This is a genomic window from Amycolatopsis sp. NPDC054798, assembly GCF_053611505.1.
In genome coordinates this window covers 1-114498 of sequence record NZ_JBSHAM010000003.1, presented here as the reverse complement: position 1 = coordinate 114498, position 114498 = coordinate 1, and the positions used below count along the sequence as shown (strand labels likewise).

The following is a 114498-nucleotide window of genomic DNA, read 5'->3' as shown; positions in this document are numbered from 1 at the left end:
GCGGCGTGAAGCGGACCCCCTTCGCCTGCGCTCGGCCGACCAGGGCGATCGCGAGCAGGCTGTCCCCGCCGAGCGCGAAGAAGCTGTCGTCGACTCCGACCGTGTCGAGCCCGAGCACTTCGGCGAACACCTGGCAGAGCAGCTGCTCGGCCGGGGTCGTCGCGCGCGTGGTGGGCGTCGCCGACCGGGCTGGGGCCGGTAACGCTGCGAGGTCGGTTTTGCCGTTGCGGGTGGCCGGGATCTCGTCCAGGACAACGAGGTCAGCCGGGACGAACGCACCGGGCAGCGTCGCCGCGAGCCTGGCCAGCACGGCCTCGACGTCCACAGTGGACGCGGGCACGACGTAGCCGACGAGTCGCCGCCTGCCGGGCTCGTCCTCCCGCACGGTCACCACCGCGCGCGCGATAGCCGGATCGGCGCGCAGCGCCGCCTCGACCTCGGCGGGCTCGATCCGCACCCCGTGGATCTTGACCTGCTCGTCGGCGCGCCCGCAGAAGTGCAGAATGCCGTCGTCGTCCTCGCGGACCAGGTCCCCGGTCCGGTACATCCGCCCGCCGGTCGGGCAGGCCACGAACCGCTCCGCCGACAACCCCGGACGGCCGAGGTAACCCCGCGCGAGCCCCGGCCCGGTCAGGTACAGCTCGCCGGGCTCGCCCGGCTCCACCGGACGCAATCGCGCGTCGAGCACGTGCGCGGCGAACCCCGGCAGGGGACGGCCGATCGGAGCCGTCGGCGTCGTCGCCCGGCCGGGCCGATGCCGCCACAGCGTCGCGACCACCGTGGTTTCCGTCGGTCCGTAGGTATTCCAGATCTCGCGGTCCGGTCCGGCCAGGCGGTCGAGCAGCTCCGCCGGGCACGACTCGCCGCCCAAGATCAGCAACCGCACGGACTCCAGATCTTGGGCCGTCCAAGCCGCGGCGAGCGCGGGCACGGTCGAAACCACGCTGATCCGGTGCTCGCGCAGCCACGGCCCCTCGACCGCCTCCCGGGCCGCCGGGACCAGGCAGGCGCCGCTGCGCCAGGCCAGCCAGATCTCCTCGCAGGACCCGTCGAAGGCGACCGACAGCCCGGCGAGCACCCGGTCGCCCGGCCCGAGCGGCTGACCAGCGCAGAACAACCGCGCCTCGCTGTCTGCAAAGGACACCGCAGCGGAGTGCGGAACGGCGACGCCCTTCGGCCGTCCGGTCGAACCCGACGTGAAAATCACCCACGCCTCGCCGTCCGCCCGGCCCCCGGCCGCGGTGCGCGGCTCGACCCGGCCGCCCTGCCGCACCACCGCTTTGACCGCGGCCTCGGCGAAGACCTGTTCGACCCGGTCGTCCGGATCGTCGGCGTCCACCGGGACGTAGGCCGCTCCGGCGGTGAGCACGCCGAGGATCGCCACGTACAGCTCAGCCGTGCCGGACGGAAGCCGTAAGCCGACCCGGTCTCCCGCACCGACTCCGTGCCCGCGCAGACGTTCGGCCAGCGTCGCAGCCTGCTCGGCCAGCGCGGCGTAGGTCAGCACCGTGGTTCCGTCGTCGAGCGCCGCGGCCTCCGGATGCCGCCGGGCGGTTTCGGCGAACACGTCGGCCAGCGTCCGTTCCTCCGGCCGGGAACTGGTGCGGGACGGTCCTTCGTGCGGTTTCTCGGACATCGCGGCGGCGATCCGGGCCGGGGTCCGCCGCCGGAACACGTCCCGCGGCGTGAACGCCAGTCCCGCTTTCCGGGCGCGGTTCACCAGCCGGATCGAGGACATGCTGTCCCCGCCCAGCGCGAAAAAGCTGTCCTCCGGCCCGGCCCCGGCCACCCCGAGCACCTCGGCGAACAACCGGCAGATCACCCCGGCCGTGCCGGACACCGCACCTGTACGAGATGCAGTGGTAGGGACGGGCGCGGGCAACGCGTCCCGGTCGAGTTTTCCGTTGCGCGTGAACGGAATCGACTCCACCACGACCAGCGCTCCCGGCACCAGGGCACTGGGCAGGCGGCGCGCGAGGTCCGCGAGCGCCGCATCAGTGTCCACAATGGATCCAGTCACGTAGCCTACGAGGCGTCCCTCGCGGAGCACGACCGCCGCGTGGTCGACGTCCGCCCGCGCTGTCAGCGCGGCCTCGATCTCGCCGGGCTCGACCCGGATCCCGTTCACCTTGACCTGGTCGTCGGCGCGGCCCCGGAATTCCAGCAGCCCGTCGCGGCCCCACCGCGCGAGGTCGCCGCTGCGGTACATCCGCGCGCCCGGCGGCCCGAACGGACTGGCCACGAACCGCTCCGCCGACAACCCCGGGCGTCCCAGATACCCCCGGGCGACGCCGGATCCCGCGAGGTACAGCTCCCCGGTCACGCCCGGAGGCACCGGTTTCAACGCCGCGTCCAGCACATACGCCTGGGCACCCCGGTGCGGGCGGCCGATCGGTGCGGACGGTGTCTCGGCACCGGGCTCGAAGTCCCAGAGCGTCGCGCTGACTGTCGCCTCGGTCGGCCCGTAGGCATTGACCACCCGGCGTCCGTCCGTGTGCCACCGCCCCGCCAGGTCGGTCGGGCACGCCTCGCTGCCGACGAAGACCGTCCGGACCCTGCGCAGCGATCCTTCCGGGAGACTGCCGAGGACCGTCGGAGTGAGCAGAAGCTCGGTGACCGCTCGCTCGTCGAGCCAGCGCGCCAGGTCCTCACCGGCTGTCGGCACCTCGGGGATCACCAGCGTCGCACCGGCGAACACCGCGGCGCCGATCTCGGCCACGGAAGCGTCGAAGGCCGCCGAGGCGAGTTGCGCGACCCGCGATTCGCCGGTCAGCCCCAGCCGCTCGGCCCAGGTGGCCGCCAGCCGCGCCCACGACCCGCGCGCGACCACCACGCCCTTCGGCTCGCCGGTCGACCCCGAGGTGTGCAGCAGGTAGGCGGCGTTGCCTGGAGACACGGGGCAGTCCACGGCCGCGGTCGGCAGATCGTCCAACGCGTCCAGCACGACGGGAGCACTGCCCGGCGGCAGCAAGTCCACTGTGGACGAAATGGCCAAGGTCGCCGTGGCGTCGGCCAGCAGCGTCGCGATCCGCGCGGGCGGCGTGGCGGCGTCGATCGGGGCGAACGCCGCTCCGGCCCGGAGCACCGCCAGCACGGCGGTCAGATAGGCGGCCGAGCGCGGCGCGACGATCCCGACGACCTGCTCCGGGCCGCTCCCGCGCGCGGCCAGCACCCCGGCCAGGTGCTCGACCCGTTCGTGCAGTTCGGCGTAGGTCAACGTGGCGTCCGCTGCCTCCACCGCCGTGCGGTGCGGTGCGTTCCCGGCGTGGCGGGCGAGCAGATCGGACAGCGACTCCGGCGCGGTCGCCGCCTCGCCCGTGCTCCAGGCCAGCACCTCCGCCAGTTCCCCGCCGGTGTGCAGCGGAAGGTCGCGCAGCCGGGTGCCCGGCGCGTCCAGCGCGGCGGCGAGCAAGCCGAGATACCGCCGGGGCAGCGCCTCGGCGCTGCTCCGCCGGAACAGATCCGTCCGGTACAGCAGCCATCCGTCCACAGTGGACAGCTCAAGAGCGAGATCGGCGCGGGCCCACCCGTTGTGGATCGACTCGTGCCCGGACGACGGCACGAAGTTGAACGCGATCCGCGACAGCCGGCCGAACCGGTCGGCCCCGTCCGCGCTGAACTCCTCGGCGATCTCCTGGAACGAGATTCCCTTGTGCCGCAACCCGTCGAACAGCGCGTCCCGCACTCGCGCGACCGCCTCGGCGAAGGTCAATTCGGTGGGAAGCGAGACTCGCACGATGACCGTGTCGATGAACATCCCGATCACCGGCTGCGTCTGCCGGTCACGGCTCGAAGTCGGCACGGCGACGGCCACGTCCGCCGTGCCGGACATCCGCGCCAGCAGGACGTGATGCGCGGCGAGCAGCACCATGAACGCCGTCGCGCGCAGTTCGCGGCCGACCGCCGTCACGCGGTCGAGGAACCCGTCCGGCAGGCGGAACGGCACCGCCGCGGCCTCGTGCCCGGGCACCGCGGGCCGGGGCAGATCCGCGGGCAGATTCTCGGCCGGCAGCTCGGCGAGCTGTTCGCGCCAGTAGGCCAGCCGACGCTCCCGGTCGCCGCCAGCGGAACGCTGCCGCGCCGAGTAATCGGCGTACTGCGCGGCCAGTTCGGGCAGCTCCGCCGGTCGCCCGGCCGCCGACGCCGCGCACAGTTCGTCCAATTCGGACTGCAACAGCACACTCGACGTCGCGTCGAACACTGCGTGGTGCACCACGAACAACAGCCAGTAGTTCTCGTCGGTCAGCCGCGCGCAAACCGCGCGCCACAGCGGCGCACGATCCAAGGGGAGCGGTCGCAAGCTCAACTCGTGCAGCAGGTCGCGAGCCTCGGCCTCGGCCTCGTCGTGCCCGCGCAGATCGACGTGCTCGACGTCGAGCACGACCTTGTCGTGGACCGTCTGGTGCAGCACCCCGTGCTCGTCGGCGGACAGCGAGGTGCGCAAGGCTTCGTGCCGGGCAGCGACGGCCGCGAGCAGTTCCTCGATTTTTTCCGGCGGCAAGGCGACCGGCGGCAACGGCATTGCCGCGGAGATGTGATAGGCCGGGGAATTTGGCTCGAATTGGCTGGCGAACCAGATCCGTTCCTGTTCGTGCGAGGCGGGACAGATCCGTTCGGCCATGAGCAACTCCCGAAGCCAGCGAGCCCGAGCGGGGCCGAGATGTGCCCGCATTCTTTCGGCCGCGACCTGGCCCGGTCAAGTTCCGGCCAGCTTCTTCGCCGCCCGCGCGGTTCGCTTCGGCCCTGTCCGAAACGCTGGCCGGGACGTCGCGAAGTGTGCTGCACTGCGCAGGTCGGGAGCGGAAACGGTGAGGGGTGGAGATGGAGCCGATCGCCGTAGTGGGAATGGCGGTCCGGTTTCCGGGGGCGAATGACCTCAGCGAATTCTGGCGGAATCTTCTCGACGGCCGGGATTGCATTACCGAGCTTTCCGACGACCAAATCCTCCGCGCCGGAGAAGACCCGAAGCGCCTGGCGATGCCCGGCTACGTGCGGAGGCGTCCCCGCATCGACGCACCCTACGACTTCGACGCCGCGTTCTTCGGCCTCACCCCGAGGGAAGCCGAGATCCGCGACCCGCAGTTCCGGGTGTTCCTCGAGGTCACCCACGCCGCGCTGGAGCACGCCGGGCAAGTGCCCGCCGAGTTCCCTGGCCGGATCGGCGTTTTCGCCGGAGCGGGCAGCAACCGGTACGCGAGCGAGCACGTCGAACCCGACGCCCGCCTGCTGCGCTCGGTCGGCCGGCTCGCCGTGGGGTTCAACAACGACCCCGACTACTTCGCGGCCAGCGTCGCGCAGCGCCTCGGGCTGACCGGGCCGAGCCTGACCGTGCGCACCGCCTGCTCCACCTCGTTGGTCGCCCTGCACCTCGCCCGCCAAGCACTGCTCGCGGGCGACTGCGAACTCGCGCTGGCCGGCGGTTCGATGATCGACCCGCAGAGCGAACGCGGCTTCCTGCACATCCCCGGAGGGGTCAACTCGGCGGACGGCTCGTGCCGCCCCTTCTCCAGCACGGCCACCGGCACGAACTTCGGCGACGGCGTCGGCGCGATCGTCCTCAAACGACTCTCGGACGCCCTGTACGACGGCGACACCATCCACGCCGTGGTACGCGGTTCGATGGTCAACAACGACGGCGGACGCGGCACCGGCTTCACCGCGCCCAGCGCCGACGGTCAGGCCGACTGCATCACCGGCGCGTTCACCGCGGCGGACCTCGACCCGCGCACGATCTCCTACTTCGAAGCACACGGCACCGGAACAGCCATCGGCGACCGCACCGAGGTCGCCGCGATGACCCAGGCGTTCCGCGCGCTCGCCGGGGAACCCCTGCCGCCGGGCTCCTGCCTGCTCGGCTCGGTGAAGTCCAACGTCGGCCACCTCGGTGCCGCCGCTGGGGTGGCGGGCGTGATCAAAACGGTCCTCGCGCTGCACCACGAGCGGCTGCCCGCGAGCATCAACGTGGACGCGGTGAACCCCGAACTCGGCCTCGCCGGCTCGCCCTTCGAAGTGCTGACCGAGCCACGGCCGTGGCCCCGGCAGCCGGGTTCAGCCCGGCGCGCGTGCGTGAACTCCTTCGGCATCGGCGGCACCAACGCCCACGTCATCCTGGAAGAGGCCCCGCCAGCCGAGCCAAGTCCGCCGGAGCACAGGGAACAGATCGTCATCTGGTCCGCCGACGACCGCACCGCCGAGACCCAGCTCCGCGACCGTCTCCGCGGCTACTTCGCCGACCTCGACCCGGCCCTGTTCACCGCCGCGGCCCACACGCTCCAGGTCGGCCGGACCGCGCGGCCGGTGCGCTCGGCGGTCGTGGCGCGCGACGGCGACGATCTCCTCGACCAGCTGGCGTCCGGCGTGCTCTGCTCGGACGAACGCCCCCGCAGCGTCGGCCTGCACTTTCCGGACGAGTCGGTGTGGCAACCCGGCCTGGCCACCGAGCTTTACACTGCCGAGCCCGCCTTCCGCGAGGCCTGCGACGCCTCTTTCGCCACGCTCGAACCCCTCGCCGGACAGCTGCGTGCCCGGTGGCTCGCCGGGGAGGACGTCGCGCCCGACCACGCCCGCTCAATCGTGTTCGTCCTCCAGCACGCGATGGCCACCTGCCTGACTCGCTGGGGAGTCAGGCCGAAGCGCGTGTCCGGAGACGGCGTCGGAACCCTGGCAGCGCAAGCCTTCACCGAGGGCGAGATCTCGAGACCCCTCGCCGAACGAGTGCTGACCGGCGCCGCGGTGAGTCCACAAAGGACCGAAACGCCAGACCTGACAGTGCTGATCGGCCCCGGCGCCACGTCCGCCAGCGTCCTGCCCGTGCTTTCCGGCCACGGTCTCAACCACGCCCTGGCCACGCTGTGGGTCCACGGCCAGAACCTCGACTGGCGCGCCCGCACCCCGCGCTCCACCCGCCGGATCCCCGTCCCGGGCTATCCCTACCAGCGGCGGCGGCACTGGGTCGGCTACCACGGTCCAGCCGCCTCGGCGGACCAGGCGAAACCGGCCGGATGGACATTGCTGCACGAGCGCTGGCAGCCCGGAGGCGCGGCCCCGGCGACCACCGTGCGAGGCGCGCGAGCACTGGTCCTCCGGCCCGGAAACGCCCAATGGGTAACGGATTCCGCAGCCGCCGCCGGATACCACGCCACCGACCTGCCCGCCGTCGACGCACTGCGCGAGACCGCCGTACCCGATCTGATCGTCCACGCCCTCGGGGTCGAGGACACCGCCGAGCCAGACCTGGAAACCGGCCTCTACAGCGTGCTCGCCTGCGTCCAGACCCTGGCGAAGCACCTCCGCGACCGACCTGTTCCGGCCACCCTTGCCATCCTGCACCGGAACTCGGTCGACCTGACCGGAGCCGAACCGCTCAACCCGGCCCGCGCGATGCTGCCCGCCTTCGCCCGCACCGCCGAACGGGAGATCCCCGGCCTCCGCTGCGTGCTGATCGACGTCGGTCCCGCCGCCGTGCCGTCGGTGCTGGCCGCCGAACTCGCGACCCTGACCGCACCGCACGTCGCCCTGCGCGGCCGGACCCGCTGGCTGCCCAGCATCGTCCCGGTCGAAGACGTCGCGACCGAGCCACGTCCGTTGCGGGAAAACGGGATCTACCTGATCACCGGCGGTCTCGGGGGAGTAGGCCTGGTCATCGCGCAAGCACTGGCCGACACCGGGCTCCGCCCCCGGCTCGCCCTGATTGGCCGCTCCGCCACCCGCACCGCGGAGGTCGCGCGGCTCGAAGCGGCAGGCGCCACCGTCGCGGTGCTCAAAGCCGACGTAACCGACTCCCTGCGCGGTGCGCTAGCCGAAGTCGAGCGTACGTTCGGCCGCGGCCCGCACGGAGTCGTCCACGCGGCCGGAATCCCGGGCGGCGGCCTGATCGAACGCCGCTCCCGGTCCGAAGTGGACAGAGTGCTGCGACCGAAGGTCCACGGCACCCTCGCCCTCGAAGACGCCTTGGCCGACGCTGACCTCGACTTCCTGGTCTACTTCTCCAGCCACGCCGGGGTGTCCGGCCTGCGCGGCAGCGCCGACTACGCCGCCGCCAACGCCTTCCTCAACGCCCACGCCGCCCGCCACCGGCTCTGCCACCCCCGGACCCTGTCGATCGCCTGGCCCGCCTGGGAACGCACCGGCATGACCGACGCCCCAGGCCACCGCGTGGTCATCGCGCCGGGACAGACCTGGCAGCTCGACGAGCACCGGTTCGGCGGCGTCCCGGTGCTGCCCGCCACGGCGATGCTGGAATTCGCCGTCACCGCCGCGCGCGAACTCGCCCTCCTGCCGGAGACGTCGCCGGTCGGCCTGCGCGACACGCTGATCCTGCGGTCCCTGCCCGCCGCCGAACCCCGCTTCGTGGAGGTCGCCGTCTCCGCCGCCCCCGGCGGTCATCGCTTCCGCTTGCGGTCGAAACCCGTGCAGCAGCAAGGGGAGTGGACCGAGCACGCCGAGGGCCTGATCGAAGTCCCCGACCTCGAACCCCGGCTCGCCGACCAGTCGCGGCCCAGCGCGGTCCCGCGCGAGCCCACGACGGCGGCCGGACCCGGCTTCGGTTTCGGCCCACGCTGGGCAAACGAAGTCCGCAGCTGGCGCGACGCACACTCGGCGGTCGCGGAACTGGAGCTGCCCGAAAAGTTCCACTCGGACCTCCGCGAGCACGTCCTGCACCCGGCTCTGCTCGACGTCGCGGCCGCCACGCTGATCGACACCACCGCCGAAGCCGTCTTCGTGCCGTTCCGCTACCGCACGGTGGCCGTCTTCGACCGGCTCACCGCTCGCGTCACGGCCCGATCCCAGCTGCGCGAACAGACCAGCACCACCTGCGTGGTCGACGTGGACCTGCACGACACCGAGACCGGCAAACATCTCGTCGCGATCCGGTCGCTGACCTTCCGGGCCGTGCCCCGCACCGACTTCACCCGCCCCGCCGCCCCCTCCGCGCCAGCGCAGAGCGACCCGCAGCTGGACCCAGCGGAAGGCGCGCGAATCTTCCTCGACGCCCTCAGCCGGGATCTGCCCCCGACGGTGATCGTCGACCACCTAGGCGGCCCGCCCGCACCGGAACCCGCCGAACCCGCCCCGCCCCCGGCCGGGCAGCCGGTCGTCGAGGTCGTCCGGCAGCTGTGGACGGACCTGCTCGGCAATCCCGACATCGGCCTCGACGACGATTTCTTCGACGTGGGCGGCAGTTCGCTCGCCGCCGTGCACATCGTGGACCAGATCGAACAGCGCTACGGCATCGCGCTGAGCTCCGGCGCGTTGTTCGAATCCGCGACCGTGCGCACCATCTCGGCCACCCTGACCGACCGGGGAGCACGATGAGCGACCAGATCGCGATCGTCGGCCTGGCCTGCCGGTTTCCCGGCGCGGACGGGCCGGCCCAGTTCTGGGAGAACCTCCGCGGCGGCGTCACGTCGATCGCGCTCCGCACCGAAGAGGAACTCCGCGCGGCCGGAGTCCCGCCGGCCCGGATCGCCGACCCCGGCTACGTCCGGGCCGCCGCGCTCGTCGACGACCTGGCCGGGTTCGACGCCGACCTGTTCGGCTACCGGCCGGAACTGGCCCGGGCCACCGACCCGCAGCACCGGCTGTTCCTCGAATGCGCGCACGCCGCGCTCCAGAACGCGGGTTACGACACCGGCCGCGTCCCCGGACGGGCCGGAGTGTTCGGCTCCGCCGCCCCGAACCTCTACGGTGCCCTGCACGTCAGCCGCGACCCAGCCGCGCGCGCCGCGCTCGCGTCCCTGGAGTGGAGTGTAGGCAACGAAAACGACTATCTGGCCACGAACGTCTCGCACCGCCTGGGTCTCGACGGCCCGAGCCTGGCGGTCTCGACCGCGTGCTCGTCGGCCCTCGTCGCGGTGCACTTGGCCGCGCAATCCCTGCGGCAAGGCGACTGCGACCTCGCACTCGCCGGAGCCGCGGACGTCCAGCTGCCGTACGGCCACGGCTACCTCTGGCACGAGGGCGCCATCGTGTCCCGCACCGGCCGCTGCCGCCCGTTCGACGCCGCCGCGGACGGAACCGTCTTCGGCTCCGGCGCAGGGGTCGTCGCGCTGAAACGCCTCGCCGACGCCGTCGCCGACCGCGACCACATCTACGCGGTGATCGGAGGATCCGCGGTCAACAACGACGGATCCCGCCGGTTCACCTTCACCTCGCCCGGCATCGCCGGCCAGGTCGAACTCGTCCGGACCGCGCTCGCCCGCGCCGGGCTCTCCGCCGCCGATCTCGGCTACGTCGAATGCCACGGCACCGGCACCCCGGTCGGCGACCCGATCGAGGTCGAGGCGCTGACCACCGTGCTGTCCGGCGGCGGGCGCGTCCCGATCGGCTCGGTCAAGGGCAACATCGGCCACCTCGGCTCCGCGGCCGGGATCGCCGGCCTGATCAAGACCGCGCTGGCGGTCCACTATGGACAAATCCCGGCAAGCGCCGGTTTCGCCGAACCGAACCCGGCCGTCGGTTTCGAGTCGAGTCCCTGTTTCGTCAACGCCGTACTCCGCGATTGGACGCAGACTCCCCGGGTGGCGGGCGTCAGCTCCTTCGGCATCGGCGGCACCAACGCCCACATCGTCCTCACCGAAGCCCCGGCTGTCCCCGCCGAAGCCAGCGCGCGGTCCCGGCAGCTGATCACCGTCTCCGGCCGGACCGAAGCCGCCGCCAACGCCGCCGTCCGCGCACTCGCCGACACCGTGCGCGCGCACCCGGACACCGACCTCGCCGACCTGGCCCATACCCTCCACCGCGGCCGAGCCGCCCACGCTCACCGCCGCACCCTGGCAGCCGCGTCCGGCGAGAATCTGGCTCAACGACTGGAAGAACTCGCCGCCGACGGCCGTCCGCCAGCTCCGCGCCGCCCGCCCGCGCTCACCTTCCTGTTCCCCGGCCAAGGCGAGCAGTACGCGGGAATGGGCCGCGAACTCTACGAACACGAACCGGTGTTCCGCCGCGAACTCGACCGCTGCACCGACCTTCTCGGCATCGACCTGCAGCAGGACGCCATGCGCGGCACCGCCCTCGCTCAACCCGCGTTGTTCGCCGTGGAGTACGCCCTCGCCCAGCTCTGGATCGCCTGGGGCGTGCGGCCCCGAGCACTCGCCGGGCACAGCGTCGGCGAGTACGCCGCAGCCTGCATCGCGGGATGTTTCAGCCTCGAAGACGCCGCGAAGCTGGTCAGCCTGCGCGGCGAACTCATGGCGAGCACCGCGCCAGGTGCGATGCTCGCCGTCCCGCTCTCCGAGGACGAACTTCGCGCCGAACTCCCGGAGGGCTTGTCGATCGCCGCGGTCAACAGCGCCCGCAACACCGTCGCCTCCGGGCCGGTGCCGCTCGTGGACCAGCTCCGGAACCAGTTGACCGACAAGGGAATCCGCTGCGTCCCGCTCCCGGTCGACCACGCCTTCCATTCCGCGCTGATGGACCCGGTCCTCCCGAAATTCCGCGACGCGCTCGCGGACGTCGACCTCAACGCGCCGGAAATCCCGGTCGTTTCGAGCGTCACCGGTGATTGGCTGACCGCCGACCAGGCCCGCGACCCGGAGTACTGGGTCCGGCAACTGCGCCAGCCGGTGCGGTTCGCCGACGCCCTGAACACCTTGTGGGACAACAAAGAACACGCCCTGCTCGAAGTCGGCCCCGGCGGCGCGCTGTCCACCGTCGCGCGCCTGCACTGGCGGGAAACCCGCACCGGCACCGCACCGGCGATCGTCTCCTCCATGCGGCACCGAGCCGACAAACGCACCGACACCGACCTGCTGCTGCGCGCGCTCGGCACCCTCTGGTCCGCCGGAGCCGAACCGGACTGGGACGCGTTCTGGGCGGGGGAGAAGCGCCGCCGCCTGCCGCTGCCCGGCTACCCCTACCAACGCGTCCACGCCTGGGTCGACCCGGACCCCGGACGTCCGCCGCTGGCCGGGATGTACGGCGTCCCGCTGACCACCGCCGGACCACCGGCCGAAACCACTCCGCTCGAACTGCCGACCTGGGCCGAACACCCCCTCGACCAGACCAGCGCCGGCATCATCCCCGGCGAATCCTGGCTGGTCTTCACCGCAGGCGCACCGGTCGTCGACCTCGTCCTGGACGACCTGCGCCGCGCCGGAGCCTCGGTAGTCCGCGCCGAACCCGGCACGGAATTCGCCCGCCGTGCCCCAGGCCGGTACACGCTGCGCCCCTCCGACCCCGCCGACTACGACGCCCTGCTGACCGACCTCGCCGCCACCGGACTCGCACCCCGCCGCATCGTGCACGCCTGGCTGCTGGACGAGGACAGCCTCGAACACGGCCTGTACAGCCTGCTCGCACTCGGCCGGACCTTGGCCCGGCGGCAGATCTCAGTCCCGATCACGCTGACCACCCTCACCACGGGCCTGCACGAGGTCACCGGCACCGACCCGGTCACCCCGGCGAAAGCGACCGTCCTCGGCCCGCACCACATGTTCGGCAAGGAGATCCCGAACCTCTCCAGCCGCGTCGTCGACCTCGCGCCGTCCGCGGACGCCCGGCAGCTGCTCGCCGAACTGGCCGCCACCGACGACCAGGTCGCCCTGCGCGGACGCCGCCGCTGGGTCCGCGACATCCGCCCCTTGCCGAGCACCCCGCCGCATTCCCTGCCCGCGTTGCTGCGCGAACGCGGCACCTACCTGATCACCGGCGGGCTCGGCGGCATCGGCCTGGCCCTCGCCGAGGATCTCGCCCGCCTGGTCCGCGCCCGGCTCGTCCTGGTCGGCCGCTCCAGCTTCCCGGACCGGCCCGACTGGGACACCTACCTCGCCGAAGGCCCGTGCCCGATCCGCAAGCAAACCATCCGGCGCTTCAAGGAGATCGAGGCCCTGGGCGGCTCCGTTCTCGTCCAGGTCGCCGACGTGGCCGACGAAGCCGCCATGCGCCAGATCCGCGACACCTGCGGCCGCATCGACGGCATCTTCCACGCCGCGGGCAGCCCAGGCGGCGGCATGATGGCGGTCCGCCGCCGCGAGGACGTCGAAGCCGTGCTCGCCCCGAAGATCACCGGCACCCAGATCCTGGACCGCGTCTTCGGCCAGGACCCGGACTTCCTCGTGCTGTTCTCGTCGGTCACCGCCCTCGTCCCCACCTACTACGGCCAGGCCGACTACCTCGCCGCCAACGCCTATCTCGACGCCTTCGCCCACGCCAGCCCGCCCGGCCCGCGGCACACCGTGTCGGTCAACTGGGACGCCTGGAGCGAGACCGGCATGCTCGCGTCCGGCGATCCGCACAGCAAGTACCTCCGCACCAGCGAAGGGCTGGACCTGCTCTGGCAGGTCCTCGCCGCCCGCCTCGGCCCGCAGGTGATCGCCGCCCCGCGCGGCCTCGCCGAAGTCGGCCGCGAAGCCGCCCAGCGGATGGAAACCCCTCCCGCCCCGGCCCCCGCCCAGCACCTCGCGCCCGTGGTCCGAGAGGACCTGGCCGACGCGACCGATCTGCAGCGAACCCTGCTGCAACTGTGGGAAGAAACCCTCGGCGTCCCCGGCCTGGAACTCGACAGCGACTTCTTCGAACTCGGCGGCAACTCCCTCCAAGCCACCCAGCTGCTCACCCGGCTCCGCGAACACCTGGACGTCGACCTGCCCGCCGCCACGTTGTTCGACCACTCCACCATCCGGGCCCTCGCCGACGAACTCGCCGCGCTGCGATGAACCTGGCCGACCCCCGCACCTTCGAGTCCGACCTCACCGAGTTCTGGCGCACCACCCGCGAACACCGCCCCGTCTACCGCCACGAACCGCACGGCTTCTGGGTAGTGTCGCGCCACACGGACGTCCTCGCCGTCTACCGCGACGCCGCCCGCTACACGTCCGAACGCGGCAACGTCCTGGTCACCCTGCTGGCCGGGGGAGACTCGGCGGCTGGCCGCATGCTCGCCGTCACCGACGGCCCGCGCCACCGGGAACTGCGCCAAATCCTGCAACGCGCCTTCACCCCTTCGGCACTCGACCGTCTTGCTCGCCAAGTCCGCCGCAACACCCGAACCCTGGTCACCGACGCCGTCACCCGCGGCGACTGCGATTTCGCCGCCGACGTAGCGAGCCGGATCCCGATCGCGACGGTCGGATACCTCCTGGGCGTCCCCGAAACAGACCACGATTTCCTGCTGACCCACACGAAACGCGCCCTCAGCTCCGACGACCAAGACCTAGACGAGCTGGAATCTTCGTTGTCCCGCAACGAAATCCTGGCCTACTTCACCGATCTGCTGGCCAACCGGCGCGCCACCCCCGCCGACGACGTCCTCACCGCTCTCGCCGCCACTGACCTGTCGGCCGAAGAGATCGTCTTCAACTGCTACAGCCTGCTCATCGGCGGCGACGAAACCAGCCGCCTGTCCATGATCGAGGCCGTCCGCGCCCTCGCCGGGCACCCGGCGCAATGGCATCTGCTGCGCACCGACGAAGCCATCCTGCCCACCGCGACCGACGAGATCGTGCGCTGGTCCACCCCCGCGATGCACTTCGGCCGCACCGCGGTGACCGACACCGAAATCGCCGGCCACCCCATCGCCGCCGGGGACATCGTCACCCTGTGGCACAGCTCCGCGAACCGAGACGAGACGATCTTCCCTGACCCAGACCGCTTCGACCTCCGCCGAACCCCGAACAAACACCTGGCCTTCGGCTACGGCCCGCACTACTGCGTCGGCGCCCAGCTGGCGCGAATCGAGATCGCTGAGCTGCTGTCGGCGCTTCGCACGTACACGACCGGATTCGAGGTCGTCGGCGAACCGAAGCGCATCCACTCCAACTTCCTGACCGGCTACAGCACCCTGCCGGTCCGGTTCGTTCCCGACACCGCCGAGCTTTACTGAAGCCGGGAAGCTGCTCATCGCGACGGTCACCGACTGCAGTCCTCCGCGGTGCTGAACCGACGGCCCGCGCGATGGGCGGCCAACGCGGCCACGATCGAAGCGGCTTCGACCGCGGCGGGATCGAAGTGCTCGCGCAGCGCCATGTGCCCGTCTCGGATCTCGATGATCCGGCGGTGGAGAGCCAAGTGCACGCCGCCGCCGGTGTTCAGGACGATGCCCGCCCGGAGGACTGCAGGCTCCGCCCGCCCGCGGCGATGCCGAGACGATGCTAATCACCGCGCCGCTGCGCGATCCGGCGCGCGGCGGCGTCCAGATCGATGACGTTGTCCACGGCACGAGTCTGACGGCAGGCACGAGCGGAACGCACCCGATTGCCCGGGATCGTCCGCCGATCGCGGAGCTCACGCCTGGTGCGCAGCGCCGGCCACAGCGAACGGCGGCTCCGTCCTAACGCTCGGAAACCTTGCCCCCGTCCACTTCCAGCCGCCGGGTCACCGAAACCGCGTCCAGCATCCGGCGGTCGTGCGTCACCAGCAGCAGCGTGCCGGGGTAACCGTCCAAAGCGGACTCGAGCTGTTCGATCGCGGGCAGGTCCAGATGGTTGGTCGGCTCGTCCAGCACCAGCAGGTTCACCCCGCGCGCCTGCAGCAGCGCCAGCGCCGCGCGGGTGCGTTCGCCGGGCGAAAGCGTCGCCGCCGGGCGCAGCACGTGCGCGGCCTTGAGACCGAATTTCGCCAGCAGGGTCCGAACTTCCGCGTCGGCGAGCGACGGGACCTCGTGCGCGAACGCGTCCGCCAGCGGAAGGTCGCCGAGGAACAGCCGGCGGGCCTGGTCGACCTCGCCGACCACCACGCCCGGCCCGAGCGCGGCGCTGCCCTCGTCCAGCGTCAGCCTGCCGAGCAACGCCGCCAGCAACGTGGATTTGCCCGCGCCGTTCGCGCCGGTGATGGCGACCTTGTCCGCCCAGTCGATCTGGAGATCCACGGGCCCGAGCGTGAATTCGCCGCGCCGCACGACCGCGCCCCGCAGCGTCGCGACCACCGCGCCCGCGCGCGGGGCGGCCGCGATCTCCATCCGCAGCTCCCACTCCTTGCGCGGCTCCTCAACGACCTCGAGGCGCTCGATCATCCGGTCCGTCTGGCGCGCTTTCGAAGCCTGCTTCTCGGTGGCCTCGCTGCGGAATTTGCGGCCGACCTTGTCGTTGTCGGTCGCCTTGCGGCGGGCGTTCTTGACGCCCTTCTCCATCCACGCGCGCTGCATGCCCGCCCGCGCCTCCAGCGCCGAACGGGTATTGGCATATTCCTCATAGTCCTCGCGCGCGTGCCGCCGGGCGACCTCCCGTTCCTCCAAATAGGACTCGTACCCGCCGCCGTACGTCTTCACCTGCTGCTGCGCGAGGTCCAGTTCCACGACGCGGTCGACCGTGCGGGCCAGGAACTCGCGGTCGTGGCTGACCAGCACGGTGCCTGCGCGCAGCCCGGCGACGAACCGTTCCAGCCGGGCGAGCCCGTCGAGGTCGAGGTCGTTCGTGGGCTCGTCGAGCAGGAAGATGTCGTAGCGGCTGAGCAGCAGCGACGCCAGCCCGGCGCGCGCGGCCTGCCCGCCGGAGAGCGAAACCATCGGCTGGTCGAGGTCGACGGCCAGCCCGAGATCCGCCGCGACCTCGCCCGCCCGGTCGTCGAGGTCCGCTCCGCCGAGCGCGAGCCAGCGGTCCAGCGCGGTGCCGTATGCGTCGTCGGCTCCGTCCTCGCCCGCGGTAAGCGCGTCGGTCGCCGCGTCGAGTGCGGTTTGCGCGGCCGCGACCCCGGTGCGCCGGGCGAGGAAGCCGCGCACCGACTCGCCCTCGCGCCGCTCGGGTTCCTGGGGGAGGTGCCCGACGGTCGCGGTCGGCGGGTTCAGCCGGACCTCGCCGGATTCCGGGCGGGACAGCCCGGCCAGCGTGCGCAGCAAGGTGGACTTCCCGGCGCCGTTGACGCCGACCAGCCCGATCACCTCGCCCGGGGCGACGACGAGATCAAGACCGGAGAAGAGAACGCGGTCACCGTGGCCGGCGGCCAGGTCCTTCGCGACGAGTGTGGCGCTCATATCGGAACAGAGTTTACGGGCGCCCCTCGCGCCGCGTGCCGCGTGTCGGCTCCGTCACTCCGAGTGGGTACTCTGGGCGGGTTGCCGGGTCCAACAAGAGCAGTGAGGTCGGTGAAAGGCGATGGCGGAACCCGCCCCGGTCCCGTTCGGCCGGGGGAAACAGCGGGCTCCCCGGCCGACCGTCAGCAGGCGGCGCGAGGTGAGCCACGCCAGCGCGCGGTCGCTGCTGATGACCGTGCTGGGCGAGTACGTGCTGCCGCGCGATCGTCCGGTGTGGACGTCGATGCTGGTCGACTCCCTCGGCATGCTCGACATCGAGGAGAAGTCCGCGCGGCAGGCGCTGGCGCGGTCCGCGGCGGAGGGCTGGCTGGTGTCCGAACGCGTCGGCCGCCGGGTCCGCTGGTCGCTGACCCCGCCCGGGCGGCGGCTGCTCACCGAGGGCGCCGAGCGCATATACGCCTTCGGCCGCGACGCGCACGCCTGGAAGAACCGCTGGCTGATGCTGATCGTCTCGGTGCCGGAGGCGAAACGGGACCTGCGGCACCGGCTGCGCACGCGGCTCACCTGGGCCGGATTCGGTTCGCCGGTGGCGGGCGTCTGGGTGAGCCCCGACCCGAGCCGCGAGCCCGAGGCGCAGAAGATCGTCGCGGAACTCGGGCTCGAAGCGCAGGCCATGTCGTTCACCGCGGAGTACGGCGCGATCGGCGACCAGGAGAGCATGGTCGAGCGGTCGTGGGACCTGTCCGAGCTGACCGACCGGTACGAGGACTTCATCGACCGGTTCACCGGCGTGTCGCCCTCCGGCGAGCAGGCGGTGCTGCGCGCGCAGACGGAACTGGTGCACGAATGGCGCCGGTTCCCGTTCCTCGACCCGCAACTGCCCGCCGAGCTGCTGCCCGCGGGCTGGAGCGGAGCCAAGGCGGCCGAGCTGTTCCACCGCAAGCACGTGGAATGGCGGCCGGCCGCGCAGGCGTACTGGGACCAACTCACCGCGAACGAGGAGCAAGCATGACGAGGCTGGAACGCGACGGCGGGCTGGCGGTGCTGACCATCGACGAGCCGCCGCTCAACCTCTACACCAAGCCGCTGCAGGACGCGCTCCTGGACGCGATCGGCTCGCTGGAGGAAACCCCCGCCCGGGCCCTGCTGATCCGCGCCGAGGGCAAGATCGTGAGCGGCGGCGTCGATGTCGCGCTGTTCGACGCGCAGTCTTCCGCCGCCGAAGCCAAGGTGCTCTTCGACGAGCTGCTCACCGTCCCGGACCGCCTGGCCGCCCTCCCGTTCCCGACGGTTTTCGCCGCGCACGGCCTCTGCTTGACGTGGGCGTTCGAGGTCGCCATGGCCTGCGATCTGCTGCTGGCCGCTTCGCGCGCGAAGTTCGGTCTGGTGGAGAAGGTCGTCGGCCTCACTCCCACGATGGGCGGCACCCAGCGTTTGGCGGCGCGGGCGGGTGTGGCGCGCGCGAAGGAGTTCGTTTTCACCGGAGAGCCGTTCGACGCGGCGACGCTGGAGCGGTGGAACGTGGTCAACCGGGTCCTGCCGGACGAAGGGTTCGACGCCGCTGCCCGGGAGTTCACCCGTCGGCTGGCGGAGGGCCCGACGCGGGCGCATGCCGCGACGAAGCGGATCCTGGCCCATTTCGAGCACGGCGGGGTGCCGGAGGCGAACGAACATGTCACGGGGATTGCTGCGGAGCTGTACGACACCGAGGACCTGCGGGGCGCGGTGAAGTCGTTCCTGGCTGAGGGGCCGGGGAAGGCCCGGTTCTCCGGGTGCTGACTGGGGATTGCTGCCCAGCCCTGGTCCGGTGCGGGACCAGGGCTGGTTTCGTTGTGCCCTGCTGTGTTGGCTGAGACGGGCGCTCTGGTTCGGTTGATCATGGCGGTGGTGTCTCGCCTCTTCGCCGCGGGGATGCCGGGGTTGTTGTTTTGGTGGGTTTTCGCAGGTCAGGGAGTAATGGAGACCTCGTTGCGGGGGCGTTTGGGGGACCCGCTAGAGTAGTCGCATCGCACTCCACGAGGGGTTCCTCGGGGAGTGAGGAGTCCGGGCTGTGGCGCAGTTTGGTAGCGCACTTGACTGGGGGTCAAGGGGTCGCAGGTTCAAATCCTGTCAGCCCGACCGGACGAACAAGCCGCTTGGCTTGGGTGAAAGCCCAGGTCGGGCGGCTTTTTTGCTTTGGAGATGTGATCTTGAGGCAGAGCGCGGGTGAGAGGCTTGGGGACCATTTGGGGACCACACCCGCCATTCAGCTCGCTCAGACCGCATGTAGCCGGGCCGGTCGCGGCGATCGCAGATGCTTCGTCAGCAGCTCGCCCGCGTCCGTCACCGACTGGCGATCCGGATGCAAGTACCGCTGTGTCGTCGTGAGTGAGCCGTGGCCTGCGATCTTCCTGAGGTGATGCACCGGAACACCGGCGTCCGCCATCCACGTCAGTCCCGTATGCCGCAAGTCGTGGCGGCGAAGGTGGTCATACCCCAGCTTCGACACCACCTCATCCCACGAGGTCGCGTCGCGGAGCACGGCCGTTGTAATGCGGCCACCGCGCTGCCCCTGGAACAGCCGGGCATCCGGGTCTCGATCGGCCAAAGCCATCCGCCGCTCGACCAACATCGCGGATGTCCTCGATTGGCGTCCCGAGCCCGCTTGCCCTTAGTTCCCTTGTCCACCAACCCGCCAGGTGACGGAGTGGTCTGCCGACGCACCTCGCGCTATGGCCAAGGCGAGTCGTTCGCACGCCTTGACAGTCCGTGGATCGCCTCCGTCCGGGCGTCGATCGAGCAGGAACGGTACGCCGCCGAACTCGCCCGGTTTGTCCACAGATCGGCCGGCGGTCGTGGCGGACCGCGACCTGCTCGACCAGGATGAGGTGCACGGCACCGACTCTTCGCTTGCGGCTGCCGCGTCCGCGGGTTTGTCCGCCGCGACGTCGACAGGGAAGCCATGCGGGACGACCTGGCGCGCGCGGAGTACGCCGCAGCGGAAACAACCCGTTGACGTTCAACACCTTCAACACCTGCTCCGCGCTTCCTTGAACGCACAGACTGCCCGGATGCCTACGCTGGCGTTGTGATGGAGTTTGCGGGGACGCGACTGACCGCGGGTTCGAGGTCCTCGGATGGTCCCGATCCCGGCGACGACCCTTTTGCGCAACACGGTGGCGAGGCACGGGCCAGGGCGCTCGTCCTTGCTCTCGGGCAACGAGCTGTGCAGAAGCCAGTGTTGCAGGTCCAGCGCGGTCCAGTGCGGTTGGGCTGCCCCGAACGGCAAAGCGCCGCAGTCTTGCGGGCACGGGAAGGACACCGGTAATGGGTGGTGCGCTCCTGCAGGGAAAGACGGCATTGATCACTGGGGCTGCTTCAGGAATCGGCGCTGCCGCGGCCACGGTGTTTGCCGCGCATGGCGCGGGAGTGGTGTTGGCCGACATCGATGTCGCCGGTGGCGCCGAGGTTGCCGCGGACGTGGTCAAGCGAGGGGGGCGCGCTGTGTTTCTGCGGACCGATGTGCGATCTGACGCCGACGTTGCCGCGACGATTCAGACTGCGCTCGAGCACTTCGGGCGGCTGGATTGCGCCTTCAACAACGCGGGGATCGATGGGCCGGCAACCCCGCTGCACGAGTCCGCGGAACACGCCTGGGACGAAGTGCTTGGCGTAAACCTTACCGGTGTCTGGCGGTGCTTGAAGGCTGAGATCCGGCAGATGCTCACCCAAGGATCGGGAGCGATCGTCAACACCGCCTCCGTTGCCGGTGTGGTCGGACTATCCTTGAGGATGTCGGCCTATGTCGCGGCCAAGCACGGTGTGGTCGGTCTGACCAAAGAGGCCGCCTTGGAGTACGCCACCGAGAACATCAGGATCAATGCCCTGTGCCCGGGAGCGGTCCGCACCGCGATGCTCGACGAAGCAATCCGGGAGGGGCTGGTTCCGGAACAGGACCTGCTCTCGAGGCAACCGGTGGCCCGGTTCGCCGCTCCCGAAGAGATTGCCGAGGCCGCGGCCTGGCTGTGCTCGGACGCCTCGTCGTTCATCACCGGTCATGCCCTGACCGCGGACGGCGGCTGGACCGCGCAATAGCCTCCCTCTGTATCACAGCAGAGTCCTGTCGCCGCACGGAATGCCCGTCGTTGGCTGGCTTGCACACTGCCGTGATCAACAGTTATCGGCAGTCCGGAGCCGCAGTTCCTCGAGGCGACGCGGCCGGTGACCGATTGGAGAACTCCGATCATGAACACTCCGGCTCAGCCGTTCGATTTCCCAGATGTCTACATGCCGTATCCCGTGCGGGCAAATCCGCATCTGGCAGACCTGCGCCGAATCTCGGAAGACTGGGCTCGGCGCATGGGAATGCTCGCGGGAGGCGATCAAAGCCCAGCATGGGTGATCTGGGCCGACGTGGAGAGATTTCGGGCAATAGCACTTCCGGAACTGGCGTCCTTCGCCTTTCCTGATGCCTCGGCGTCGAATCTTGCTCTGATTCACGAGATACTCGTGTGGATCCTGGCCTATGACGACGGATTCACGCAAAAATTCAAGCTGACCGGCGATGTTTCTGGTGCCCGCGCCTACGCTGGCCATCTGTCCTCTCTCTTGTGGACGCCGCCAGGAGAGCAGGCGCGTACATTAGACGCGATCGATACAGGGTTGGTCGAAATTCGGGCAAAAATGGCGGACTCCGCCTCGGCGCGATGCCTCCGAACATGGCTCAGCGGTATCGCTCTCTTCATCAACGGTGCGGTGTGGGAGATAGAGAACATCCAGTCGGCCAGGGTGCCTGACCTGGTCGAGTTCGTTCAGATGCGGCGATGGACGTTCGCGGCCCACTCGGCTGCGTCCTATGTCGATCTGTCCGTAGGGGCCGAGCTGCCCGAGAGGATCATGGGTGACCGTTCGATCTCCGCGTTCCTGGATGCATTCATGGACTGGATGGGATTGTCCAACGATATCTTTTCCTACCAGCGAGAGATGCAGAGCGAGGGCGAGCTCAACAATCTCGTCCTCGTGCTGGGGCGCCTCCTGTGCGCGTCGCCGCAACAAGCGGTAATCGTCGCTAACGACCTGATCACCGCGCGGCTGCACCATCTGGATCATCTTGTCGAGAACGAAATTCCGCGAGTGATGGACAAGTATTGTCTGAGCACCGACGAGCGCATAGCAATGTCAGCCTGGATTCACGCCGCCCGTAGCTACCTGGCCGGCCTGGTCGCCTGGACAGAATGCGCGGCGCGATACGCACCCGGTGCCGTCTGATGTGCAGCCCCCAACCTCCTCGGGGACGCCACCACGAAGCGGTCCGACCCCTGCACTGCGTGAGGGCCTGACGGAGCCAGGCCTTGTTGTTCTTGACGTCGGCCCACGCCCTCGTCCGCCAGGGACCGACCACAGTTCGCCGATCACGAAGGGACGGCTCATGGCCCCCGCCACCGGTTCATCCGGCCCTCTGCCTGTCGCGCCATGGCGTCTGCCAGGGCTCGGTCACGTCGTGTACCTGTTGCGCGATCCCGTCGCCGCGTTCCAGGCGCTGCGTCGCCAGGGCGATGTCGTGGTGTGCTATATCGGCCGGGAACCGGTTTATCTGATCAACTCGCCCGCGCTTCTGCACGACATGTTCGTCACCCAAGCGGATTCCTTCAGCAAGGGCCGCATGTACGAGGAACTCCGATCGGCCATGGGCGACGGTCTGGGTACCACCCACGGCCCTGTGCACCTGTACCAGCGCAGAGTCGTCGCCCCCGCCGCACGCCAGGACAGCCTCGCGTCCTATGTCAAGGTCATTCTGCCCGAAGCCCAGGCTATGACAGCGTCCTGGCGTGACGGGCAGCGCGTGGCCATGGACCGGGAGTTGCGCGACACCGGCTCCGCTATGGGATACCGAGCCCTGTTCGGCGCGGACGTGGACAATCGCCTGGTGGGAGAAATCACCACCTGCATCGTGGCGATTCAGAGGGCCGTCGTTCCCCGGATACTGACTCCGCCCGCGGCGAAAAGGCTGCCGCTTCCCTGGAACCGACGCTGGGACGAACACTGCGCCCGTCTCGACCACCTGGCTGGTCAGTTGATCGATGCCCACGAGACCGGCGCATCGGGGACTAGCGTGGTCCTCTCGCTGCTCGCGGCGACGACCAGCTTCAGAACCGGAGAACCCCTCACCCGGCGAGAAATGCGGGACGAGGTGAAGTCCCTGCTGATGGGAATCCCCAACGGAACCGGAGCCTCCTTGGCGTGGATCTTCTACGAACTCGCCCGAGCCCCGCATATCCAAGAGCGCCTGTACGGCGAACTCGTCACCATAGTGGGAGATCGCCCGCAGACCTTCGCGGACTTCGCCAGCCTTCACTATCTGCGGAAGGTGATCGACGAAGGATTACGCCTGCACAGCGTGTCGTGGATACAGACACGGCGTACCCTGCGTCCCGTGCAGGTGGGACCTGTCCGCTTGCCTGCTCACGCGACAGTCCTCTTCAGCGCGCTGGCCGTTCACCGCGATCCGGCCCTCTATCCCGACCCCATGACCTACGACCCGGACCGGTGGGAATCACCGCCGGACAAGAACGCTTTCCTTCCGTTCAGCATCGGCCACCACCGATGCGTCGGGGAACACCTCGGACGCCTCGTGATGGGCGCCGTCATCGGCACCACCATCCGGAACTGGCGGTTCACACTCGCACCCAAGACAACGGTTCACGCAGTCCCCGCGGCCGCGCTCCGCCCGAACCACCTTCCGATGATCGTCCACGCGCGGTAGGAAGCGTCACCACCACCTTCACCGACCATCGTGCATCTCCCGAACGCGGACCGCGGCCCTGCACGCTGTCGGCCAAGCCGAGATCGGCCGTCGGCGGCGACGAAGTGCGCTCAGCCTCCACACGGCGTCGGGCCGAGTGTTTCGGCGGAGGGTTCCGTGTTGTGCCGGACAGTGCTCAGTGTCCAGTCGTGTCAGGCGCGAACGGCGCGGCCGAGGCCCTCGAGGTATCGCGTGATCGTGTCGTCGAGTCGGAGGTGGAGTTCTCGGACGGCGTCGGTGAAGCCACGCATGGCGCTGTCGTGAAGGTTGGCGACGCTGTCGACGGCCTGTTGGAGCGAACAGCCGTCGTGGTGGGCAAGAACGAGTGGGAGGTTCAGCGAAAGTGCTCCCTCGTCAGTTCCGCTCGTCAGGTGAGCAGGTCGTTGGTGGTAGCGATACTCAGTATCGCGGCGGTGTCGAGCGTGGCCAGTGCGCCGTGGTTGAGGATCTTCGGTGGGATCTCTGCGTTGCTGGCGAGCTGGGCGAGGGGAACAGAGGGTTGCCGAGTGTCGCACGCGGCACTGCCCAGCCACGTGAGCAGGCCGAATCGGAGTAAGCCGAAGACCGACGGCGACCTCACCTGTTCGAGCCTCGGGCACACGTAGCGGGGGAGAGACGCAGGAGGTCCGAGCCGAGCCCCCCCGCTCCAGGGAGTCCTCGGCTTCGAGCCGAGGCCCAGGAAGTAGCCGATAGCGCGAATGACGCTTTCCGGCGCGTGAGGGTCGGCCTTGGCGATGAGCTGACCATGGCGGCGGGGTACGACGGTGTCGCGCGTCTTCGCGAGCCGATCCGGGTCCGGAAGGTGCCGCCCGGCCGGTAGCCGCGGCGGGCCAGGTCCGAGAGGACTGATCCGGCCGTTTCCAGGTTCCGTCCCCGTTGAACACATCCCCAGGACCAGTGGTGAGGCTCGCCGGGCAGCCGCGGAACGCGGCCTGGAGTTTCGCTTCACGGAAGCGGAGGACGGCATCCTGGACTACGTCGGGTATGTCCTGTTGAGCGCGCGGATGGCGGCCCGCCCCTATCTCCCGTACGTGAAGAACCCCCATAATTTCAGGCGACGTGTCTAGTCGCCTTCCGCACAGGAAATGCGATCGGCTCGCGGTGGCGGTCTTGAGGTTCGGGCTGAAATGCGTGCCGCGAAAAACGGTGGCTAAATTCAGGCTTTCGATACGGTGCCGCCCGCCCGCTGTTGTGAATCTCTCGGAGAACACCCGCCGAACCACCCCGACCGTCCCGCCGCGGGATTCGATGTGCCTCGGCTGGCGTCCGCGTTGGGCATGTCCGCAGCGAGCAGGCTCATCTGCGGTCGCTGACGTCGTACCAGGACCTGAGGGCACGGGCTCGTTTCCAGCTGCGGGCAGGTGACCGAGCCGGGCTGCTGGGGAGAGCGACGCCGAACGACGGATGTTCCCAACTCCGGTCATCGCGGGGTCACGGGAAGCGGCTTGTTGCTCGGGGGAGTGACGCACGGCTCCTGCCTTCTGCGACGTGCGGGTGACTGCAGTACACCTTCGGCTGTTGTGGCGTACCGGTGGAATGCTCATGCTGAATGTTGAACGCGTTGAACGTTCAGGTGTCTGCTCGGAGTCGGGAGGACTATGGCGCGGCGTCCGCATAATGAGGAGCTCCGAGCGTTGATGAGTGCCGCGGCGTGGACCTTCGGGGACTTGGCGCGCGCGGTGAACGCGGCCGGGGCGGAAGCCGGTCAGCACCTTCGTTACGACCGGACATCGGTCGCCCACTGGGTTTCCGGTACCCAGCCACGAGGTCAGGTCCCCGCCTTGATCGCCGAAGCGTTGGCGCGAAGACTCGGCCGGCCGGTCACCCTGTCCGAGATCGGCCTGAACGGGACAAGCGATTCGCGTGAGCCACGCTATACCGAAGCGGCACAGGGGATTCCGGCTCTCATCAGCCTGACCCGTGCTCACTTGGATCCGGTCCGCCGGGACGTACTCGTCCACTCGATCTACCGGATCGAAGACCTCGCTGTACCTTCCGCGCCCGATGTGTGCCAAATAGCCCAGCAAGCCGGCGGTTTTAACCAGGCGGGGCCGGACATCCCGCAGCACCAAGCGAACCTCGCCTGTCATGCCGCTGTCGTCTTCGCCGCCGCCAACCACCAGTTCGGCAGCGGACATATCCGCGCCGCGCTGACCGCGTATCTCGCCAACGACATCCTGCCGAGTCTGGCGATCTGCGAGACCGATGCCGCTCACCGGAAACTGCTGGCGGCCGCGACCGATCTGGCGCTATTGGCCGGGTTTATCTGTTTCGACAGCAACGAGCACGGCCTGGCACAGCGGTATTATCGCGCGACGCTCGACCTCGCGTGCCTTGCCCGCGACTCCGTCCGCTACGCCATCGTGCTGCGCGCCATCAGCCAGCAGGCCTGTCATCTCCGGCACGCGGCGCTGGCACTCGATCTCGCCTTGTCCGCACTCGCAGCGGGCGGCAACCTCACCGGCTCCCACACCAGCGCGTTCCTGCACGCCCAAGTATCGCTGTGTTACTCCGCCGTCGGCGACCCGGCGGCCGCTCTCGCTCACCACCAGCAAGCGCACGACCGCCTCAGTAACGCCACCGGCGCCCCGCCTCCGTTCGGCTCCTACCATCGGGGTGAACTGGGCTATCACGCCGCGTCTATCCGCACCGTTGACGGCGACATCCCCGGCGCGATCACCGCACTGAACTCCGCGCTACGCCACTACCCGAGACTCGAACGCCGTTCACGGGCCCTCACGCTGGCCGCGCTCGCCGAGCGACAGCTCGACATCGGCCTGCTCGCCCGTGCGTCCGCCACCACCCGCCGCTTCCTCGACATCTACCCGAACTTGTGCTCCGGTCGTGTCACGACGGCCATGAAGGCCCTGGGCGAGCGCTTGCAGCAGTTCCGCGGACACCCCCTCACCCGGGGCCTGTGGACCGACGGGTCGCCCTTCCGGCAGGCCGGCGCTTGATGTTCAACACGTTCAACACATGTCCCCACGGTTCTGTCAGTTTCCGGTCTTCGTGGCTGCCTAGGCTGAGGAAGTGCTGGACTATCAGGATTACCGTGCCGACTTCCCGGCGTTCACCGAGCCGTCTTCGCCGGGCGTTGCGCGGATCTACCTCGACAACGCGGCCACGTCGCAGAAGCCCGCCGCCGTCCTCACCGCGATGAGTCGCTATTTCGTTTCCCAATGCGCCAACGTGCACCGCGGCTCCTGCTGGATGGCGCAGGAGTCCACCGCGAGCTACGAGTCGGCCCGCACCAAGGTGGCACAGTTCGTTCACGCCTCGTCCGCCTCCGAAGTCGTGTTCACCCGCAACGCCACCGAAGCGCTCAACCTGATCGCCAACACACTCGCCTGGGCCGAGCCCCCGCTTCGTGTCGGCGCGGGCGACGAGATCGTGACCACCCGGATGGAGCACCACTCCAACCTGCTGCCCTGGTACCTGCTCGCCCAGCGAGTCCACGCACGGCTGCGCTACCTCGGCATCACCGGCAACGGCCATCTCGACCTCACGGACCTGCCCGAGGTCATCACCGACAAGACCAAGGTCGTCGCGGTGGTCCACGCCTCGAACATTCTCGGCACGGTCAACGACCTCGCGCCGATCGTGCGCCGTGCCCGGCAGGTCGGGGCACTCGTGGTCGTGGATGCCTCCCAGACGGCACCTCACCTGCCGCTCGACGTCCAGGCCCTCGGCGCCGACGTGGTCGCCTTCACCGGCCACAAAATGTTCGGACCGACCGGGGTCGGCGTGCTCTGGGGCCGCCAGAGCCTCCTCGAGGCGCTTCCGCCGTTCCTCGGCGGCGGCAACATGATCGACACCGTCGCCGCCGAACACATCACCTACGCGCCGCCACCGTATAAATTCGAGGCCGGCACACCCCCGATCGCCGAAGTCATCGGGCTCGGCGCCGCCGTCGACTACCTGAGCGCCATCGGCATGCCCGCCGTCGCCGGTCACGAGGCACGGCTCGTCACGCATGCTCTTGCCGAACTCGGCGACATCCCCGGGCTGCGGGTCATCGGACCGCCCACGGGCGCCGGACGCGGCAGCGTCATCTCCTTCGTCCTCGACGGGATCGACGCCGAACACGCCGGCCGCGCCCTGGACAACTCGGGGATCGCGGTACGAACGGGACAACACTGCGCGGCGCTGGTCTGCGACCATTTCGGCGTCCCGGCCACCATCCGCGCCAGCTTCGCCCTCTACAACACGCACGCCGACGTGGACGCCCTCGTGACCGCATTGCGGAAGCTCTGCACTCGCCGGTCGCGCCGAGCTGCCCGCCCGGCTCATAGCGAACCGAGGACCGGACCGCCAGGTTCGGCACTCGGGCTGGAGGCAAGGTGGCTGCCGGGCAATGAAGGCCCGGTCAGCGCGTACTGAGTATCAGCAGGGCTTGCGAGCACTCGCTGTCGTCAAGGTCGCACATTCCTAGCGGAGTCCCGGGAGGACGGCGGAGAGAGGGCAGCGGGATTCGGCGAGTCCATTGCGGCGCAAGGTGCCGGAGCGTAGAAGGGGCGGGTGGCGTAACGATACGCTCGGGTGAACGTCAGACCGCGCGGCTGACTTCCTGGGCAGGAGCTGAAGGCTCTGATGACTAGTCGGGGTATTGCAGTGCAGACGCTCGTGCTCGCGGAAATGGGCGCTCGACTTGGTGGCACGTTCGTGCGGCCGGTTGACGCGCAGGCGGTAGTGCGCCGGGCGCAATGCAGAGCAGCCAGGTTCGCCCGTCAAGTCCCGCTGCGGGGCGGCAGGGCAGGCGGCGGGTCGGTCCGCGGTCGTCCTGGCCACGGACCAGCCCGCCGGGTGGTCGTCGACTCGCGAGGACACAATGCCGTCGCTTGGACAACCGATCGAACAGTTGCCCAAGCTCGATCCCTGTGTGATCGCGTGTCCGGCCGAAGCGCCCGCCGGAACCGCTGGCCACGGGTGCGAGCCGAACACGTTCGAGGCCGCTGTGCGCACTCATCGGGCTCGCATTCCGGATTTGCGAGAATCGGCGACGGGGAAACACGACGCTGGCACCCGCAGCCGATGCCGACGTCGTCTTCTTGCCGGGGTCAACAGTCAGTCGACGATGGAATGCCGGACGGTGCCGTTTTTGAGTACGGGCAGTCATCTCGCTGTCTGTCGAACTACCGCGCCACGAAGCCGGACGTAAACTCGGCGCATCCCATGTACGCTCCCTCGCCGCCCAAAAAGGCGAGCCTCACGGAGAGGACGACCGGGACATCGCGGGGAGCGGAAGGCTTAGGTGTGAACGGGATGGTGAACGTGTGTTTGTCGCCCTCCGATACGGTCTGTTCTTCCAGCTTCATAGCCTCGGTGTAGACGATCCGGCCGAGGTATCTTCCTACGATGGTTGCTAGGGGGTCCTCGTTGCCGTTTGCGGAGGGAACGAGATCGATCTCAACGGTGTTGACCTGGCCGATGGTGAAGGTCGCACGCCCGTCGTCGACGACGGGCACCCTGACTTCCGTGACAGTCGCGGACTCGTCCTCCCTGCACGGCCGGTAGGGAACGACAGAGGCGGTGGCGGCAGGCGCTGCCGCCACCGTGAGAATCGCCGCGATAGCAACTGACAGAACTGGTCGAGCGGCCCGACGTGGTTCCATTGATGGCACCTTCCCTGGTTGCGCGATCGCGATTGCCGCGAAGACTGGCCCGAAGGCCTGTGGCCGATTAGCGCCGTTGTGGCCGTTTGTTTGCCGAAGGTCGGACAGCTATCGATGAGTCATCGAGCTTCGCACGATACGCTAGTGCGTCGTCGCTGCCAGTCGTAGACGAAGACGCGTGCGAATCGGCACGACAGGCGGGCACTCTTCCGGGTCAATCGGAGGATAGACGGTGTGCCTTCGGGTCACTGCCGTGACTTTCTGGCTTCAGAATCGGACTCTAGGACGGTGCCGAAGCGGGCTCCGAGAATACGAGCAGCGCTCGTCTGAAGACGAGGCAGGAGGTCATGAGCGACCGTGTGAGCAGTCACCGGGCTCGCGTTCCGCAGTCGGCCGACGCGGCTGCCGGCTTGCCCGATCAGGCGGTTCGTTCTCCGACGGTCAGTCCAGCCGTGGCCGGACCGGCCGGGCGTTCGTTGGCCGTGAGGGTCGACGCGCTCGGACATCGAGCCCATCCGACACGCCTCGGCGGGTGCGACACGAAAGAGTCAGCGAAATCCAGGCCGCAACCACTAGCGGTGGCCTCTGTTTGATCGATTCCTCCTGTCTCTCGAGCGAGGAGGCCGTTCGGGCGTGTGTATTTAACGGAACGCGGTCAAGTTCCTCGGCAAATTTTCTTGCGTCGAACGGGCGCTCGCGGGTTGGCGGAGGTTTCGACCCCATGGAGGCGGGTAGCTTCCTTAGGTCCGCAGACCTTTTGCTGGCGGGAACAGCGAGGAAATTCGTTTCCGGCCACGAGTGAAAGGTAAAACGGCATGAACGATGTTACTGAGAAGTACGAAGCGGATCGAGATATCGCCGAAAGCGCTGCCGAACACAACAAGATGGGCTACGCGCAGGTGTACGCGCAACTCAGTAACGCCGCAGCGATCGAGCACGTCGCCGAGGTGCTCGAAGACGAAGACGACGAATCAAATGCGAAAGACCGCCCCGATCATCCGAAGCCTCGTGCCGCCGGCTGAAACTGGCCGACGGGCCGGACCCCCGGAGCGCAGTGACTTGACAGAACCGTCACGACTGGTTGACGCCAATACCCGGTCGCCGTCGAACGCCTCCGTTCATCGGCCGTGATCGCGGGATCTCGCCGACAGAGGCCCGGACTGTCGCTGCGATTCTTTCCGTGTGCTGCGGGCAGTACGCGCGTCCGCGTCGAGAGCGCCTGACGCGCTCGCAGTCGGTCTCGCCGTCGACGCCACCGGCCGACGTTCCCGTGTGCCGGTCTGGCTGCGCGCACTCGGCCGTGCCTCTGTGTCCTAAACTGCGGCCTCGGCCGTCATCCGCACTCCCGGGGTCGAACCGCTTGCCGGGCCGGGACCGGTTGCCGGCAACCGGTGCACCGCCGTTTGACGCGCGGAGCATCAGGTGTCGTAGCGGGCGGTGCTGAGGGTCCAGTCGTGCCAGCCGCGGACGGCGGCGCACAGGCCGTCGAGGTATCTCGCGATCGTGTCGTCGCGGTGGAGGCGGAGCTGTCGGGCGGCGTCGGCGAAGTCGCCGACGGCGGCGTCGTGGAGCTCTGCGACGCGGTCGACGGCCTGCTGGAGTGAACAGCCGTGGTGGCGGGCGAGAACGAGCGGGAGGTTCAGCGCGAATTGTTCCCGGCTGAGTTCTGCTCGGCAGGTGAGCAGGTCGTTGGCCGTCGCGATGCTCGTCAGCGCCGCGGCGTTGAGGTTGGCCAAAGTGCCGTGGTTGAGGACCCGCGGGGGAAGGTCGAAGCCGTGTGCGAGCTGAACCAGGGGCATCAGGTGGTTGCCGAGCGTGGCGAGGCGGATTCGCTGGTAGTCGGCCGGAGACGGGATTGCTCCGGCGGAGAGGAAGCTGTTCTCGCAGGCGACCCCGCTCAGCCACGTGAGCAGACCTGACTGGAGCGAGCCGAAGACCGACGGGGACGCCACCTGCTCGAGTCTCAGGCACACATCGCGGACGGCGTGTGCCGCGGCCGTGATGCCGGCCGAGGGTTCGGCGTAGCGCACCACCGAGTCCTGAAGTTCGAGCAGCTGGCGGTGCAGCTGCAGAAGGTCTGAGCCGGTGCGCGGCTCCAGGGAGTCGTCGACTTCGAAGCCGAGGGCAAGGAAGCGCGCTATGGCGCGAGCGACACTGTCCGGTGCCTGAGGGTAGGACATGGTGGCGAGCTGGCCGTAGCGGCGGCGCAAGACAGTGTCGCCCGCCCGGGCGTCGGCGGCCAGCCCGTGGTTCCGCGCCCATTCAGCGACGTCGACGTCAAGCCGGGACGCCTGGTCCTGCCGGGCGGCGTACTGGTCGGATCGCGGCGGGGGCGGCCGGCGCAGTGTCGGGATGCGCAGCGACGCTGCTTGCTCTGCCCAGTTCTCCTTGTGCGCCAACGCGTGGGTGGACACGACGGATCTCCTGTCCGTGGGTCGCGGCGTGTGGTGTGGCCAGGAAGATTCGAAACCGAGTTCAGCAGTTCGCATTCTCGTTCCCTCGCCTCCCGAAGGTCAACGCGAGCGCCGAGCGGGCACGGCCTTGCTGGCCGCGGTCGTTGCTGTTGTCCGGCCCGGACGCCGGGGCCGGGCCAGCGATTTCGGAACGTTCCCCGCATCGAGCGACTGCTGGCCGTCACCCTGCGAGTATTCGCTTGCACGATCCGTATTCTTCGCAGAGCGGCCGCACCCGCGCCGGGCCGGCCACGAAGGGGTCGGCCGATGTCCGGATTCCGGAGGAGAAGCGCTGCTGCGCTGATGGCCACGGTGGCGATCGCGATCCCGTTGCTGGGTGCGGGGTCCGGGCCGGCGGCCTTCGCGGCGTCGGCACCCAGTCCGGGCACCGCGGCGAGCGCGGCAACTGGCCGAGCGTCCGAGCCGTTGCCTCCGGTCGAGCACGTGATTCCCGGGTTGCTGCACGCCACCGCCAAGGAAATCAACACTGCCGAGGAGATCGGCTGCGAGGAAGGCAGGCTGGACAACCGGCTGTGCTCCCTCCAGGCCGACGACCTGGCCCGCATGCCCGCGGACGAAAAGAAATCGTCGACGAGTTCGAGACGCTCTTCAGGCAATACGAGAAGCAGAACGCGTCCGCTGCGGAAGCCCGCCAGGCGCGAACAATTCCCGGGATCGCCAAGGCCTTGAAGTGGGTGTCCGGTTACAGCTCGTACGCGGCGGCACGGAAGCTGCAGGACAACGCGAGCGCGTTCGCCGACTGGGCGAGCCGCGCCGCCACGGTCGGGAGCACTCCGCCGCTCGCCGCGGAGACCGTCGGGACCTGGGTGAAGACCATCGCCTACCTGGCCGCGACGTTCGCCCCGCCGCTGGGCGACCTGTTCTCGCTCGCGGACGCGGACGCGGCCGCGGGCAGGAAGCTGGAACAAGGGATCGTGGCCGTTGCGGGGCTGGCCGGGTTCGCGATCGGGCTCACGTTCCCCCCGGTCGGCGTGGCCGTGGCGGTCGGGGTCGCGGTCTACTCGGCCGTCACGACGATCATCGGCTTCTTTCGCACCAGAAGCCGGGACTGGGTCGAGGAACCGCCGGGAACGCTCAAAGAACTCACCGGAAAAGGCGCCGACATCCGGTGGGATTCCCGCAGCCTCAACGGCAAACGGACAGACCTGGTGTTCTCCAACGCCAAGCCCGTCGCCGCCCAGAAACTGCTCCTCAACTCGAAGTGGGCCAAACGAGAAACTGGCAAAACGCCCATCTCTTACACGTTATCCGAAAACCCGTCGTATTCTTCCTTCATTCTATTCCCGGGGATTCCGCGGTTCTGTCGCGCCTTGCCGATCGCGGGTTTTTCGATGACAGTATGGCAGGACGGAAAAGCGGTTATTCCGGACGAATGCACAACCAGGTACGCGCCTCCCGGAACGCCGGGCAGCTTCGAAGCTGAGCAATTTTTGGAATGCGAGGGGTTGAGCAGGCGGGTGACGGTGTCGAGCGGAAAGCCTGCAGTGCTGGAAGTCAGATATGTCCTGGGCAGCTACGACGGCATCCGGAAAATATGCCCGGCACCTCCGTGCGCGCTCGACAAGATAGATGGCCACAGCGAGATTCATGCAAACGCCGACAAAAAATACGTGCTCAACCTGCCGTTCACGGTCGGGATCGCATAAGGGGAATCCGGGCGCTGGCCCTCGCGTGGGACTGCTCGCCACGGCTTCTCGCTCGTCGTCGGTACTGCTCGCGGTCCTCGGCGGCAAGAAGTCGTCCGGGGGTAGGGACGGCGACGGCGGCGCACGCCGTCTCGTCGAAATTCAGGATCGTGGTCGAGGTCGAGCGAGCGTTGTCGCACTGACCGGAGGAAGGACTGCCGGACGCTGTGCGGGCGAGGGGGTGCGATCGCGCGCGGATCAGGCGGCGGATTGTTGAGGCGTGGCAGCGGAGATGTGCCTGGGCGGCGGCTGCGCCCTCCTGACCTGAGAGTGCCGTTCCGCGCGCCTGCTCCGGAGGGCGGATGCGAAGCGGATCGGGATGGTGCGGTACCGGGTGGCCAGCCGCACCAGCTCCCTGGTTCCGCCGACGGTGACCGGTGCGAGCTGTTGGCACGGGTGCGACCGCATAGGGCCGCCGATCTGGCTTCCGTACGCCGCCGTCGTGCCGAAGGCAGCGCTCGTCAGCCGAGCCGGTGCCTCGAAGAGAAAGGCTTGAAACTCGAGTCCTTGCAGGAAATTGCCCGGTGCCGCTGACGTGCTCGCCTGCTTGCTCCCACGCGCCCGACAGCAGGCTCCAGCCGACCCCGGCGAGCGTTGGACGCCGCAGGCTGCAGCCACCGGCGAACGTTCCTGCATCGGTCACCGGCCGCGACAGACGCTGTGATCGGCGATCGCCCTTCCGAATCGCGTTGCCGTTCAACACGTTCAACGTCCAGCATGCGCACAGCGGCTGGCGCCCCACAACAGCCGAAGGTGTACTGACAGGCGTCCCCGAGCCGCTGGAGGTGCCGGCATGCGCGATCTTTCCGAGCGTCAGGCTGAAATCGCGGATCTGGTCGATTCGCGGTGGGGATCGCTGCTCGACGAGATCGGCGCCACCGTGGCGGAGCGCGACGAGGCGCGGCTGCCGCCTCCGCCCGCGCTGGTGGAGGCGCTCGCGGCGGCCGGGCTGCACGGGCTTTCCCTGGACCCGGAGATCGGCGGCGCCGGCGTCGACGTGCTGACCTGGGGCATGGTGCTCGAACAGATCGGCTACCGGTGCCTGGACTCGGCGCTTCCGATGATCGTCAACCACACCATCGACATCGCGCGGTTCGTGCACGAGTCCGGCCGCTCGGACCTGATCGAACGGTACGCGACCCCCATCTGCAAGGGCACCCTCGGCGCGGGCATCGCCTACACGGAGGACGCGGACGCGTGGTCTTTCAAGACCTTGCTGCGCCGCAAGGGCGAGGACTTCGTGCTGACGGGGTACAAGTCCTACGTGACGGCCGGAACGATGAGCGACGTCTTCCTGACCTATCCGCTGGACGAGGCGGGGGACATGGTGGCGTGCCTGGTCGAGCGGAACGATCCCGGCGTGACGGTGACCCCGGCGGAACCGATCGGGATGCGCACGGCCGGAGCGGCGGCCCTCGTGTTCGAAGACGTGCTGCTGCCCGCCGACCGGATACTCCAGGCCACCGACGGCCTCACGCACGCGCAGCGGTTCCTGAGCAACCAGCGGCTCTGGATCACCTGCGCGCCGCTCGGCCGCGCGCAGCGGGTCCTCGAGGACTGCGCCGCCCGGCTGTCGGCCAGCATCCGCTACGGAGAACCGGTCTCCGGGCTCAAGAACGTCGAGGCGACGCTGGGCCGCATGTACGTGGCGATCGAAGCGGCCCGGGCGATGCTGTACCACGCGCTCGACCGGGTCGGAGCCGGACGGGCCGAGCCGGTGTTCGACCCGGTCCTGTCCGCGGCCAAGCACTTCGCGGCCGAACAGCTCCGCTTCGTGCTCGAGTCGGCGTTCCGCGTCCTGGGCGGCTACGGCTTCTACGGGACGCCGCACCTGGGCCGGTTCATGCGCGATTTCAGCGGACTGACCCTCGTCGCGGGCACGAACGACATTCTCGAGACCAATCTCGGCGCGGGCGTGGTGGCACGAGCCGCCAGGAACAACGAGAACGGAGACCGCTCATGAACATCGAGTTCACCGGAATCCTGCTGCGCGCGGCGGGCAACACCCGTTCGGTGACGGTCGAAGCCGCCACCCTGGCCGCCGCGCTCTCCGAACTGACCGACAAGTTCCCGCCGATGCGGCGGGTCCTGCTCGACAACACCGGAAAGCTCCGGCAGGCGCATCGCGTCTTCCTCAACGGCGAACTGATCCCCCGTCCCGACAGCGCCATGCCGCTGCGCGAGGACGACCGGATCCAGTTCTTCACCGCCGTCGCGGGTGGATGAATCCAGGCCGGAGCCGGTGCCGGGCCGCGCGGTGAAGGACCGCTGGAGCGCCAACGCCCGCGACTGGGCCGAGGTCCAGGAGCGGACCATTCTCCCCGCCTGGCGGACCGTCCTGGCCGAGCTCGCGCTCTCGCCGTCGCGGCCGGTGCTGGACCTGGGCTGCGGGGCAGGCGGGTTCGTCCGGCTGGCCGGTAGCCACGGCGTACCGGTCAGCGGACTCGACAGCTCAGCGGCATTGATCGAGATCGCCCGGGACCGACACCCCCTGGGGACTTTCCGGGTGGGGGACATGGAACGGATTCCTTTCCGCCGCGGAGAGTTCGGCGCGGTAACGGCGTTCAACAGCCTGCACTTCGCGCGGAATCCCGCCATAGTCGTCGAGGAGGCGAAACGGGTGACGCGACCGGGAGGGCAGATCGCTGTCACCGCGTGGGGCCCCCTTCTGAGCTGCGATGCGATGGCGTACTTCCTCGATCTCGGAGGGCTGCTGCCGCCGGCGGCGCCCAGAACCGAACCCGTACCGGATCTGACAGAGCCGGCAGCGGTTCGTCAATTGCTGTCGTGCGCGGGTCTGGACGTTCCCCCGGAACGGACGCTGTCGTGTCCCTGGCAGTACCCCGACCTGGAGACCGCTCTCCGCGGCCTGCTCTCGACAGGCCCCGCAGCCGCCGCGATCAGCCACGTCGGCCGGAAGCGAGTCGCGGAAATCGTCACTGGCTCCATTTCGCCGTTTCGGCGCACCGACGGTTCCTATCTTCTGCACAACACCTGTTTCACCGTGACCGCGACGCTCGCATGACTTCGCTGGACCCTGAGTTCGCGGATGCGCTCGTGCGCGCAGGGAACCCGTCCGCACGCTGCCGGGAAACCGGGCGGTGTGCGCGTTGATGCGGCACCGGACAGGCCGGGCGCGGAACGACGGCCGGCAGCGACCGGCTTCCCGGCTGTCTCACAACGAGATCCGGAACAGCCCGTATTCCCGCTCGGCCTCGCGAAACGGGTGCAGGACCTTGCGCGAGTGGTTGCCTTCCCGCATCAATGCCGCGATCGCGCCCTTGGTGTACCGGGCGGAATCCGGCCCGGCCAGTGCCGGGTACGCCATGGCTTGCAGGATGCCGCGTTCGCGGTACCGCGGCGACACGACGGCCGTCTTGATCACCAGCCGCGCTTCGCGCTTCCGGGCGAGGACGGGCATGGCGGCGTCGTAGGTCAGGCTGGAAGCGGCGACGCGCGATTCCCCGGACCCCTGCGTCAGGACCGGGCCGTAATCGGGCATGACGATCAGGTATCCGGCGACGTTTCCGTTCTTGTCGAGGCAGAACGAGCTGGCATGCCGGTCGATGACCGGCAGCTGGTTGTCGATGGACGCTTGAAACGAATCCGTGTCATGGGGCACGAACGCCAGGCTGTCCGAAAACGACTCGTTGACCAAGGTCAAAAGGCCGGGAAGGCGTGTGGCGGAACGATCGCTGGCCATCGATTCGAATCGAAATCCCGAATCGGCCAACCTGGCACGGGCTGCGCCGAGTTTCGAGATAACGTTTCGCAGCGACGCTTTAGTGCAAACGGTCGAAAAATAGGTTTTGGCCAGTGTGAATCCGCATCGCGCCAATCGGCGGGGGTAGTCCGGCGGGTTGTAAGGCTCTCCGAGAAACGGGAGGAACTCGTGCTCGTGGGAGAGCAGGATCCGGTACTGTCCCGCGGTGGTGAAGTTCACCGGCCCCCACAGTTCGACCGCGCCCTGGCTCCGGCACCATTCGGCCGCGTGGGCGAACAGGCGTGCGTCGTCGTCAGGGCACGCCCGGGTCTCCCAATACCCGAAGAAGGCGACCGGGCGTCCGCCGATCCTCATCTCCGGGCTCGCGAAGGCGGCCAGCCTGTTCAATCCCGGTTGGTGGAAGGTGCACGAGCGCCCCTTGCCGAACCACCCGTTCTGGGCGGAGAACGCGCGTTCGACCGGCCGGCGCTCCTCGGGAATCCATCGGTCGTCGCCGCCGTACACGAGAGGGGCGATGTCGAAGAAGCCGTCCGGGACGCCGTCGCAAGCATCCCGCCGGATCACGTCGCGAGACGTTCCGCGCGGTGCACTCATCGCAGATTCTGCTTCCTGTCAGCGCTGGCTCGCGGCCGCGGAGCATGCCGTCCGGGCCGCCGCGGCCTGCGTGCCCGCCGGTTTACCATTGCACGGGAAGGCTCTGCGGACCGCGGATCAGCCTTCCCTTCCTGAACTCCACGTCGCCGGCCAGCCGGAGTCCCGGGAACCGGCCCAGCAGGCTTCCGAGGACGACCTGCAACTCCATTCTGGCCAGTGCCGCGCCGACGCAGTGGTGCGCGCCGTAACCGAACGCCAGGTGCGGGTTGGTCTCGCGGCGGAAGTCCGTCTCGTCCGGCCGGGGGAAGACCTCCGGGTCGCGATTCGCGGCAGGGTTCGCGACGAAAACCGTGTCGCCCGTTGCGATCAGCACGCCACGCAGCTCGACATCCGCCATCGCGACCCGAGGAAACGCGACCTCGGCGCTGGTCGGCGTGGTCCGCAGCAATTCCTCGACTGCGGGCTTGACCAACGACGGTTCGGCGTGCAACTCGGCCAGCCGATCGGGATTTCGCAGCAGGGTCCACACGAAGTTGCCGATGTGGCCGGCAGTCGTCTCGTAGCCGGCGACCAGCAGCGTCACGCCGAAGCTGACCAGCTCTTCCTCGGTGAGCCGGTCCTCCTGGTCGCGAGCTGAGATCAGCTCGGTCAGCAGATCGTCGGCGGGCTCGGCGCGTTTACGCTCGACCAGGCCGGCGATGTAGGTCCGCAACGACAGGTTGGCCGACTGTATTTCCTCGGTCGTACAAGCGCTCAAGGAGAGGATCGCGTCCGACCATTTCCGAAATCGGCCGCGGTCGCCGAACGGCACTCCCAGCAGTTCGCAGATCGTCGCGATCGGCAAGGGCAAGGCGAGCGCCTCGACCAGGTCGACCGGCGGTCCGTGCTCCGCGAGCCGGTCGAGCAGGCCGTCCGCGATCTCCTGCACCCGATCACGTGACAGCTCAGCACGGCGCGCGGTGAACGCGTTGGCCACTAGTCTGCGCAGCCGGGTGTGGGCGGGCGGGTCCATGGTCAGGACGGAGGGCCGCTGCGGGCGGTACGAGATGGTGCGCGGCAGTTCGCGACCGGCGTCCATTGTCGCCGCGCGGCTGAACCGCGGGTCCGCGAGCACGGTCCGGACGTCGTCGTACTTGGTGACCAGCCACGCTTCGCCGCCGTAGGGCAGGACGATCCGGGACACGGGTTCCTCGGCCTGCAGCCGCAGGTAAGCCGGGTGGAGCAGGAGCTGCTCGGCAGGACCGAACGGATAGGGGCGAACCACCATGCGAATACCTCTCGAACGTTCTGAGCAGTGTCACCCGCGCGGCGGGCTCCGCCTTGCTCGCGCGGCCGCCGGGCGGATCCGGCGGAAGACGCCCGGACGGAGGGGCGAAACGGCACCGCCGCTACCGATCCGGCTTGCCCGCCGCATCGGCTTCCAGCCGTTCTTCCAGGCCCAGCAGGGCGAAGAGGGTCGTGCTCGCCCGCTCGAGGAACTCGTAGTGGCGCACGGTGTGCGCGACGAAGTACAGCCCGAATCGATTGATCGCCAGATCCCGCAAAGCCAGTCCGTATCCGCGGCGCCACCGGTCGGCGTCCAGGATCGCTCCGGAGTTCTCTTCAAGGGACACCCGGTGCGCTTCGAGGAGTTCGTGCACGAGAAGCTCGTTCACCCCGTCCGGTGCGAGGCCGAAGCACATCAACTCCGCGAGATCGTGCTGGGGGACGTTCACTGTCGCCAGCTCCCAATCGAACACGCAGAGTGTTCCGCCGGCCCGGCTGCGAACCCCAAGGTTGCGCGGATTGAAATCGTTGTGGATGAGCGTCTGAGGCATGTCCTCGATCTCGGCCCACCATCCCGGCAGGGTGCGGATGTATTCGATGAGCCGGCCGCGGTTGCGCGCCATCGTCGAGTCCGGGAACTCCATGGAGACGTGGTCGACCAGGCCTCGCCACAGGTCGGATGCCTCGGTCATCCTTCGCGCGTTCGGCGGATGCCCGATCCAGGGCTGGCCGAGCAGTTCGCGGCGCTTGCCGAGCCATAGGGAATGGAGCTTTCCGAGGTCGCGCGAAGCGATCATCAGATCGTCGCGTTTCCACGGGCGGATTGTGCCGGAGGTGTCGAGCACCGTCATGTCGTGCAGGTACTCCAGCGCGATCACGTATGCCTCGCGCGTATCGTCGCGATAGGTCAGGAAGACCTCGGGGGCCAACTCCCGGAACCGGCTGTCCGCCTGTTCGTAGATTGCGATCTCGCGCACATCGCAGCCGGTGAAGCCGAGGTGTTCGGCGAAGCGGGTGTAGAGCGAAGCGAGCCGTTCGCCGCAGACCGACGCCAGTGTTCTCATCATCTGCGCGATTTCCTGGTCCTTGGGCTTGATCTTGACAAGGACGTCTGTGCACGAAGAAGCGGATCCGTCGCCGGGTTCGACGGTCAGCCGCAGCGGGTAAAGGCCCACCGTGCGCCGGGCGCCCCGGGCGGTCAGTTCCGAGAGGATGCTTGTCCCCAGGGGAAGTCGCACCGGATCTACGGCGGTCACGGTGATAGAGCCGTCGTTCCGGGCCTTTCGCAGCGCACTGGTGAAACGGCGCGCGTCAAGTTCGTCGAGGCGGAACCAGTCGACCGGCCGGCTCCGCCCGAGCCGTTCATGCGCGCTCGCGAACTGCCCGGCCACCAGCGCCGCCGCCGTGGAGAGGTCAAGCGAGAGAGCGAAGCCGGCCACGATCTCAGCCAGTCGCCTGGCTGCTCCCGCGCCCTGGCAGCCCAGCATGTCCAGCAGCTCCCGCTGGGCTGCGATATGGGTTCCCCCGCCGACGGTGCCGACCACCAGTCCGGCGAGAGTCATGCTCGCGTAGAGACCTTCGCGCCGCACTTCCATGGTCAGGTGGCCTACGCTCGATTCGTGGACGCAGGCGATGTCCTGACCGGTCGCGGTGAAGATCGCCGCGACGACGTTGGCCACGTTGACCGACGAACCGATCATCCCGCTGTGCGATGCGCCGATCGTCGCGTGGTAATAGGTTTCCGTCATCGCTTCAGGCGTGCTCTTGAGAACTTTCTCCACGATCTCCCGGGGGATCACGCAGTCGGCGGTCACCCGCGTTCCCCTGCCCTCGACGGCCGTGCGGAACGCGAGCGATTTGTCGCCGGCGGTGTTTCCTTCGAGACTGAACGACTCGAGTCCCTCCACGGCTTCGGCGCCCGGCTCCTCGAGGAGCCACTTGCACAGGTGCCAGGTGCACGCGGTCGTCATGTTCTGTCCCGCTGCCTCGCCGGTTTCGTACCCGAATTGGGCGTGCACCGCCCTTCCGAGAATCAGGGGCGAGACCGAAACGAGGCGGGCATGGGCGGACACCTGGGACACCAGCCGCGCGAGGTCGTCCCACCGGTTGTCGAGGTGCTCGGCGAAGCGATGCGCGTTCGACACCCGGTCGAAGAGGAACATCGGCGAGCGGATCATCCGCTGGCCGACCACGCGGGTCGTCACTCCGCCGCCAAGACTGACCGCCCGTGCTCCTCGGGACGCGGACGCGACGACAGCGCCCTCGGTCGTGGCCATCGGGGCCAGAACGGGGCCGGTCACGTTCTGACCATGGAAAACGAGGGGACCGGCGATGCCGACGGGGACCTCCACCGCGCCCACCAGATTCTCGATGTTTCCGGTCAGCGCCGACGGGTCCAGCCGAACTTGCTTCAACGAGCCAAGTTCGCGTCCGGTCGACTCGCGCAGCCAGGCCAATCTCTTGATCCTCGCCGCTTCCGAATAGATTCCTCGCTCGGGGACAACGAGGTCGAACGTCGCCGAGCGAGCAGATTTGGCCGCACCATCCATTGTCACTCCCTGTGGAAAAGCATCGGGCGCGCTGATGGCGCTAAAGCAGGCTTGCCGAACAAACGCTAATTCAGCTCGTAGACGTTGAACGAATTATAGAACCATGACCGATCCGGCAGTGCCGGCGAATCCGGAAGATCGTGCCCTATTTTTTGCCGGCAGTGCAGCGACGCGGGCGGAGTCCGGTCCGCAAGCAAGGTCCAGAACGCAAATCGACCCTTTGACGAGAGGTGGCGTGCCACGCTTTCCATCAAGAGTTCCGCATCTTTCTGCGACATGTACTCGAAGATGTCGGAAAGCGCCATTTTCGTGAATTCTTCGGAAGTTGATTCGAAAAATTCCTCGACGGATGAATGTACGATGCGGACCTTTCCGATCAGGCGTCGAAGCCGCTCGAAGTTGGCTGGCCTGAGGTAAGGAGGGCCATGGTCGAGGCTGGCGTATCTGCCCGTCAGCAAAAACTCGAGGTAGAAATTCTCCCGGTTGTCAAGCTTGGTGCAGACCCACCGGAATCTGTCCCAGAAATGTCTGGCGGTGTCCAGAGGCGGAGCGTGCTTGAACTGCTGCGGATCGCGGCCCTCCTCCTGCATGTTCTCCCGGGAGAAGTGCTGTTCGAATAGCTCGCGCGTCTCCGGGGTGCACATCAGCTCGTAGTTCCTGCGCCGGTCCTGCGGGGTCGCGGAGTCGAGTATCCCTTGAGCGGCGACGGGGTCGAGGTGGCGTCTGAACTTCGCGAGATACTGGTCGAGCCTTCCCGCGGTCAGCACCCCCGCTTCAAGATCGCCGAGGTGGGCCTCCCAGTATCGGCGGGAGTTCTCAGGCAGATCGTCGCGGACCCGTTCGTAGAGAGCGAGCCGATCGGTGCACTCCGCCGCGCCGAGCAACTGTGCGAAGTCGGCGTGCCCGGCGAGCTTCCTGATCCCGGCAAGTTTCAGGTTCAGCAAAGCGAGCTGAGCCGAATTGACGTCGATGGCCGTGACGCTGCGGGCGCCCGCGAGCAAGAGCGCCAGCACATTGCATCCCGCACCGCAGATGCTCAACACGTTGTCCTGCGGGGATATTTCAAGTCCCGCCTCCAGGAGCCGGTGGTCCTCCCATACCTGTGAATAGCGCAGTATTCCATGGGGCACCAGTGCTTCAAACTCGCTTTTCATGGAATACCTCAGCTCGGGATGGGACCGGGCGACTGCCGATTCGATCGACCAGGTTGTACTTCGACCTCTCGTGAGAGTTATCCAGGGAATGCCCGGACTGTGCCTGAATGCTCATTCGGCTCAACCTGCGGTCAACGTCGACGGGTAATGTTCTCGTTTCTTCCTCGGTAATGGTGCGGAACCACCGTTGGCTGATTTTCAACTTTAGCGAGCCGGGTTGGAACAGCAAGTGCTTCCGCAGCCGTTCGCCCGAACGGGGTCATGAGCGGCACCGGATTCCTGACACCTTCGGCGACGGCGGCGACCATGTGTTCGGCTGGGGTTCTCGGCCCCGTGCGCGCTGACAGCGGCCGCGGCACCGAATCCCCGCAGGCCGGGCGGGGGAGAGGTGCGGGCCCCGGTCTCTTGCCGTCATGGCGACTGGGGACCAGGCGCCCGCCGCGCGATACGAGGCGTGCTGGGACGCGGCGGGGAGCTGATGCCCATGCTGCGCGATCGCGCTGGTGGTGGTCTCGTTGCCGGCAGACGCAACACCTCTGCTCGGACGGTGCCGAGAATCGCCGCCAGCGAACCCGATTCCCTGCCTGCCCGGATGGCTGGTGTCTGCCTCGCGGGACAGGTCAGCACCACCGGTTGATCCGGGAGGTCTCCCACCCGCGGCGTCCCTGACCAGAACGGAGTGGCATCAACAGGAGTCCTCGGCCGCGCAGCGCCATCTCGCCGTTCGACGCTCCCGTCGTCTCCGGGCAGTTGTCGTGCCAGCGAGAACCTGGAAGCACTGTGCTGAACAGCCTTCCGACGCAGCGGCGGGCCAGGATTCGACTGCGGGCGAGGAGTTCGGAGCGATAGTGCGTCCGGCAGCCCTCCCCGAAGCGGCGAAGCCACGCCGGTACGGCCAGGTCGCGGCCGTACCAGAGCGTCTGCTCCACGCGCCCCTGGCTCAGGCCCACGACGTGGATTCGCCGCCGAAACCCGAGAAGGCGGCCGCGGGGTCTTTCGGGGAGACCACGAGGCCGGGCTGGGCAAGTCCAGGCTGAACTGGGCCGGCATCGTCTTTCCACGGAAACAGTGCTGGAAAGGGCCGCCGCTCCGGATTGCCCGCCTGTGCGCTCGTAAGTCCTTGCCAGGGCTCGACGGCAGGGGTGCGGCGGTGCAGACGGTGCGTTGCGGAGTGAGCGTCACGACCGGGTCGCGGCACCCGTTCCACGCATGCCCGGCACCGTGGTAGCGGGTAGTGATGTACGACCATGCTTTCGCGTACTGTTCGATGTCTGGACGCTTGGCTGCGGGCCCGGCGAGCAGTTGTTCGCGCGCTGCGAGGAACTCGTCTTCGACGCCCTCGCAGTGTCGGCGACGCGGTCGAACGCGGCCTGGAGACCGCCGTCGCAGGAGGCGAGGGCGGTCTCGCTCAATGGTGTCGCCGATATGACACCAATCGCAGTCATGTCTACAGTGGACAAAGCTGGCCCAGGGGTCCGGCCGCGGTCAGCTTCGTTCATCTCTGACGGCGGCGCGGAGAAATCACGTGCGTTGACGTCACGACAGAGGAGTTCGGCATGACTATCGCCCGCCGCGTCACCATGGTCGTTGCACTGCTGTTCACAGTTCTGGCCGCTCCGGCGGCAGGCGTCGTCGGAAGCTCCTCAGCGGCGGAGGTCGACGTCAACGTCCGCGTCGGGGGCAGCCACACCGGCGCTATCGTCGGAGGCGTCATCGGAGCCATCGCCCTCTGACGGACTGCGAGGAACCTCCTGCGGCGTGATCGACTGGGGCCTGATCGAAACTCGTGACCGCGGCCGGATCCGGCAGGACGCCGAAGCCGCCACGGCGCGTCGCGTCGACGAGGACGCGGTGGCGGGGCCGCTGCGCGGCGCAGAACAGTTCCTCGTCCCGTTCTGGCCCGCACCGCCGACCGGATTCCCGCACCGGGAGGTCTATCCCCGGAGGTTGCCGAGATGCGGCAGTTCGAGGACGCTGTCCGGGCCAGGCGGTCGCGGCGTGCGAGCGCTTGTTCCGGGCCGGGCACTGGATGACGGGCTTGAGACGGATGCCGCGCCGATCCGGCTGCTACCGTCATGAGCTGCGCGGTCGGCCGGGAGTTCCGAGGCATCCTGCCGGACCGGGCTTCTCAGCGCCGGGTCCTGCGCAGATCGGCCGGATTGATTGCGGAGGCACGCAATGCCGCAGTTCGGTGATGGCGGTGAGTTGCGCTTGAGTGCGGCGGATTTGTGGTTTCGCGGGGCTGTTCGCATCGGGTCGGGTGTTGCCTTGAGGCGGTACCCGACCCGATGCGGTGTAGTCAGGAGGCGAGGCGGCAGGAGTCGGGGCGGCGGTCATGCCGTAGAGCCCGTACCAGCCGGTGCCGATGAGTTTGCCGTTGGCGCGTCCGGTGTCGGCCCAGCTGCAACGACATCGATCCTGAGGACGACGGCCATCCGCCCCGGCCCGCCGACCCGGTGGCGTCGTTCTTGCACGGCCTGCTCACCTTCGACACCCTCTTCGCGGCGGGCGGCCTGCGAGTGACCGACAGCGCCACGGGCGTAGCGTTCCTGCCGGGCTGCTGCAACGGCCTGGAGGACTGGCGCGACTGGCACCGTGTCCTCGACGGCAGCGGGCAAACCTGGTTCGGGCACGACCCTGATCCGCGCGCCGAACGCCGCGGCGACACCGTCCGCCTGATCGTCGACGCTGAGCAGCACGAGAGTCCGGTGATCGAGTTGCCTGCCGCCGATCTCCGGCTCCTCCTCGCCCGAGCCGAGGAGGACCTCGTCGGCTTCCTCGCGCTGGCAGCCGACTGGGCTGCCCAGAACCTGCCCCGCCACGCCGACCCGGTGATCGCGGCCCTCGCCCGCGTGCTGGACCTTCAGACACCGAGCGGACCATCGGTCAGGAACCCCAAGGGGCACGCTGACGTTCCTTGACCTGGAGCCGGTCCGGATACGCCCCCCGGAGCAGGGGTCGGCCCGGTGTCGACCACCGCTGGCACCAGCCGTCGTCTGTCGAGGTCGGACCGCGCGGATTGTCGGACGTCACCAGCGGAACGACCTCCGTGCGGCAGGCCACGTCGCTGTGCGGCTCCCGGCTGCCGAGCGACAGCGTTCACTCCTCCCGTTGCTTTTGCGGCGCAGGAGGTATTCCAGACGGTGGAATGCAAAAAATATTCTTCGCGTACGCGTCGCGAAGTGTTCCCTCGAATTCAACGGACACCGTGAACTCGGAGAACAGGCAACGTGATCCGTGAGTCAATTCGAAGAGCCGGATCTCGTCGCCGCTCGCGAAAACTCCTCCGGGTGAAAGCTTGCTCAGCGCGTACTCTCTGTTCTGTTCGAGGTCGCAACGTTCTCGCAGGAAGGCCACGGTCTCGTCGTGCGTTCCAGAGAATGTTGAAGAGTCCGCGCAGGCGACGGTGATCCGCACGTTCCGGATGACACCGATGCCGGATCCGGCGTTTCTCGCGGTCACGGCCCATATCGGGCCCTCCGCCTCGGCAAGGTAAACGGTGCCGGAGTTGCTTTTGAGCCATCCGCTGTGATAGCTGATGAAAGGTCGAAGTCCGAGTGCGAATTGATTTCGGACGAGAAGCAAGGTGAGCGCGCCGACCAGAAGGCTGACGCTGGGTCCGACGCCGAGGAGTTCCGGCCGGAGCAACCAGTCCATGCCCGCCGTGCGGCCGAGAGTTGCGTGAAGGATCTCCCGCACCGCGAGCACCGCGGTGACAGCGAGAAGAAGCCAGAACTGCCACACCGCGGCCCACCGCCGCCTGATCTTGTGCCCTCCCGGCTTGCTGGGCCGCGCGGATGCCATCTGGCCCCCAAAGACGAGTCCGGGGCGGTTTCTTCGCTGTCCGCCGCGCGTTCAGTTCGGCGGCGGAGCGTGGCAGCCGCAGTTGATGATCGCCACGCCGGAGCCGGTGTTCACAATGACGTGGCTCGTACGCGCCGGCGTGGTGATCGGGCGTCCGGTCACCAGCTCCTGCCGGCCGCCCGGGTGGCGGATCTCCGCGGAGCCTTCCTCCAGCGTCGACGTGCTCGCGGTCGAATGGTAATGCTCGAACTCCTCGCCCGGATCCAGGTGAATTCTCGCCATCGGCCTCACCTTCCCGCCAGAACGGTAAGCCCTGGCCTGCGTGCGGGGCCACGTTGTCCACCTGGAATGCGTAACGGCGAGCTGCTGGCTTGCGCCCGCCTCACCGGCAGCCCGGACGCTCGCCGCCGCCTGCCCGCGACACCCAGCAGAACCGGTCGGAGGCGTCGGCAGACGGCCCGTTCTCGGCACCCCGGCGTGACTCGGACCAGCCTCGAGAACCCGGCTGCGTCGCCACCGCCGGTCAGCCGAGGCGGTCCGCAGGGCCCGTCTCGCCGAGCGACAACTGCCAGGTGACGACCGTGCCACCATCCGCGCGGGCGGCGATCGCGAAGTCTCCGCCGAACCGCGTGCTGTGACTGGCCGGTGCCGCAGGAGTTCCGTCGTCCTCGACTCGCGCGTAAACGCAGCCAGGCTCCGGTCCGGGCCGCAGCTCGGCGATGACGAGGACGTGCCGGGTGTCTGGACGGCCCGCTGCGGCGGACAACGCGGTGTCCAGCATGTCCAGCAACGCCGCTGCGGCCTGATCGTCGAGTGCGGTATCCAACCGGCTGTCGACCCGCGTCGTGGTGGCGACCCCGAACGTCGCCGCGGCGCTGTCGACGAGATCGTGGATCCGCCGGTGCAGGTGGCGTCGCGGGGCGGGGTCGTCGGGTGCCGCGAAGACGGCGGAGTTCAGTTGCCGGATGACGTGGTCCAGTGCTTCGACCGCGTTGTGCACGCGCTCTGCCGCGGCCGGACGCTGGATGAGCTTCAGCGCGGCGGTCAGTTCCATGCCGATGCCGGAGAGCCCCGCGACCACGGACGTGTTGAGTTCGCGGGCGATCCGTTCCCGGTCGTCGAGCAGCGACAAACGCACCGCGTCCGATCGCCGCTCAGCCAGTTCCAAGGCGATCGCCGCCTGCGCGGCGAACAGTTCCAGCGACCGCACCGCCTGGCCCGCCGCGACGGTGCGTCCGGGTTCGTTGACGACGGCGAGGACGCCGCGCACGGCGCCCGGCGACCCCAGCGGCACCCCGAGCGCCGAGCCCACGGCGACATCCGGGCTCAGCCCGGCAGCACGGCCGGCTTGCGCGGCATCCTCGTTGACCGCCGACGCGCCGGTCCGGTAGACCCGCACGGCCAGCGGTTCCGCGCCGGAGCCTCCGGTCAGCGGCAGCCGCAACGCCCGGTACGCCTGCGACTGCGCGCCGGCCGCGGCCGCGGTGACGAGATGCTCTCCGCCGTCGTCGGGCGCGAGCAGCAGCGTCTGGTCGACTTCGGCGATTTCGCGCGCCCGGGCCGCGATCAGGTCCAAAACGTCGGCCGAAGGGACGTCCGCCAGCAGCGCCGTGGAGATGTCCGCGGCCGCGGCGAGCTGCTGATTGGCCTGGTGCAGTTCCCGGCTGCGCGCGAACACCTCGGCTTGCATCGCCTGCACCTCGCCGGTCTGCGGTTCGGGTCCGGCCGCGCGCAGCTGACGCAGGAAACCCGTCACTTCTTCGACGCGGTGCAGGATGAGCCGCACTGAACCGTCGGGACCGAGGACCGGTGTGTTGACCGGGCTCCAATACCGCTGCTCCACGTCGCCCGGGCGCTCGGCGACCTCGACGTCGTAACGCTGCAGCGGCATCGCGTGCCGTTGCCGGGTGGACCGCACCCGTTCGAGCGATGCGCGCAGCGCCCGGGCGCCGCGCGGGTCCTGCGGATCGTCCGGGAACGCCTCGAACACGTTCCGTCCGACCAGCTCGTTCCGGAGGCGGCCCGAAACCGCCTCGTAGGCGTCATTGACCGCGAGAATGACGAATTCCCGCGACAACACCGCGGTCGGCGACGACGCGGCCAGGAACACCGCTTCGAAATCGACAGAGTCCGACATCGCGCCCCGATCCTCCGCTGCGAGCAACCTCTTGTCGCTGACCCCGGCGGACCAGCCGAACGAACATTAGCGGCCGACCTCCGTTCGGCACCCATGCCAGCCGGGCGACGGGCGCGCGTTTCATCACGATTGCTTCCTCCGGGCGGAGCACGGCCCGCCAGGCGTCGGCTGATCGCGCCGCGACGGTTCTCGTTGACGGCCAAGGCCTTCCGGGCCGATCGCGTGGGTCGGGCGCGTCCGAGGAACAGCGTGCGAACGCGAAGCGGCACCCGCGCGACAGACTCTTGCGGCCGGACGCCGATTGTCGGCCCGAGAATGATTCGAGCGGGTGACTTTGGTCCTCGTTCGCAGGTCGCATGTCTCTGCCGGCGCCGGTGCTCGTCCGGCACGCTCATAGCGATCGGGACGGGGTGTGGGATGAGAAGTGCGACTGCGGTGGCGGGCGGGCAGGACTTGAGCGGTTCGGCCGGCCTTCGCCCGGCCGGTTCAGGTGGTGTCGTAGGCGTCTTGACGCGCGACGAATTCCGGTCCGGCACTGCCCGGCCCGCTGCGGAAGAGGAGGTTCCCCGGTTCGCCGGGCGGCTGGGCGGAGAGGAGCTGGAATCGCTGGTGCGCGCGGCCAGGGACCACGACCGGGCCGCGATCGCCCGGCTGCTGGAGGTCCTTCGTCCGGTGGTCACGCGGTACTGCCGGGCCCGGCTGCACGGGCGCGACGTGCGGTACCTGTCCGCTGACGATGTGGCCCAGGAGGTGTCGGTCGCCGTTCTGCGGGCGCTGCCCGGCTACACGGACCGCGGCGGCTCGTTCCTGAACCTCGTGTTCGCGATCGCGGCGAACAAGGTCGCCGACGCCTACCGGCTCGCGGCACGCGACCGGCTCCAGCCGGTCGCCGAGCTGCCCGAGCTCCCGGAGCCGGGAAACGGGCCCGAAACGCAGGTGCTGCGCCTCGACCTGGGCAGCACCCTGCGGGAGCTGCTCGACCGGCTCGCCCCGCTCCAGAAGGAGATCCTGACACTGCGCGTCGTGGTCGGCTACAGCGCCGAGGAGACCGCGCAGGCACTGGGCATTTCGGCGGTCAACGTCCGCGTCACCCAGCATCGCGCGCTGGCCAAACTGCGCGGGATGCTCAAGGACCAGGACTGGTGATCCGAAAGGCGGGGAACGTGCGTGCGCACCGGGAAATCGCATTCCCTCGATGCTTCTCACCGGAGAGGACTGGGCCCGGCTTCTGGTTGAGACCGGCGCGAGCCGACTAGTGCGCGTGATCCCGATTTTGCCGCGCTTCCCCTAGACCTGAAGAGCATCCGATCGGGGTGTTCTGTGGCGCAACGGCCTTCGCGCACGATGGTCAGTCGAACGGCGCGCTTCGCGCGAGCGCACCGAGCCAATGACTCGTCCGTGTGGTGCGCTGTCGACGTTGGCACACTGACCGCATGACAGATTTGACCGCCGAACTCGTGGTCGACGGTCGCCTCCCGCAGACCCCGGCTCTCGCTCCGAACGGGCGCCTGCTCTGCTATGTTCTCGCCCCCAGCAGCCGAATCGGCGACCACCTCGACACCGCACTCTGGATCGGCGACATCGACGGCGACGGTATGTGGCGTCGGGCGACCGCCGACATCGCGACCGAGTCCCAGCCTCGCTGGTCCGCGGACTCGAGCACGCTGTACTTCCTGTCCGACCGCGCCGAGCGCGGTGCTCCGCAGGTGCACCGGCTCGTTCTCGCCGACGGCACGGCGACCGCAATGACCAGCTGGCGCGGCGGCGTCATCGACCACCTGCCGCTCGCCGACCCGAACCTGGTCGCACTGCTGGCCGAGGACGAGCCCACCGAGCAGGACACGCGCCGTGCCCGGGACCGCGACGACGCCATTGTCGTCGGTGAACGCGAACCACGTGCCCGGTTGCGCCTGCTCGACCTGCGCACCGGCCAGGTCGCCACCCCGAGCGTGTTCGGCGATCGGCACGTGGTGGAACTGCGGCAACGACCGGACGGCGGCCCGCTCGCAGTGCTGACCCACGCCAGCGCCGACCTGGACTACGGCCCCCGCACCGGACGGCTGCACCTGTTCGATCCCGCGACTGGGGCCGCGGAAGAGCTCGGACCGGTGGAAGCCGAAGCATGCTCTCTGGCTTGGTGGCCGGGCGAGGACGGTTGGCACCTCGGTTACGTCGCCCTGACGCCGCCGGTCCTCCACGCTGGCGCCGCCGTGTTCGACTTGGCCTTGGGCAGCCGCGTCCGCAGCAATCGCACCGCCGGCTTTCCTATGTGCCCCACCGAATTGTGCCAGACCGATGCCGCCCCTCTGGTGGTGCTCGCCGACGGACTGAACACGACTCTGGCCCGGCTCGACCCCGGCGGCCTCACGCCCTTGTCGCAGCACCCCGGCCGCCTCGACGCCCTCACCGCCACTCCCGCGGGCGCAGTGATCGCGGCACTGACCGGTACCCGCTATCAACCCGCGAACGTGTACTTCGGACCGCCGACCGGGCCGCTGCGGAAGATCACGGACACCCGCCCTGAACTGGACGGCATCCCCTTCGGCACCCAGCGGCCGCTCGCTTACCGTGCCGCCGACGGCGTCGGTCTGGACGGTCTGCTCGTGCTCCCGGTCGGGAAATCCGCGTCGGACGGCCCGTTTCCGCTCGTCACGATCGTGCACGGAGGCCCCTACGACCGGTACGCCGATCGCCTCCAGCTCTTCTGGTTCCCCAGCGCGCAGTGGCTGGCCACCGCTGGATACGCGGTGTTCCTGCCCAACCCGCGCGGCGGCCAGGGCCACGGTCACGAGTTCGCCGCCAGCGTCGCGGGCAGGGTCGGCAGGGAGGAGTGGACCGACATCCTGACCGGCATCGACCTGCTCGTCGCCGAGGGTGTCGCCGACCCCGATCGGCTGGGCATCGCCGGCGGGAGCCATGGCGGGTTCATGGCCGCCTGGGCGATCGGGCAGACCGACCGGTTTCGCGCCGCGCTGGTCAGCAGCGGCGTCGTCGACTGGGGGATGCTCGCGGCGACTGGGGAGAACGGCCAGTTCGAGGCCGCGCTCGGCGGCAGCACCGGATGGAACGGAATCGGCCCGCACCCGCACGACGCGGTCAGCCCGGTCTCGTTCGCCAGCCGCGTCCGCACCCCGGTGCTCATCCTGCACGGCGCCGAGGACACCAACGTCCCCCTCGGCCAGGCGGTGTACTTCCACCGGGCACTGCGCCACTTCGGCGCCGAGCACGAGTTCGTGATCTACCCCAGAGAAGGGCACTCGATCCGGGAACGCAATCACCAACTCGACGTCCTGCGCCGCACCCGTGCCTGGTTCGACCGCTGGCTCCGGCCTTGACCGGGAGCGCGTGGTGACGGCTGGAGGAAACAAGGGGGGGACTTGAGCGGACGGAGTATCGGGAGCCGGGCTCCGTGGGGCGGGGCGCCCTGTCGTCGCGCTGTGGTCCGGTGGGGAAGGCAAGGGCGTCGGTGAAGTGGCGGTCGGTTTCTTTGGCGGTGCGGTCGCCGGGTGGTCGACCGGTGGTGCTTCCAGCCCAGTAGACGAGAGCGCAGGCACGTCCAAGGACGCCAGGCAGCTCAAATCAGATCGGATTTCGCTGCGCGGGGACAGTGGCGGCGCACCTGGCTCGGCAACAGGTGTATCCGGCGACGGCGAGCAGTGTGTTCCGGCCGTTGTGTCCGCTGCCGGTCGAGAGGGGTGTTGGGCGATGGCCCAGATCTGGGGTCAGCCTCGGAGTGTGTGCAGTCGGCGGGGTGGGTGGTAGGCGTAGCTGTAGTCGAGTTCGCGGAAGCCGAGGCATATCGCGAACGGTCTGTCGCCGAATTCCCGGCGCAGGAGTCGCCAGTTGCGGGCCAGGTATTCGGTGGAGGCCCAGGTGGTGTCGGCTTGGCAGCCGAGGCAGAAGATCACGGTGGTGCCGCGCACCGTGTCGTGCACCTTTTCGACGACGGCGAGTGCCAGCGAGTCCGAGGTGACCTGGTGTCCGAGATCGGGGCCGTTGAGCACTTCGGCGTAACGCGTGCCGGGCTCCGGCTGGTGTGGGTCGGTGTCGGGGTGTTCGGTGGACAGCCGCAGGCTCGCGAGATTCTCGTCGAGGTAGAGCCTGCGGATGCGGTTGCGGGGTGCTGCGCCGGTGACGATGAGGTTGCTGCCGAGTGCGGTGAAGTGCTGGGGGTCGTCGGTGGCCGCGGGGCTCACGGTGGTGTGGAAGTCGTACTTGTGGCTGCCGAGGTAGATCGCGTCGACCAGACCGCGGACCAGGTCCGGAAGGCGGAAGGACGCCGAGCCGAACAGTCGGGTGATCGCTTCGGACGCGCGCAGTTCGTGCAGCGAAACGGAATATCCGCGCGGGCGGGTGCTGGTCGTCGTGGTCCACAGGTTCGACAGGCAGACGATCAGGTGCGGGTGGGCGTGCAGGCCGAAGAACCGGCGGAAGCGGCGTTGGGCGATCCGGACCAGCGCCGCGGAAGCCAGGCCCAGGCCGATCCAGAACACGATGTTCGCGATGACGTTGGTGGCGATGTCCAGCAGCACCGCATCAGCGTGGTCCCTGCGCCTGCCGTGCGCCCGTCCAGTAATCCGATCGTTAGACGGCCGGTGAGTCCTGCAGGCGATGGCGCACAAGGCTGAACGCTCTCAGTCGCGATCAATAATTCCACGGCCTGCGGCGAGGCTTGTCGAGCTCCCTCGCGATCTCTTTGGCCAGTTCGTGCCGCTCCCGTTTCCGGGTCTCGTGCTCCAGCCAGGATTCGAAGAAGTCTTGCTTCCGAGTCTCCCAGTCGGCTTCGAGCTGGTCCAGCCCAGCGAGTTCAGCTGCCCTGGCGGGGTGCTCCCGGGCGCGAATGCCGACGGCGAGCGGCGCTCTGGCGGAAGGCCGGGGGCGCATCGGCTCTCCGGTGCGGCGTCCGGCGCCCCGAAGAGCGGGACGCCGGACGCGACAGGCCGAATATCTCTCGTCGACCGGAATGGCCGAACGTTGCTCCCGGAAAAATCGTGTTTTCGATTAGCGGGATGCGTCCAATTGCAGCAATGCGGTGGCGTCTCCGGGCGGTGAAGTGCCGATTCCTACCTGGGTGTCCGAATTCGGGTTGACGTCGACCGTGGTGTGCGCGCCGGCGTCGGTGGTCAGCTGGGCTTTCAGTTTGTGCCCGGGTGCGGTAGAGGTGCCGTCGCCGCGCACGGCATAGACGTTCGGAATTTTCAGCGACAGGTGCCCGGTGTCGCCGACGACCGCGAAGCAGAGCCGGCCGTTGCCCGCCGAACCGATCCGGTCCGTGCTGCGGACGATGATCAGGCCGGGCGCTTCCGCTGCGGGGCAAGGCTTGTAGAGCAGGTGGCCGTCGCCGCTGATCAGCTGCACGTGGTCGGTTGCCAGCAGCTCCGCGGCGCCCGGGTAGCTGTAGTCCTCGACCAGCGGCGGCGGCTCGTCGGCGGCGGTGGTGCCGCTGGCCGGGACGGCGACGGCGATCGCGGTCGCTGCGGCGGCCGCGACGGTCGCGGCAAGCGCGAACAATGTCTGTTTTGATAGGCGCATAAGATCCCCCTGCTGGGCGCGGAATTCCGGAATGACGCAGCGCGAGATTAAGCAGTCGAGCCGGAAAACTGCAGGGTGATCTCGGTCACCGACAACTGGCGGTTGACCGGCTCCGGGTTTTCCAGTAATTCTCGTCGTGCGCAATTTATGCCGCGGCGAATTCTTCGCGCGGCTGACCGAGGGGGACTCGCATGCGTGTGGCAAGACCGAGGTTTCGTGCTGCGCTGATGACGGCGATGACAGCGGTGCTGGCGCTGGCCGGCGTGCCGGTCCCCGTCGCCTCCGCGTCGGCCGCCCGCCCGGCCGCCGCCCCGTCCGCGTTGTCCGCGTCGTCCGTCACCGGGTCCGACCGGGCCAAGGCGGCGTTGCTGTGGCGGTCCGGCGGACCGGCGACGAAGCGCGACGCCGAGCTGGCGCTGGCCGGCACCGACGCCGACGTGACGCGGTTCCTGACCACGCTGAAGGACCCGGACGCCGCGATCGACCGGACCGTGCAGGTCAGCCGGATGATCTCGGCGGGCGGCTCGGCGACCCGGTCGGCCGGGCAGGCCGCACTGGACGCGGGCACCGACGACGCACTGGCTGCGTTCCTGCAGAGCGGCTGGGACAAGCCGGCCGGGATCGACCTCAGCGTGCGGGTCAGCCAGGTGATGTCGTCCGGCGGCGCGGAGATCAAGAAGGCCGGGCAGCAGGCGCTCGACGCGGGCACCCAGGACGCGTTGCGGACGTTCCTGGATTCCGGGTGGCAGGCCCCGTTCGAGATCGATCAGACGGTGAAGGTCAGCCGCGCGGTCGCGGCGGGCGGCCCCGAGGTGAAGAAGGCGGGACAGCAGGCGCTGGACGCGGGCACCCTCGACGCGCTGAACCGGTTTCTGATCACTGATCTTCCGGTCGCTCAGGCACGGGACGCCGAGACCGAATCCATCGCGCAGCTGGTGTCGACGGCGCAAGCGGCGGCAGACCAAGCAGCGAGCCAGACCCAGCAAGCGAAGGAGGAGTCGGACAAAGCGGTCGCCGCGGCGGCGGCCGCGCAGAAGGCGGCTCAGCAAGCGAAGGATGCCGCCGCGTCCGCGCAGGGCCACGCCAGCGAAGCGACCGATGCCGCCAATCGCGCCGCATACGCCGCTGAACAAGCCTCGGTCACCGCGCGCCAAGCGATCGGCGCGGCTAACGCAGCGACAGCTTCGGCGCACACCGCAGCGGTAGCCGCGTCGCGAGCTGCTAGCGCGGCTTCGCAAGCGGGCCGGGACGCGTCGCACGCGTACGACGCTGCCGCGACTGCGCTTGGCGACAGCAAAAAAGCATCAGATGCCGCCGCAGCAGCCCATACCGCTCGCGCTTCGGCGGAGAGCGCGACAACGGCCGCCAACGCAGCGCGTGCGGCGAAGACGGCTTCACAGCAGGCCATCGGCGCCGGCCAGGCAGCAGTGGACGCGGCGAATCAGTCGCGTACCGCGGCACAAGCGGCGACCGACGCGGCGAACAGTTCGGCGGCTGCTGGTGCGGATGCCCGGCAGGCGCTGGCCGCAGCCGCGCGGGCACGCGCACAGGCGGCGCGCGCGGTTTCCGCCGCCCAGTCGAGCCAGGCATGGGCGAATCAGGCGAGCACCGCGGCCGGGGAGGCCGCCGACGCTGCTGATGCGGCCGCTGCCGACGCCAACCGAGCTGCTGAGGCGGCTGCCGCAGCGGCAGTCTTCAAGGGCACCGCGGACGAAGCCGCCAGGAAGGCGACTGACCATGCGAACGCCGCGACGGCGGCCGCCAACACCGCGGCCAATGCCGCACAGCAGGCGGCGAAGATCGCGAAGGTCGCGCGCAAAGCCGATGATGACCGGATCACGCTGGCCGGGCAGCAGTCCGACGATGCGGCTTTCGCCGCCGCGCAGGCAGCCGCCGCGCAGCCGGTGCCGCCGCGGTGGGATCAGGACCAGGCGACCGTTCGGGACGCGGAGACCAACCGGCTGATCGCGGAAGCGACCGCTGCGGGCACCGCGCGTGCCACGGTCGTCGCCGACGCTCGCCGCGTCGCGCTGAGGCTGTCGGACACCGGTGGCTCATGGACCAAGGCCGCGGCGCTTACCGCAGTCGCCGCGAACGACGACGAAGTGGTCGACTACATCTCCTTCGGCCTGAATGTCGCAGCGGGACAGGACGACCGGGTCGTGCTCGCCGAACTCGCGGAGAAGGGCACGGCCGGGTTCAAGACGGCGGCGGCCTCGGCGCTCGCCGGTTCGGACGGCGATGTGCGGAACTTCCTGCGCGATCGCGACTATCCCGGCCGGCTGACCGACGACACTCTGCAAGTCAGCCAGATCATGTCGGCGGCCAAAGCGGCCGGCCGGACGGTGGTCGTCCAGCAGGCCCAGGCCGCATTGGACGCGGGCACCGGCAAAGCGTTGCGGGACTTCCTCGACACCGGCCAGTACACCGCTCTGAAGTCCGACGACCAGGTGAAGGTCAGCCAGGTGCAGTCCGCTGCCCGGGCCGCCGGATACCGTGAGGTGGTTGCCGGCGCGCAAGCCGCGCTGGACGGTCCGCCGACCTTGCTGCACGAGTTCCTGACCGTGGGCCAGTTCTCCGCGGCGCAGCGCGACCAGAACACCGCCGCGCACAACGCCGCGGTCGACAGCCTTCTGGCACAAGCGACCACCGCGGCGGCGAACGCCGCTCACGACGCCTACGAGGCACAGGCCGCGGCAGCCAGAGCGCGCCAGGCTTCCGAGGACGCCGCGCACTACCTGGACCAGGCCAACGCTGCGGCGGCGGACGCCAATACGGCGGCTGACCAGGCACGTCAGGCGGCTGCCCGTGCGGCTGCCTCCGCGCAGCAGGCGCAAGCCTCCGCGAAATCGGCTGCTGCCGCGGCGGCGACGGCGACTGCCGCAGCCGACCAGGCCGGTCGCTCGGCGGCCTCGGCCGTCCAGTCAGCCGCGGAAGCCGCGGGCTATGCACGCGACGCGGCGAAGTCCGCCCACGACGCGTATCAGTCGGCTGTCAACGCCGGGAAGAGCGCGAGCGACGCGGCGAAGGACGCGCACGACGCGTGGGCGAGCGTTTCCGGCAAGCTCAATACCGAGAAGCAGCAGTTCATCGAGCAGCGCAAGCAGTCCTGCCAGCCGGCGATGCGGACCGGCGCGTCGGTGGACTTCCTGAGCCCGGACGACTGCGTTCTCCTGCTCACCGGCAGCCCGGCGGACAAAGACCGCATCCTGCATCGTCTCCAGGACGCGTGCCGCCAGCTGAATCCGCAGAACAGTCTCAAAACCAACGAGTGCTTGCAGCCGGAAAACCTGTACAGCGCCAATTTCGCGCCCCGCTACCCGGACCCGATCATGACCTCCGGCGGAGATCCGGTCGGCGACCTCTTCCTGTTCGTCGCCATCGGCCTGATCAGCGTGGCCTGCGAGGGGGTCTGCGACCTGCTCGGCGTCCTCGGCGGCGCGGGAGCCGATCTCGGCCTGGCCGACACGATCGCCACGACCGCCGAGCTGGCGGACGCGATGTCCTCGGGCAAGAGCGTCTTCGACGTGCTCGGCACCGAGATCAACGCCGAACTCGGGGCGATGGAACGGCTGTCCCAAGAGGCCACCGCGGACGCGGCGAATCTGGCCAAGGAAGGCTACGACCTCACCAACGTAGTGCCGTGCGGCGCCAACAGTTTCGCCGGCGCGACGCCGGTGCTGATGGCGGACGGAACCGTCAAGCCGATCAAGGACGTCCGGCCCGGCGACCGGGTGTCCAACGCCGAGCCGGGAAGCCGTGCCGTCGAACGACACCTGGTCACCGCGGTCCACGTGACCGACGACGACCGGGACTTCGACGACCTGGCGGTCGCCGGCCCGGGCGGAACCGGGACGGTCACCACCACCGCCCACCATCTGTTCTGGGACAAGACGACCCATCGGTGGACCGCGAGCGAAGCGCTCCGGGCGGGCGAGAAGCTCGACACGCCGGGCGACGGCAGCGCCACGATCTCCGCCAACCGCCGATACAGCGCCGCCTTGCGCACTTACAACCTGACGGTTGAAGGGGTGCACACCTATTACGTGCTGGCGGGCAGCATTCCGCTGCTGGTGCACAACACGTTTGTCTGTCCGCCAGGACTAGACGAGGTATGGCACGAGGGCTCCTTTACGACGCGCGAACAGAGCTTCGAGTACCATTACGACAAGCACTGGCCGGAAAAGGGCGGCCCGGTCACGCCTGAGCAGTACCTCGCGGACGCGAAGGCCTGGGCGGACAGCCTGAAGCAGCCCGGCGGGAAGAAGGGGCTCAACGCCAGCCGGGAGTTCTTCGAAGACGGTCAGATCGGCGTCGAATACCGGACTCCCGGCAGCGGACTGGGCGGGATCATCGGACCGGACGGCCGGATCGTGTCGTTCTGGTACAAGTAGAATCGAAAGAAGAGCGGAATGCTGAGTTTCCAGGACGCGTACACGCTGTGGCGATGGCTTCCTTTCCCTCGCGGCGTGCGACACGACGTCCTGGCTGACACCAAGGCCGACCTGGCAGGTGCTGACGAGTACGTAACCACGGTGATCCGCTTCGTGGAACGAGGCATCTTCATTCCGGCGCCGGTCGACGTCCTGGCGGACCTGGACCGCATCATCGGCCGGATCGAGGCGGTGAATCACGGGCTGACCGAGGAACAGCAGATCAGCGCGGATCAGCAGCATGCTTACGCGGTGCTGTTGAAGATCGTCTATTCGGGATTTCTGAGCCAGGGCCCGGCGGCGTCGTGATCCGGCGTCCGCCGGGCCGTCCTGGAGGTCCGCACCGCTGAGCGAGCGTGCGCTCCGCTGGTGGAAGGAATCTTTGCTTGCGGACGAGCGGGAATTCAGTGCCTTCTTCTTTCTCGCGAACTCGCTGCTTTCCCCGGAGAAAGGGCGACCACGAGAACGGCACCCGCGATGAGCGATCCGTTCGATCAGGAAGACGGCGTGTTCTTGGTGCGGGTCAAGGTCGACGCCCAGCTGGCCGACCCGCGGACGAAGTCCCTCGAGGAGGCGAACCGCTTCAGTTCAGCGGTGAGAAAGCCGTCGGGATGGCGATGCTGGAGGTCGCACGCGCGATGTTCTCCGGACCGTTCTCCGGCGGCCAGATTCCCCGCTCGTAGGATTCTCGGCGGATGGCAAGGCGTCCGTCGAGGCTGGGGAACGGCCAGATGTGCGTGATGCGCGGGATTCCGTCCAGGCCGTACATCGCTGTGGTGAGCGGAAAAAGCTTGGTGCGTTCGGGAAGCGCGGCCTCCCAGCCGGCCATGGTGGGCGCCAGGCCGCCGACTTTGAGGTCGTAGGTGCGGAATTCGTAGACGTCGCCGAAGCGCCCGGTCTGCACGGGCGGGAGGAACGGGAACGGCGCGTAGCTGCTGACGGTGAACGAATCCAGGTGTTCGCCGACCCCGAACGGGTTGGCGCTGGCGAGGATCCGTTGCCGTTCTTCGGCGAGCGCGCCCGCGTCCTCGAATTCCCGGAGCAGCAGCACGCGGCCGACGACCTCTCCGTGTTCGGTCTCCCAGCAGCCGAGCAGCCTGCCGCGCGCCGCCGCGCTCGTGGCGTAATCCTCCAGCGCGGGCAGGGCTTTGGGCGCCGTGTAGAGCTTCAGTGCGAGATGGGTCAGTTCGTAGAGCACCGCGAACCTCCGTAAGCATGCGTATTGAGAGTAAGCATGCTTATACTATCAACCATGGGCCAAGACCTTGTGGGAGAACTGACGGAATTCTGCGTGGGGACGACCACACGCCTGCTGCCTGCGGACGTTCTCGACAAAGCCAAGCTGTGTCTGACGGACTTCCTGTCCGCTGCGCTGGTGTCTTCCGGTGAGAGCCGCATTGCCTTGCAAGCGCTGGGAAATCCCCGCGCTGAGGCCGCGTTCGTCCTTGACATCGCGGCCCCGACGGCGGCGTATCTCAACAGTGTGCCCGCGGCGGCGACCGGGCGGACGGACACGCATGTCGAGAGTTCGTCGCATCCCGGCATGGTGGTGTTCCCCGCGCTGCTGGCCTTGGCCGGGCAGCACGAGGTGTCCGGCGGGCGGTTGCTGTCCGCCGCGGTGGTCGGCTACGAGGTGATGTGCCGCCTCGGCTCGGCGATCATCACGTCTGAAGTGGCCGCGACTTTCCGGCCCACGGGCGTGCTCGGGCCCGTCGCTGCTGCGGCCGCGTGCGCCCGCCTGCTCGCTCTCGACGAGGCTTCGACCCGGGCGGCGCTCGGCATGGCGGCCAACGCGGCGTGCGGCCTCAACCACTGGGCGCGGGCCGCTACGCAGGAGCATGTGCTGCATTCGGCGATGGCTGCGCGGACCGGTGTCGAGTCGGCTTTGCTGGCGGCCGCCGGGCTGACCGCGTCCGGTGGGGCAGTTGACGGCGAGGCGGGATTGCTGGCCGCTTTCGGCGCCCGGGACCGGGCGCACCGGCTCGCCGCGGGGCCGGGCTTCGCGATCCGCGACATCGTGCACAAGCCCGCGCCGGCTTGTATCTACGTGCAGGGGCCTTGCCAGCTCGCCGAGGAGATCGGGCGGCGGCACCGTCCCGATCCGGCCCGCGTCGAATCCGTCCGCATCGGACTCGCGGAGCAGGCGGTCCGGTATCCCGGCTGCGACAACAGCGGCCCGATCGCCGATGTCGTGGCCGCGCAGCTGAGCGTGCAGTTCAGCGTGGCTTCGGTGCTGGCGTCCGGCGGAATTCTCGACCGGAACTGGCGAAACCCGGCCGATCCCGAGGCGAACCGGCTCGCTGGCCGCACCCGGCTGGTCGCGGACCCCGAGCTGACGGCGCGCTTTCCGGCCCGCAACGGTTCCTGGGTGCGTGTCCTGCTCGACGACGGACAGGTGCTCGTCGCCGAACAGGACACCTTCCCTTCGATGACCGCCGCCGAGATCGTCCGGCGGTTTCATGCGGCCGCTGACCAGGTTTACGGCCGGGCTGGCGGCGAGGCGATCCTCGCGTGCGTCGATCGGCTCGAACGGACGCCGTCCGCGTCCGGCCTGCTGCACGCCCTTCAGCCGCGCTGAAGCGCCTCGGTCGCTGCGGTGCGGCCTGCCGAACGGCCGAACACCGCTGCCCGCATCAGCGCGGCGCCGCCGGGATAGTCGCCGTAGAACAGGCCTCCGGTGGCCTCGCCCGCCGCGTACAGCCCGGGCACCGGCGCGCCGTCGGAGGCCAAAGCGCGTCCGTCGGGGTCGATCCGCACGCCGCCGAAGGTGAAGGTCAGCCCGGCCACCGCGTGGTAGGCGACGAACGGCGGCTGGTCCAGCGGGACGGCCCAGTGCGATTTGGCCGGCGCGATACCGTTCGTGCTCCCGTCTTTCCGGCAGGCGCGGTTGAATTCCTCCACCGTGCGGACCAGCGTCTCGGCAGGCACGCCGATGCGCTCAGCGAGCGCGGGCAGAGTCGGCGCGGTGACCGGGACCGCGGCCCCGGCGAACTCGTCCGCCACGCGTGCCGCGGTGTGCTGGTCGAAGATCTCGTACGCTTCGCGGCCGGGCTGGCCCATGATCGCCTTGCCCATCTTCGAATAGTTCTTGACCCACGGGCCGAACCCCTCGTCGACGAACCGCTCGCCGTCCCGGTTGACGAGCACCCCGAGCCAGAACCCGTGCAGCGGGAACGGCGGCGACGCCTCGCTGCGCTCCGGCGCGGGCATGGTCGGGTCCACGGCGGCGGAGTGACAGCTCGACCACACCCCGGCCGGACCGGCCCCGGCCCGCAACGCCGCCGCGATCCCGTCGCCGGTCGCCTGGCGGGTGCCGCGCAGTTTCACGTTCTCCCATTGCGGACCGAGATGCCGGTGCCGCAACGCGCGGCTGGCCTGGAATCCGCCGCTGGCGATCACCACCGCGTCCGCCGGAAGCACGCCGTCGGGGGTCCGTGCGCCGGTGACCCGCTCGCCTTCGCGGACGACGTCGACGAGCGGGGCGGACCAGCGCAGTTCGACGCCGATCTGCTCGGCGTACCGCAGCAGCGGCTTGATCACTTCGAACCCGCGCGACATCCCTTCGCCCGTGCTGGTCAGGATCTGCCCGGGCGGGATGTGCAGCACGCCGTCCCGCACGCGCGCGCCGACTGTCCGGTTGAAGGTGAAACGCACTCCTTTCGCGGACAGCCACCGCACGGTGTCCAGCGAGCGTTCCGCTAGCGCTGCCACCAGTTCCGGGTCGGCCTGGCCGTCGCTCATCGCCGTCAGCTCGGCCGCGTAGGCCTCGCGAGTGTAGGGCGGTGCGACGATTTCCCCGGCGTGCATGCCGGGTTCGAAGTCCTGGGTGATCGAGGTGAGGTCGTCCGGGCCGTCGTAGCAGAACAGGAACAGCCCGCCGGAAAACGCGGCGTTCCCGCCGACGTCGGCACGGCTGCCCTTTTCCAGCAGGACGACGTCCGCTCCGGCTTCGCGGGCGGAGATCGCGGCGGCGAGGCCCGTCAGGCCCGCCCCGGCGACGACAATGTTCGGCACTGGTCCTCCTTGACCGGTTGCGATGAGCGGTTCCGGGAGAAGATCCCGGTTCACCAGCGGAAGGCGAGCGGCTGCCCGGGGCGGTCCGGCACCGGTCCGGTGCGCCGGACGAAACCCTTGCCCGGCACGCCGAGTTCGTCCGCGAGCCAGTTCGCGGCGGCGATCAGGCGCGGCAGGTCGATCCCGGTGTCCACATCGGACAGTTCGAGCAGCTGGACGGCGTCCTCGGTGCAGATCCCGCCGCCTTGGGCGCCGGGCATGGCCGGGTGCCCGCCGCTTCCGGCAAGCGCGGTGTCGATGTTCCGCACGCCGAGGTCGAGCAGGGGCAGCAGGGCGGCCAAGCCCATGCCGCGGGCGTCGTGGATCTGCACGGTGAGGTTTTCCGCCGGTATGTGCGCGAGCGCGGCGGAAACGAGGTCGCGGATCTGCGGCGGGGCCGCGTAACCGGACGAGTCGGCGAGAATCCAGCGGTCTGCGCCGAGGTCGAGGAGCCGGCGGGCCAGCGGTTCCAGTTCGTCGGCGCCGCGGGCGGGACCGGTCGGGCCGCCCCAGGCGAAGATCACGTAGGTGCCGAGCTGGATGCGGTGATCGGCGGCATAAGCGGCCATGCGTTCGAGTTCGGCCAGCGAGTCCATTGTGGAGCGGCCGATGTTGGCGCGGGCGAAATCTTCGTCTGCCGAGAGAAGGAACGACGCGCTGTCCGCGCCCGCGTCGATCGCGCGGGCCAGGCCGCGGACGTTGCCGACACAGCAGCCGAGGTGCAGACCCGGAGTGGGGCGCACAGCCGCGAAAACTTCCTCGGCGTCGGCGAGTCCCTTGATCAGGTCGGGACGCACGAACGACGACAGCTCGAACGCGCGAACGCCGGCGTCGACGAGCCGTTGCACAAGCTCGACCTTGACCTCGGTCGGCACAATGTGGTCCTGGAACGTCAGGCGTGGCGCGATTTCGCGGAGGCGCACCGCCTTCCGCTCAGACATGGCGGGTCGGGGCGAGTCCGGCGGCCTGCGCGTCCCACGCCTCACCCCGGCCTTGGCCGCGCAGGTCGGTCTTGCGGACCTTGCCGGTCGGGGTGACGGGCAGCTGGTCGAGCACGCGGTAGTAGCGGGGGACCATGAAGTGCGGCAGGGTCCGGTCGCAGTGCGCGAACAGCTCCGCGAAGTCCGGCTTCCGGCCGGATTCCAGCTGCAGCACGGCGAGGACCTCGTCCTCGCCCAGCTCCGACGGCGTGGCGACCGCCGCCGCCGCGACCACGCCGGGGTAGGCGAGCAGGACCGATTCGACTTCGTGCGAGGAGATGTTCTCGCCGCGCCGGCGCAGGGCGTCCTTCTTGCGGTCGATGAAGTAGAAGTACCCGTCCTCGTCGGTGTAGCCGAGGTCGCCGGTGTGCCACCAGAGGTCTTTCATGGTCGCGAGGGTGGCCTCGGGTTCGCCGCGGTAGCCGGAGAACATGATGTTCGCCTCGCGCGGCCGGTACACGATCTCCCCGGCTTGCCCGGGTGCCGCGCGGTTCCCGGACTCGTCGTGGACTTCGAGGATCGACGACGCCGTGGGCACGCCGATCGAGCCGATCTTGCGCGCGGCCAACGGGTTGTAGAGGACGTTCTTGATTTCGGTGAGCCCGTAGCCTTCCACGACGTGGATTCCGAACCGTTCCTCGAACGGCTCCAGCACCTGGGGCGGAGCGGGCGCGGCGAACACCCGCTCGACCCGGTGGTCGCGGTCGCGTCCGGACGGAGGCTGGGCCAGCAGCACCGGCAGGATCGAGCCCAGCGCGTTGAACTGGGTGACCCCGCCGGCCCGGATCTCGTCCCAGAACCGGCTCGCGGAGAACCGGCGGCCGAGCACCACGGTGGCGCCGGCGAACAGCCCGTGCAGGGTGATGTTGACCTGGGCCGCGCCGTGGAACAGCGGGAGGCAGGTGTACAGCCGTTCGTCGGCGGTGGTGCCCATCTGCTGCGCGCATTCCTTGGCCGCGACGACCTGCATGCGGTTCGGGTACACGACACCCTTGCTGCGTCCGGTGGTGCCGGAGGTGAGCATGACCGCGACCGGGTCAGCCGGGCCGACCGCAGGAAGGTCGCGGCCGGGGTCGCCGGAGGCGAGCAAGTCAGGCCAGCCCAGCACCCGCACCCCCGGCGGCGTGCGGCCGGGAGATGCGTCGTCGAGCACGACGACGGTGGTCAGCGCCTCCGGCAGTTCCGGGAGGTCGGCGACGAGGCCGAGCAGCGCGGGCTCGGTGACCAGGATCCGGACGCCGGTGCTGCGCAGCGCGTGGTCGAGGAACTGTCCTTTGTAGGCGGTGTTGACCGGGACCTCGACGAGCCCGGCGCGGGCGGCTCCGAACCAGGCGAGCAGGTATTCGGCGCGGTTGGGCAGGAGAATGCCGACCGAGTCGCCCGGCGCGGCGCCGGTGGCGAGCAGACCGCGCGCGACCTCGGACACCGCCAGGTCCAGCTCGCCGTAGGTCAGCTCGGCTCCGTCGACCACGAGCGCGGGTTTGCCCGGGTGCTGCCGGGCCCGCTCGGCGATCAGCCCGCTGACGGTCTCCGCCGCGAGGTCTTCGGTTCGAGGGACCGTTCCCGTCATGCCAGCTCCTTCTTCGCCTGGGCGAGGAATCCCTCCAGGGCCGGGTCCCAGGCCGCTTCGGCGCCGGTGGTCACGAGGAACGCATCGACCCCGAGGTCACGATAGGTGCCCAGCGTCTCCAGGATGCGCTCCTCGGTGCCGACGAGCGCCTGCGAGTTGGCGAAACCGCCCAGCAGCTTGGTCAGCCCGGTCCAGAAGCAGTCGTCATGCAACTCCTCGTCGGTCAGCGCGAGCGCTCGCTGCCTGCCGACCGAGGTGTCGGTGGACGACGAGCGCAGGAACTTCCCGGAGGCTTCGGCTATCTGCCGCTCCGCCGCGCGCGCTTGGGCCCAGGCGTCGTCGTCGGTGTCGCCGACGAACAGCCGCAAGCTCAGAGAGAACCGCATCTTCCGGCCGTACCGTTCGGCGGCGTCGCGGACGCGGTCGATGCGTTCCTTGGTACCCGCGAACGGCTCGCCCCACAGCATGTACAGATCGGCGTGGCGCGCACCGAAGTCGACCGCGTCGTCGCTTTCGCCGCCCATGAAGATCGGCACCTGTCCCTGCACCGGCTTGGTCAGGATCTTCACCGCCTCGGCCGTGTAGTACTCGCCGTGGTGATCGAACTGTTCGGGAGAGGTCCAGGTGCGCCGGACGACGTCGAGGTATTCGACCGCGCGCCGGTAGCGCTCGGCTTTGGGCAGGTCGTCGGATTCGCGGCGCAGGTCCTTGTCGGAACCGCCGACGACCACGTTGATCGCGAGCCTCCCGCGGGCGAGCGCGTCGAGCGTGGCGAAGTAGCGCGCGGCGGCCGCCGGCGGCATGACGCCCGGGCGGTGCGCGACGATCGGCGAGAACTTCTCGGTGAGCGCGAGGGCGAACGGCGCGGTCGCGTGATTGTGCGGCCAGGTCGAGGAATACCCGACCAGAACGCGGTCGATCACCTCGGAACGGTCCAGCTCCCGGACTCGCGCGAGCAGGGCGTCCGGGGTGGTTTCGCCCGCTTCGAGGGGCTGCAGCCCAGTGAAGAATTCGACCATCGGGTCCTCCTTATTCGTGTGCCAGCCAGGCCTGATGCCTGGCGAAGTGATCAGGCCGCCGGGTGCGGAGTTCCGCGCTGGCGGAGGCCAATGCGACGGTGCCGCCGGCGAGGGTCATCCGCGCGGAGACCTCCCAGCGATGGCCCGCGTGGCTGTCGATCCGCGCCGTCACCGTCAGCGGCCGTTCGACCGGTACCGGGCGGTGGTAGGAGATATGGAGCGATTTCGTGACCAGCCGGGCTTCCCGGTGCAGGGCGACCGTCGTCGCGGCTTCGTCTGCGTGTGCGATCTCGACGCCGAGGCGGCACCGGTCGTCCGGGGTGCAGCCGCCGCACAGCAGCTGTCCCGACGGCGACGGGCCGATCCGGAAGTCGTCCGCGCGGTCACTCATGCGCGGCCTTCCGCAGGGCCGCGACCACCGCGTCCGGAACGTCGATCGTGCCGCGCCGCAACGCCTCTTCGCGGCAAGCGGCGGACCGGTCGAACGGCACGCGGACGGCGGGGCCCCCTTCGACGGGCCGGGTCGCCCGGATCGACGCGGCGTACTCGCTGACGCGGCGGCGGTAGTCGTCCGGGTCGGTGAGCGTGGCCGGATCGACCAGCAGCACGAAGAACCCGCAGTCGGAGATGCCCGGCGGGGCCGCGGCCGCGCCGCTCATCATGCCGAGCAGTTGCACCACCATGGCCAGCCCGGAACCCTTGTGCCCGCCCCACACGCCGAACGCGCCGCCTAGGGCCGCTGCCGGGTCGAGGGTGGGCGCCCCGGAAGCGTCGAACGCCTGGCCCTCCTCGAGTTGCTCGCCGAGCCGCGCTTTCAGCACCACGTCGCCGTACATCACCGCGGAGGTGCCGATGTCCCAGATGACCGGCGTCGGCGAAGCGGGGAATCCGAACGCGATCGGGTTGGTGCCGAACCTGCCTTCGGTGCCGCCCTGCGGGGCGACGACAGCGGGCCCGCTGCCCGCGATCATCCCGGCGAGCCCGGCTGCGGCGGCCTTCTCCAGGTAGTAGGAAAACATGCCGGTGTACCAGGTGTTGCGGGCGCCGACGACGGCCATTCCGTGCGCGCGGGCCTTCTCCGCCGCCAGGTCCAGCGCCCGCATGCCGACGAGGTAACCCACCTGGTCGCCGCCGTCGAGGGCGGCCGAAACCGGGGTCTCCGCGAGGACCCGGATCGGCTGCGGAGCCTCAGCCGCGGCGCGGATCCGCTCCACAATGGACAGTGCGCGGGCGAGCCCGCCGAACGTCAGCCCGCGCAGTTCGCAGTCGAGCAGGTGCTCGGCGATGACGGCGGCCTCGTCCGGGGTGTGCCCGGCCTGGGTCATGGCGGCCAGGACGAGGCGGTGGGCGTCGGTCAGGGACAAAGTGGTCATGAGCCGGACTCCGCGGTCAGGGGAAGGGCGGACGGGGAAGCCGCGGGGGTGCGGGCCGCGCGGCGGGTGAGCGCGAACGCGGCGAGTGCGCTGGCGGCGGCTGCGGCCAGCAGCAGGTACGCGGGGGAGCGGCGGTCGCCGGTCAGCTCGACCAGCGCCTGGCAGATGAACACCGCCGAACCGCCGAGGATGCCGACAGTCACGTTGTAGGAGATGCCGACGAGGCTGCCGCGCCGCCGCACGGGAATGAGCTGGACGTAGGTGATCGGAGCGACGCCCGAGTAGAACGCCGGGCCGGCCGACAGCGCCACCGTGCACACGATGATCAGCCACAGGGGAGGGGCGCTGGCCAGCGCGGCGAACAACGGGTAGCTCACCACGAGCACCGTGAGCGAGGACGCCAGCAGCACTTTCGGACGGCCTCGCCAGTCCGCGGCCCGGCCGCCCGCGAGCACGAGGAAGATCCCGACGAGCAGCGCGAACGCGATCACCGCGGTTGCCGCGACGGGGGACAGCCGCAGCTGGATGAGGTAGCTCTGCACGTAGGTGTAGACCATGTAGATGCCGACGATGTGCAGCACTGACACGCCGACGAGCAGGAGCACCGAGGACCATTGCCGGTCCGCCGATCGGTCCGATGCGGACGGCCGGGCGCGGGCGTCGAGGAACTCGGGCGTCTCGCCGAACCGGCTGCGCAGATAGAGGCCGATCCCGCCGATGGGAAAGGCCAGCAGGAACGGCACCCGCCAGCCCCACCCGAGCATTTGCGCCGGAGTCAGCGCGGCGCTCAGCGACAGCACGACGACCGCGCCCAGCAGGAATCCGGCAAGACTGCCGACCTGCACGCGGCTCGACAGCGCACCGCGCCGGTGCGGCGGGGCGAACTCGGCGACATAGATGATCGCCGTGGTGAACTCGCCGCCGCCGGCCAGCCCTTGGGCGAACCGCAACAGCACCAGCAGGATCGGCGCGGCGACGCCGATCGTCCCGGTCGACGGCAGCAGTCCGATCAGCGTGCTGCCGCCGGCCATCAGCAGCAGCGACGCCACGAGCGCGGGACGGCGGCCGTGCCGGTCCGCGATCGGGCCGAACACCAAGGCCCCCGCAGGACGCGCCAGGAATGCCGAGCCGAACACCGCGAACGACGACAGCAGGCCCGCGCCGGTGCTCGCGGCCGGGAAGAACACCTTCGCCAGCACGGCGGAGAGGAAGCCGTAGACGGCGTAGTCGTAGGTCTCCACGGTGTTGCCGATCGAGGCCGCGAGCGTCGTGCGTCTCGCTTCTGCCGGTGTGGTCATGACGTGCCTCTCCGTTGAGGTCGGGCTGACGCGGGCGCGCGGCTCAGGCCGCGAGGTGGTGGTACTGGCTGCGGAAGAACAGCAGCGGCTCCGCCGTGGTGTCGGCGGCCAGGTCGTCGACGCGGCCGAGGACGAGGTGGTGGTCGCCGGCGTCGTGCACGGCCTCGATCGTGCAGGCGATCCAGGCGACGGCCCCGTCGAGCACGGGATCGCCGTGCGGCCCGGGATGCCAGCCGACGCCGGCGAACTTGTCCCCGCCGGAGACCGCGAGCGCACGGCAGACGTCTTCCTGTCCGGCAGCCAGGACGTTGGCGCAGAACGTGCCGCGCCGGGCGAGCACCGGGAACGTCGAGGACGTCTTGCCGGGCAGGAAAGCCACCAGCGGCGGATCGAGCGAGACCGACGTGAACGACGAAACCGCCAGGCCCGCCGGCCGCCCGTCCTCGTCCCGTCCGGTGATCGCCACGACGCCGCTGGGGAAATTCCCCAAGGCGGAGCGGAATCGAGATGATGTAAGCATGCTTAGACCATATAAGCGTGCGGATACGAATGCAAGCATGCTGACGCGCATCCGTGCCCGGCGCTCTACGCTGCGGGGGTGACCGATCCCTTGCCTTACGTAGACCCGTTCGACGACGGCCGCTCGCCCGCGCGCGCGGAGACCGGCATGGACGAGGCGTCGTCCCTGATCGACGCCGTGTTCCGGTTCGAGCGCGCGGTCTCGCGGATCGGCAACGCGCGGCTGCGGCGGTGGAACATGACGCTGTCGAGCTACACCGCGCTGCGAATCCTGGCCAACCGGCCGCATCTGACGCTGGCTCAGTTGTCCCGGCGGTGCTACGCCCGCCCGCAGACGATGACGCGCATCGTGACCCAGATGGAGAAGCGCGGATTCGTCGCCCGCGGCGCGCACCCGGAGAGCGAGCGTGCCCTGTCGCTCGAAGTCACCAAGGCCGGTCTTGCCGCGCTTGAGGAGATGGACGCCGAGGTGCTCCGGATCAGCGACACCCTGGGGTCGGTTCTCGGCCGGGACGAGATCGTCGCCGCCGACCGTCAGCTGCGCCAGGCGGCCCTCGTCGTCGAAGGCGAGCTGCGCGAGATGGAGCGCGGCGATGAGTAAGCATGCTCATTTAACGTAAGCATGCTTATACTGGTGTCATGGACCGAATGACCATGGCGCTGGACGCGCTGCGCGAGGGCAAGCCGGTGCTCGTCACCGACGCCGCCGACCGAGAGAACGAGGGCGACGCGGTGCTGGCCGCGCACACCGCGTCGGCGCACTGGGTCGCGTGGACTGTGCGGCACACCTCCGGACTGCTGTGCGCCCCGATGGCCCCGGACCGCGCGGCGCACCTCCGGCTGCCGCCGATGGTGGAGCACAACGAGGACGCGCGCGGCACCGCCTACACCGTGACCGTGGACGCGAAAACCGGCGTGACCACCGGAATCAGTGCCGCCGATCGTGCCCGCACCCTGCGCCTGCTGGCCGACCCGGCGGCCGCCGCCGCGGATTTCACCCGCCCCGGCCACGTCCTCCCGCTGCGCGCGCGACCCGGCGGCGTCCTGGAGCGACCAGGCCACACCGAAGCGGCGGTCGATCTGTGCCGATTCGCAGGCGTGCCGCCGGTCGCGGCCATCGCGGAACTGGTGGCCGACGACGGATCGATGCTCCGCGGCCCCGGCGTCAAGGAACTCGCGCGCCGGTTCGACCTGCCCGCGCTGAGCATCGAGGACCTCATCTCCTATCGGCTGCGGGATCCGCTCCCGGCCGACGAACAGCCGCGCGTGGCGCGAACCGCCGAAACCGAACTCCCGACCCGGTACGGCCGCTTCCGCGCGATGGGCTATCTGGACCTGCGCACCGGCGCCGACCATGTCGCGCTCATCTGCGGCGAACCGGGCGACGAGGCGACCGTACGCGTGCACTCCGAATGCCTGACCGGTGAATCCCTGGCCTCGACCCGCTGCGACTGCGGCCCGCAACTGGACGCCGCCCTCGCCCGGATCAGCCGTGACGGCGGGGTGCTGGTGTACCTGCGCGGGCACGAAGGCCGGGGTATCGGACTGGCGAAAAAGCTGGCGGCGTACGAGCTTCAGGACCGCGGACTGGACACAGTGGACGCCAACCTCCGCCTGGGCGAACCGGCCGACGCACGAGAATACGGGGCTGCTGCGGCCATTCTGCGGGATCTTGGGGTGGTGCGGACACAGGTCCTGACCAACAATCCCGCGAAGATCCGGGATTTGGAAGCGGGCGGGGTTTCCGTCCTGCGGAGGCTTCCGCTGACGGTGGGTGCTGCGTCGGAGAATCTTCGTTACCTGGCAGCGAAACAGCAACGCATGGGGCATCTCTTCGCCGAACGCGAGAGCTCCCGGCGGTAGTGTGCCAGCGGATTCCGGCGGTTCTCGTTGACAGAACCCTGTGCCCAGTTCGCTTGGCCGGAGCCGGAGCCGGAGCCGGAGCCGGAGCCGGAGCCGGAGCCGGAGCCGGAGCCGGAGCCGGGGACGCCAAGGGCACGCTGGCTGGACGTACTCGCTCAGCACCCGGGCGTCGAGAATGCCGGATCGCCCACGCAAAGCGCCGCCAGCATCCCGCCCGCGACCAGAATCGACCCAAAACCGGCATGCCCCCTGCGGAAAGCCCCGGACCCTACAAGGCGTGCAAGCTGCGAACCTCCGGCGCACTCCCGGAAACCCCCCTGCCGTCCGCCCACACCCGGCAAGCACGGAGCCCCTCCTCGGCCAGGCGTTCGCTCCTGCGGTCACCGTGCTGGCGGCTCACCACCAGGGCCTGCTCGAAGCACCGCTTGGCGCATTCCCTTTCGCCGCTGGCGAGGAGCGCGGCTCCCAGGCCGGTGCCGGAGAATGCCTCGTTCCACCGGTCTCCGGTCTGGCGGCTGAGCGACAGCGCCCTTTCGAAGCAGCGGCGGGCCTGGTCTGCGCGGCCTTCGTCGAGGCGGATGAAGCCCAGTGCCGCACTCGCGAGGGTTTCGCCCCAGCTGTCGTGGCAGTCGGAGCTGATCGACAGTGCTTCCGCGAGCAGCGGCGACGCGGCCGCTCGTTCGCCCAGCTGGCGCATCGAGTCGCCCTGGCCGGCGAGGCTGCGACCGGTTCCGGTCGGGTCGTCCAGCTGCCGGTAGAGCAGCACGGAACGGCTGAACCGTTCCACGGCGCGCTGGTGTTCGCCCATCCGGTTGTGGATGAATCCCAGATGGGACAAGGTTTTCGCTTCGCCGTACGGGTCGTCGAGCGCACGGTCGATCGTCAGCGCCTGTTCCTGTTGCGCGATGGCGGCCTCGGCGTCGCCGCTCAGCCACGTCGCGGCACCGAGGTTCTTCAAGGTTTCTGCCTCGGCCTGGCGGTCGCCAGTGCGGCGCGCGGCCGCGAGCGCGAGCGAGTGGGTGTGCAGCCAGTCCTCGATGTGGCCTCGCAACAGGAAGAAATGCCACAGTGCCCGCGCGAGCTGCCAGCAGTGCCGGTCGAGGCCGGATCGCTGCGCGAGTTCGACCGCGGCTACGAGAGTCGTCCGCTCGAGGTCCAGCCAGTCGAGGGCGTCCTGCCGGTCGCTGAAGGCGGGGGCGTACCTGGGCTCGCGGGCCAGCGCGAGTCTTTCCGGCCGTCTGCTCGGCTCCAGCAGTGTCGCGGCGCGGTCGGCTGCGCGGAGGAGGTGGTCGAGCAGCCTGCGGACGGCGGCCTCCCGCTCCGGCTCGCGGGTCCAGGCCAGGGAACGGGAATGGTCCCGCACGAGATCGTGGTACCGGTAGCGGTCGGCGCCGATCTGGTGCAGCATGTGCGCGTCGACGAGCTTCTCCAGCAGATGCTCCGCCTGCTCCAGCCGCACGTCGGCCAGTTCGGCGGCCCCCGCCGCGTCGATCTCGGCTCCGGGGTGCAGGCCGACCAGCCGGAACATGCGCCGCTGCCGCGGGGTCAGTTTGCCGTACGACAGCGCGAACGCCGCCTGCACGCTGCGCCCTCCCGAACGCAGTTCCGACAGCCGGTGGTGCTCGGTGCGCAGGCCGCGGTTCAGCCGGTCGATGGTCCACGCCGGATGGTGCCGCAGGCGTGCGGCCGCGATCCGGATCGCCAGCGGGAGGCGGCCGCATAGCTGGACGGTTTCCGCCGCCGCGCGGCGGTCGCAGCGGGTCCCGGCCGGGCCGACGACCCGGTCGAACAGGTCCAGGGCGTCGTCGGTCGCCAGCACGTCGAGAGTGAGCGTGCCGACGGCGTCGAGATCGGTCAGCCTGCCGCGGCTCGTGATCAGGGTGAGGCAGCTGCGCTCGCCGGGCAGCAGCGGTGTCACCTGCTCAGTGCTGGCGGCGTTGTCGAGCACGACCAGTGCGCGCCGTCCGGACAGAGCGGACCGCCAGAGCGAAACCCGCTGTTCCACCGGCGAGGGGATCGACTCGTCCGGCACCTCGGCTGCCCGCAGCAGCGCCGCCAACGCGTCCGCGACGCTCATCGGCGCCACGCCGGCCGTATGGCCGCGCAGATCGAGGAACAGCTGGCCGTCCGGATAACGGCTGGCCAGCCGGTGCGCGGCGTGCACGGCGAGCGTGGTCTTGCCCACGCCTGCCATGCCGTCGATCGCCTTCACCTGTGCCGGGCCCTCGGACGCGAGGTCGTCGAGCAGCCAGTGCAGTTCATCCTGCCGGGCAACGAAATCGCTGACGTCGCGCGGAAGGTCGTTGCGCGGTGCGGCGATCGGGACGCGCTCCGAGCTCCTCCCGGCGGCGGCCGGGCCGCACCGGACCGCGTCCGCCAGGCGCCAGGCGCGGACGAGCGTCCGGGACTCGGCCTCGCTCGCGCCGCACACCCGGGCCAGCCGCGTCACGACGCGCGGATCCGGCGGCAGCTTCCGGCCGGTGCAATACCGGTGAATCGTCGACTGGCTGAGGTCGAGGCGGCCCGCCAGCGCGTGGTAGCTGCGCCCCGACCGAACTTTCAACGCTTCGAGCAAGGCGGCGAAATCGCGGCCCGAATCGTTTTCCGGCATTTGTCCCCCCATGGAACTTCGTCCATCCCCACGACCAGAATGCCACGGTCTGCTCCGCGCGGGGCCATTTGCCGAATTCGCCGCCGAAACGGTCCTTCGCCGTCCCACCGGCGTGGGACGGCCGCGTCGATCCGGCCAGGCCAGCGCGTCCCTCCGTCTCCGGCCGTCCCACGCCCATAGCGTCCTCGCCCCGGCTCCCGGCACCGTTGGCAGCCCGAGAACGGCTGACACGGCAGGGAAAGGACTCGGAACGACATGGAAAGTCTCGAACCGCTGCCCGGCGTGGGCGTGCTGGCGGCGCGGATCGCCTTGGCGGCGTTGTTCGCGCTCGGCGGGCTGAGCAAGCTGAGCGGCCCGGACGCGATCGCCACCGCGATGGTCCGCTACCGCCTTTTCCGCAAACCCAACCGGACCTTCGCTTACTTTTTGGGTGTCGCTGAGGCAGGCACCGCGGTTTTCCTGCTGTCCCCGCCGCCCTTTGCTGCGCTGGGATGCATTGCGGCGGGCTTGCTGTCGCTCGGTTTCGTCGCCATTTCCGTGCCGGCCTTGCTGCGCGGTGATCGCTTCGCGTGTGGCTGCTTGTTCGGACAGGCCCGGCTGTCGTGGGTGGTGGTCCCGGTGCGCGGTGCGGCGATGGCGGTCGCGGCTGTCATCGGCGGTGTCGGCCCGCTCGTGGTGTCCGTTCCGGTGCCCGCCGCCGTGCCCGCTGCGGTCGGGCTTGCCGCGATCGCGCTCGGGTTCCCATTGGCCGTGCGCGTCCTCGGGCGCATGTTCGCGGTCGGCAAGAAGGTGAGCCGAGCATGACCACTGTGCTGCTCAGCGCGCTGGCGTTGTGGCTGTTGCTGCTGACCGTGCTGGTGTCGGTGTTGTTCACCGTCGTCAGCGCGCGGGAGGAGCGGGCCGCCGACAGCGAGGGCGAGGAGACACCCCGGCGCTACCTCAACGGCCCGCTGCCGGCGGCGGTCGCGGCCGCGTTCAAGCGGCTCGGGATGGGGACGGAGCTGAGCGCGGCCGCGTTCACCGCCGGGGACGAACCCTCGCTGCACCAAGCGAGGTTGATCAAGCCCGCCGAAATCGCCGTCGACCGGACCGTGTTCCTGGTGACCGGTGGCGACGGCGCCGACCCGGTCGAGCAGGTGCTGGCCGAGACGGGCGTCAAGGTGATCCGGGATCCCGAGGCCGGGGAGATCCTGCGGGCGCTGGACGCCGTCACGCCGCTGGCTATCGAGATCTCCGGCGGACAGGTCGTCGCGCAGCACGACCTCGGCCGGGACGGCACCTTCGGACGGTTCGCCACGCTGGTCCGCGAGCGCCGAGGCCGTGCCCGGATCCGCTGATTCAGCTTGCCCCGCAACGGAATTCGCGGGGAGGACGGGGGCGAGCAACGGAAAGGAGGAAAGCGATGAAGGCATACGAACCGCCGACCATGACGCTGGTCGGCGAATTCCACAGCCTGACCAACGGCGCGCGCGGCTGCCGGTGGGAGTGGATCGGCGACTGCGGCTGGTGCTGACCGGTCGTGACGGCCTGCACCTTGTTCCGGTGAGAGGAGGAGAGCGATGAAGGCGTACGAAAAGCCCACGGTGATGCTGGTCGGCGGATTCCAGACCCTGACCACCAGCACCAGCTGCGGATGCCGCTGGGAGTGGATCGGCTGCGGCTGGGACTGATCCGGCGGCCGGTAATCGAACGGCCGAGGTAATCGCGTGAAGCACGTGGCAGGCGATCGAGGCGAGCCTTTGTCGCCTGCCACGGCTCCCGACTGGAAGGAATTCTCCGTTGTCACCCACGTTGGCCACTTGGTTCGTGGTTCTGCCGGACACCGAAGGCGGCTTGGCGGTCGCCCGCACCCTGCGGGACAAGTTCGGCGGGGCCAGCGAAATCGGCCACCCGTCCGGCCGGCCGTGGCTGGTCGGGAACTGGCCGCCGGGGCAGCTGGCGACCGGCCGGTCCGGGACGACCGCGCTCGCGGTCTGCGGTGAGCACGCGGTCACCGCGACGACCCTGTCCGAACACGCCGCGAAGGTGCGCACGATCGCCGACGTGGACACCGTTCACGCCCGGACCGCCGGGAGCGTGTTCATCTTCGCCTCGGTGGACGGCGCGGTCCGCGTGCAGGGCACGGCATCGGGCATCCGCCGCGTATACCGTGCTGTGGTCGACGGCGTCAGCGTGGCGAGCGACCGCGCGATCGTGCTCGCCGCGCTGACCGGATCCGAATTGGAGCCCGCGCGGATCGCCGCCCGTCTGTTGTTCCCCGCCTTGCCGTGGCCGCTGGGCTGGTCCTCGCCCTGGCGCGAAGTGGCCGCGGTCCGCCCTGGTGACTGCGTCGTGCTGGACCGGCAGGACAGCGCCACCGAACGGCGCTGGTGGCGGCCACCGTCGGCGGACCGCCCGCACGAGGAAAGCGTGGCCGCGTTGCGAACGGCCCTCACCGAAGCGGTCGCGGTGCGCGCACCGGCTGGCAGCCGCGTGGTTTCCCACTTGAGCGGCCTCGATTCGACGTCGCTGTGCGCACTCGCGGTGCGCGGCGGTGCCGACGTGCTGGCGATCACCTCGGCCCAGCCCGATCCCATGGACGACGACGTCCAGTGGGCCGGGCGCACGGTCGCCGCACTCCGCGCGGACGGGCACCGCCTCCGGCACGAACTCATCAGCGCCGAGGAAAGCCCCTTGGTGTACGACAACATGCTGGCGACGGACGTGCTGTTCGACGACCCGTTTTTGTCTCTGCACAACAGAAGCCGGATCCGGTGCATCGTCGGCCGCGGTGCCGCGCACACGTCGCGGATGCACCTCACCGGGCTCGGCGGCGACGAGATGTGCACGGCCATGCCGACCCTCCTGCGTTCGGTGGCGAGGCGGCATCCGGTGCGCGGCGCGCGGCTTCTGCGCTCGGCGGCGGCACGGCACCGCTGGCCGTGGCGGCGAATCGTCCCGGAACTGGTCGCGGGCCGCAGTTATCCCGCTTGGCTGCGCTCGGTCGCGGACGAACTCGACCGGAACGGCGCCGGCGTCAGCGAGCCTCTGCTCAGCTGGGACATGCGCCCGACGCTGCCGGTGTGGGCCAGCCAGGACGCGCTGCGGATGGCGGTAGCGGAGATCCGCCGGTCCGCCACCGCCGAGCCCGCCCTCGCAGCGGATCCCGGCACGCATCACGCCCTCGCGTCGATCCACCTGGGCAGCCAGGCCGCCCGGGGTTTCCAGCAACTCGCCGCCGGACTGGGCGTCACCCTCGCCGCGCCGTTCTTCGACGACCGGGTGCTGGAGGTGGCGTTGTCGGCGCGCGCCGCCGACCGGTACGACCCGGGCCGGTACAAACCGCTGCTGGCCGACGCCATGCGGGGCGTCGTGCCGGAGGCGACGCTGCGCCGCACCACGAAGGCTGAAACGGCGGCGAGCGCCGTGCTGGGCAGCAGGGAACACCGCGACCAGCTTGTCGCGCTGGCGGAAGACAGCGTGCTCGGCCGGCTCGGGCTGATCGACGCCGACCGGTTCCTGGCCGCCTGCCGCGGCCCCGTCGACGTCGTGGTCGCGCAACACCGGATCGAACCGACGCTGTGCTGCGAAGCCTGGCTGCGCAGCAGCAAGGAGGTCACTGATGTACCGCTTGGCGCCTGACATCTCGATGGCGGAAACGGAGTACGGCATCGCTCTGCTGAACCAGGAGAGCGGCCAGTACTGGAACCTGAATCCCACCGGCGCGATCGTGCTGCGGGCGGCGCTGGCTTCGGAGGACCTCGGCCCGGCGGTGGACCGGCTCGCGAGCGAGTTCACGGTGCTCCGGGAGGACGCCGAACGGGATGTCCACGACATGATCGTCCAGCTGCTGGACGGGCGCATCCTGGTCGCGGGGGAGCGGACATGAGCTACGACCCGACGATGGCGATGGCTCCGGCGGCTTTCCGCCTCCGCGACCGTCTCGCTGCCCGCGCCGCGGCGGCCGCGGCGGCGATTCTGGCCCGGCAGCCGCCGAAGCGGATCACCGCCGTGCTCGCGCGAGCCAGCAAGGGGGCCCGGCCCGCGACCTACCGGGAGGCGAGCTATGCGCGAGCGGTGGTCACGAACACGAGCCTGGCCTGTGCCGCTCCGAAGGGCTGTCTGCGGCGGTCGATCGCCACGGCGCTGCTGTGCCGGACCCGCGGCTGCTGGCCCACCTGGTGCGTCGGGGTCCGGGTGCTGCCGCCTTTCGGCGCGCACGCGTGGGTGGTCGCCGAGGGCCGCGAGGTCGACGAGCCGAGCCCGCCCGGCTACCACCGGTCGCTGCTGCGGGTTCCGGCATGAGCCCCGCGGAGCTGCCGATGCCCCGGGCCTGCCCCTTCCAGCCGCCCGAGGGCTACGCGGCCCTGCGGGCGGAGGGACCGCTGGCCCGGGCCCGGCTGCGCGACGGCAGCCCGGTGTGGGCGGTCACCGGGTACGAGCAGGCACGGACGCTGCTGGCGCATCCGGCGGTCTCCTCCGACGTCCTGAACCCGCGTCATCCCGAGCTTTCGCTGCCGCCGGGCGCGCCCCGGCCGGACCCCGAGCTGCGGAGGGGAGCGCTGACGTTCGTGGAAATGGACGACCCGCAGCACGCGCGCCTGCGTCGCATGGTCATCCCGTACTTCAGCGTGCGCCGGATCCGGGCGCTTCGCCCGCACATTCAGTCCACTGTGGACACACTGCTCGACGCTGTGGTCGCGAACGGCCCGGAAGCCGATCTCATGGCGGGGCTGGCAGTCCCGCTGCCGGCGCTCACGCTGTGCGAGGTGTTCGGCGTCCCGGCCGCCGACCGCGAGTTCTTCGCGGCGAACATGACCTGGCCGATGCACGACATCGACCAGATCGGCACCTCGTTCTCCGTACTGCGCGGGAACCTCGAGCAACTGCTGCGGGAAAAAACGACCGCCCCGGCCGACGACCTGCTCAGCGGACTCGCCCAGCAGGTGGCGGCGGGCGCGCTGACCGAGCGGCAGGCGCTGGACATGGTCTTCATGCTGATCGTCGCCGGGCACGAAACCACCGCGAACACTCTTGCCCTCTCGGTTCTCGCGCTGCTCAGCCATCCCGGGGAAGCCGCGCGCCTGCACGCGGACCCGGCGGCGGCCGTCGACGAACTGCTGAGGTACGCGACGGTCGCGGATCCTCTCTGCCGGGTCGCGACCGCGGACGTCGAGATCGGGGGCCGCAGCGTCAAGGCAGGCGACGGGATCGTCGTGCTGCTCGCCGCGGCGAACCGGGACTGCCAGTCGATCGCCGGCGCCGGCCGCCTCGACCTCCGGCGCCGGCCGAACCGGCACCTCGCGTTCGGCCACGGCGTGCATCAATGCCTCGGCCACCTGCTCGCCCGTACCGAACTCGAGGTCGCGCTCACGAGCCTGTTCTCCCGGCTGCCCACGCTGCGGCTCGCCAGGCCCGCCGACGGGCTCCCGGTCAAGCCGGCGTTGTCGCTGCAGGGCGTGACCCGGCTGCCGGTCGCCTGGTGAATCTCGCGGAGGGAACCGAAATGACGGACGACAAGAAGCCGTGGCGGCACTTGCTGGCCCATCTCCGCCCGCAATGGCGGACAGTGCTGGCCGGCGGCGTGCTGGGCCTGCTGGGCGGGGCGAGCGGTCTCGTGCTGCCGCTCGCGGCGAAGGTGGTGGTCGACGCACTGCTCGGGCAGCGTGGGCTGCTCGGCCCGGCGCTTGTGCTGGCCGGCGCGGCCGTCGTGGGCGCCGTGCTCACCGCCGCGAGCCGTTATCTGCTCGAACGCACCGGCGAGAACGTCGTGCGCCGCGTCCGCGACCAGCTCAGCGGGTGGATCCTGCGCCTGCGGGCGGGTGCGATGGACCGCCTCCAGCCCGGCGACCTGATGTCGAGGCTCACCTCCGACGCGACCCTCCTGCGGTCGGTCGCGGCGAACGCCGTCGTCAACGTGGTCACCGGCGTGGTGATGGGTGCCGGTGCGATCGTGCTGCTGGCCTCGACCGACTTGGTGCTGCTCGGCGTGACCGCCGGGGTGACCCTGGTGTCCTGTCTGGCGTACGCGGCGACTATGCCGCGGCTCGCCGCCGCCAACCAGCGGATGCAGGAGGCGATCGGACGGCTGGCCGCGGTCGCGGAACGGGCGTTAGGCGCCTTCAGGACCGTCAAGGCGAACGGTGCTGAAGGCGGTGAGCTGGCCCGCGCCGTCGACGCTTCCGGCGACGCGTGGCGGCACGGTGTGCGGGTGGCCCGGCTTCAGGCAGTGGTCGGCGTCGCCGGAACGCTGTCCACCCAGGTCACCTTCATCGCGGTGCTCGGCATCGGCGCCGCCCGGGTCGGAGCCGGGGCGCTGACGCTGTCCTCGCTTATCGCGTTCCTGCTGTGCCTGACGTACCTCTCGGGACCGATTGGCCAGGTCGTGTCGTCAGTCGCGCAATGGCAGGCCGGGCTGGCCGCGGTCCGGCGCCTGACCGAGGTCGCGGCGATGCCCCGAGAACCCGCCGCCCGCGATGACGTGGCGCCGGGCGCCGACCACCGGCCGGCCGCGGTCTCCTTCTCCGGCGTGACCTTCGGCTACCTGCCGGAGACGCCGGTCCTGCACGACGTGACGGTCGAGGTGCCCGCCGGCGGCATGACCGCGATCGTGGGGCCGTCGGGATCGGGCAAGAGCACGTTTTTCGCCTTGCTGCAACGCTTCTACGAAGCAGAGCGCGGCCGAGTCGCGGTGGACGGGCGGGATGTCCTGCAGTGGCCGCTGGACGAGCTGCGGGCCGCTATCGGCTACGTGGAGCAGGACGCCCCGGTGCTGGCCGGCTCGCTGCGGGACAACCTTCGCTACGGCGCGCCGTCGGCCACCGACGAGCAGATCCGCGCGGTGTTGCGCCAGGCCCGGCTGACGACCCTTCTCGATCAGCTGCCCGACGGCCTCGACACCGCCGTCGGCCACCGCGGCACCACGCTTTCCGGCGGGCAGCGGCAGCGAGTGGCGATCGCCCGGGCGCTGCTCCGCCGGCCGCGGCTGCTGCTGCTCGACGAGATCACCTCGCAACTCGACGCCGCGAACGAGGCGGCGCTGCGGGAAGCGGTCGAGGACATCTCGGACGGCACCACCGTGGTCGTGGTCGCGCACCGGCTGTCGACGGTGGTCAACTCCGACCGGATCGTCGTGCTGGACGCCGGCCGGATCCGGGCCGTCGGGACCCATCGCGGGCTGGTCGAATCCGACGAGCTGTACCGGGAACTGGCCGCGGGACAGCTGATCGCCACCGGGGAAGGAGCACGGCCGTGAACCGCTTTTACGTGGCAGGGATGGACACCGGCGCCGTGTCGGTCATCGGAGCCGGAGCTGAGCTCCTGGACGAAATCGAGGTCGGCGCAAGACCGTTCGCGATGGCGCTGGGGCCGGACGGCGACCGCGCGTACGTCACGAACTTCAACGGCAACACGGTGTCGGTCATCGACACGGCGAAAGACGCCGTCGTGGGGGAGATCCCCGTCGGCAGCAATCCCGGCGGCATAGCCATTTCTCCCGACGGCGAACGGGCCTACGTCAGCAACTACGCGGGTCACGACGTCTCCGTGGTCGACCTGCGCGGCGAACGAGTCGTCTGCGCCGTTCCCGTCGGATCGAATCCCGCCTCGACAGCGGTGTCGCCGGACGGCTCGCTGGTTTACGTGACCAACTACGAAAGCCACGACGTCTGCGTGATCGACGCGCGGGTGAACGAAGTCGTGGCCCGGCTGGAGGTCGACCGTCAGCCGAACGGCGTAGCCTTTGGTCACCGCGGCGACCGGGTGTACGTGACGAGCACCGGCGACGACAGCGCGGTGACGATCATCGATCCGGCCGGCCACACCGTCGTAGGGACGATTCCGGTCGAACGGGGACCGTACGGGATTTCGGCCGCGCGGGACCGGGATCTGCTCTACGTGACGCAGTACTACTCCGACAGCGTCGTCGTGCTCGATCCGGTCACCGGGCAGGTCGTGCGGAGGACGCCGGTCGGCCACTGCCCGGAAAGCGTCGCGGTGTCGCCGGACGCCCGCCGGATCTACGTCAGCAACCGGCACAGCCACGAGGTATCCGTCGTCGACGCGGTGAGCGGTGCCGTCCTCGCGACGGTCGCGGTGCGCAGTCCCGGCGGGATCGCCGTTGTGCCGGGGTGATCGGAAGAAAGAGCGCTTTTCCTGGGGTCCGCACTTCTTTCTCGCGAGGAGACCGATCTCGTGCGCCGCGGCGGACTGCCGGTTTGCTACCGGTTCGTCGGCGGTTTTCTGGCTGGTTTGGGCAGTGCCCCGGCCGCATCGTTGTCGGGCGGCACCCCGGCGGCCGATCCCGCTCGTTCGTCCAGTCCACCGAGACTCCGGTCTCCCGGGCAGCGCGGACGGGAATTGTCCCTTGAAAGGAACTCTCGCGATGACCGTTGTTGCTCGCGGCAGCCGTTCGCGCTGCCTGATGGGAGACCACGGGGCCGGGGTGCGCACTTTGCGCGCGGCGGCCGAGCACTACGCCGCATGGGGCTGGCCGGTGCTGCCGGGCCCGGTCTGCGACGGGCTGACGACCTGGCATCCGGTCACGTGCGAGCCGCTCGGTCCTCGCGAGCCGACGGTGCCGCGCTCCGGCGCGACCGTCGACCGCCGCGTCATCGCGGAGTGGTGGTCTGTGCACCGGCAGGCGATTCTCTCGCCGGTCGGCTGCCGCTTCGACGTCATCCGCACTCCGACGTTTCTCGGCTGGCGTGCGCTCGCCGCGTTCGACGACGGCGATCCGCTCGGTCCGGTGGCGTTGTCGCCGCAGGGAGCGTTGTTCTTCGTCGAGCCCGGAACGTGCGGGAGTTCCGAGGCGGGGCCCGGCGTCGAGGTCCTCGCGCCGGGAGTCCTTGTCGCTCTTCCTCCGAGCCGGGTCGTCGCGGGGGTCGTGTGGTGGCGGATCTCCCCGGCGGACCGGGACACGCTGGGCGACGGCGCCGAGATTCTGGGCAGGCTCGCCGGACTGTCCGGCGAATCCCGGTGATTCCCGGTCGTCGGCACCGCGTTCACCTGGGGGTTCAAGGTTTCTCGCCAGGTTTTCCCCCGGGCGGGACGTCATCGTGGTGCCTGCGCCGGTTCTGCCGCCAACGGGGAGCAGGACCAGCGTCCGCGAGTTGCGTCCCCGAACGAAAGGATCGCGCAGATGAAACCCCGGAATCGGTTCGTCGTCACGGCAACGGCGGCGGCCGCGGTCATCGGCGGCAGCTTGATGGCGGCCGCGCCGGCACAGGCCAGCGCTGCCGGCTCGGAGCTGATCGTCGGCTACACGTCAGCGGGAGCCCCGAGCGATCCCGCGGCACACTGGTATGTCACGGGCAGGCTGGGCTCCTTCAAGATCCGTGCCGACCACAGCGTGAACAGCGCTGTGCTGGAGACGGTCGCGAAGGGACATAAGGCCTGGTGCTGGAACCAGACGGCTGGCTGCGGCGCCGGTACCAACGGCAGCGAATACCGTTGCTCGAGTACCACGCCCAAATACCGCGACTGGATCCCCGTGGCCACGTCCAGCCAGCATAAAGGGTGGGTCGCGCGGCACTGCGTTTACGCGGTGCACTAGAAGCGCGTCAGTGCTGGGCTTCGAGAATTGCTCAGCACGGGCCGCCGTGAAGTGTGCCTCCTGCCTGCCGACGGCTGGGGAGAACGGCCTGTCCGCTCTCCCCAGCCAGCCAGGCGCGGTGTCAGCGAATCAGATTCTCCGGCACCCGCAGCTCCTTGTGTGCGTAAAGTGCCTGCACGGCCGCGGGATCGTCGGCGGCGCACACGTCGGCGAGTTCGTCGAGCAGGACGTCGTAGTCCGCGCCGGTTTTGCCTTCGTAGGCCTCGGTCATGCGGCCCCATTCGTCCCACGGAAGGGTTTCGATCTTGTTCAGCGCGGCGAGATCCTTCACGGCGTTGCCGCGGATCTCGGCCGGGCCCCAGTTTTCGGTGCCGTGGACGCCGAACTGGGAAGCGTCGATTTCGCCGCGCCGGTAGGCAGTCCATGCCTCGCCGCCGGTGAGGAATTCGCCGGGGCGCAGGTCATGCGGGCTGGGCACCACGGTCTGGCCCAGGATCTCCGGGTCGAGGCGGATCCAGCGCGCGTCGCTGTTGTCCCAGTACTCGGTGATCCAGTGGTCGACACCTTGTCCTGGCTGGAAGTAGGTGGCGAAGCCGCAGCGGACGCGCGCGGCGATTCCGCGGTAGCGCAGCAGAGCGCAACTCAGCACGGCGAAGTGCCGGCAGGTCCCGACCACGCGCTTGGCTGGTTCGCGGGCAGTGGCCAGCGGTGCCGGGTCCAGTTCGAGCAACCGCTTGACCAGCGAGCCTGCCGGACGGATCTGGTTCTCGCCGAACCGGTCCGCGGGCAGGTTCAACGCCTGCGCGTCGGCGGGCTGGACGACCAGTTCGCCTACGGGCAGGCAGATTCCGCGCGGATCATCGGCGGTCGACTCGAGTGCGAGCGGATCTACGCCGTCGAGACTGGTAAACGGCCCAGGGGAGGTGTAGTCGAGGACGTCTGCCACGGGCCGATCCTAGGCGGTGGCCGGAACTGTCGTCCGGCTTTCGCGGAATCCCGCGTGCGGCTGCGATTACCGTCGTCGCGCCTCACCGCGCCGACCACACGCCAGTCGCCGCCGCGCGCCGGGCGTAGTCGGCGAAATCCGTCGGTTCCCGTCCGGTGGCGCGTCGCACTCCATCGCTGAGGAAGCCGGTTCCCCCGCGATGCAGCCATTCGAACGGGCCCGCCTGCATTTCCGCCGACTTCCGGTCGTAGCCCCGGTCGATCAGGCGGTGCACATACTCGGGCAGCTCAACCGGAATCTGCTTGATATCCCTGCCGGTCGCCTTGGCGATCTCAGTCACCGCGTCGGCGAACGTCAGCGGTCGCGGTCCGGACAGCTCGTAGATCTCTTCCTGGTGCCCGTTCTCGGTGAGCGCGGCCACCGCGACCGCGGCGATGTCGACGGCGTCCACGAACGGCACGGTGCCGTCGCCGACGGGGATCGCCAGTTCGCCCTCGTGCAGTTCGGACAGTTTCGGGTCTTCCTCGAAGGTCTGCGCGAACCAGCACGGCCGCACGATCGTCCATTCCGCGCCGCTCTCGCGAGCAGCCCGCTCGCCGTCGGCCACTGCTTGCGCCCACGGGCCGTACGGGGTGTTCAGCAGGTAGTTCTCGCCGTCGTCGCCGCGTCCGGACAGCGCCACGATCCGCCGGACTCCCGAGCGCACCGCCAGTTCCGTGAACTCCGCCGGATCCGCTGCGCCGACCACGCCCCACACGTTGAGGTACACCGTGTCGACCCCGGTCAGGACTGGCTGCCAGGTGGCGCGGTCCGCCCAGTCGAAGCGAAGGGGACTGGACCGGGAAACCGGCCGCACGGGGCAGCCCAGCTCCCGCAGCCGGACGACCACGTGACGGCCCGCCTTGCCGGTCGCGCCCATCACCAGAACATTGCTCATGCCGTCAGGCTAGCTGTGTAAGATAGGCAAGGCTAGCCTAACTTCGAGTCGGGCCAGGCCTCGGCGTCGAATCCGGTTCAGTGATCCGTTCGACACCGAGGCGTGCTGCTCACGGACGGTCGGTGAGATAGCCGCCCATGGTCGTGAAGTACAAGGTCGTCGGGCTCACGCCGACGATGGGTGGCACTCAGCGTTTGGCGGCGCGGGCGGGTGTGGCTCGTGCGAAGGAGTTCGTTTTCACCGGAGAGCTGTTCGACGCGGCGACCTTGGAGCGGTGGAACGTGGTCAACCGGGTTCTGCCGGACGAAGGGTTCGACGACGCCGCCCGGGAGTTCACCCGTCAGCTCGCGGAAGGCCCGACGCAGGCGCACGCCGCGACGAAGCGGATCCTGGCCCATTTCGAGCACGGCGGGGTCCCGGAGGCGAACGAGCACGTCACGGGGATCGCCGCGGAGCTGTACGACACCGAGGACCTGCGGGGCGCGGTGAAGTCGTTCCTGGCTGAGGGGCCGGGGAAGGCCCGGTTCTCCGGGCGCTGACTGGGGATTGCTGCCCAGCCCTGGTCCGGTGCGGGACCAGGGCTGGTTTCGTTGTGCTCTGCTGGGTTGGCCGAGACGGGCGCGGCTGCTCCGGTTCGGTTGTTAGTGCCTGGGGACCACGGCAGGACGCTCGAAGCATGACTGCCGTGCTCAGCCGCGAGCCCCGCGTTCAGGCGAGAGCGCTGAGGAAGGCCCGGACAGCAGCCGCCGGTTCCTTGCGGTGCTGGGCTTCCAGCATCGCCAGCGAATGTCTCCAGCTGCGCCGCGCACCGCGCACATCGCCCAGTGCACGGTAGCTGCGGCCCAGGTGGTCCCACATCTCCGCTTCCAGGTAGGCGTTGCCGAGAAGCTGGCAGAGTTCCACGGTTTCGCGGCAATACCCGGCCGACTCCTCGAAGTTCCCGGTATGGAAGGCGATGTAGCTCAGGACGCCGAGGTTCTCCGCTTGCCCTGCGACGTCTCCCTGCGCGCGGAACCGCGCCAGCGCGTGCTCGCAAGCCTCCCTGGCCGGGGCGAATTCGCCCGCTTGGGCGCGGGCCCAGCCGATCAGGGTGAGCGACCGGGCGCGCCAGGCCGGATTGCCCAGTTCGGTGAAGAGGGCGGCGGCTTGTTCGGCGTGCGGGCGGACCAGACTGGCGTCGCCGAGTTGGTGCCGCGTCCAGCCGAGCACGTAATGGGCCATGGCCAGGCCGTGCGTGTCCCCGCGAGCCTCGGAGATCGCCCGGGCTCGTTCGAGGTCGCGCAGGGCCTCTTCCGGTTTGCCGAGGTGCGCGGAAGCGCGGCCGAGCCTGCGCAGGGCTTGTGCCTCGTGTGCCGGGTCGCCCAGACGCTCGGCGGCGGTCAGGGCCAGCCGCCAGGTTCGCGCTTCGTCGGCGAAACGGCCGCGCAGTTCGTGGAACGGGAAGAGCAGCCGGGCGATCCCGAACACCGGCAGCCAGGATTCCTGCTCGGCGGCGAATTGCTGCAAGGCAAGCAGGTTGTGCCGTTCGGTCTCGAACCATTCGGCCGCCGCTGCCGCGTCCGGGAAGGTCTGCGGGCGGGCGTCCGGAACGCAGGCGTCCAGGGCGAGCGCGGGGAGATGCGGGGTGAACAAGCGCTCGCCCGCGTACGCGCTGTGCAGGAAATGGTCCACCAGACGGCGATCTGCCGCGGCTCGCCCGCCGGCGACGCGGAGGGTCCCGGCGTATTCGGTGCCGTACAACCGGACCAGATCGTGCATCCGGTAGCGGCCGGGAGTCGAGGAAACCACCAGGTGCGCGGCTTCCAGCGCGTTCATGGCGGCGACGGTCCGGGGCGGCGGCCAGCCGGCCAGTGCGGCGGCGGCCGGAATCGAGGCGTCGTCCAGCGGCGCCGGGCTCAGCAAGGCGAAGAGGTCCGCTGAATCGGCGGGCAAGGCTGACACTGAGGAACCGAAAACCGCGCGCAGATCGGTCAGCTGGTCGCCGGTGACCAGCCCGTCGAGCAGGGTTTCCCGGTCCCGCAGTTCCTTGGCCAGCACGGCGATCGGGAAATGCGGGACGACGTGCGCGCGGGCGGTCACGATCGACAGCGCGAGCGGGAGGCCCGCGCACTGCCGGACGATCTCCCGCACCGCCGCCGGTTCGGCGTCGGCTCGTTCCGGCCCGATCCGGTCGCGCACCATCACGCCGGCCGTCGCCTCGTCGAGCGGCTGAACGGTGATCAGCCGCGCCTCCCGGGCCACCGCGAGACCGGTGAGGCGGTGCCTGCTGGTGATCAGCACCAGGCTGCCCGCGCCGTCCGGGAGCAGGGGAAGCACCTGCGCCGCGTCGCGGACGTTGTCCAGCACGAGCAGCATCCGGCGATCCGCCAGAAGACTGCGGAACAGCACGGTTTGCGAGTCCAGGTGGTGGGGGATGGCCCGCAGGTCGACCCCGAGCGCTTCGAGGAATCCGCTGAGCACGGCACCCGGTTCGGAGGGAGCCGCGCTGGGGTCGAAGCCGTGCAGGTCCCGGTAGAGCTGGCCGTCGGGGAATTGGTCGCGGCGGGCGCCCGCCCAGCGCAGCGCCAGCGCGGTCTTGCCGATCCCACCCGCCCCGCACAGCACGACCACCGACATCCGGCTGCCGCGGCTCAGCACGAAATCCATCTCCGCCAGCTCCGCGTCGCGGCCGGTGAACTGCTCCGGCGCGGCGGGCAGCTGCCGCGGCAGCACCCGCGGACCGGGCACCGGCGCCGGGTCGAGAAGCTGCTCGCGTTCCGCCGGATCCAGGCCGAGGACCTGGGCCAATCGCCGGACCGAGGTCAGCTGCGGATTGCGGCGCTTGCCGGTTTCCAGCCCGCGGATGGTGGAGACCGAAATCCCCGAGCGCTCGGCGAGTTCCTCCTGCGTCAGCCCGGCCCGGAGCCGAAACGCGCGCAGCGCGGCCACGACGTCGGCTTTCTCCGGCACGTGCTGCTCCCCCCGGAACCCGGCACCGGTCACAGGTGGCCGGTCGATGCACTGTTTCCCATCTTAGCGGCGGACGAGACTTCGAGTACGCGTCGTCCGCCGCAAGTGTTCCGGGACGAGGCATTCACACTGGTTATGACGTGGGGAGAAACAATGCGATTCAACCGCGTGGTCTCGGCGGCCCTGTGCGCCGGGATCCTGGGGGCCGGCACGCTGGCCCTGACCGCACCGGCCCAGGCGGCCCCGGCCGCTCCGGCGGCCCATTCCGTGTCCGCCGAGTCGATCAACGGCGAGGCCTACATCTACCGCCCGTCTTCCTGGCGGCCCGGCTCCACCGTGGGCACCAGCGACAAGATCAACTGGATCTTCCAGGATGACGGCAACCTGGTGGCCTACGACGAGCACCACAATGCCCTGTGGTCGACCGGGACCGACCACAAAGGGGCACAGGAACTGCGTTTCCAGGCCGACGGGAACCTGGTGATCTACGGGCAGGGCGGTGTCGTGCTCTGGGCGTCCAACACGACCGGGCACAACGACCCTTACATCATCGTCCAGGACGACGGCAACATCGTGATGTACAACCAGCGCGCCTGGCCGCGGTACGCGGTCTGGTCCACCGGCACCAACCACTGATTCCCGGCACTGATTCCGTGCGGAACCGGGGCGTCGCTTCCCGGTTCCGCACGGACGCCGTTCCGGGCACCGCAGTTCATCCCGCGAATTCCGCCGGAAGAACTGCGGCACCCGGAATCCGGATATCGCCTACGGGCGGTCGGTGAGATAACCGCCCATGGTCGTGAAGTACTCCGTGGCGGGCAGTTCCCGGTCGTCAGCGGTGCGGACGCGTTCGATGCGCAGTCCCGGCGACTGCCCGCGCCGCGCCTCCTGGCCCGCGACGATCACCACGCCCTCGCCTTCGCGGATGAAGATGCGGCCGGGTGTTCCGCCGTAGTGACCGTCCGAAACCGACGCGCGCACGATGCGCAGCTGCTCGCCGCGGTGGTAGGTGAACGCGTTGGGGTACGGGTCGGATTGGGCGCGCACGAGGCGGTCCAGTTCCTCGGCGGACCACGTCCAGTCGATGAGGCTGTCGCGCGGGGCGCGCTTGTGGAAGAAGCTCGCCTTCGTCCGGTCCTGCGCGATCGGGACCACGGTGCCGGACGCGATCAGGCCCAGCGCCTCCGTCACGAGCGGTTCGATGAGATCCACGGTGCGGTGGAACAGATCCGTGGCGGTGTCGCGCGGGCCGACCGCTACCGCGCGCTGGGCCACGATGTCGCCCGCGTCGAGTTCGTCGTTCATCATGTGCGCGGTGACGCCGACCTCCGGCTCGCCGTTGATCAGCGCCCAGATGATGGGGGAGAAGCCGGCGTAGGCGGGCAGCAGCGAATCGTGCACGTTGAGCGTGCCGTGGCGCGGGAGGTCGAAGATTTCCGGCGGCAGCCAGGTGCGCCAGTTGTTCGCGACGATCAGGTCCAGGTCCGCCGCCTCCAGTTCGGCGAGCAGTTCGGCGTCGTCCGGGCGGGTGCGCAGCAGCGTGCGGATCCCGCGCTCCTGCGCCAGCTCGGCGACCGAATCGCTCCAGATCCGTTCGTAGGCGTGGTCGCTCGGCGGGTGGGTGACCACCAGCCGCACGTCGTGGCCCGCGTCGAGGAGGGCCTTCAGGGTGCGGTGTCCCCAGGTCTGGTAGCCGAACATGGCCACGCGCATCGGCGGTGCACCTTTCGTGGTCGGGACGAACATCACCCAGACAGTACTAGTTGAGGCTTACCTAAGTTAGGTTAGGGTTTCTTGAGCATTGGTCAGTCGAGAACGGTGATGCGGCAGTGCCGCGCTAGGGGACTTTCATGTCACGAGCAGGGGCCGAGGACAGCCAGATACCGGTGTACGACGTGGTCGGAGTCGGGTTCGGGCCGTCCAACCTGGCGCTCGCGATCGCCCTCGCCGAGCACAACGCGGGCTCGGGGGAGACGGTCACGGCGCACTTCCTGGAGCGCCAGCCCCGGTTCGGCTGGCATCGCGGGATGCTGATCGACACCGCGACGATGCAGGTGTCGTTCCTCAAAGACCTGGTGACGATGCGGAACCCGGCCAGCGCGTTCACGTTCCTCGGCTACCTGCACGAGAAGGGGCGGCTGGTCGATTTCATCAACCACAAGACCCTCTTCCCGCTGCGCGTGGAGTTCCACGACTACTTCGAATGGGCCGCGGCGAAGGTCGACGACCTGGTGTCCTACGGCAGCGAGGTCGTCTCGGTCGAGCCGGTGCGCGACGGCGACGAGATCGCTTTCTTCGACGTGCGGGCGGAAGCGGACGGCGAGATCACCGAACTGCGGGCCCGGAATCTGGTGCTGGGCACCGGATTGCGCGCGAAGCTGCCGGACGGTGTCGTTGCCGGGGACCGGATCTGGCACAACAGCGAGCTGTTGCACCGCGTCGAGTCGTTGCGCGGCACGGACGCGCGCCGGTTCGTGGTGATCGGAGCCGGGCAGAGCGCGGCCGAGGTCGCTGCTTTGCTGCACGACGAGTTCCCGCGGGCCGAGGTGTGCGCGGTGTTCGCCCGCTACGGCTACAGTCCTGCCGACGACAGTGCGTTCGCCAACCGGATTTTCGACCCCGAGGCGGTCGATTCCTTCTACGCGGCAAGCGAACCGGTCAAAGACAGCTTGATGCGCTACCACGGCGCGACGAACTACTCCGCGGTCGATCTGGACCTCATCGACGAGCTGTACCGGCGGCGGTATCAGGAAAAAGTGCTCGGCGTGGAACGGCTGCGGCTGTTCAACGTTTCGCGTCCGGTCGAGGTCGCCGACCAAGGCACGCACGTGCGCGCGACGGTCGAATCGCTCGCCACCGGCGAACGTTCGGTGCTGGACGCCGACGCCGTCATCTACGCGACTGGCTACCTGCCCGCGGACCCGACGCCGCTGCTCGGCAGCCTGGCCGCGCAATGTCGTCGGGACGGCGAAGGCAGGCTGAAGGTCGAACGCGACTACCGGATCACCACCGACCCGGCTGTGCGCGGCGGCCTCTACCTGCAAGGCGGGACCGAACACACGCACGGCATCACGTCGTCGCTGCTGTCGAACACCGCGGTGCGGGTCGGAGAAATCCTGCAGTCCATTGTGGACCGACGGGCGGCCGAGGCGGATCCGGTGGAGTACGCGGTCAGCGGGATTCGCTGAGCGGGCAGGGAAAGGACCGAGCGATGACGAACCCGTTCGAAAACCCGGACGGCGTGTTCCGGGTCCTCGTGAACGACGAGGGCCAGCACAGCCTGTGGCCGGATTTCGTGGCCGTGCCGGACGGCTGGCGGACCACCTTCGGCCCGGCCGCGCGGCAAGCCTGCCTGGACCACATCGAGAACACCTGGACCGATCTGCGGCCGCTCTCGCTGATCAAGTCCCAGCAATCCTGAATTCCGTGAGGGGCACCCTGAGGGAATCCCGGGTGCCTCTCACGGACGGTGGCTGCGAAGGCCGGACCAGGCGGTCCAGAGCGTGGCGTACCGGCCGCCGGCGGCGACCAGTTCGTCGTGTGTACCCGATTCGACGACCGCTCCGGCGTCCAGGACGACGATGCGGTCCGAGGCGGCCGCCTGGGTCAGGCGGTGCGCCACGATCAGGCCGGTGCGGCCTTCGAGCGCGGCGGCCGCGGCGGCTTCCAGGGTTTTCGCCCCGGCGCTGCCTGCCTCGGCCGTCGCCTCGTCGAGAATCGCCACCGGCGGGTCGGCGAGCACCAGGCGGACAAGCGCCAGCTGCTGTGCCTGCGTGACGGTCAGCCGATGCCCGCCCTCGCCGACGACTGTCGCGAGGCCGTCCGGCAACGCCTCGACCCACTCGGCCGCGCCGACCTTGGCGAGCGCCGCCCGCAGGTCGTCGTCGCTGGCCTCGGGCGCGGCCAAGCGCAGGTCGTCGGCCAGCGGCCCGCTGAAGACGTGCACTTCCTGGCTGATCAACGCCACCGCGCGCCGGGTGGCTGCCGGGCCGAGCTGGTCGAGCGGGACGCCGCCGATCGACACCGTGCCGTTGCTTGCCTGATGGATCCCGGCGATCAGTTTGGCCAGCGTCGTCTTCCCGGCCCCGCTCGCCCCGACGAGCGCGACGCGTTCGCCCGGCGCGACTTCGAGATCGACGTCGCGAAGCACCGGATGGTCGTCCACATAGGAGTGTCCAAGGCCGGCGGCCTTCACCGACGCGTCGACCGGACGGCTCGCCCGGGCCGGTTCGGCGGGCGCGGGAAGATCCGCGACGCCGATCAGCCGGGACAGGCTCGCGGTCGCCGCCTGCGCGTCGTCCACCAGCGCGAGCGCGGTGTTGATCGGCCCGAAGAGACTGTGGAAGTACAGCGCGGCCGCGGTCGCGACACCGACCGTCGCGAGATTCGCGCCCACCAGGAGAAAACCGGCTGCCAGTACAGCCGACAGCCCGACGAATTCGGCGAGATTCAGCCGTCCGTAGAACCGGGTGGCGAGGCGGACCCCGCGCAGAGCCAGGGTCACCGCGCCGTTCGATCGTTCGCGGACCCGGTCGACGTGCGCGCCGCCAAGGCGGAACGCGCGGACGGTCTTGGCTCCGCCGATGGTGTCGAGAAGCTGTTGCTGCTGAGCGCCGACGGCGGTGCGCTGAGCCGCGTACAACGGCGTCGCGCGGCGGACGTACCAGCGGACGGTGTGCAGCTGGATCGGGACCGCCAGCAGGGCCGCGGCGAGGAAGCGCCAGTCGAGGATCGCCATCGCCACCAGGGTGAGCACGATCGTCAGCACCGAACGGGCCAGCGCGGGCAGCGCTTGCCGGACCGCTTCGGCGACTACGGAGACGTCGTTGGTGACGCGGGTGGTCAGATCGCCGGAACCGGCCTGTTCGACCTGCTCCAGCGGCAGGCCGAGAGCTCGGTCGACGAACCGTTCGCGCAGGTCGGCGAGCATCGTTTCGCCGAGCCGGGCCAGCATCGAGACGCCGAGGGCGGTGGCGATCGCGGACGTCGCGGCGACCAGTACCAGCCCGGCCACCGGAGAGAGGAGCGCGGACGCGGGCTGCCGGGCGGCGACGAGGTCTACGACGCGGCCGAGCAGGGGAGCGGTGAGCAGGCCGATCGCGGTCGCGCCGACCACGAAGGCGAAAGACCCGATCGCGCGGCCCTTGGCTTGCCGCAGGAGGTCGAGCAGGACAGCTCGGACACGCGGCCCGGTGGCGACGGGGAGGAGTTCGCGTTCGGTCATGAGGGCACCTGCTCGGTAGGCGTCTGCGGTCCGGTCACGACAGCACCGCCGCACGGTAGGAAGCCTCGGCGCGGACCAGCTCGGCGTGGCTGCCTTCCGCGACGACCTGGCCGTCTTCGATCAGCATGACCCGGTCGGTCGCGGCGAGCAGCGCCGGGCTGGTGGTGACGACGATCGTCGTCCGGCGTCGCCGGAGTTCCGCGACTCCGGCGGCGATGCGGGCTTCGGTGACGGTGTCGACGGCCGTGGTCGGATCGTGCAACACCAGAACTGGTGCTTCGGTGGCGAGGGCACGCGCGAGGGCGATGCGTTGCCGCTGCCCGCCGGACAGGGACCGCCCGCGTTCGGTGACGGTGGTGGCGGTGCCGGACGGGAGGGTCGCTGCGACCTCGTCGGCGGCTGAGGCGGTGAGCACGCCATCGGGGACAGCAGGCATTCCGCCGCGGACATTGTCTTCTACAGTGCCCTCGAACAGATCTGTGTCGTGCGCGGCGACGAGGACGACCTCACGGACCCGGTCAGGATCCACAGTGGACAGATCCACCGCGTCGACGTGGACGGCGCCGGTGCGGGGATCGGCGAACCGGCCAAGGCAGTCGAGGAGATCGGTGGCCGTGGCGGGGTCGGCGGTGACGACGCCGAGCAGTTCTCCGGGCGGGACCCAGAGGTCGAGTTCACGGAGTTTCCCGTGGGACACCGCGGAAAACGTCACGCTGCCGCGAGCTGGGACGGGCAGCTCGCCGGTACCGTCCGGAACGGCAGGGGGTGCGCTGAGCACCGCGGCGACCCGTCCGGCGGAGGCGCGGCCTTGGGCGAGCTGGCCGTTGACCCAGGCGAAGATGGTGAACGGAGTCTGCAGGAACTGCGCCAGCCCGACCGCCGCGACCAGGTCGCCGACGGAGATGTCGCCGTTCGCCGCGAGCGAGCCGCCGACGAGCGCGACGATCGCGATGAAAATCCCGGTGAGCGCGAGCAGCGCGCCGTTGTGCCACGCCTGCGCGCGGGCCGCGCGGATGGTCGCCTGGAGGGAATCCCTGCTCGTGCGCCGGTACCGGGCCGTCGCCGCGGGTTCCGCGCCGATGCCCTTCAGCACTCGCAGCCCGCGGACGAGATCAGCCGCGACGCCCGAGGCGTGCGCGGCGCGTTCCTGCTCCAGTTCGCTGCGTTTCTCCAGCGGCTTGCCGACGAGATGGGCGAGGAACAGCAGCGGCGGCGTGCCGAGGAGGACGAGCAGCCCGAGCGGCACCGACATCCGGAGCAGCACGACCGCGCTCACGACGAGCCCGGCGAGCGCCGCGATGCCGAACGGCAGCACCGCGTTGATCATCCCGACCCGGCGGGCGTCCGAGGTCCCGACGCTCACCAATTCCCCGGCGAGCGAACCGGTTTCCGCGCCGCCGCGAGGATGCAGAACGCGACGGCTGACGGCGAGCCGGATCTCGTGCGCGGCCCGTTCGGACGCGCGCTCGGCCGCTCGTGCGCCGAACCGGTAGCTGTAGGAGAGCACGAGGAAGACGACAGCGAGCACGCCCAGCCAGCCGAGGAGGGTGAGGGCTGAGCTGTCGGCGACGGCCCGGTCCAGCACCACGCCGATCACTACCGGGACGAGGGCTTCGCCGCCCTGGTGGCCCGCCGCGAGGACGGCCGCGGCGACGACGGATTTCCGCTGTCCGGCGACAGCGCCGCGCAGGACGTCCCGGCCGGTAGTGGGTGCGGTGGTGGTCACCGGCGCCTCCGTTCGTGCAGACGAGGCCGGTCCGTTCGCCGGTTCTTCCCTTTCGTCCCGCTGAGGAAGGGTAGCCTAACCTCTGATCGAGGGGTGTCGGAGGTGCTGGGGCTACCGGTGGGCGTCGTGACCGGCGGGCTCGGTCTCCGGCGGCTGTTCCCCGGAGTGGACGACTGCCGGTTCGGGCTCGCCGAACCGGGCCAGCGCCAGCGCGGCGGCCACCGCGAGGACGAACCCGATCAGCGCGACGACGGCGAAACCGGGCCGTGTCCGGTCGCCGAGGAGCACGACGCCGATCAGCGACGGCATGACGGTTTCGCCGAGCACCATCATCGCCGTGGCGGTGGTGACGCTGCCGCGCTGCAGTGCGGTGGCGAAAAACAGCATGGCCAGCGCACCCGCGACGGCGACGACGTACAGCGCGGGGTCGCGCAGCAGGTCGAGCGGCGCGAGGCTCGGGATGACCCGGCCCGCCACCGCGACGAGCCCGAAGCACAACCCGCCGACCAGCCCGAGCCCGGCGGTGCGGACGCGGTCGCCGGCGCGTCCGACGAGCAGCCCGGCGATCCCGAGCACCACGGCGGCGCCGGCCAGCGTCAGCCGGAAGCCCAGGCCGACCTCGCTGGAGCCCTCGCTCTCCGCCGACGAACCGAGCAGCGCGAGCCCGGCGCACACGACCCCCACGGCCGTCCATTCCCGCGCCCCGAGCCGGACGCCGAACACCCGCACCGAGACCGCCGTCACCGCGAGGCTCGCGGCTTGCGTGGCCTGCACGAGAAACAACGGCAGGACGTGCAGGGCGGCGATCTGCGCGACGAACCCGACGCCGTCGAGCAGCAGGCCCACCACGAACTTCCACTGCCGCAGCACTCGCAGCAGCAAGCGCGGGTCGACTCCGGCGCCGCCCTCGTCGGGGGTGGCCTTGGCGGCCACCGCCTGCATCACCGAAGCGACGCCGTAGGCCACCGCGGACAGCAGCGCGCACAGAAATCCCCACACCATGACGCCGAGCGTATTCCTGCCCGGCGGCAGTAGGCTCAGTGCCATGGCGGAGGAAGAGCGCGTCTGGCCGGATCCGCTCGACGGCGACGAGTTCACGGTGCAGACGCGCTTCCTCGACTTCCTCCGGGCGACCGCGGTGCGGAAGGTCGCCGGGCTGACGCGGGAGCAGGCGGTCGCGACGCCGTTGCCGAGTTCGCCGCGGACCAGCGCGCTGGGCGTGCTCAAGCATTTGACCGCGGTCGAGCGATGGTGGCTGGTGATCGAAGCGGGCGGCTCCGGCGCGCCGTCGCTGTGGCCGGGTTCGCCGGACCCGAGCTGGGGCCTGATGCCGGACGACGACGTTCCCCGCGTGATCGCGGCTTACCGCGCCGAATGGGAACAGTCGGCCGCGGCGCTGGCCGGGCTGACCCCGGACGACCGGACGCGGCGGTCCGGGGAATTCACCGTCCGCTGGGTGCTCGCGCACGTGGTGCAGGAGACCGCGCGGCACGTCGGGCACCTCGACGCGCTGCGGGAACTCGCCGACGGCTCCGTGGGCGAGTGACCGGCGACCGTTAGGCTGCTGTCCATGGCAGACCAGCTCTACTTCCGCCAACTGCTCGCCGGCCGCGACTTCGCCGTCGGGGATCCCGTCGCGACCCAGATGGTGAACTTCGCCTACCTGATCGGGGACCGCGAATCGGGCGAGGCAGTGCTGGTCGACCCCGCGTACGCGGTCGGCGACCTGGTCGAGACGCTGGAAGCCGACGGGATGCGGCTGACCGGCGTGCTCGCGACGCATCACCACCCCGACCACGTCGGCGGCGACATGATGGGCTTCTCGCTGCCCGGCATCGCGGAACTGCTCGCGCTGCGGCCGGTGCCGATCCACGTCAACGCACAGGAAAGCGAATGGGTCCGCCGGGTGACCGGGGTGTCGGACACCGACCTGCGCGCCCACGACCACGACGACGTGGTGACCGTCGGCTCGATCGACATCCGGCTGCTCCACACGCCCGGGCACACGCCGGGGAGCCAGTGCTTCCTGGTCGGCGACCGGCTGGTTTCGGGGGACACGCTGTTCCTGGAAGGCTGCGGCCGCACCGATTTCCCGGGCGGCGACGCCGACGCGATTTTCCGCAGCCTGCAATGGCTGGCGACCCTGCCGGGGGATCCGGTGGTGTATCCGGGGCATCAGTATTCGCCGGAATCTTCGGCGTCGCTTTCTCGGGTGAAGAGCACGAACTTCGTCTTCCGGCCGCGGTCGCTGGAAGAGTGGCGGATGATGTTCGGCGCCTGAGCCGGGTTTCCGTCCGCGCCGCAGGCGGTTCGGCTCGGCGCGCATCGCCGGAGGCCGCGCGCGGCGAAGCTTCAGGGTCGTCGAGGCGAAGAACGCTTGCAGTGCCTTGAAAAAGAACATGGTGATCTTGTACCGCACAGCACCGACAATTTCGTGCTGTCCGGACCGCCGGTGTTCGGCGGCATCGCGGGATACCCGTCCCGCATCCCGGGCATCCGCGTCCTTGCCCGGCGAACAAACCCCGTACACCGCCGTGCCGGTTCCAGCCCGTGAGAGCCGTCCGGCTCCGCATTGACTTCACCCGTCCGGGGATCGAAGCTCGGGGACATGAAGCGCGGCGTCCTCCTCGTGTGCCGCCTGCACGTCGACCTCCGGCAGCAGGCGAGCGCGGTCTGTCTGTCCTGCCGCTGAATCCTGTTTCCCTGAACCGAAAACCCCACCCGGGAGAAATCCGTGTCGATTTCCACCACGGGCGTGCTGCCGCGCGCCGAAACGGCCGCGCCCAAGCGCGCGCCGCGGCGGCTGCCGTCGCTGCGCCGCTGGATCAGCCCGGTCGTGCTGGTCGCGGCGTGGCAGATCGCCAGCTCGACCGGCGCGCTGCCGCCCGACAAACTCAGTTCGCCGTGGACCGTTCTGCAAGCCGGCGTGGACGTCGCGCGCAGCGGCGAACTCGGCAGTGCCTTCGTTGTTTCCCTCGGCCGCGTCGGCGCGGGGTTCGCGCTCGGAGCGTTGGCGGGACTCCTGCTCGGGGCCGTCTCCGGACTGTCTCGCTGGGGCGAGGCGCTGGTCGACCCGCCGGTGCAGATGCTGCGGACCTTGCCGTTCCTCGGGTTGATCCCGTTGTTCATCCTGTGGTTCGGGATCGGCGAGGAGACCAAAATCGTCCTGGTGGCACTGGGTGTGGCGTTCCCCTTGTACCTGAATGTCCACTCGGGAATCCGCACCGCCGACCCGCAGCTCGTGGAAGCCGCGCGGGCGCTGGGATTCACCCGCGGCGAACGGTTGTGGCACGTTGTCCTGCCGGGTGCGCTGCCGCAGGCGCTGGTCGGGTTGCGGCAGTCGCTCGGGGTCGCCTGGCTGGCGCTGATCGTCGGCGAGACGGTGAACGCGGACGCCGGAATCGGTTATCTCATCAACAATGCCCGCGAATTCCTGCGCACCGACGTCGTGGTGGTCGGGCTCGTGGTCTACGCCGTGCTGGGCCTCGTCACCGACGCGCTCGTCCGGCTGCTCGAAAGGAGGGCCCTGCGATGGCGAGCCCGGTAGTCGAGGTCCGCGACCTCACGAAGAAGTTCGGCGAGCGGACTGTCCTCAGCAGACTGAATCTGGACATCGGGCGCGGCGAGTTCGTCGCGTTGCTCGGGCGGAGCGGGTCCGGGAAGTCGACGCTGCTGAAGGTGCTGGCCGGGCTGGACCAGGAGATCGAAGGCACGGCCAGCATCGACGGGACGGTCTCCGTCGCGTTCCAGCAACCGAGGTTGCTGCCGTGGCGCAAGGTTTGGCGCAACATCGTGCTCGGCCTTCGCCAGGACAACGACCAGGCGGTGGCGGAGAAAGCGCTGGCGGAGGTGCGGCTGGCGGAGCACGCCGACAAGTGGCCGCTTACTCTCTCCGGCGGTGAGGCGCAACGGGTTTCGCTCGCTCGGGCACTGGTCCGCGAGCCGGATCTGCTGCTCCTGGACGAACCCTTCGGCGCGCTCGACGCGTTGACGCGGCTCGCGATGCACCGGCTCGTCGAGGATCTGTGGCGCACGCACCAGCCCGCGGTGCTGCTGGTGACTCACGACGTCGACGAAGCGCTCGTGCTCGCCGACCGCATCCTTGTCCTGGGAGAGGGCCGCATCGTCGCCGAACACGTTCTCGGCCAGCCGCGTCCGCGGAAGGCCGCCGACCATGCCGAGGTGCGCACCCGCGTCTTGGCCGATCTGGGAGTGACCGAAGGTGCACCTGCGTAACGTCCTGGCCGCGGCCCTTCTGCTGACCGGGCTCGCCGCCTGCTCGTCGTCCGCGTCGGACGGTCGCGCGCCGGTGCCCGCCGCGGTGTCGCCCGCCGAGCTGAAGAAGGTCACACTGCGCGTCGGTGACCAGAAAGGCGGGGTGAAATCCCTGCTGACGGCGGCGAATCAACTCAGCGGGACGCCGTACCGGATCGAGTGGTCCACGTTCACCTCCGGGCCGCCGTTGCTCGAAGCGGCGTCGGCGGGCGCGATCGACATCGGCCGGGTGGGCAATACACCGCCGATTTTCGCAGCGGCGTCGAAGGCGAAGATCTCCGTGGTGAGTGTGGCGAAGAGCAATGTGGAGCGGGAAACCATTCTGGTGCCGCCGGATTCGCCGCTGACCGATGTCGCGTCCTTGCGAGGAAAGACGGTCGGCGTCGCGAAAGGGAGTTCGGCGCACGGGCAGCTGCTCAACACCCTGAAGAAGGCTGGTCTGTCTACAAAGGACATCAAGATCTCGTTCCTGCAGCCGTCCGAGGCGTTCGCCGCGTTCACTCAGCACCAGATCGACGCGTGGGCGATCTGGGACCCGTACACCGCGCAGGCCCAGATCGACGCCCGCGCCCGGGTGCTCGCCGATGGTCGCGGGGCGTCCAACGGGCTCGCCTTCGAGACCGCCAGCACCACCGCGCTCGCCGACCCGGGCAAGAACTCGGCGATCAAGGATTTCCTGCAGCGCGTGGTGAAAGCCCAGCTGTGGTCGAATTCGCATCCGGACGAATGGGCGCGCGCCTGGTCCGCGGAAACCGGGTTGAAGCCGGAGGTGGCGAAGAAAGCCGTGTCCGCCGGACGGGACCGGCCGATTCCGCTGGACGACGCTGTCGTCGCGTCCGAACAACAGCTCTCCGACGCGTTCACGAACGAGGGCACTCTGCCCGGGAAGGTCGACTTCGCGGCGTTCGTCGACCGCCGTTACGGGCCCGACATCGAGGCCGCGAGGAGGAACGGATGAGCGTGAAACTGCACTGGTTCCTGCCGACCACCGGGGACGGCCGGACGATCGTGGAACGCTTCCACGCCAACAAATCCCAGGGGCCGAGCGCGCAGCGACCCGCTGACCTGGACTATCTCGCGCAGGTCGCCCGCGCGGCCGAGCGGCTCGGGTTCGAGGGCGTGCTGACGCCGACCGGGACCTGGTGCGAGGACGCCTGGCTGACCACCGCCGCGCTGATCCGCGAGACGACGCGGCTGAAGTTCCTGGTCGCGTTCCGCCCGGGCGTCATCTCGCCGACGCTCGCCGCGCAGATGGCCGGCACGTTCCAGCGGCTGTCCGGCGGCCGGGTCCTGCTCAACATCGTGACCGGCGGCGACGCGATCGAGCAGCGCCGCTTCGGCGACTGGCACGACCACGACGCTCGTTACGCCCGGACCGACGAGTTCCTCTCCATCGTGCGCGGCGTGTGGTCGGGCAAGCCGTTCGACTTCGCCGGCGACCACCTGCGCGTCGAAGGCGCCACCACGCTCGCCGCGCCGGATCCGGTGCCGCCGCTGTACTTCGGCGGTTCCTCGGCGGCGGCGCTCCCGGTCGCCGCGCGGCACGCCGACGTCTACCTGACCTGGGGCGAGCCGCCCGCGCAGGTCGCGGAGAAGATCGGCAAGGTGCGGGAGCTGGCCGAGCGGGCCGGCCGCACGGTGCGGTTCGGCGTCCGGCTGCACACGATCGCGCGCGACACCTCGGCGGAGGCTTGGGCGGAGGCGCAGAAACTGCTGGACGCGCTGAATCCGGAGCAGATCGCGAAGGCGCAGTCCCAGCTGGCGGCGAGCGAGTCGGTGGGGCAGCAGCGGATGGTCGCGCTGCACGGCGGCAACGCGGGCACGACCGCGCGGGACCTGGAGATCCATCCGCATCTGTGGGCCGGGATCGGCCTGGTCCGCGGCGGTGCGGGCACCGCGCTCGTGGGCAGTTACGCGGAGATCGCGGACCTGATCGAGGAGTACCACGACGCCGGGGTGTCGGAGTTCGTGCTGTCCGGCTATCCGCATCTGGAGGAGGCGTACTGGTTCGGCGAGGGCGTGCGGCCGGAGCTGGCGCGGCGCGGGCTGCTGAGCGAGGTTCCGGTGCTGCGGGCGGTGCCGGGGGAGCAGGCGGTGGCGGCGCAGTAGGGGAGTCGTGAGTGTTCATCCCGGTGAGAACCGGGATGAACACTCACGAGACCTAGAGCAGGTGGGGCAGTTCGTTCCGGCGGCGCAGCGCGAGATGCATCATCGCGCGGCCGCCGAGTTCGAGGTCGTCTTCCAACGCCTTGAGGGCGGTCTGGCCGCCGACGCGGAGCTGGCCGACCAGATGCCGGTGCGTCGCCGCCAGATGTTCAGCCGAGGACTCGGCGCGGATCGTCGCGAGCATGCAATTGAGTTCGTTCGCGCAAGCCTGGTGCGCGGCGACCACGCGAGGGTTTCCGCTGGCCGCGACGATTTCCGTGTGGACCGCGCTGTGCGCTTCGATCACGTGCCGCCACGGCGTTTCGGCGGTCATCCTTTCGAGCCGCTGGACGGCCTCGTCGACGGCACCGAAGTCCGCGTTCTGGAGCAGCGCCAGCCGGAGCGCGCCCAGCTCCAGGACCGAGCGGTACGAGCACATCGCGTCGATCCGTTCGGCGGTCACCGCGGGCACGACGATTCCCTTGTTGCGCTGGTGTTCGAGGAGACCCTCGGACACCAGCGTCTGCAGACCGGAGCGGACCGAATGCCGTCCGGCGCCGAACCGCGCGCTCAGCGATTCCTCGGTGAGCCGCGTCCCGGGTTCGAGGATCCCGTCCAGGAGGTCGTCGCGGAGGGCTTGCGCGATGCTGCCCGGCGTACTGCCTGCCTGATCGCGCACTTCGCCACTCGTTTCAGCAGAACTTCCCACAGCGGCTCCCGATCTTAGCCGAGCCAGCCGTCAGGCCCGGGCGGGCAGCCGCAGTGAGGCATGTTCCGCGCTGATCTCGTCGGTGCGCACGACGCCGAGAAGCCGCAGCGTCCGCACATACTCCGCGCCGAGAATTTCGATCGCGCGGTCGACGCCTTGTTCTCCCGCCGCCATCAGTCCGTACAGGTAGGCCCGGCCCACCATCGCCGCAGACGCGCCCAGCGCCCGTGCGGCGACCAGGTCGGCTCCGGTCCGGACGCCGGTGTCCAGAATGACCTCGCAATCGTGGCCGACGGCGTCCACGACACGCGGCAGCAGTTCGAGCGGGGTCGGCGCGCGATCGAGCTGCCGTCCGCCGTGGTTCGAGAGCACGAGCGCGTCGACGCCGGAACCGGCCATCACCTCGGCGTCCGCGACGCTCTGAATTCCTTTGACGATCAGCTTTCCCGGCCACAGCTCGCGCAGCCACCGCAGGTCATCGACGGTCAGCGACGGGTCGAACATCGTGCCGATCAGCTCTTCGACCGTCCCGTCGAAGTTGCTGAGCGCGGCGAACTGCAACGGTTCGGTGGTCAGCAGGTTCAGCCACCAGGACGGCCGCACGGCGATCCCGGCGAGCGTGCGGACGGTGAGCGTGGGCGGGATGGTCAGTCCATTGCGGACATCGCGCATCCGCGCCCCGCCGATCGGGGTGTCGACCGTCAGGACGAGCGCTTCGTACCCGGCGCGCGCCGCGCGTTCGACCAGCGCTTCGCTCGCGGCACGGTCTTTCCAGAGGTAGAGCTGGAACCACTGGCGGGCGGAGGGTGCGCAGGCGCGGACGTCTTCGAGATCGGTGGTGCCCATTGTCGAGAGCACGTAAGGGATCCCGGCGCGGGCGGCCGCGCGGGCGACGGCGATCTCGCCCTCGTGGTGCATCATGCGCGTGAACCCGGTGGGCGCGAGCACGAGCGGCAAGGCGGACTGTCCACCGAGGACTGACGCCGACGCGTCCACCTCGGTGACGTCCTGCAGCACGCGCGGATGCAGCTCGACGTTCTCGAACGCCTGCCGCGCCCGGCCGATGCTGATCTCCTGCTCGGCCGCGCCGTCGACGTAGTCGAACACCGGCCGGGGAGTGCGGCGGCGCGCGATGGTGCGCAGGTCGTCGATGGTGTGCGCGGCGGCGAGGCGGCGTTCGCGGACGTCGAACCGCGGCTGCCGGAACTTCAGCAGCGGCCGGATCTCCGACGGCCGGGGCAGCCGCCGTTTGACCGGCTGCCGGGGCAGGTGCTCGGGTTCGAACGTGGTCATCCGCTGCCTCCTGGCCACCGGGAATATCGGTACACAATCTTGGCCCGGTGAACTGCTTGCCGCGCCGGTGTTTCCGCCACTCATGGGCAGGAGGAGTCAAGCACGACGGCAGGGCTGGCGCAAGGATTGTGACACAATCTGCTCAGCGTCGGGCGGCGTCCAGCGCGCGAAGAGAGTCGAGGTCGTGTTCGAGCGCGTGCCGGGCCAGAGCGGTCCGGTTCGGGCGGTCGAGCTTCACCAGCGCCGACTCGACGTGGCTGCGCACGGTCCGGACCGCGATCCCCAGCGCCGCCGAAATCCGTTCGTTCGGCCATCCGCGCGCGACCAGGCCGATCACGTCCAGCTCCCGGCCGGTCAACGGCCCTGGCTCGGGCACGCGCCAGACCCGCAGCAGCGCTCCGTCGGGACGGTGCGCCCGCGCCAGCACCCGCCACCAGGTCCCTTCGGAGTCCCGGTGGCGGAATCCGGTCCGGCTGGTCGTCGCGCATCGTGCGGCGAGCCTGAATTCCTGCTCGCTGAGCGGCAACTGCTCCACCAAGGCCGAGCGCACCTCCACCTTGTCCCGCGAGACGAACAGCACCGCATCGGCCGCGGAATCGCCCGGCTCGGCGCCGGGGTCGGCCAGCGCGGCGAGGTCATGGGACAGCATCGTGAGCGCGAGGACGGATTCGTCGTCCAGCGGCCGGTCGTGGGTCGAACTCAGCGCCACAAAACTCCGCTCCGGACCGGTGCCCGGCGCGAGCGGCAGCGTCACTCCTTCCCGGAAACCGTAGGGCTTAATGCCTTCCCGGTACGTCCTGGTCTCGTGGACGTCCGGGACGTCGGCGAAGCGCAGCGGCAGGCCCGACCGGGCCGCGCGCAGGTGAATCGGGCATTTCCAGCGATAGGTCGTGGTCAGGTACCCGAGCATGTCCGCCGGGTAGCCGAGGTTGACCGTCGCGGTGCGCTGCCTGCTGCCGCTCACCAAGGCGGCGCAGGCGAACCCGAGCTTGTCCCGTACCTCGCGGAGCGGCTCTTCGACGGGCAGTTCGCCGCGGCCGGCGGCGCGCACCTCCCGGGCGAGCCGGGTCCACCACTGCACATCCGCGGTCATGCTCCGAACCTCCGCTGCCGGACTGGAGCATGAACGCCCGTTGTCCGGAATGTCAACCGGCGCACCTTCGCGGCGGGAGCGGAACGGCTTTTCGGCCGATGCCGCCGTCCGCGCCCGCGCGTAGCGTCCGGGACCCCCGGCCGAAGGAGACCCAATGCGCCTCGACGAATACGCCGCCCTCGACGCGACCGCGCTCGCCGCGGTCATCGCGTCCGGCGAGGTCACCGCCGAAGAGGTCGCCGCACTGGCGATCGAAGCCATCGTCCGGGTGAACCCGGAGCTGAACGCGGTCGCCGACGGCCCGTTCCAGCGCCCGCTCGACTACTCGCGCGACGGCCGGTTCGCCGGGGTTCCGTTCGCGATCAAGGACCTCGTCCTGCACGCCGCCGGAGTGCCGTCCCGGATGGGCACGCGGCTGCTCGGCAAGGGCGTCGTGCCGCCGGAGGACACCCACCTGATGGAGCGCTTCCGCGCGGCGGGCCTGGCGACGCTGGCGGTCACCACCACGCCGGAGCTGGGGTTCAACGGCAATTCCGAAGCGCTGGCCTACGGTTCGACGCGCAACCCGTGGAACGTCGCGCACAGCGCGGGCGGGTCCAGCGGCGGTTCGGCGGCCCTCGTGGCGGCCGGGGCGCTCCCGATCGCGCACGCCAACGACGGCGGCGGGTCGATCCGCGTGCCCGCCGCGTGCAACGGACTGGTCGGGCTGAAGCCGACCCGCGGCCGCGTGCCCGCCGGCCCCGGCTTCGCCGATCCGTTGTACGGCATGGGCGTCGAACTCGCGGTGTCGCGGTCGGTTCGGGACACCGCGGCCCTGCTCGACGAGGTGGCGGTGAGCTATCCGGGCGACCCGTACGTTCTCGCGCCGCCCGCGCGCCCGTGGCTGGACGAGGTCGGGGCGGAACTGGGGCGGCTCAGGATCGCGGTGCACACCGAATCTTGGGCGAGCAGCTACGTCGACCCGGAGGTGGCGCGCGCCGTCGAGGCGACCGCTGAGGTGCTCGAGGCGGCGGGCCACCGCGTCGAACGCGCGACGCCCGTTTTCGAATGGGAGTCGTTCCTGCACGCGAACCACGTGCTGTGGTCGGGATTCCTGGCCGGTTCGGTCGCTGGGATAGAAGCGCTGACCGGGGTCGCGGCGAGCCCGGAAAACCTCGAACGCACCACCTGGGCGTGCGTCGAGTACGGCCGCTCGCTCAGCGCGACGGAACTGACCGCGGCACTGGGCACGATGAACGTCGTTTCCCGTGCGGCAGGCCGGTTCTTCACCGAGTACGACCTGTTGCTGACTCCGACGGTGAACACCCCGGCGCTGCCGCTGGGCTGTCTCGACGCGAACGCCGACCTCGCCGCGGCGGAGTGGACGAGGCAGCTTTTCGACGCGTGCTCGTTCACGCCGTTGTTCAACCAGATCGGCGCCCCGGCGATCAGCCTGCCGCTGGGCCAGTCGTCGCGGGGACTGCCGATCGGGGTTCAGCTGGGCGGTCCGGTGTGCTCGGAGTCGCTGCTGCTGCGGGTCGCGGCGTTCCTGGAGGAGGCGATGCCGTGGGCCTCCCGGCGACCGACGGTGCACGTCGCGGCTACTGGGCCCGGCAGGTCCTGAGGTAGCTGAGGAACGAGGCCTGCAGACCGGTCACGTGCGTTTCGCGCAGGACCGCGCTGGTGACGGCTCCGTCGCGGGACGTGAGGCGGTGCAGGAAGGTCGCTGTGTGCTTCGCGAGGCTCTGGTAGACGGGCAGGTCTCCGAACAGCTCCTGGTCGTTGACGGTCACGTGCAGCTTGGCGGCAGGCAAGCTGTCGCCAAGCTCGCGGAGCTGGGCGAAAACCTGACTGTCCTCGCCGATGACGCCAGGGCTGCCCGCTCCGATGCTCTCGAAGAGCGGGTTGCCGCTGAGCCAGGCGTAGAGGCTGAAAAGCCCGCCGTAGGAATAACCGAAGAGGCCGTGTCCGCTCGGGGCCGCGTGGTAGCCGCGTTCGATCAGCGGGTGCAGTTCGCCGGCGAGGAAGGACAGGAACTCGTCGGCGCGGCTGTCGCGCAGTTCGGCGAGGTAGGCGTCGGCCTCCTCGCGGGTCATCCTGCCCGTTTCGATTCCCATCTCCACCGCATCGACGAACTCCTGGGCGACGGGCTCGCCGGGCGGCACGAGATCCCGGTTGCGCAGCCGTGCCCAGTCCTGTGCTTCCTCGCCCGCGTAGCCGACGCTGACCTGGAGATAGGGCTGGATCTGCTGCATGGGATCCGCCTGGGTGACGATGAGCGGAGCCGTCATGCCCACGGCCCAGTTGCCGTCGAGTACATACACGACCGGCACCCGCGTGGTGGCGGGGTCGTAGCCCGGCGGCGTGGTGACCCAGATGCCGTAGGCGTGCCCGCTGCGGGAACGCATTTCGAAGTAGTCGGTGTCGGCGAGGCAGCCCTGCCACATAGTGCTCATCGGAGATCCTTTACAACGCGTCCGGCTTGGACGACGACAACGGCATTGGCGGGGTCGGCGAAAAGCTCCGGTTTTTCGAGCGGATTTCCGTTCCAGAGCACGAAGTCTGCCCGCATGCCCGGAGCGAGCACGCCGACTTCGTCGGAAAGGCCGAGGATCTCGGCGTTGGTCTTGGTGGCCGCGACGAGCGCTTCCATCGGCGTTTCGAGCGCTGCGCGCAGCCGGAGTTCTTCCCCGCGACGCTCCTGAGCCGGGCCGATGAGATCGGACCCCAGCCCGATCCGCACCCCGGCCTCCTTCGCCGCGGCCAGCGCCTCGGCCATCCGCTCGCGAACGCCCAGCACGCGATCGCGGGTAGACTCGCCGAGCCCGGCTCCAGCGGTGTTGTGCAGCAATTGCTCGACAACAGCGAACGTGGGCACCAGCGCGACGTCGCGTGCGGCCATCAGCGCGGCCGTGGACTCGTCGATGTCGGTGCCGTGCTCGACGCAGCGCACCCCGGCTTCGATCGCGTTCCGGATGCCTTCGTTGTTGTGTGCGTGAACCGTCACGTAGGTACCTCGCGCCGCGGCTTCTTGCACCGCGACGGCGATTTCTTCGACGGTGAACTGGGTGTCGGTCAGGTTGTCGTGCACGCTGACCACTCCGCCGGTCACGCAGAGCTTCAGGAAGGAAGCACCGCGACGGAAGGCCTCGCGCACGTTGCTTCGCAGTTCGTCGGCGTTGCCCGCCATCATGGAGAGCGCGCAGAGACCTGGGATGTGGTGACTGTTCCACAGCTCGGTCGGTTCCCACTCGGCTCCGTAGTAGCCGTGTCCGCCGGTCTGGCACTGAACCGGCCCGCACGACAGCACTCGCGGCCCTCTGACCTTGCCTTTGGCGATCGTGGTGACGACACCGCCGTCGATCCCGCCGGTGTCCCGGACGGTCGTGAACCCGGCGTCGAGCGTCGCACCGGCGGTGGCGAAGATGTCCGCCGCGATCTCGGCGGCACTGAGCTGGAACGAGAACTGCGGCTGGATCGGGCTCGACAAGCCCAGGTGCACGTGCGCGTCGATCAGGCCGGGCGTCATCGTCAGCCCGTCGGCAGCGAAGCGTTCCCCGGCCGCGCCGGGCGGGGCGATCAAACCGTCTTCGACCGTGACGGCGACGTCGGCGGGATCGCGCCCCGACCCGTCGGCGACCGTCGCGCCGACTACCTGAAACCGTCCCACGAGCCGTCCCTTCGCCGTTGCACCGTTCTTTTCCAATGGATAAACTGTGACGGTGAGCTTGTCAAGCACGGAACCTCAAGGCGACGCCCGCGATCGCCTCCTGGCCCGGCTTCTCGACGCCTTCGACGGGACTCTTCCGTCGCCGGACGTGTCGCTCCGCGAGGTCGCCGCCCGGGCCGAGACCAGCCACGCCCTGCTGCGCTACCACTTCGGGTCGCTGCCGGGGGTGCTGGCGGCGATGCTCAAGGCACAGCGATCCCGGGACAACGAGGCGCTGTTCGAGAAGGCGAAGGAGGGCACCTTCGACGACTTCGTCATGGCGATCTGGCGGACCTACACCCGCCCGGAGCAGCTGTCGAGGGTCCGCGGGTTCTTCCACGTCGCAGGGCTGGCCGCGTACCGGCCGGAAGACTTTCGCGAGCTGGTCGAGTCGCTGGACGACCTGACCAAGATGCTGGCCTCGCTCGCGGAACGCGAGGGGCACGGCGCCAGGGAAGCGCGGACCATGGCGACCGTCTCCGTCGCCGCGATCCGCGGTCTGTTGTTGCAGGAAGTGCTGACCCCGGAGGGGCATTCGGGGGACGCGGTCGCGCTGATCCTGCGGATGAGCAAGGGCTGATCAGGTCTCGGCGACCGTCCGCGACAACGCGAGCGCGACCGTCCGCACCGCGGGCGCGACCCGTTCCGTCCGCATCCTGGTGGCCCAGCCGGAGATCGACACTGCGGCGACGGCGAGCCCGTTCGCGTCGACGAGCGGGCTCGCCGCGCACACCACGCCCACGCCGGATTCTTCGCGCTCGAAAGCGATCCCGTCCTCGCGGATGCGCGCCAGCTGCCGCCGCAGCAACCCGGGCGCGGTGATCGTCCGCGGGCTCATCCGGGGCAGCCCGGCCTCGATCACGCGGGTCACGACGTCGTCGGGGGAGCAGGACAGGATCGCTTTCCCGACGCCGGTCGCGTGCGCGGGAAACCGGCCGCCGGTGCGCGACGGCAGATCCGGCGCGTCCGGCCCGCGCAGCACATCCAGGTACACCACCTCGGTGCCCTCGAGCACCGCGAGATGCACCGTGTTCCGCGTGGCCTCCCGCAAATCGGCCAGGTACGGCCGCGCCGCCTCCACCAGGCCGCGGCGGCGCACCGCGAGCTGGCCGATCTCGAACAGCCGCAGCCCGAGCCGGACCGAAGTGCCGTCGCGTTCCAGCAGGCCGGTGTCGGCCAGGTGCCCGGCCAGCCGGTGCACGGTCGTCTTCGCGAGGCCGGTCCGGCGGGCCAGTTCGGAGACGCCCAGCGCGTCGTCGCCGGGGCGGAAGGCTTCCAGCACGGCGGCGACGCGCGCGGTCACGAGCCCGTCGCCGTTCCGTCCAGTGGTACGCATGGGTTGAGTGTGCCCCATCCCGGCGAGCACCGTGGCCGCATGGCGGAACGCAAGGTGACGGCCGCGATCGTCGGCCCGGGCAACATCGGTACGGACCTGCTGGCAAAACTCCAGCGCAGCGAGCACGTGGAAGTGCGCTACATGGTGGGCGTCGACCCGGCGTCGGACGGGCTCGCCCGCGCCGCGAAGCTCGGGCTCGAAACGTCCGCCGAGGGCGTGGACTGGCTGCTCTCGCGCGCGGAACTGCCGCAGCTGGTGTTCGAATCGACGTCGGCGAAGGCGCACAAAGCCAACGCGCCGCGGTACGCCGAGGCCGGGATTCGCGCGATCGACCTGACGCCCGCCGCGGTCGGCCCGCTCACCTGCCCGGCGGTGAACCCGCCGGACCAGCTGACCGACCGCAACGTCAACATGATCACCTGCGGCGGCCAGGCGACCATCCCGATCGTGCACGCGGTTTCGCGGGTGACTCCGGTGTCCTACGCGGAGATCGTGGCGTCGGTGTCGTCGCGGTCGGCGGGCCCCGGCACGCGCGCGAACATCGACGAGTTCACCGAGACCACCGCGCACGCCATCGAACAGGTCGGCGGCGCGGGCAAGGGCCGTGCGATCATCATCATCAATCCGATGGACCCGCCGATGATCATGCGGGACACGGTGTTCTGCGCGGTCGACCCGGACGCCGACTTCGACGCGATCAGCGAATCCGTGCACCGCATGGTGAAAGACGTCCAGCAGTACGTGCCGGGCTACACGCTCAAGGCCGACCCGCAGTTCGACCCGCCGCGGCCGGACTGGAGCGGCAAGGCCCGCGTGGGCGTCTTCCTCGAAGTGGCCGGCAACGGCGACTACCTGCCCAAGTACGCGGGCAACCTCGACATCATGACCGCCGCCGCCGCGCGCGTCGGCGATCTCTTCGCCGCTCAGGAGGTGGCCGCGTGAACAACACCGACGTCCGGCTCGTCGACACCACTCTGCGCGACGGCAGCCACGCGATGGCGCACCAGTTCACCGAGAAGCAGGTCCGCGACACCGTCCGCGCGCTGGACGACGCGGGCATCTCGCTGATCGAGGTGACCCACGGCGACGGCCTCGGCGGCTCGACCTTCAACTACGGCTTTTCCTTGGTGGACGAGCGAAAGCTCATCGCCGCAGCGGTCGACGAAGCGAAGCGGGCGAAGATCGCCGTGCTCCTGCTGCCCGGCCTCGGCACGGTCACCGACCTGCGCGCGGCGGCCGATCTCGGCGCGGGCGCGGTCCGGATCGCGACCCATTGCACCGAAGCCGACGTGTCCATCCAGCACTTCGGTGCCGCGCGCGATCTCGGCTTGGAAACTGTCGGATTCCTGATGCTGGCGCACATGTCGTCGCCGGAGGACCTGGCGAAGCAGGCCCGGATCATGGCCGACGCGGGCTGTCAGTGCGTGTACGTCGTGGACTCCGCGGGCGCGCTGATCCTGGACGACGCGTCCGAACGCGTCGAAGCGCTCGTCGCGGAACTCGGCGACGACGCCCAGGTCGGCTACCACGGGCACCAGAACCTGAGCTTCGGCGTCGCGAACTCGGTGCTCGCGTACCGCGCGGGAGCCCGGCAGATCGACGGTTCGCTCGCCGCGCTCGGCGCCGGCGCGGGCAACTCGCCGACGGAAGTCCTCGCGGCGACGTTCGAACGGCTCGGCGTCAAAACCGGGGTGGACAAAGACGTTCTGATGGAAGCCGCGGAAAACGTGGTGAAGAAGTACCTGACCCGGCTGCCGGTGATGGACCGGTCGTCGATCATCCAGGGCTACGCCGGGGTGTACTCCAGTTTCCTGCTGCACGCCGAACGCGCCGCCGAGCGCTACGGCGTCCCGGCGCACGAAATCCTTTACAAGGTCGGCGAAGAACGCTACGTCGGCGGCCAGGAGGACATGATCATCGACATCGCGCTGCGGCTGCGCGACGAGCGGGCAGCCGCTCAGTGAGCGCCCGGGTCGAAAGCGTCCGCGCCGAGCACGAGCTTCACGCAGTGCTCGACGAGACGCTCGCGGCTCACCTTCAGCGTGCCGTCGAGGTAAGCGATGAACACGTTGCTCAGCGCGCCGACGAGACCGATCGCCACGAGCTGGCGGCCGGTTTCGTCGCCGCGCGACAGCTGTTCCCCGACGAGCGTGGTGAACACCGGGAGGAGGTGCAGCCCGCGGCGGGTCAGCGCCGGATCGGTCAGCGGCGCGAGCAGCAGCACGCGGCCTTTGCGCGGGTCGTCCAGCACCAGTTCCACGAACGCGGTGACGGCGCGTTCGGCGCGGCGGCCCGGATCGGCCTCGTCGGAAACCGCGTCGGCCAGCGCCTGCCGGGCTTGCTCCCCGACATCCTCGTAGACGGCGGCGACGAGGCTTTCCCGGTCGGCGAAGTTTTCGTAGAAGTACCGCTCGGTCAGCTTCGCCGACCGGCACACCGCGCGGACGCTCACCGCCGCGCTGCCCTGCGCGCCGAGCAGGTCGAGCCCGGCGGCCAGCAGCTGCGCGCGGCGCTGGGCCTTGCGGTCGTCCAGCGTCGTGCCCGCCCACGTGCGGCCCGGCATACCCGCTCCCGTCCCGAGTTGACCACAGATGTTGTCACATCCTAACCTGACAACAGCTGTAGTCACTTCGCCGACCCGCCGAGGAGGCGCGATGAGCAGGGCCGCACCGGAGCCGCTGGGGCCGGACTCGCTGACCTGGAAGTACTTCGGGGACTGGCGCGGGCTGCTGATCGCGCTGTGGGCCGGGTCGATGCAGAACATGCACCCGGGCCTCGGCGCGGGCGTCGAGGAGCATTCGAGGTTCTTCGAGGAACGCTGGCAGCGGCTTTTCCGCTCGCTGTACCCGATCGGCGGCGTGGTGTACGACGGCCCGCGCGCGCACCGCACGGCGCTGGAGGTGCGCGGCTACCACGATCGCATCAAGGGCGTGGACGCGAAAGGCCGCCGCTATCACGCGCTCGACCCGGACACCTATTACTGGGCGCATTCCACGTTCTTCGTCAGCACCGTCCTGATCGCCGACAATTTCATGGGCGGCATCGGCGAAGAGGAAAAGCGCACGCTGTTCGACGAACACGTGCGCTGGTGGCGGATGTACGACATGACGATGCGGCCGGTGCCGGAATCGTGGGAGGACTTCCAGCGGTACTGGAAGCACATGTGCGCGGAAGTGCTGGAGGACAACAAAGCCACGCGCGACGTCCTCGACCTCCGCGGCATCGCGAAGCCGCCGTTCCTGCCGTGGCTGCCGGATCCGCTGTGGAAACCGGTCGCGAAGATCATCGCGAAACAGTTCGTGTGGCTGACCGTCGGCCTGTACGACCCGGAAGTGCGCGATCTGCTCGGCTTCCGCTGGACCGAACGGGACGCCCGCCGCCACCGCCGCGTCGGCAAGCTGATCAACGCGGCGTTCGCGCTGATCCCGCACGACCGCCGCTACCATCCGCGGGCACGGGCGGGCTGGCGGCGCGCCCGCGGCGAACTGGCCCCGGGGACGCCGCCGGTCGAAACCCCGCGCCGCAATCTTCCGCCGCTCGCCGAGCGCGGGAAACCGGAGCACTACTCGCCGGACGTGCCGTGAAGGACTCCTTGAGGGAATCTGATTCCCTCAAGGAGTCCTTCACGGACCTGGAGATCAGGAGGGCTTGATGAAGCTGGGCTTTCACCTCGGGTACTGGGGGAGCGGGCCGATCCCGGGCGCGCGGGAGACCGTGCTCGAAGCCGAACGGCTCGGGTTCGACTCGGTGTGGTCGGCCGAGGCGTACGGTTCGGACGCCTTCACGCCGCTGGCCTGGGTGGGAGCGGCGACCAGCCGGATCAAGCTCGGCACGAACATCGTGCAGATGTCCGCGCGCACGCCGACCGCGACTGCGATGACCGCGCTGACCATGGACCACCTGTCGGGTGGCCGGTTCGTGCTCGGGCTGGGCGCGTCCGGGCCGCAGGTGGTCGAGGGCTGGTACGGCCAGCCGTATCCGAAGCCGCTGGCGCGCACGCGCGAGTACGTCGAAATCGTGCGCAAAGTGCTGGCCCGCGAGGAACCGGTGACGATCGACGGGCAGTTCTTCCAGTTGCCGCTGCAAGGCGGGACGGGGCTGGGCAAACCGCTGACGCCGACCGTCCACCCGCTGCGCGCCGACCTGCCGATCTACCTCGCCGCCGAAGGCCCCAAGAACGTCGCGCTGGCCGCCGAGATCTGCGACGGCTGGCTGCCGCTGTTCTTCTCGCCCAAATCGGACGCCTTCTACCGGGCCGCGCTGGAGGAAGGGTTCGCCCGCCCGGGCGCGCGGCGGAGCCTGGCCGATTTCGAGGTGGCCGCGTCGGTGCCGGTGATCGTGCACGACGACGTCGAAGAGGCGGCGAGCTTCATCAAGCCCGCGCTGGCGCTGTACATCGGCGGAATGGGCGCGAAGAGCGTGAACTTCCACCACGACGTCTTCGCCCGGCTCGGGTACGCGGACGTCGCGGACAAGGTCCAGGAGCTTTACCTGGCGGGGCGGAAGGAAGAAGCGGTCAAGGCGATTCCGACGTCGCTGGTCGAGGACACTTCGCTGATCGGGCCCGCGGAGAAGATCCGCGAGGAATTGTCGGCGTGGGAAGCGACGGTGGTGACGACGCTGTTGCTGCGCGGGGACGCCGGATCGCTGGCGAAGGCGGCGAAAGCATTGTCCTGAAAGCGCAGCGTGCGGCTCCTCGTGCGCGGCG

At 69.7% G+C, this 114498-nt stretch carries 94 protein-coding genes, 1 tRNA gene and 1 pseudogene (1 of these 96 only partly in view); 55 read left to right on the top strand and 41 right to left on the bottom strand.

Annotated elements, in window-relative coordinates; translation table 11 throughout:
- A protein-coding gene (locus ACWGIC_RS03385; protein WP_452074289.1) for an amino acid adenylation domain-containing protein crosses the window boundary here: on the bottom strand, positions 1 to 4621 show its 5' portion. 8777 nt of this gene lie to the left of the window's left edge; only the first 4621 of its 13398 coding nucleotides appear in the window; its start codon is at positions 4619 to 4621; its stop codon lies beyond the left edge, outside the window.
- A 200-nt stretch (positions 4622 to 4821) separates the two neighbouring features.
- Here ACWGIC_RS03385 and ACWGIC_RS03380 point away from each other — a divergent pair, with 200 nt between their 5' ends.
- From ACWGIC_RS03380 to ACWGIC_RS03370, 3 genes are read left to right on the top strand one after another with little or no spacing between them, the layout of a single operon-like run.
- Positions 4822 to 9315, top strand: a complete 4494-nt coding sequence (locus ACWGIC_RS03380) for an SDR family NAD(P)-dependent oxidoreductase (protein ID WP_452074288.1) — start codon at positions 4822 to 4824, stop codon at positions 9313 to 9315.
- On the top strand, positions 9312 to 13655 hold the full coding sequence (locus tag ACWGIC_RS03375) for a type I polyketide synthase (protein ID WP_452074287.1): 4344 nt from the start codon (positions 9312 to 9314) through the stop codon (positions 13653 to 13655). Before ACWGIC_RS03380 ends, ACWGIC_RS03375 begins: the two co-directional genes overlap by 4 nt.
- Entirely contained in the window at positions 13652 to 14821 is a 1170-nt protein-coding gene (locus ACWGIC_RS03370; protein WP_452074286.1) for a cytochrome P450, read from the top strand. The genes ACWGIC_RS03375 and ACWGIC_RS03370 overlap by 4 nt, the downstream gene beginning before the upstream one ends.
- A 26-nt stretch (positions 14822 to 14847) precedes the next feature.
- On the opposite strand, the gene ACWGIC_RS03365 is transcribed toward ACWGIC_RS03370, so the two are convergent.
- Positions 14848 to 15012, bottom strand: coding sequence for a DUF6545 domain-containing protein (locus ACWGIC_RS03365; RefSeq protein WP_452074285.1), 165 nt, complete (start codon positions 15010 to 15012; stop codon positions 14848 to 14850).
- 256 nt (positions 15013 to 15268) lie between these two features.
- Entirely contained in the window at positions 15269 to 16906 is a 1638-nt protein-coding gene (locus ACWGIC_RS03360) for an ABC-F family ATP-binding cassette domain-containing protein (protein WP_452074284.1), read from the bottom strand.
- Positions 16907 to 17027: 121 nt separating this feature from the next.
- On the opposite strand from ACWGIC_RS03360, the gene ACWGIC_RS03355 reads away from it, so the two are divergent.
- From ACWGIC_RS03355 to ACWGIC_RS03345, 3 genes are all read left to right on the top strand, one after another.
- The gene (locus tag ACWGIC_RS03355; protein WP_452074283.1) at positions 17028 to 17918 is read left to right on the top strand and encodes a PaaX family transcriptional regulator; all 891 of its coding nucleotides are present in this window, start codon (positions 17028 to 17030) and stop codon (positions 17916 to 17918) included.
- Positions 17915 to 18685, top strand: a complete 771-nt coding sequence (locus tag ACWGIC_RS03350) for an enoyl-CoA hydratase/isomerase family protein (RefSeq protein WP_452074282.1) — start codon at positions 17915 to 17917, stop codon at positions 18683 to 18685. Before ACWGIC_RS03355 ends, ACWGIC_RS03350 begins: the two co-directional genes overlap by 4 nt.
- Before the next feature lie 265 nt (positions 18686 to 18950).
- Positions 18951 to 19024, top strand: a tRNA-Pro gene (locus ACWGIC_RS03345).
- Between the two features lie 136 nt (positions 19025 to 19160).
- Here the strand turns inward: ACWGIC_RS03345 and ACWGIC_RS03340 are convergent.
- Positions 19161 to 19517, bottom strand: a complete 357-nt coding sequence (locus ACWGIC_RS03340; RefSeq protein ID WP_452074281.1) for a tyrosine-type recombinase/integrase — start codon at positions 19515 to 19517, stop codon at positions 19161 to 19163.
- Between the two features lie 695 nt (positions 19518 to 20212).
- On the opposite strand from ACWGIC_RS03340, the gene ACWGIC_RS03335 reads away from it, so the two are divergent.
- The 6 genes from ACWGIC_RS03335 to ACWGIC_RS03310 all read left to right on the top strand — a co-directional run bounded on the left by ACWGIC_RS03335 (position 20213) and on the right by ACWGIC_RS03310 (position 28067).
- Positions 20213 to 20980: a glucose 1-dehydrogenase gene (locus ACWGIC_RS03335; RefSeq protein ID WP_452074280.1), complete on the top strand. Its 768-nt coding sequence runs from the start codon at positions 20213 to 20215 to the stop codon at positions 20978 to 20980.
- 150 nt (positions 20981 to 21130) lie between these two features.
- Positions 21131 to 22153 carry a terpene synthase family protein gene (locus tag ACWGIC_RS03330; protein ID WP_452074279.1) on the top strand — a complete coding sequence of 341 codons (1023 nt, stop codon included), beginning with the start codon at positions 21131 to 21133 and terminating at the stop codon, positions 22151 to 22153.
- Between the two features lie 160 nt (positions 22154 to 22313).
- The gene (locus tag ACWGIC_RS03325; RefSeq protein WP_452074278.1) at positions 22314 to 23648 is read left to right on the top strand and encodes a cytochrome P450; all 1335 of its coding nucleotides are present in this window, start codon (positions 22314 to 22316) and stop codon (positions 23646 to 23648) included.
- Positions 23649 to 23836: 188 nt separating this feature from the next.
- Positions 23837 to 24292 (top strand): hypothetical protein, encoded by a 456-nt coding sequence (locus tag ACWGIC_RS03320; RefSeq protein ID WP_452074277.1) that lies wholly within the window; start codon positions 23837 to 23839, stop codon positions 24290 to 24292.
- Between the two features lie 1032 nt (positions 24293 to 25324).
- Positions 25325 to 26644 carry a hypothetical protein gene (locus ACWGIC_RS03315; protein WP_452074276.1) on the top strand — a complete coding sequence of 440 codons (1320 nt, stop codon included), beginning with the start codon at positions 25325 to 25327 and terminating at the stop codon, positions 26642 to 26644.
- 73 nt (positions 26645 to 26717) lie between these two features.
- The gene (locus tag ACWGIC_RS03310; RefSeq protein ID WP_452074275.1) at positions 26718 to 28067 is read left to right on the top strand and encodes an aminotransferase class V-fold PLP-dependent enzyme; all 1350 of its coding nucleotides are present in this window, start codon (positions 26718 to 26720) and stop codon (positions 28065 to 28067) included.
- Positions 28068 to 28819: 752 nt separating this feature from the next.
- Here the strand turns inward: ACWGIC_RS03310 and ACWGIC_RS03305 are convergent.
- Positions 28820 to 29299, bottom strand: a complete 480-nt coding sequence (locus tag ACWGIC_RS03305) for a hypothetical protein (RefSeq protein WP_452074274.1) — start codon at positions 29297 to 29299, stop codon at positions 28820 to 28822.
- A gap of 815 nt (positions 29300 to 30114) precedes the next feature.
- Between ACWGIC_RS03305 and ACWGIC_RS03300 the strand changes: the two genes are divergently transcribed.
- Positions 30115 to 30321: a hypothetical protein gene (locus ACWGIC_RS03300; RefSeq protein WP_452074273.1), complete on the top strand. Its 207-nt coding sequence runs from the start codon at positions 30115 to 30117 to the stop codon at positions 30319 to 30321.
- A gap of 396 nt (positions 30322 to 30717) precedes the next feature.
- On the opposite strand, the gene ACWGIC_RS03295 is transcribed toward ACWGIC_RS03300, so the two are convergent.
- Positions 30718 to 31713 (bottom strand): terpene synthase family protein, encoded by a 996-nt coding sequence (locus ACWGIC_RS03295; protein ID WP_452074272.1) that lies wholly within the window; start codon positions 31711 to 31713, stop codon positions 30718 to 30720.
- Positions 31714 to 32019: 306 nt separating this feature from the next.
- On the opposite strand from ACWGIC_RS03295, the gene ACWGIC_RS03290 reads away from it, so the two are divergent.
- Positions 32020 to 32442: a hypothetical protein gene (locus ACWGIC_RS03290; protein WP_452074271.1), complete on the top strand. Its 423-nt coding sequence runs from the start codon at positions 32020 to 32022 to the stop codon at positions 32440 to 32442.
- Positions 32443 to 32455: 13 nt separating this feature from the next.
- Here the strand turns inward: ACWGIC_RS03290 and ACWGIC_RS03285 are convergent, their stop codons facing one another.
- Positions 32456 to 32590 (bottom strand): hypothetical protein, encoded by a 135-nt coding sequence (locus ACWGIC_RS03285; protein WP_452074270.1) that lies wholly within the window; start codon positions 32588 to 32590, stop codon positions 32456 to 32458.
- Between ACWGIC_RS03285 and ACWGIC_RS03280 the strand changes: the two genes are divergently transcribed.
- From ACWGIC_RS03280 to ACWGIC_RS03265, 4 genes are all read left to right on the top strand, one after another.
- A complete protein-coding gene (locus ACWGIC_RS03280) occupies positions 32580 to 33419 on the top strand; it encodes a hypothetical protein (protein WP_452074269.1) in 840 nt (279 codons plus the stop codon). The two genes, ACWGIC_RS03285 and ACWGIC_RS03280, sit on opposite strands and share 11 nt — an antisense overlap.
- A gap of 832 nt (positions 33420 to 34251) precedes the next feature.
- Positions 34252 to 35421, top strand: a complete 1170-nt coding sequence (locus ACWGIC_RS03275) for an acyl-CoA dehydrogenase family protein (RefSeq protein WP_452074268.1) — start codon at positions 34252 to 34254, stop codon at positions 35419 to 35421.
- Positions 35418 to 35684, top strand: a complete 267-nt coding sequence (locus tag ACWGIC_RS03270) for a MoaD/ThiS family protein (protein WP_452074267.1) — start codon at positions 35418 to 35420, stop codon at positions 35682 to 35684. The genes ACWGIC_RS03275 and ACWGIC_RS03270 overlap by 4 nt, the downstream gene beginning before the upstream one ends.
- 16 nt (positions 35685 to 35700) lie before the next feature.
- Positions 35701 to 36483, top strand: coding sequence for a class I SAM-dependent methyltransferase (locus ACWGIC_RS03265; protein ID WP_452074266.1), 783 nt, complete (start codon positions 35701 to 35703; stop codon positions 36481 to 36483).
- A gap of 150 nt (positions 36484 to 36633) precedes the next feature.
- Here ACWGIC_RS03265 and ACWGIC_RS03260 read toward each other — a convergent pair whose 3' ends face one another.
- The 4 genes from ACWGIC_RS03260 to ACWGIC_RS03245 all read right to left on the bottom strand — a co-directional run bounded on the left by ACWGIC_RS03260 (position 36634) and on the right by ACWGIC_RS03245 (position 42745).
- Positions 36634 to 37776 (bottom strand): hypothetical protein, encoded by a 1143-nt coding sequence (locus tag ACWGIC_RS03260; protein ID WP_452074265.1) that lies wholly within the window; start codon positions 37774 to 37776, stop codon positions 36634 to 36636.
- 82 nt (positions 37777 to 37858) lie between these two features.
- Entirely contained in the window at positions 37859 to 39043 is a 1185-nt protein-coding gene (locus tag ACWGIC_RS03255; RefSeq protein ID WP_452074264.1) for a cytochrome P450, read from the bottom strand.
- A gap of 121 nt (positions 39044 to 39164) precedes the next feature.
- Positions 39165 to 41591, bottom strand: a complete 2427-nt coding sequence (locus ACWGIC_RS03250; protein WP_452074263.1) for a phosphotransferase — start codon at positions 41589 to 41591, stop codon at positions 39165 to 39167.
- A gap of 65 nt (positions 41592 to 41656) precedes the next feature.
- The gene (locus ACWGIC_RS03245; protein WP_452074262.1) at positions 41657 to 42745 is read right to left on the bottom strand and encodes a DUF3419 family protein; all 1089 of its coding nucleotides are present in this window, start codon (positions 42743 to 42745) and stop codon (positions 41657 to 41659) included.
- A gap of 1556 nt (positions 42746 to 44301) precedes the next feature.
- On the opposite strand from ACWGIC_RS03245, the gene ACWGIC_RS03240 reads away from it, so the two are divergent.
- The 3 genes from ACWGIC_RS03240 to ACWGIC_RS03230 all read left to right on the top strand — a co-directional run bounded on the left by ACWGIC_RS03240 (position 44302) and on the right by ACWGIC_RS03230 (position 45666).
- Complete coding sequence (locus tag ACWGIC_RS03240) at positions 44302 to 44478, top strand: hypothetical protein (RefSeq protein ID WP_452074261.1); 177 nt, start codon at positions 44302 to 44304, stop codon at positions 44476 to 44478.
- Between the two features lie 25 nt (positions 44479 to 44503).
- Positions 44504 to 44824: a hypothetical protein gene (locus ACWGIC_RS03235; protein WP_452074260.1), complete on the top strand. Its 321-nt coding sequence runs from the start codon at positions 44504 to 44506 to the stop codon at positions 44822 to 44824.
- Between the two features lie 377 nt (positions 44825 to 45201).
- A complete protein-coding gene (locus tag ACWGIC_RS03230) occupies positions 45202 to 45666 on the top strand; it encodes a hypothetical protein (protein WP_452074259.1) in 465 nt (154 codons plus the stop codon).
- Between the two features lie 178 nt (positions 45667 to 45844).
- On the opposite strand, the gene ACWGIC_RS03225 is transcribed toward ACWGIC_RS03230, so the two are convergent.
- The 3 genes from ACWGIC_RS03225 to ACWGIC_RS03215 form a co-directional block, all read right to left on the bottom strand.
- A complete protein-coding gene (locus ACWGIC_RS03225) occupies positions 45845 to 46489 on the bottom strand; it encodes a hypothetical protein (RefSeq protein WP_452074258.1) in 645 nt (214 codons plus the stop codon).
- 111 nt (positions 46490 to 46600) lie between these two features.
- On the bottom strand, positions 46601 to 46831 hold the full coding sequence (locus ACWGIC_RS03220; RefSeq protein WP_452074257.1) for a cupin domain-containing protein: 231 nt from the start codon (positions 46829 to 46831) through the stop codon (positions 46601 to 46603).
- A gap of 241 nt (positions 46832 to 47072) precedes the next feature.
- On the bottom strand, positions 47073 to 48686 hold the full coding sequence (locus ACWGIC_RS03215) for a PAS domain-containing protein (protein WP_452074256.1): 1614 nt from the start codon (positions 48684 to 48686) through the stop codon (positions 47073 to 47075).
- 417 nt (positions 48687 to 49103) lie between these two features.
- Here ACWGIC_RS03215 and shbA point away from each other — a divergent pair, with 417 nt between their 5' ends.
- Together shbA and ACWGIC_RS03205 are read left to right on the top strand one after the other, a co-directional pair.
- Complete coding sequence (shbA, locus tag ACWGIC_RS03210) at positions 49104 to 49832, top strand: RNA polymerase sigma factor ShbA (protein WP_452074255.1); 729 nt, start codon at positions 49104 to 49106, stop codon at positions 49830 to 49832.
- Between the two features lie 287 nt (positions 49833 to 50119).
- Positions 50120 to 52021: a S9 family peptidase gene (locus tag ACWGIC_RS03205; RefSeq protein WP_452074254.1), complete on the top strand. Its 1902-nt coding sequence runs from the start codon at positions 50120 to 50122 to the stop codon at positions 52019 to 52021.
- A gap of 387 nt (positions 52022 to 52408) precedes the next feature.
- Here ACWGIC_RS03205 and ACWGIC_RS03200 read toward each other — a convergent pair whose 3' ends face one another.
- The 3 genes from ACWGIC_RS03200 to ACWGIC_RS03190 all read right to left on the bottom strand — a co-directional run bounded on the left by ACWGIC_RS03200 (position 52409) and on the right by ACWGIC_RS03190 (position 54218).
- Positions 52409 to 53218, bottom strand: a complete 810-nt coding sequence (locus ACWGIC_RS03200; protein WP_452074253.1) for a hypothetical protein — start codon at positions 53216 to 53218, stop codon at positions 52409 to 52411.
- 112 nt (positions 53219 to 53330) lie between these two features.
- Positions 53331 to 53570, bottom strand: coding sequence for a hypothetical protein (locus tag ACWGIC_RS03195; RefSeq protein ID WP_452074252.1), 240 nt, complete (start codon positions 53568 to 53570; stop codon positions 53331 to 53333).
- A gap of 117 nt (positions 53571 to 53687) precedes the next feature.
- Positions 53688 to 54218 (bottom strand): hypothetical protein, encoded by a 531-nt coding sequence (locus tag ACWGIC_RS03190; protein WP_452074251.1) that lies wholly within the window; start codon positions 54216 to 54218, stop codon positions 53688 to 53690.
- A 227-nt stretch (positions 54219 to 54445) separates the two neighbouring features.
- Between ACWGIC_RS03190 and ACWGIC_RS03185 the strand changes: the two genes are divergently transcribed.
- Positions 54446 to 58612, top strand: a complete 4167-nt coding sequence (locus ACWGIC_RS03185; protein WP_452074250.1) for a polymorphic toxin-type HINT domain-containing protein — start codon at positions 54446 to 54448, stop codon at positions 58610 to 58612.
- 18 nt (positions 58613 to 58630) lie between these two features.
- Positions 58631 to 58960, top strand: a complete 330-nt coding sequence (locus ACWGIC_RS03180) for a hypothetical protein (protein ID WP_452074249.1) — start codon at positions 58631 to 58633, stop codon at positions 58958 to 58960.
- 274 nt (positions 58961 to 59234) lie between these two features.
- On the opposite strand, the gene ACWGIC_RS03175 is transcribed toward ACWGIC_RS03180, so the two are convergent.
- Positions 59235 to 59849, bottom strand: a complete 615-nt coding sequence (locus tag ACWGIC_RS03175; protein ID WP_452074248.1) for an NIPSNAP family protein — start codon at positions 59847 to 59849, stop codon at positions 59235 to 59237.
- Positions 59850 to 59903: 54 nt separating this feature from the next.
- Here ACWGIC_RS03175 and ACWGIC_RS03170 point away from each other — a divergent pair, with 54 nt between their 5' ends.
- On the top strand, positions 59904 to 61229 hold the full coding sequence (locus ACWGIC_RS03170; RefSeq protein WP_452074247.1) for an MmgE/PrpD family protein: 1326 nt from the start codon (positions 59904 to 59906) through the stop codon (positions 61227 to 61229).
- Here the strand turns inward: ACWGIC_RS03170 and tcuA are convergent.
- Genes tcuA through ACWGIC_RS03130 form a run of 8 tightly spaced genes read right to left on the bottom strand, consistent with a single transcriptional unit; the run spans position 61217 to position 69464 of the window.
- The gene (tcuA, locus tag ACWGIC_RS03165; RefSeq protein WP_452074246.1) at positions 61217 to 62665 is read right to left on the bottom strand and encodes an FAD-dependent tricarballylate dehydrogenase TcuA; all 1449 of its coding nucleotides are present in this window, start codon (positions 62663 to 62665) and stop codon (positions 61217 to 61219) included. The two genes, ACWGIC_RS03170 and tcuA, sit on opposite strands and share 13 nt — an antisense overlap.
- A gap of 50 nt (positions 62666 to 62715) precedes the next feature.
- On the bottom strand, positions 62716 to 63645 hold the full coding sequence (locus ACWGIC_RS03160; RefSeq protein ID WP_452074245.1) for a pyruvate carboxyltransferase: 930 nt from the start codon (positions 63643 to 63645) through the stop codon (positions 62716 to 62718).
- Entirely contained in the window at positions 63638 to 65254 is a 1617-nt protein-coding gene (locus ACWGIC_RS03155; protein ID WP_452074244.1) for an AMP-binding protein, read from the bottom strand. Before ACWGIC_RS03155 ends, ACWGIC_RS03160 begins: the two co-directional genes overlap by 8 nt.
- Positions 65251 to 66273, bottom strand: a complete 1023-nt coding sequence (locus ACWGIC_RS03150; protein WP_452074243.1) for an LLM class flavin-dependent oxidoreductase — start codon at positions 66271 to 66273, stop codon at positions 65251 to 65253. The genes ACWGIC_RS03155 and ACWGIC_RS03150 overlap by 4 nt, the downstream gene beginning before the upstream one ends.
- Positions 66274 to 66283: 10 nt before the next feature.
- Complete coding sequence (locus ACWGIC_RS03145; protein ID WP_452074242.1) at positions 66284 to 66664, bottom strand: hotdog domain-containing protein; 381 nt, start codon at positions 66662 to 66664, stop codon at positions 66284 to 66286.
- A complete protein-coding gene (locus tag ACWGIC_RS03140; protein WP_452074241.1) occupies positions 66657 to 67646 on the bottom strand; it encodes an Ldh family oxidoreductase in 990 nt (329 codons plus the stop codon). Before ACWGIC_RS03140 ends, ACWGIC_RS03145 begins: the two co-directional genes overlap by 8 nt.
- Positions 67643 to 68944: an MFS transporter gene (locus ACWGIC_RS03135; protein ID WP_452074240.1), complete on the bottom strand. Its 1302-nt coding sequence runs from the start codon at positions 68942 to 68944 to the stop codon at positions 67643 to 67645. Before ACWGIC_RS03135 ends, ACWGIC_RS03140 begins: the two co-directional genes overlap by 4 nt.
- Before the next feature lie 43 nt (positions 68945 to 68987).
- Positions 68988 to 69464, bottom strand: coding sequence for a flavin reductase family protein (locus ACWGIC_RS03130; RefSeq protein WP_452074239.1), 477 nt, complete (start codon positions 69462 to 69464; stop codon positions 68988 to 68990).
- Positions 69465 to 69542: 78 nt separating this feature from the next.
- Between ACWGIC_RS03130 and ACWGIC_RS03125 the strand changes: the two genes are divergently transcribed.
- Together ACWGIC_RS03125 and ribB are read left to right on the top strand one after the other, a co-directional pair.
- A complete protein-coding gene (locus ACWGIC_RS03125) occupies positions 69543 to 70064 on the top strand; it encodes a MarR family winged helix-turn-helix transcriptional regulator (RefSeq protein WP_452074238.1) in 522 nt (173 codons plus the stop codon).
- A 38-nt stretch (positions 70065 to 70102) separates the two neighbouring features.
- Positions 70103 to 71326 (top strand): 3,4-dihydroxy-2-butanone-4-phosphate synthase, encoded by a 1224-nt coding sequence (gene ribB / locus ACWGIC_RS03120; protein WP_452074237.1) that lies wholly within the window; start codon positions 70103 to 70105, stop codon positions 71324 to 71326.
- Positions 71327 to 71594: 268 nt separating this feature from the next.
- Here the strand turns inward: ribB and ACWGIC_RS03115 are convergent, their stop codons facing one another.
- Entirely contained in the window at positions 71595 to 73937 is a 2343-nt protein-coding gene (locus ACWGIC_RS03115; protein ID WP_452074236.1) for an ATP-binding protein, read from the bottom strand.
- A gap of 255 nt (positions 73938 to 74192) precedes the next feature.
- On the opposite strand from ACWGIC_RS03115, the gene ACWGIC_RS03110 reads away from it, so the two are divergent.
- From ACWGIC_RS03110 to ACWGIC_RS03060, 11 genes are all read left to right on the top strand, one after another.
- Positions 74193 to 74741 (top strand): MauE/DoxX family redox-associated membrane protein, encoded by a 549-nt coding sequence (locus tag ACWGIC_RS03110; RefSeq protein WP_452074235.1) that lies wholly within the window; start codon positions 74193 to 74195, stop codon positions 74739 to 74741.
- On the top strand, positions 74738 to 75274 hold the full coding sequence (locus ACWGIC_RS03105) for a hypothetical protein (RefSeq protein ID WP_452074234.1): 537 nt from the start codon (positions 74738 to 74740) through the stop codon (positions 75272 to 75274). Before ACWGIC_RS03110 ends, ACWGIC_RS03105 begins: the two co-directional genes overlap by 4 nt.
- A gap of 65 nt (positions 75275 to 75339) precedes the next feature.
- Complete coding sequence (locus ACWGIC_RS03100; protein ID WP_452074233.1) at positions 75340 to 75450, top strand: lasso RiPP family leader peptide-containing protein; 111 nt, start codon at positions 75340 to 75342, stop codon at positions 75448 to 75450.
- A gap of 266 nt (positions 75451 to 75716) precedes the next feature.
- The gene (locus ACWGIC_RS03095) at positions 75717 to 77558 is read left to right on the top strand and encodes an asparagine synthase-related protein (protein WP_452074232.1); all 1842 of its coding nucleotides are present in this window, start codon (positions 75717 to 75719) and stop codon (positions 77556 to 77558) included.
- Entirely contained in the window at positions 77539 to 77805 is a 267-nt protein-coding gene (locus ACWGIC_RS03090; protein ID WP_452074231.1) for a lasso peptide biosynthesis PqqD family chaperone, read from the top strand. The genes ACWGIC_RS03095 and ACWGIC_RS03090 overlap by 20 nt, the downstream gene beginning before the upstream one ends.
- Entirely contained in the window at positions 77802 to 78221 is a 420-nt protein-coding gene (locus ACWGIC_RS03085) for a lasso peptide biosynthesis B2 protein (RefSeq protein WP_452074230.1), read from the top strand. Before ACWGIC_RS03090 ends, ACWGIC_RS03085 begins: the two co-directional genes overlap by 4 nt.
- A complete protein-coding gene (locus ACWGIC_RS03080) occupies positions 78218 to 79402 on the top strand; it encodes a cytochrome P450 (protein ID WP_452074229.1) in 1185 nt (394 codons plus the stop codon). The genes ACWGIC_RS03085 and ACWGIC_RS03080 overlap by 4 nt, the downstream gene beginning before the upstream one ends.
- Before the next feature lie 20 nt (positions 79403 to 79422).
- Positions 79423 to 81171 carry an ABC transporter ATP-binding protein gene (locus tag ACWGIC_RS03075; protein WP_452074228.1) on the top strand — a complete coding sequence of 583 codons (1749 nt, stop codon included), beginning with the start codon at positions 79423 to 79425 and terminating at the stop codon, positions 81169 to 81171.
- Positions 81168 to 82049 (top strand): YncE family protein, encoded by an 882-nt coding sequence (locus ACWGIC_RS03070; protein ID WP_452074227.1) that lies wholly within the window; start codon positions 81168 to 81170, stop codon positions 82047 to 82049. The genes ACWGIC_RS03075 and ACWGIC_RS03070 overlap by 4 nt, the downstream gene beginning before the upstream one ends.
- Positions 82050 to 82299: 250 nt before the next feature.
- A complete protein-coding gene (locus ACWGIC_RS03065; protein WP_452074226.1) occupies positions 82300 to 82896 on the top strand; it encodes a bifunctional DNA primase/polymerase in 597 nt (198 codons plus the stop codon).
- A gap of 159 nt (positions 82897 to 83055) precedes the next feature.
- Positions 83056 to 83469, top strand: coding sequence for a hypothetical protein (locus tag ACWGIC_RS03060; protein WP_452074225.1), 414 nt, complete (start codon positions 83056 to 83058; stop codon positions 83467 to 83469).
- Between the two features lie 121 nt (positions 83470 to 83590).
- Here ACWGIC_RS03060 and ACWGIC_RS03055 read toward each other — a convergent pair whose 3' ends face one another.
- Together ACWGIC_RS03055 and ACWGIC_RS03050 are read right to left on the bottom strand one after the other, a co-directional pair.
- Positions 83591 to 84415: a transglutaminase-like domain-containing protein gene (locus ACWGIC_RS03055; RefSeq protein ID WP_452074224.1), complete on the bottom strand. Its 825-nt coding sequence runs from the start codon at positions 84413 to 84415 to the stop codon at positions 83591 to 83593.
- An 82-nt stretch (positions 84416 to 84497) separates the two neighbouring features.
- Positions 84498 to 85352 carry an NAD(P)H-binding protein gene (locus ACWGIC_RS03050; protein ID WP_452074223.1) on the bottom strand — a complete coding sequence of 285 codons (855 nt, stop codon included), beginning with the start codon at positions 85350 to 85352 and terminating at the stop codon, positions 84498 to 84500.
- 152 nt (positions 85353 to 85504) lie between these two features.
- Between ACWGIC_RS03050 and ACWGIC_RS03045 the strand changes: the two are divergent.
- Positions 85505 to 85891: pseudogene (locus tag ACWGIC_RS03045) on the top strand (enoyl-CoA hydratase/isomerase family protein); the annotation flags it as partial.
- 169 nt (positions 85892 to 86060) lie between these two features.
- Here ACWGIC_RS03045 and ACWGIC_RS03040 read toward each other — a convergent pair.
- The gene (locus ACWGIC_RS03040) at positions 86061 to 88301 is read right to left on the bottom strand and encodes an ATP-binding protein (protein WP_452074222.1); all 2241 of its coding nucleotides are present in this window, start codon (positions 88299 to 88301) and stop codon (positions 86061 to 86063) included.
- A gap of 153 nt (positions 88302 to 88454) precedes the next feature.
- On the opposite strand from ACWGIC_RS03040, the gene ACWGIC_RS03035 reads away from it, so the two are divergent.
- Positions 88455 to 88937 carry a hypothetical protein gene (locus tag ACWGIC_RS03035; protein ID WP_452074221.1) on the top strand — a complete coding sequence of 161 codons (483 nt, stop codon included), beginning with the start codon at positions 88455 to 88457 and terminating at the stop codon, positions 88935 to 88937.
- Between the two features lie 129 nt (positions 88938 to 89066).
- Here the strand turns inward: ACWGIC_RS03035 and ACWGIC_RS03030 are convergent, their stop codons facing one another.
- On the bottom strand, positions 89067 to 90014 hold the full coding sequence (locus ACWGIC_RS03030; RefSeq protein WP_452074220.1) for a methionyl-tRNA formyltransferase: 948 nt from the start codon (positions 90012 to 90014) through the stop codon (positions 89067 to 89069).
- Between the two features lie 137 nt (positions 90015 to 90151).
- Here ACWGIC_RS03030 and ACWGIC_RS03025 point away from each other — a divergent pair, with 137 nt between their 5' ends.
- Together ACWGIC_RS03025 and ACWGIC_RS03020 are read left to right on the top strand one after the other, a co-directional pair.
- Entirely contained in the window at positions 90152 to 91489 is a 1338-nt protein-coding gene (locus ACWGIC_RS03025) for a lysine N(6)-hydroxylase/L-ornithine N(5)-oxygenase family protein (protein ID WP_452074219.1), read from the top strand.
- A 23-nt stretch (positions 91490 to 91512) separates the two neighbouring features.
- Complete coding sequence (locus tag ACWGIC_RS03020) at positions 91513 to 91722, top strand: MbtH family protein (protein WP_452074218.1); 210 nt, start codon at positions 91513 to 91515, stop codon at positions 91720 to 91722.
- 39 nt (positions 91723 to 91761) lie between these two features.
- On the opposite strand, the gene ACWGIC_RS03015 is transcribed toward ACWGIC_RS03020, so the two are convergent.
- From ACWGIC_RS03015 to ACWGIC_RS03005, 3 genes are all read right to left on the bottom strand, one after another.
- Positions 91762 to 93525, bottom strand: coding sequence for an ABC transporter ATP-binding protein (locus ACWGIC_RS03015; protein WP_452074217.1), 1764 nt, complete (start codon positions 93523 to 93525; stop codon positions 91762 to 91764).
- 34 nt (positions 93526 to 93559) lie between these two features.
- Complete coding sequence (locus tag ACWGIC_RS03010) at positions 93560 to 95251, bottom strand: ABC transporter ATP-binding protein (RefSeq protein ID WP_452074216.1); 1692 nt, start codon at positions 95249 to 95251, stop codon at positions 93560 to 93562.
- 111 nt (positions 95252 to 95362) lie between these two features.
- Entirely contained in the window at positions 95363 to 96253 is an 891-nt protein-coding gene (locus tag ACWGIC_RS03005) for a DMT family transporter (RefSeq protein ID WP_452074215.1), read from the bottom strand.
- A gap of 43 nt (positions 96254 to 96296) precedes the next feature.
- Between ACWGIC_RS03005 and ACWGIC_RS03000 the strand changes: the two genes are divergently transcribed.
- From ACWGIC_RS03000 to ACWGIC_RS02975, 6 genes are all read left to right on the top strand, one after another.
- A complete protein-coding gene (locus ACWGIC_RS03000; RefSeq protein ID WP_452074214.1) occupies positions 96297 to 96797 on the top strand; it encodes a DinB family protein in 501 nt (166 codons plus the stop codon).
- 24 nt (positions 96798 to 96821) lie between these two features.
- Entirely contained in the window at positions 96822 to 97532 is a 711-nt protein-coding gene (locus ACWGIC_RS02995) for an MBL fold metallo-hydrolase (RefSeq protein WP_452074213.1), read from the top strand.
- Positions 97533 to 97985: 453 nt separating this feature from the next.
- Positions 97986 to 98798, top strand: coding sequence for an ABC transporter permease (locus ACWGIC_RS02990; protein WP_452074212.1), 813 nt, complete (start codon positions 97986 to 97988; stop codon positions 98796 to 98798).
- Entirely contained in the window at positions 98783 to 99487 is a 705-nt protein-coding gene (locus tag ACWGIC_RS02985; protein ID WP_452074211.1) for an ABC transporter ATP-binding protein, read from the top strand. The genes ACWGIC_RS02990 and ACWGIC_RS02985 overlap by 16 nt, the downstream gene beginning before the upstream one ends.
- The gene (locus ACWGIC_RS02980; RefSeq protein WP_452074210.1) at positions 99474 to 100484 is read left to right on the top strand and encodes an ABC transporter substrate-binding protein; all 1011 of its coding nucleotides are present in this window, start codon (positions 99474 to 99476) and stop codon (positions 100482 to 100484) included. The genes ACWGIC_RS02985 and ACWGIC_RS02980 overlap by 14 nt, the downstream gene beginning before the upstream one ends.
- A complete protein-coding gene (locus ACWGIC_RS02975) occupies positions 100481 to 101635 on the top strand; it encodes an LLM class flavin-dependent oxidoreductase (RefSeq protein ID WP_452074209.1) in 1155 nt (384 codons plus the stop codon). Before ACWGIC_RS02980 ends, ACWGIC_RS02975 begins: the two co-directional genes overlap by 4 nt.
- 52 nt (positions 101636 to 101687) lie before the next feature.
- Here the strand turns inward: ACWGIC_RS02975 and ACWGIC_RS02970 are convergent, their stop codons facing one another.
- The 3 genes from ACWGIC_RS02970 to ACWGIC_RS02960 form a co-directional block, all read right to left on the bottom strand.
- On the bottom strand, positions 101688 to 102350 hold the full coding sequence (locus ACWGIC_RS02970) for a GntR family transcriptional regulator (protein ID WP_452074208.1): 663 nt from the start codon (positions 102348 to 102350) through the stop codon (positions 101688 to 101690).
- Positions 102351 to 102410: 60 nt separating this feature from the next.
- Complete coding sequence (locus ACWGIC_RS02965; RefSeq protein WP_452074207.1) at positions 102411 to 103673, bottom strand: alpha-hydroxy acid oxidase; 1263 nt, start codon at positions 103671 to 103673, stop codon at positions 102411 to 102413.
- A 142-nt stretch (positions 103674 to 103815) separates the two neighbouring features.
- A complete protein-coding gene (locus ACWGIC_RS02960; protein ID WP_452074206.1) occupies positions 103816 to 104766 on the bottom strand; it encodes a response regulator transcription factor in 951 nt (316 codons plus the stop codon).
- Between the two features lie 154 nt (positions 104767 to 104920).
- Between ACWGIC_RS02960 and ACWGIC_RS02955 the strand changes: the two genes are divergently transcribed.
- The gene (locus ACWGIC_RS02955) at positions 104921 to 106369 is read left to right on the top strand and encodes an amidase (protein ID WP_452074205.1); all 1449 of its coding nucleotides are present in this window, start codon (positions 104921 to 104923) and stop codon (positions 106367 to 106369) included.
- On the opposite strand, the gene ACWGIC_RS02950 is transcribed toward ACWGIC_RS02955, so the two are convergent.
- Positions 106347 to 107201: an alpha/beta hydrolase gene (locus tag ACWGIC_RS02950; RefSeq protein ID WP_452074204.1), complete on the bottom strand. Its 855-nt coding sequence runs from the start codon at positions 107199 to 107201 to the stop codon at positions 106347 to 106349. The genes ACWGIC_RS02955 and ACWGIC_RS02950 overlap by 23 nt on opposite strands.
- On the bottom strand, positions 107198 to 108415 hold the full coding sequence (locus ACWGIC_RS02945) for an amidohydrolase family protein (RefSeq protein WP_452074203.1): 1218 nt from the start codon (positions 108413 to 108415) through the stop codon (positions 107198 to 107200). Before ACWGIC_RS02945 ends, ACWGIC_RS02950 begins: the two co-directional genes overlap by 4 nt.
- A 52-nt stretch (positions 108416 to 108467) precedes the next feature.
- On the opposite strand from ACWGIC_RS02945, the gene ACWGIC_RS02940 reads away from it, so the two are divergent.
- Positions 108468 to 109034, top strand: coding sequence for a TetR/AcrR family transcriptional regulator (locus ACWGIC_RS02940; RefSeq protein ID WP_452074202.1), 567 nt, complete (start codon positions 108468 to 108470; stop codon positions 109032 to 109034).
- Here the strand turns inward: ACWGIC_RS02940 and ACWGIC_RS02935 are convergent, their stop codons facing one another.
- Positions 109035 to 109790, bottom strand: a complete 756-nt coding sequence (locus ACWGIC_RS02935; RefSeq protein ID WP_452074201.1) for an IclR family transcriptional regulator — start codon at positions 109788 to 109790, stop codon at positions 109035 to 109037.
- A gap of 39 nt (positions 109791 to 109829) precedes the next feature.
- On the opposite strand from ACWGIC_RS02935, the gene ACWGIC_RS02930 reads away from it, so the two are divergent.
- Both ACWGIC_RS02930 and dmpG read left to right on the top strand, forming a co-directional pair.
- On the top strand, positions 109830 to 110732 hold the full coding sequence (locus ACWGIC_RS02930) for an acetaldehyde dehydrogenase (acetylating) (RefSeq protein ID WP_452074200.1): 903 nt from the start codon (positions 109830 to 109832) through the stop codon (positions 110730 to 110732).
- Complete coding sequence (gene dmpG, locus ACWGIC_RS02925; RefSeq protein ID WP_452074199.1) at positions 110729 to 111754, top strand: 4-hydroxy-2-oxovalerate aldolase; 1026 nt, start codon at positions 110729 to 110731, stop codon at positions 111752 to 111754. Before ACWGIC_RS02930 ends, dmpG begins: the two co-directional genes overlap by 4 nt.
- Here the strand turns inward: dmpG and ACWGIC_RS02920 are convergent.
- On the bottom strand, positions 111748 to 112353 hold the full coding sequence (locus tag ACWGIC_RS02920; RefSeq protein ID WP_452074198.1) for a TetR/AcrR family transcriptional regulator: 606 nt from the start codon (positions 112351 to 112353) through the stop codon (positions 111748 to 111750). The two genes, dmpG and ACWGIC_RS02920, sit on opposite strands and share 7 nt — an antisense overlap.
- A 91-nt stretch (positions 112354 to 112444) precedes the next feature.
- On the opposite strand from ACWGIC_RS02920, the gene ACWGIC_RS02915 reads away from it, so the two are divergent.
- Together ACWGIC_RS02915 and ACWGIC_RS02910 are read left to right on the top strand one after the other, a co-directional pair.
- On the top strand, positions 112445 to 113374 hold the full coding sequence (locus tag ACWGIC_RS02915) for an oxygenase MpaB family protein (RefSeq protein ID WP_452074197.1): 930 nt from the start codon (positions 112445 to 112447) through the stop codon (positions 113372 to 113374).
- 67 nt (positions 113375 to 113441) lie between these two features.
- Positions 113442 to 114467 (top strand): LLM class F420-dependent oxidoreductase, encoded by a 1026-nt coding sequence (locus ACWGIC_RS02910; RefSeq protein ID WP_452074196.1) that lies wholly within the window; start codon positions 113442 to 113444, stop codon positions 114465 to 114467.
- The last annotated feature ends 31 nt before the right edge of the window (positions 114468 to 114498 follow it).

What these genes read in the sequence shown, in the direction of transcription:
- ACWGIC_RS03380 (WP_452074288.1), top strand. Translation starts at nt 4,822, where the DNA reads ATGGAGCCGATCGCCGTAGTGGGAATGGCGGTCCGGTTTCCGGGGGCG.
- ACWGIC_RS03375 (WP_452074287.1), top strand. Translation starts at nt 9,312, where the DNA reads ATGAGCGACCAGATCGCGATCGTCGGCCTGGCCTGCCGGTTTCCCGGC.
- ACWGIC_RS03370 (WP_452074286.1), top strand. Translation starts at nt 13,652, where the DNA reads ATGAACCTGGCCGACCCCCGCACCTTCGAGTCCGACCTCACCGAGTTC.
- ACWGIC_RS03360 (WP_452074284.1), bottom strand. Translation starts at nt 16,906, where the DNA reads ATGAGCGCCACACTCGTCGCGAAGGACCTGGCCGCCGGCCACGGTGAC.
- ACWGIC_RS03355 (WP_452074283.1), top strand. Translation starts at nt 17,028, where the DNA reads ATGGCGGAACCCGCCCCGGTCCCGTTCGGCCGGGGGAAACAGCGGGCT.
- ACWGIC_RS03350 (WP_452074282.1), top strand. Translation starts at nt 17,915, where the DNA reads ATGACGAGGCTGGAACGCGACGGCGGGCTGGCGGTGCTGACCATCGAC.
- ACWGIC_RS03340 (WP_452074281.1), bottom strand. Translation starts at nt 19,517, where the DNA reads ATGTTGGTCGAGCGGCGGATGGCTTTGGCCGATCGAGACCCGGATGCC.
- ACWGIC_RS03335 (WP_452074280.1), top strand. Translation starts at nt 20,213, where the DNA reads ATGGGTGGTGCGCTCCTGCAGGGAAAGACGGCATTGATCACTGGGGCT.
- ACWGIC_RS03330 (WP_452074279.1), top strand. Translation starts at nt 21,131, where the DNA reads ATGAACACTCCGGCTCAGCCGTTCGATTTCCCAGATGTCTACATGCCG.
- ACWGIC_RS03325 (WP_452074278.1), top strand. Translation starts at nt 22,314, where the DNA reads ATGGCCCCCGCCACCGGTTCATCCGGCCCTCTGCCTGTCGCGCCATGG.
- ACWGIC_RS03315 (WP_452074276.1), top strand. Translation starts at nt 25,325, where the DNA reads ATGAGTGCCGCGGCGTGGACCTTCGGGGACTTGGCGCGCGCGGTGAAC.
- ACWGIC_RS03305 (WP_452074274.1), bottom strand. Translation starts at nt 29,299, where the DNA reads ATGGAACCACGTCGGGCCGCTCGACCAGTTCTGTCAGTTGCTATCGCG.
- ACWGIC_RS03300 (WP_452074273.1), top strand. Translation starts at nt 30,115, where the DNA reads ATGAACGATGTTACTGAGAAGTACGAAGCGGATCGAGATATCGCCGAA.
- ACWGIC_RS03290 (WP_452074271.1), top strand. Translation starts at nt 32,020, where the DNA reads ATGTCCGGATTCCGGAGGAGAAGCGCTGCTGCGCTGATGGCCACGGTG.
- ACWGIC_RS03285 (WP_452074270.1), bottom strand. Translation starts at nt 32,590, where the DNA reads ATGGTCTTCACCCAGGTCCCGACGGTCTCCGCGGCGAGCGGCGGAGTG.
- ACWGIC_RS03275 (WP_452074268.1), top strand. Translation starts at nt 34,252, where the DNA reads ATGCGCGATCTTTCCGAGCGTCAGGCTGAAATCGCGGATCTGGTCGAT.
- ACWGIC_RS03270 (WP_452074267.1), top strand. Translation starts at nt 35,418, where the DNA reads ATGAACATCGAGTTCACCGGAATCCTGCTGCGCGCGGCGGGCAACACC.
- ACWGIC_RS03260 (WP_452074265.1), bottom strand. Translation starts at nt 37,776, where the DNA reads ATGAGTGCACCGCGCGGAACGTCTCGCGACGTGATCCGGCGGGATGCT.
- ACWGIC_RS03255 (WP_452074264.1), bottom strand. Translation starts at nt 39,043, where the DNA reads ATGGTGGTTCGCCCCTATCCGTTCGGTCCTGCCGAGCAGCTCCTGCTC.
- ACWGIC_RS03250 (WP_452074263.1), bottom strand. Translation starts at nt 41,591, where the DNA reads ATGGATGGTGCGGCCAAATCTGCTCGCTCGGCGACGTTCGACCTCGTT.
- ACWGIC_RS03245 (WP_452074262.1), bottom strand. Translation starts at nt 42,745, where the DNA reads ATGAAAAGCGAGTTTGAAGCACTGGTGCCCCATGGAATACTGCGCTAT.
- ACWGIC_RS03240 (WP_452074261.1), top strand. Translation starts at nt 44,302, where the DNA reads ATGACTATCGCCCGCCGCGTCACCATGGTCGTTGCACTGCTGTTCACA.
- ACWGIC_RS03220 (WP_452074257.1), bottom strand. Translation starts at nt 46,831, where the DNA reads ATGGCGAGAATTCACCTGGATCCGGGCGAGGAGTTCGAGCATTACCAT.
- ACWGIC_RS03215 (WP_452074256.1), bottom strand. Translation starts at nt 48,686, where the DNA reads ATGTCGGACTCTGTCGATTTCGAAGCGGTGTTCCTGGCCGCGTCGTCG.
- shbA (WP_452074255.1), top strand. Translation starts at nt 49,104, where the DNA reads ATGAGAAGTGCGACTGCGGTGGCGGGCGGGCAGGACTTGAGCGGTTCG.
- ACWGIC_RS03205 (WP_452074254.1), top strand. Translation starts at nt 50,120, where the DNA reads ATGACAGATTTGACCGCCGAACTCGTGGTCGACGGTCGCCTCCCGCAG.
- ACWGIC_RS03195 (WP_452074252.1), bottom strand. Translation starts at nt 53,570, where the DNA reads ATGCGCCCCCGGCCTTCCGCCAGAGCGCCGCTCGCCGTCGGCATTCGC.
- ACWGIC_RS03190 (WP_452074251.1), bottom strand. Translation starts at nt 54,218, where the DNA reads ATGCGCCTATCAAAACAGACATTGTTCGCGCTTGCCGCGACCGTCGCG.
- ACWGIC_RS03185 (WP_452074250.1), top strand. Translation starts at nt 54,446, where the DNA reads ATGACGGCGATGACAGCGGTGCTGGCGCTGGCCGGCGTGCCGGTCCCC.
- ACWGIC_RS03180 (WP_452074249.1), top strand. Translation starts at nt 58,631, where the DNA reads ATGCTGAGTTTCCAGGACGCGTACACGCTGTGGCGATGGCTTCCTTTC.
- ACWGIC_RS03170 (WP_452074247.1), top strand. Translation starts at nt 59,904, where the DNA reads ATGGGCCAAGACCTTGTGGGAGAACTGACGGAATTCTGCGTGGGGACG.
- ACWGIC_RS03160 (WP_452074245.1), bottom strand. Translation starts at nt 63,645, where the DNA reads ATGTCTGAGCGGAAGGCGGTGCGCCTCCGCGAAATCGCGCCACGCCTG.
- ACWGIC_RS03155 (WP_452074244.1), bottom strand. Translation starts at nt 65,254, where the DNA reads ATGACGGGAACGGTCCCTCGAACCGAAGACCTCGCGGCGGAGACCGTC.
- ACWGIC_RS03150 (WP_452074243.1), bottom strand. Translation starts at nt 66,273, where the DNA reads ATGGTCGAATTCTTCACTGGGCTGCAGCCCCTCGAAGCGGGCGAAACC.
- ACWGIC_RS03145 (WP_452074242.1), bottom strand. Translation starts at nt 66,664, where the DNA reads ATGAGTGACCGCGCGGACGACTTCCGGATCGGCCCGTCGCCGTCGGGA.
- ACWGIC_RS03140 (WP_452074241.1), bottom strand. Translation starts at nt 67,646, where the DNA reads ATGACCACTTTGTCCCTGACCGACGCCCACCGCCTCGTCCTGGCCGCC.
- ACWGIC_RS03135 (WP_452074240.1), bottom strand. Translation starts at nt 68,944, where the DNA reads ATGACCACACCGGCAGAAGCGAGACGCACGACGCTCGCGGCCTCGATC.
- ACWGIC_RS03130 (WP_452074239.1), bottom strand. Translation starts at nt 69,464, where the DNA reads ATGCTTACATCATCTCGATTCCGCTCCGCCTTGGGGAATTTCCCCAGC.
- ribB (WP_452074237.1), top strand. Translation starts at nt 70,103, where the DNA reads ATGGACCGAATGACCATGGCGCTGGACGCGCTGCGCGAGGGCAAGCCG.
- ACWGIC_RS03115 (WP_452074236.1), bottom strand. Translation starts at nt 73,937, where the DNA reads ATGCCGGAAAACGATTCGGGCCGCGATTTCGCCGCCTTGCTCGAAGCG.
- ACWGIC_RS03110 (WP_452074235.1), top strand. Translation starts at nt 74,193, where the DNA reads ATGGAAAGTCTCGAACCGCTGCCCGGCGTGGGCGTGCTGGCGGCGCGG.
- ACWGIC_RS03105 (WP_452074234.1), top strand. Translation starts at nt 74,738, where the DNA reads ATGACCACTGTGCTGCTCAGCGCGCTGGCGTTGTGGCTGTTGCTGCTG.
- ACWGIC_RS03100 (WP_452074233.1), top strand. Translation starts at nt 75,340, where the DNA reads ATGAAGGCATACGAACCGCCGACCATGACGCTGGTCGGCGAATTCCAC.
- ACWGIC_RS03090 (WP_452074231.1), top strand. Translation starts at nt 77,539, where the DNA reads ATGTACCGCTTGGCGCCTGACATCTCGATGGCGGAAACGGAGTACGGC.
- ACWGIC_RS03085 (WP_452074230.1), top strand. Translation starts at nt 77,802, where the DNA reads ATGAGCTACGACCCGACGATGGCGATGGCTCCGGCGGCTTTCCGCCTC.
- ACWGIC_RS03080 (WP_452074229.1), top strand. Translation starts at nt 78,218, where the DNA reads ATGAGCCCCGCGGAGCTGCCGATGCCCCGGGCCTGCCCCTTCCAGCCG.
- ACWGIC_RS03075 (WP_452074228.1), top strand. Translation starts at nt 79,423, where the DNA reads ATGACGGACGACAAGAAGCCGTGGCGGCACTTGCTGGCCCATCTCCGC.
- ACWGIC_RS03065 (WP_452074226.1), top strand. Translation starts at nt 82,300, where the DNA reads ATGACCGTTGTTGCTCGCGGCAGCCGTTCGCGCTGCCTGATGGGAGAC.
- ACWGIC_RS03060 (WP_452074225.1), top strand. Translation starts at nt 83,056, where the DNA reads ATGAAACCCCGGAATCGGTTCGTCGTCACGGCAACGGCGGCGGCCGCG.
- ACWGIC_RS03050 (WP_452074223.1), bottom strand. Translation starts at nt 85,352, where the DNA reads ATGAGCAATGTTCTGGTGATGGGCGCGACCGGCAAGGCGGGCCGTCAC.
- ACWGIC_RS03035 (WP_452074221.1), top strand. Translation starts at nt 88,455, where the DNA reads ATGCGATTCAACCGCGTGGTCTCGGCGGCCCTGTGCGCCGGGATCCTG.
- ACWGIC_RS03030 (WP_452074220.1), bottom strand. Translation starts at nt 90,014, where the DNA reads ATGCGCGTGGCCATGTTCGGCTACCAGACCTGGGGACACCGCACCCTG.
- ACWGIC_RS03025 (WP_452074219.1), top strand. Translation starts at nt 90,152, where the DNA reads ATGTCACGAGCAGGGGCCGAGGACAGCCAGATACCGGTGTACGACGTG.
- ACWGIC_RS03020 (WP_452074218.1), top strand. Translation starts at nt 91,513, where the DNA reads ATGACGAACCCGTTCGAAAACCCGGACGGCGTGTTCCGGGTCCTCGTG.
- ACWGIC_RS03015 (WP_452074217.1), bottom strand. Translation starts at nt 93,525, where the DNA reads ATGACCGAACGCGAACTCCTCCCCGTCGCCACCGGGCCGCGTGTCCGA.
- ACWGIC_RS03005 (WP_452074215.1), bottom strand. Translation starts at nt 96,253, where the DNA reads ATGGTGTGGGGATTTCTGTGCGCGCTGCTGTCCGCGGTGGCCTACGGC.
- ACWGIC_RS03000 (WP_452074214.1), top strand. Translation starts at nt 96,297, where the DNA reads ATGGCGGAGGAAGAGCGCGTCTGGCCGGATCCGCTCGACGGCGACGAG.
- ACWGIC_RS02995 (WP_452074213.1), top strand. Translation starts at nt 96,822, where the DNA reads ATGGCAGACCAGCTCTACTTCCGCCAACTGCTCGCCGGCCGCGACTTC.
- ACWGIC_RS02985 (WP_452074211.1), top strand. Translation starts at nt 98,783, where the DNA reads ATGGCGAGCCCGGTAGTCGAGGTCCGCGACCTCACGAAGAAGTTCGGC.
- ACWGIC_RS02975 (WP_452074209.1), top strand. Translation starts at nt 100,481, where the DNA reads ATGAGCGTGAAACTGCACTGGTTCCTGCCGACCACCGGGGACGGCCGG.
- ACWGIC_RS02965 (WP_452074207.1), bottom strand. Translation starts at nt 103,673, where the DNA reads ATGACCACGTTCGAACCCGAGCACCTGCCCCGGCAGCCGGTCAAACGG.
- ACWGIC_RS02960 (WP_452074206.1), bottom strand. Translation starts at nt 104,766, where the DNA reads ATGACCGCGGATGTGCAGTGGTGGACCCGGCTCGCCCGGGAGGTGCGC.
- ACWGIC_RS02955 (WP_452074205.1), top strand. Translation starts at nt 104,921, where the DNA reads ATGCGCCTCGACGAATACGCCGCCCTCGACGCGACCGCGCTCGCCGCG.
- ACWGIC_RS02950 (WP_452074204.1), bottom strand. Translation starts at nt 107,201, where the DNA reads ATGAGCACTATGTGGCAGGGCTGCCTCGCCGACACCGACTACTTCGAA.
- ACWGIC_RS02935 (WP_452074201.1), bottom strand. Translation starts at nt 109,790, where the DNA reads ATGCGTACCACTGGACGGAACGGCGACGGGCTCGTGACCGCGCGCGTC.
- ACWGIC_RS02930 (WP_452074200.1), top strand. Translation starts at nt 109,830, where the DNA reads ATGGCGGAACGCAAGGTGACGGCCGCGATCGTCGGCCCGGGCAACATC.
- ACWGIC_RS02920 (WP_452074198.1), bottom strand. Translation starts at nt 112,353, where the DNA reads ATGCCGGGCCGCACGTGGGCGGGCACGACGCTGGACGACCGCAAGGCC.
- ACWGIC_RS02915 (WP_452074197.1), top strand. Translation starts at nt 112,445, where the DNA reads ATGAGCAGGGCCGCACCGGAGCCGCTGGGGCCGGACTCGCTGACCTGG.
- ACWGIC_RS02910 (WP_452074196.1), top strand. Translation starts at nt 113,442, where the DNA reads ATGAAGCTGGGCTTTCACCTCGGGTACTGGGGGAGCGGGCCGATCCCG.